We start from the raw sequence: 112362 nt of genomic DNA, 5'->3' as shown, positions 1-112362 counted from the left end.
CAGCAGCACCGGCTGATCTTCACCTGCACCCCGGTCGACGAGGGCCGCTCGGATCTGTTCTATTCGATCTGGTGGCCGCGAATTCCCGGCGATGATTCCGAGGCGCCCCCGGATGAGGTGCGGGCACGAGTTGAGAAGCAGTTCTTGACCACGGTGGAAGACGATCTCGGTATCTGGCGCCATCAGCGCTACATCGAGCATCCGGCGCTGGCCAAGGTCGACGCGAAACCGTTTATGACCCTGCGTAAATGGGCCACGCAGTTCTACGACGTGCCATCAGCGGAGGTCGCTTTGACATGACGGCTCCGCTGGCGGATCTGGTCGCACCCGAGCACACCGCGATCGTCACCCAGGAGCTTCAGGGCGCGGTCGTGGGAGTCGACGCCGGGCTACCGATACTCGCCGATGAGGCCCGCCGCGAGGCGCTGCCGAACATCGGCCGGCTGCTGCCCCCGGCGCGGGCCGCCGGCGTGCAGGTGGTGCACTGCCTGGTCCACCGTCGCCCCGACGGATTGGGCTCCAACCACAATGCGCGGCTGTTCGCCGCCGGCCGGCGCAGCGTCAGCATCGGTCCAGGCAGCTCCGGCGCCACTTTGCTGTCTGAATTCGGACCGGAGCCATCGGATCTGGTTCTCAGCCGCTGCCACGGGGTGGGGCCGATGGGCGGAACCGACCTGGACGCGGTGCTACGCAACCTGGGAGTGTCGACCGTCGTCGTCGTGGGGGTCTCGTTGAACGTGGCCGTCCCGAACCTGGTGATGGACGCGGTCAACGCCGCCTATCAGGTGGTGCTGCCCCGCGACGCGGTGGCCGGTGTGCCGGCCGCATACGGGGCTGCGATGATCGAGAACACGCTGTCGCTATTGGCGACCATCACCACCACCGAGGAGCTGATTCACACGTGGCGACCCTGACTCAATTCACCGTTCCGGTGGTCACCGAGGCGGTGGCCGCGGCGATTCCCGACCGGGACCTGGTGATCCAGGGCGATCGCCGCTTCAGCTACGCCCAGATCGTCGAGCGATCCAACCGGCTGGCGTCGTATCTGCATTCGCAAGGGCTGGGCGCTCACACGCCGCGGTCGGAGTTGCTCGGGCACGAGACCGGCCAGGACCTGCTCGGGATCTACGCCTACAACGGTCACGAGTTCGTCGAGACCCTGCTGGGCAGCTTCCGCGCCAGAGTGGCGCCGTTCAACGTCAACTACCGCTACGTCCGCAGCGAATTGGCTTACCTGCTGGCAGATTCCGGTGCCACCGCGCTGGTGTATCACGCCGCGTTCGCCCCCACCCTGGCCGAGGTGCTCCCCGATCTGCCGCAGCTGAAGGTGCTGATCCAGATCGCCGACGACTCCGGCAACGCCCTGCTCGACGGGGCGGTGGACTACGAGACGGCGCTGGCGGGCAGCTCACCGCAACCACCACCGGTGCAACCGGACCCCGACGACCTCTACGTGCTCTACACCGGCGGAACCACCGGAATGCCCAAAGGGGTGCTCTGGCGTCAGCACGACATCTTCATGGGCTCGTTCGGCGGCCGCAACCTGATGACCGGCGAATCGGTCAGCTCCATCGACGACATCGTGGGGCCTGCCAGCGAGAACCCCGGCATCAAGCTGATGATCCTGCCGCCGCTGATCCACGGCGCCGCGCAATGGGCGGTGATGACGGCGATCAACACCGGCCAAACCCTGGTTTTCCCTTCGGTTGTCGACCATTTCGACGCCGACGACGTGGTGCGCACCATCGAGCGGGAGAAGGTGCTGTCGGTGACCGTGGTCGGCGACGCGATGGCCCGTCCCCTGATTACCGCGATCCGCAACGGCACCGCCGATGTGTCGTCGCTGCTGGTGGTGGCCAACGGTGGCGCGCTGCTGACGCCGTACGTCAAGCAGCAGATCGTGGAGACACTGCCGGGCGCCATGGTCATCGACGGGGTCGGCTCCTCGGAGACCGGCGCCCAGATGCGTCACATGTCGACGTCGGGCACAGTCTCGACCGGAACCTTCGGCGCCGGACCGGACACCTGCGTGGTGTCCGAGGATCTCGGTTCGGTGCTGGAACCCGGCCACGACGGCCTGGGCTGGCTCGGGCAGCGCGGCTACGTCCCGTTGGGCTACAAGGGCGATGCCACCAAGACGGCGGCGACCTTCCCGGTGATCGGCGGGGTGCGCTACGCCGTTCCCGGCGACCGGGCCCGGCATCTGGAAGACGGATCGGTCGAGTTGCTCGGCCGGGATTCGGTGACGATCAACTCCGGTGGGGAGAAGATCTTCGCCGAGGAGGTCGAGACCGCCATCGCCTCGCACCCTTCCGTGATCGACGTGGTGGTCGCCGGCCGGCCCAGCGAGCGATGGGGCCAGGAGGTGGTGGCTGTGGTCGCCCTCGCCCAGGGGGCCGCCGCAACCGCCGCCGAACTGATCGAGCACGCGAGCGGATCACTGGCCCGCTACAAGCTGCCCAAGGCGATCGTCTTCCGGACCGCGATTGTGCGGAGCCCGGCCGGCAAGGCCGACTACCGATGGGCGCGCGAGCAGGCCGAGCAGGGCTAGCCGAATTTCTTGAGCCGCCTACGGGTACGGTTGCGCGTCCTGCGCAACATCGCATCGGCGTAGAACCGCATCCCGGCTTTGAACGGGGGCGCGGCGGATCCGGTCAGGCTGAAGGGCAGATCGGAGCCGACCACCGTCCGGTGGTGGCTGAAGGTGTCGAAACCCGCCTTGCCGTGGTAGGCGCCCATGCCACTGCGTCCCACGCCGCCGAACGGTGCGCCGGACGGAATCATCTGTGCGGCGAAGTCGTTGCGGGCCACTCCACCACTTCTGGTGCGACGCACGAAGTCGCGGAAGTTCTTGCCGCCGGGACCGAACCAGTAGGCGACCAGTGGCGCGGGGCGCGCATTGATCGTCTCGATCGCATCGTCGAGCGTGGCATAGCCCTGCACCGTCAGCACCGGGCCGAAGATCTCCTCCTCGGCGAGGCGCATCGTCGCGTCGACGTCGCGCACGATGGTCGGGGCGATCTTGCGGGAGGCGCGATCCGGCAGCACCTCGCCGGCCGGGGCGACGGTCTCGACGGTGGCGCCGCGTTCGCGCGCGTCGCCGATCAGGCCCAGCACCCGGTCGAAGTTGGCCTCGTTGACGCATGAGCAGTAGTCGCCGTTGGCCACGATCGTCGGGAACATATCCCGAAGCGTCTGGCGTGCGACGTCGACGAACGTGTCGAGCTTGCTGTCAGGAACCAGAACATAGTCGGGGCAGACGCAGACCTGCCCCCCGTTGACCATCCGGGCCGACGCGATCCGTTTTGCTGACCGCGCGATGTCGGCCCCGGGGGCGACCACGACGGGGTTCTTTCCGCCCAACTCCAAGGTCACCGGCACCAGGTTTTCGGCTGCGGCGCGCTGCACCAGCGAGCCCACCGACGGTGAGCCGGTGAAGAAGAGGTGGTCGAAGGACAGCCCCGCGAACGCGGCCGCCACGTCCGCACCCCCGGTGACGACGGCAAGTTCGTCATCCCGGAAATACTCCGGCGCCAGCTCGCTCATCAACTCGGCGGTGCGCGAGGTGATTTCGGACATCTTGATCATCACCCGGTTGCCGGCGGCAAACGCCGCCGCCGCCGGCAGCACCACCAGTTGAAGCGGGAAGTTCCACGGGCCGATGATCCCGACCACGCCGAGCGGGCTCGGCTGCACTTCGGCCCGCAGCCCGGCCAGGCGTGCCGCCGGCATCAGCTTTGCGGGCCGCATCCATTTCCCGATATGCGATCTGGTGTGCTCGATCACCGGGATCATGCCGACCAGCTCGGTGGCCAGCGATGCGTCCCGGGACCGTGTCCCGAAGTCGGCGGCCATCGCGTCGACGAAGGCGTCGGTGTTGTCCAGCACCAGGGCCAGCAGGCGATCGATGCGGTTGCGGCGGACAGCCACCCCGGGCGGCCCGTCGGCAACGAAGGACTGCCGCTGCTTCTCCAGCAGGTTCGCCGGACCCCCGAGATCGCCGGTCACGACAGATCCAGCAGCCCGGTCTCGACCACGGTGCGCAGCTGCCCCAGGTCGACGCCACGGTCAGCAGCCGCCTCGATGCAGGCCGCCACATCCTTACGCATGAACGGCGCAACGACTTTGGCGAAGTTCTCCACACCCCCGGACGACTGCACGTACCCGGCTGCTCGGCTGCCGCCGCTGCACTGCGCCAGCGCCTCGAACAGGCTGGAGTCGGGCACGTCGAGGCTCTTGGCCAGCTCGACCGCGGCCGCGACGAGTTGCGCGTTGGCGACGAACAGCACGTTGTTGATCAGTTTGAGGTTGAGCGCGGTGCCCAGGCCCCCGGTGGTGATCACCGGATCGGCGTACGCGGCCAGCACCGGCCGGGCGCGGGCCACCGCGTCGTCGGAGCCGCCGAGCAACACCGTCAGGCTGCCGGCGGCGATGTCGTGGGCGCCGCCGCTGACCGGCGCATCCACCAGCGCCGGGCCGGCCGGGTATTCGGCCATCAGCTTGGTCAGGGTGCTGACCGTTCCGGTGGTGTGGGAGACCACGACCGTGTCGGCTCCGGCGTTGGCCAGCAGCCCGTCGGCACCGGCAGCCACCTCCAGCAACTGGGCATCAGAGAACAAGCAGCTGATCACGACGCCGGCATCGCTTGCGACCGCGGCGACCGACTCCACCGGCACGGCGCCGGCGGCCGCCAGCCGCTCGCGCACCTCGGGCCGGCGTGCATAGACCTGCACGCGATAGCCGGCCTCGACCAGGCGCAGGACCATCGGCTCGCCCATCTTGCCGGCTCCGACGAACCCGATGGTGTCGGCCATTCTCGGCTCCTCCCGCATCTTTCGCCGCCTCTGGGGGACGCGTAGTGAGGCTATTTCGGTAGGGCCAACCGTAGCATTGTCCGCGGGCGCCGAATTCATTACAGTCGTCCTTACTGTCGATATTTCGGGTGGTGGGGACCGTGCGTGACACCCCACCGCCCAAGGGCCCCGCCCGAGAGGAAAAGCATGACCCTGAATACTTCCGCCAGCCCGCCGATGTCACCGCGCCCCCACCACCGGCTCGACATCTCCGAAACCGACTTCTGGGGCAAGGACTTCCGGAGCCGGGACGAGACGTTCGCGACGCTGCGCGGCGAGCAGGGACTGACCTGGCACCGGCCGATCCCGGCCGTCTTCCCACACGAGGAGACCGGATACTGGGCGGCGACCCGGCACGCCGACATCAAGTTCGTCAGCCAGCACGAAGAGTTGTTCTGTTCCAGCGAAGGCGTCAGCGTCGATCCGATGCCGGCCGAAATCCAGCGCAACATGACGTTCTTCCTGGCGATGGATCCGCCCGACCACACCCGGTACCGCAAGCTCATCAGCTCGGGATTCACGCCGCGGCAGGTCCGCCGCACCGAGGATCAGATCAAGGCCAATTCCCGCAGCATCGTCGACGATCTGCTGACGCAGCTGCGCACCGGCGACCAGATCGACTTCGTCGCAAGCTGTTCGGGCCAGCTGCCGATGCGGACGATCTCCGACATGATCGGTATCGACCCCGCCGATCAGGAGAAGGTCGCCTACGCCGCCGAATGTCTGTTCAGCAGCAGCGACGACGAGTACGCCTCGCTGGAGGAGCGGGCCGTGCACGTCATGACGCAGATGGGCGTGCTGGCCGGTTCCGGCGTCGAACTGGCGCAGCGGCGACGCGCCGAGCCGCACGATGACTTGATGACCGCGCTGGTCAATGCCGAGGTCGACGGGCATAGCCTCACCGACTCCGAGCTCGGCTCGTTCATGGTGCTGCTCGGCTCGGCGGGCAATGACACCACCAAGCAGACCACCACGCATGCGTTCAAGGCCCTTGTCGATCACCCCGAGCAGCGCGCCTGGCTACTGGCCGACTTCGACAACCGGATCGACGCCGCAGTCGAGGAGTTCGTGCGCTGGGCGACACCGGTACTCGCCTTTGCGCGCCACGCGGTGGCCGACACCGAGGTCGCCGGGACCGACATCAAGGCCGGCGAGAAGATCGGCTTGTTCTACTGCTCGGCCAACCGCGACGAGACGGTGTTCGACCGGCCGCACGAATTCGACATCACCCGTGCCACCAACCCGCACCTGGGTTTCGGCGGCGGTGGGGCGCACTACTGCCTGGGCACCCATGTCGCACGGATGCAGCTGCGGCACCTGTTCCACGAACTGCTCACCCGACTGCCGGAGGTCACGCTCGGCGAACCCGAATACCTGCAGAGCACCTTCGTGCACGGCATCAAGCGAATGCCGATCAGTCTTGCCTGACGCTGGTGCAGCAGCCCCCTGATCATCTACTGTAATCCTTACAGTAAATCACTTCACCCAGACGGGAGACCAGCCGTGGAGAGCCAGGTCGACGATGTCGCCGCCGCACTCGGCAAGCCGGCCGGCTACCTCACGAATCCCTATCCCTATTTCGAGAGCAAGCGCGCCGAAGCCGGGGTCTTTCCCGGAACGGTCATGGACTACTCCAAGACCCCGGCGTCGCTTCGGCCGGAAACACAGTTCGCCGCCGTCTCTTTCGAAGCGGTGAACCAGGTGTTCCGGAATGCGGATTCGTTCAACTCGCACATCTACGACGTCACGATCGGGCTGTTCCTCGGTCCGACGATCTTGGCGATGGAGGGCGAGCAGCACCGCAAACACCGCAACCTGGTCTCATCGGCGTTCAAGCGCAAGTCGCTGGTGCACTGGGAACCCGCGGTGGTGCGGCCCGTCTGCACCGCGCTGATCGACGAGTTCATCGAGGCCGGCACCGCCGATCTGGTGCACGACTTCGCTTTCGAGTTCCCCACCCGGGTCATCTCCAAGCTGCTCGGCCTGCCCGAAGAGGACCTGCCGTGGTTCCGGCAGCGCTCCCTGGAGTTGATCAGTTACACCGTCGACTACCAGAGTGCATTCAGTTCGTCGGCGGCGTTGAAGGACTATTTCCTGGCGCAGATGCAGATGCGCAAGTCGCATCCGACTCAGGACATCATCGGTGATCTGGTCACCGCGGAAGTCGACGGCGAGAAGCTCGGCGACGAGGCGATCTACTCGTTCCTGCGGCTGCTGCTGCCGGCTGGACTGGAGACCACCTACCGGGCCACCAGCAACCTGCTGTACCTGCTGCTCACCCACCCCGAGCAGTTCGCCGCGGTGCAGGCCGACCATGACCTGATCGGTGCGGCCATCGAGGAGGGCCTGCGCTACGAGACCCCGCTGACCACCGTGCAGCGCACCGCGATCCACGACACCGAGGTGGCCGGTGTCCCGATTCCCGCCGGCGCGGTCGTCGACGTCTGCATCGGGTCGGCTAACCGTGACGGGACCCGGTGGGAGCGTCCGGAAGAGTTCGACATCTTCCGCAAGTGGATTCCGCACATCACGTTCGCGGCCGGCGAGCACACCTGCATGGGACTGCATCTGGCACGCATGGAGATGCGGGTTGCGATGGAGTGCCTCTTCGAGCGGCTCACCGACATCACCCTGGTGACCGACGGCAACCCGCACATCTACGGGCAGCCGTTCCGATCGCCGCGTTGCCTGCCGGTGACTTTCACGAGCAAGTAGCGCCGAAGCCTCAGGCCCCGCGCGGCTTTCGATAGCCGATCGTCTTGGTCTCCAAGTACTGCTGGAATCCCTCGATGCCGCACTGCCGGCCCCACCCGCTGCTCTTGTAACCACCGAACGGCGCGTCCGCCCCGTAGTACATCCCGCCGTTGACGCCGATCGCGCCGGTGCGAACCCGGCGGGCCACCGCCATGGCCCGCTCCGACGACGCCGAGACCACCGCACCGGCCAGCCCGAAAGCGCTGTCGTTGGCGATCCGCACCGCCTCGTCGTCGTCGCCGAACGGCAGGATCACCAGCACCGGTCCGAACACTTCCTCCCTGGCGATGGCAGCGCTGTTGTCGACGCCGACGATCACCGTCGGTGCCACGTAGTGTCCGCCGCGGAGATCCTGCGGTAGGTCGTCGTATTCCCCTCCCCCGGTGGTGATCTCAGCGCCATCGAGCCGGGCCTGCCCGATCGCGTCGAGCACACGCCGCTTCTGCTGTGCGCTGATCAGCGGACCCACCAGCGTCTGCGGCAACGCCGGATCGCCCACCGTCACCGCCGCGAACGCCGCGGTCACCGAGGTGACCACCTCGTCGAACAGGGACGTGTGCACCAGCATCCGGGTGGTGGCCGCGCAGGCCTGTCCGGCGTGCACGCACACGCCGACCGCGCCGGGGATGACCTTGGCCGGGTCGGCATCGTCGAGCACGATCAACGCCGACTTTCCGCCCAGCTCAAGGAAAGTCCGTTTCATCGTGTCGGCGCTGCGGCGGGCCAGCAGCTTGCCGACGGCGGTGGATCCGGTGAAGGAGACCATGTCGACCCGGGGGTCGGTGCCGAGCAGGCCGGCGACTTCGTTCGATCCGGTGGGCACCACGTTCACCACCCCGGCGGGGATGTCGGTGTGCTCGGCGACCAGGCGCCCGAGCCGAGTGGCGTTCCACGGGGTGTGCGGGTCGGGCTTGAGCACGACGGTGTTGCCGGCCGCCAGCGCCGGCCCCAGTTTGTTCAGGATCACCTCGATCGGGAAGTTGGACGGGGTGATGGCCGCCACCACACCGACCGGCTCCTTGACGACGGTGCGAACGTTGCGTTCGCCGAACAGTCCGCCCCCCTCGATCAGCCGCTCCCACTCGAACTCGTCGATCAGCCGCGCCGGGTACCGCAGCGCGTCTGCCAGCGGCCAATCCAGTTGCGCCAGTTGGGTCGTCATCACCGGGCAGCCCACTTCGGCGATCAGCTCGGTGCGCAGTTCTTCCTGCTCGGCCTCCAGCGCCGACTGCAGTTGCGCCAGGCAGCGTTTGCGCAGTTCACGGTTGGTCGCCCAGTCGGTGTCGTCGAACGCCCGCCGGGCCGCGCCGATCGCCTGATCCATATCGACCTCGTCGGCGGCCGCGGTGGTCCCCAACAGCCGCCCGGTGGCCGGACTGACGTTGTCGAACTCCGCACCCGAGGCCGCCGCGACCAACTTGCCGTCGATCAGCATGCGGGACTCCGCCGCAGCCGCGGCCCGCTCGCCGATCTCCACGCTCAGAGCCTGCCGCCGGACGTCGCTCACCTGACTCCCAAACATTTCGGATGCCCAACCGTAACCATTACAGTAGAATACTTCAATTGGTCGGATGTCAGGAGCACACCGAGTTGATCAAGGTCATGGACGGCTTCCGGGTACTGGAGGTCGCACAGTTCACGTTTGTCCCGGCAGCCGGCGCGATCCTGGCCGATTGGGGCGCCGACGTCATCAAGGTCGAGCATCCGGTGCGCGGCGATACCCAACGCGGATTCATCCGGATGGGAGGCTTCGAGCTCGACCCCGACCGGCATCCCCTGATCGAGCATCCCAACCGCGGCAAGCGCAGCGTCGGCATCGACGTCTCGACCCCGGATGGTCAACAGGTGCTCTACGAGCTTGCCGCTACCGCCGACGTGTTTCTGACCAACTACCTTCCGCGAGCACGACAGAAGAACAAGTTCGACGTCGAGCACATTCGCGCCGCGAATCCGAACATCGTCTACGCCCGCGGTAGCGCATACGGCGACAAGGGCGCCGAACGCGACATCGGCGGCTTCGACGGCACCGCGTTCTGGACCCGCAGCGGAGTAGGTCACGCGCTGAGCCCGGAGGAACTCGGCGCGCCGCTGTCCCAGGGGATCCCGGCGTTCGGCGACTCGGTCGGCGGGATGAACATCGCCGGCGGCATCGCCGCCGCGCTGCTGCACCGGGAGCGCACCGGGGAGGCGCTCGAGGTCGACGTGTCGTTGCTGTCCACCGCCTGGTGGGCGGCCGGCGCCAGCGTGACCCAGGGGATGGAGACCGGCGAAGCCATGCGTTCGCTGATGCCGCAATCCGGCGGCTCCCCGGGGAACCCGTTCCTGGGCAACTACACCACCTCCGACGGCGGCACCATCAACCTGTGCATCGTCAGCCCGACGGGATACATCCGGGACACCTTCGAACACTTGGGTATTCCCGACGCCGCCGACGATCCCCGCTTCTCCGAGGTGCTGCCGCTGATGGAGAACGCCGACGCGGCCGTCGAGTTGATGGTGGCCGCGATAGCCGCAAAGCCCTTCGAATACTGGCGCCAGCACCTCAAGACCATGAAGGGCCAGTGGGCGCCGTTCCAGAGCCTGGTCGACCTGGGCTCCGACGAACAGGCCATCGCCAACGACATGATCGTCGAAGTCGAGGCCGGCGACGGCGGGCCGGCGTTCAAGGTGGTCCGCGGACCGGTCCAGTTCAACCACGAGCCGCTGGAGACGACCCGCGCCCCGCAGGCATCCGAGCACACCGAGGTGGTGCTGATGGAGCTCGGAATGGACTGGGACCGTATCGAAAAGCTGAAGGAGTCAGGCGCTATCGCCTAACCGGCCGCGGGGTTCTCCCGGCTGGGATCGAAGTTGAAGTTCGCGATGGCGGTCGACACGCCGCTGCCGATCGGGCCGCAGGTGTCGAGCAGCGCGGCGCTTCCGGTCGCCACGCCCGCGTCGCTGTAGTGGGTCAGCGCCGCCAAGCCGATGTAGGGTCCGACCGGCAGCCGGCTCAGGGTCAAGGTGTAGTCGGCGTTGATGAACGCCAACCCCTTGGTGCTGAAATTCGTGAGCGAGGCGGTGACGTCGACGGCCATCGCCGCCCGCACGAACGGGGTCGGTTCTTCGCCGTCGACCAGGTCACGGATCTCGCGTATCCAGGCGTATCGCGGACCGGCATGCTGCCAGGGGAAGCGGCCGCCGTCGTCACTGCCGTAGGTCTGGATGAACATCGGCACGGATTCGTCGAAGCGCGCCGGCTCGTCGGGGACCGGCGGCATCGTGATTGCGGTGGTGAAGAACTCACCACCGGGTTGGATGCCACGCCGCAGATACAGCGCCGATGCGCGGGCCACCAGCTCGCCGTCCTGCGTCATCGCGGCATCGATCGCGCGCATCCGCGACCCGGCGCGCACCACCGACGCGGTGACCCGCAGCGGTTCGGTCGCCACCCGGCGCAGGATCTCGACGGTGAGTCGCGCCGGCTGCAGGTCGTCCTCGGGCACCTGTTGCTCGACAGCGCGGGCCAGCAGACCGCCGACCACCTGCCCGCCCAGCGTCGGCCCCCACCCGCCGTGGGCGATCGCGTTGGGCATGAAGCCGTCGTCACGACGGACCACGAACGGGATCATGCGTTGCTGCTCTCGAGGTAGAAGCGTGCGGCACGGCGGATTGAGTGTTCGGTCGGTTCCGGGTGCCAACCCAGCTCCCGAGTGGCCTTGCCGTGGTCGGCGGGTGAGGTCAACGCCATGAGGCGTGCGCCGGTCGCGGTGAACGCGAAATCACGGCGCAGCAGCGCCCCCAGGGCGCCGACGACGTGCCCGGCCAGGTGCAACACCGCCATCGGTACGCCGATGCGTGGCGGCGTTGCCCCGACCGCTTCGGCTGCGATGGTGAGCATCTCGCGCTGACACATGTACCGCTCGGAGATGATGTAGCGCTCGCCGACCCGTCCCCGCTCCGCGGCCAGCAGCATCGCCCGGGCAGCGTCATCGATCCCCACCACCTCGGCGCCCACGCCCCGCGCGTAGGCCGGCATCCTGCCCTGTGCCGCGAGCTGAACGAGCATGCCTTGGCGCGGCTGCCAGTCGGGCGGCCCGTACGGGTTGGACACGTTGGTGACAACCGCCGGCAGACCACGGTCGGCGACGTAGGACAGCACCAGTCGCTCGGCCTCCCGACGGGAGGCGATGTAACCTCCGCCTTGGTCGGCCCAGTTGAACGGCGTTTCCTCGTCCACAGTTTCGCCGTTGTGCCCCACCGCGATGGTGCCGATGGTGCTCAGGAAGACGAACTTGGCGAGGCCGGCCTCCGCGGCCACCTCCAAGACGTTGCGCAGACCTTCTACGTTGGTCCGAAACAGCGGTGCCGGGTCACGGAGTTCAGCGCGGGTGTCGACGACGCAGTAGTACACGACGTCCCGGTCGGCCATGGCGGCGGTGACCGCCTCGGTGTCGAAGATGTCGCCGTAGCGCCGGTCCACGTCGAGTCCGTCGATTCCCTTGGTGGAACTGGACTTGCGCAGCAGCACGCGCACGTCGTCGCCGCGGGCGACCAGTTGGCGGGTGACGCAGGCACCCACGTTGCCGCTGGCGCCCATGACCAGGGCGCGCCGCCGATTCACGTCCGATTCATCGTTCACTGTCATAGCCGGATCCCTCACCGTAACCGCCAGACCGCTACCGGAAGCCCCGCTGGTCAACTCGCGCTATCGTACATTACTGTAAGTATTACAGTTAACAGACCCGTTGCGCGGAGGTCCCATGCAGAAAGCGCTCGCCCCGGACATCTCGACCTGGCCGGAGGAGAATCCGCAGTTGATCAGCAGCCGCTGCGGCGCCTGCGACGCCACCGTGTTCCCGGCCCAGCCCCGCTGCCCGCGCTGCAGCGGTGACCAGATGTCGCGGGAGTTGCTCCCCCGCAACGGAACCCTGGTGGCCTGGACCACCCAGGGGTTTCCGCCCGGCCCACCGTATCTGGGCCCCACCGGTAAAGACTTCGTACCGTTCGGCGTCGGCTTGGTGCAGCTCGGCGATGTCGTCCGAGTCGAAGGCCGGCTCACCGAGAACGACCCGGACAAGCTGCAGTTCGGCATGCCGGTTGAGCTGACCATGGTGCCGTTCGCCAGCGACGGCGATGGGAACGACATCATCACTTTCGCCTTCCGGCCGACGAAGCAGGGCTCATGAACGACGTCGCCATCATCGGTGTCGGCCTGCACCCGTTCGGCCGCTTCGAAGGCAAGTCGGCGATGGAGATGGGCGTGGACGCCATCTTCGCCGCGGTCGCCGACGCGCGGGTGGACTGGAAGGACATCGGCGCCGCCACCGGCGGCAGCTGGACGGTGGCCAACCCGGACGCGATCGTCGGCATGGTCGGGCTGTCGGGCATCCCGTTCACCAACGTGTTCAACGCATGTGCGACCGCGGCCAGTGCGGCCAAGGTCTGCGCGGACGGGATCCGGTTGGGCGACTATGACATCGGTGTCGCCGTCGGCCTGGACAAGCATCCACGCGGGGCGTTCACCGAGGACCCCGCGCTGGTCGGGATGCCACGCTGGTACGCCGAGAACGGCCAGTATCTGACCACCCAGTTCTTCGGCATGAAGGCCAACCGGTACCTGCACGATCACGGCATCTCCCAGCAGACGCTGGCCAAGGTCGCCGCCAAGAACTTCCGTAACGGCGCGCTGAACCCGAATGCGTTCCGGCGCAAGCCGATCTCCGAGGCGGAGATCCTGGGCTCGACGATGCTGAACTATCCGCTGACGCAGTACATGTTCTGCGCACCGGATGAGGGTGCAGCAGCGGTCGTGATGTGCCGTGCCGACATCGCCCACCGCTACACCGACAAACCGGTGTACCTGCGCGCCGTGGAGGTGCGCACCCGCCGCTACGGGGCCTATGAGGTCAACACCACCTTCGCGCCGATCACCGAGGATGTGGCACCGACGGTGTACGCCGCTCGCGCAGCGTTCGAAAAGGCCGGTGTGGCACCCGAAGACGTCGACGTCATCCAGTTGCAGGACACCGACGCCGGCGCCGAGGTCATCCACATGGCCGAATGCGGCTTCTGCGACCACGGCGACCAGGAGAAGCTGCTCGCCGACGGCGCGACCGAGATCTCCGGATCGCTGCCGATCAACACCGACGGCGGCCTGATCGCCAACGGCGAGCCGATCGGCGCCTCCGGACTGCGCCAGATCCACGAATTGGTGCGCCAACTGCGCGGTGAGGCCGATGACCGCCAGGTGCCCGGCGAGCCCAAGGTCGGGTTCGCCCAACTCTACGGTGCACCCGGCACCGCAGCGGCAACAATCCTGACCCGCTAGCAACCGGGAGGCACCCATGAGCCAGTTCCGCGACGCACCGATCTTCGATGCCGACCAGCACATGTATGAGACCCCCGAGTCGTTGACGAAGTACCTGCCGGAAAAGTACTCGCGGGCCGTCCAATTCGCCCAGATCGGCCGCCAGACCCGGATCATCATCAACAACCGCGTCAGCGACTTCATCCCGAACCCGACGTTCGAGCGAGTGGCCGCTCCCGGCGCGCATGAGAAGTTTTTTGCCGGCGAGAACACCGAGGGACTGACCCTGCGGGAGATGCAGGGGGCCGCCGTCGAAGCGCCGCCCGCCGCCCGCAATCCTGCCGACCGGGTCGCAGAACTGGACCGCCAGGGTGTGGTGGAGGCGCTGAACTACCCGACGCTGGCCAGCCTGGTGGAGCACTCCAGCGCCGAGGACCCGGAGCTCACCTGCGCGATCATTCACGCGCTGAACCAGTGGATGGCCGAGCACTGGACCTACAACTACGACGGCCGGGTGTTCTCCACGCCGATCATCAACCTCTCCGAGGTCGACGCCGCCCAGCGCGAGCTGGAGTACATCCTGTCAAAAGATGCCGCGGTGGCGTTGATCAAACCCGGCCCGGTCAACGGCATCCACGGTTGGCGCTCGCCGGCGCTGCCGGAGTTCGATCCGTTCTGGCGTGATGTGGAAGCCGCCGGCCTGCCGATCGTGCTGCATGCGAGTTTTCCTCCGCTCGACGAGTACGTCGGCAGGTGGGAGCCGCCGTACACCCAGAATTTCATGGCGCAGAGCGCGTTCCGCTGGATGGTGTTGGGGCATCGGGAGATCGCCGACATGATCACTGCGCTGATCTGTCACGGCACCTTGACCCGGTTCCCCGAACTGCGCATCGCCAGCGTCGAGAACGGCAGCTCGTGGATCGGACCGCTCTTCGATGACTTCGGTGAGCTGTACAAGAAGATGCCGCAGAACTTCCCGGAGCATCCCCACGACGTGTTCCGGCGCAACATCTGGGTCAGCCCGTTCTGGGAGGGCTGCATCTCCGACGTCGTCGAGACGGTCGGCTGGGACAAGGTGCTGTTCGGGTCGGACTATCCGCACCCCGAGGGCCTGCCGGAACCGCAGGGCTTCTGGAAGTACGCCGAGGGCATGGATGTTCGGCGCAGCTATGACTTCATGGGCGACAACGCCCGCCGGTTCATGGGGCTGCCGCTGGCCAACCCGGACCCGGAGGCCACCAAGCCGCCGCTGCCGGCACGCGTCTGAGCAATCACTTCATCACCCGCCGAGCCGCTCTCGCCAGCGCAGCGCGGATACGCGGTGACAGGTAGACCGCAAACAATCCGTTGAAGACGTCCTCACGCAGTCGGGTCAGCGTCGAGGTCTTGATCCGCCACTGCCCGTCGGCCCTTTCGTAGGTCTCGGTGTAGTGGCCGTACCCGCGCAGGTTGACCCCGGGGCCGAACCGGACCACATCCTCGAGTGCCCACACCCCGGTCGCCGTCGTCGGCGAGGTCAGCTCGATGTCGGGCGCGTGGACCTGATGGACGGTGGGTTGGTCGCGCAGGCTCTTGCGGGTGAAGGCGACGAAATCGTCCGCGCCGGCGATCACCTTCCCGCCGGCGCGCGAGGTGTCGCTGACGAAGTCGTCGGTGAACAGGGTGCGCCAGGCCGTCCAGTCCTTGGCGTCCAGGTAGCGGCAGTACCGGGATTTGAGCCGTTTGATCGCTTCGATCTCCAGCAGCACGCCGGCGTCGTCAGTCATGGCCGGCTCCGGCGGCCGGTTCGTACCGCAGCATCGTGACGTCGTGGGCGGGGTAGTCGCAGAACACCGGTTTGACCCGCATCCCGACCACCAGCTCGGCCGGGTCGACGTTGACGAGCTCGGTGGAGAATCGTGGCCCCTCGTCCCATTCGACGATCGCCAACAGTTGCGGCACGGCATCCGCGAAATGCGGGCCGACCGGCCGGCGGGCCACCGTGAACGAGTACAGCGTGCCCATTCCGGAGATCTCCCGCCATTCCAGGTCGTCGGCCAGGGTGCGCGGTGCCCGGACCCGCGGGTAGAAGACGTAGCTCTGCGAGGACGGCGAGTACTGGATGACGATGCGGTGCTGCGCCAGCGCATCCCAGAACGGTGCGGTGGTCGGTGTTTTGACCGGCATCGGGCGTTCGAAGGTGGTCATCGGCACTCAGTCCCCTTCCAGGATGAGGGTGGTCTGTTCGGAGAGGATCCCGCCGTTGCCGGAGACGAAGGCCCGATTGCAGTCGGCGACCTGGGCCGCGCCCGCCCGGCCCATGATCTGGCGGGTGGCGTCGCAGACGTGGTGCATGCCACCGGCCAGGCCGGCCTGCCCGAATCCGAGTTGGCCGCCGGCGGTGTTGAGCGGGAAGTCGCCGCGGAAGGTCAGATCGTGATCGGCGACGAACTGCATGCCCTTGCCCTTCTCGCAGAAGCCGGCGTCCTCCAGCGACAGCAACACGGTGATCGTGTAGCAGTCGTAGATGGAGACCATGTCCATGTCCGCGCGGGTCAGATCCGTCATCGCGAAGGCGGTGTCGGCGGCCTCGACGATCGGAGTCGCCAGCAGGTCCGCGGCATACGTCGGGGTCTTGAACGGCACATGCTCGCCGAACCCCTTGACCCACACCGGGCGATTCCGCGCTCGTTTGGCGACATCGGCGCTCGCGATCACGACGGCGGCGCCGCCGACGCAGGGCATCACGATCTCCAACATATGCAGTGGATCGGCGATCACCGGACTGGCCAGCACGTCGTCGACGGTCAACGGGGTGTCGCGCCAGATGGCGCCGTCGGTGTGGTTGGCGTTGACGCGTTGGTCGACCACGATCTTGGCCATGGCCCGCTCGTCGTAGCCGTAGACCGCTCCGTAGCGGGTGGCGACCTGCCCGTACGGGCCGTTCTGGCCGAGGTTTCCGTAGGGAATCTCGAACTCGGCCTGGGGAGAACCGTATTGGTTGCTCGAGGAGCCGAAGAACATCGCATCGACCAGCGGTCTGGGTTTGCGCTCCGACATCGGGGTGATGTAGCGGGCCGGCAGCGTGCACAGCACCACATCGCAGATCCCGAGCTCGATCGCCGCCGCTGCCCGCCACACCATGGCGGCGGCGCTGGCACCGCCCAGGTCGACGATCTCCGCGAACCGTGCCGGAACCCCCAGATATTCGGCGATGGTCGAGGGGACGAAGATCTCCGACTCGCCCAGGTGCGAGGTGACGATTCCGTTGACGAGTTCGCCCGGCAGTCCCGCGTCGGCGAGCGCGGCCGCGCTCAACTCGGCCCATTGTTCGAGCGTGAACGGTGCCGGAGTTGCCTTGTTCATGCGCTCCGGCGGTAGCTCGACGTAGCCGACGATCGCGGCCTCTCCACGTAATCCCATGCGCTGTCCTCTATCTCCGATCTGCGATCACTTGCGGGGAAGGCCGAGGATCATCTGCGCGATGACGTTCAGCTGGATTTCGTTGGTGCCGCCGCCGATCAGTTCGGCCGGCGACAGCAGGTACGGTTCGACCACTGCCGGGTCGGAGTCGGTGGCCATCGCCACACGCCCGGCGGTGGCCAGGGTGGCCCGGAAGGTCCGGCGCAGTAGGACGTTCATGGCCACTTTGGCGATGCTCGACGCCGCCCCGAGTCCTTGCCCATCCAGCAGCCTGATCGTCTCGCGCACGCCGAGCGCCTTGATGGCATTCGTGTAGGCGTCGAGTTCGCCCAGTGCCCGGACCGCGTCGTCGCGCTGCTCGCCCGGGGTGGCGGCGATCCGCCGCAGCGCGATGGCCCGGTCGATCTGCACGTATCCGCTGATGGCGGAGCGCTCTTCGGCCATGGTGGATATCGCCAGCTGCCAGCCTCCGGTGGGCTCGCCGAGCAGCATGTCATCGGGGACGAAGACGTTGGTGAGGAAGACTTCGTTGAACTCGGAAGCCCCGGTGACCTGCACGATCGGCTGTACTTCGATTCCCTCCGAGCGCATGTCCACCAGGAAGTAGCCGATGCCGCGGTGCTTGGCCACGTCGGGATCGGTGCGGGCCAGCAGCGCCCCGTAATCGGCACGTTGAGCACACGATGTCCAGATCTTGTGACCGTCGATGCGCCACCCCCCGTCGACCTTGACCGCACGTGTGGTCAAGGCGGCCAGGTCAGAACCCGCGCCGGGCTCGCTGAAGAGCTGGCACCAGGCGAGTTCCCCGCGTTGGGTCGGTGGGATGAGGCGCTGTTGCAGCTCATCGGGGGCTGCCCGCAGCAGCGAGGGCAGGATCCATTCGGCGATTCCCAGCGACGGCCGCACCAGAGCAGGTCTTTTGGCGAACTCCTCGGCGATGATCAGCTGCTGTAACGGGGTGGCGTTGATACCCGACGGGGGCGGCCACTGCGGGGCGATCAGCCCGGCTTCAGCGATTGAAGTCCGCTGCGGGCCGGTTTCGAAGTGCGGGTAGTCGCCTTGGCGTCCGGGTCCGTCGTTGCACAGCGCACTCGCGGCATCGAGCTTCCCCGCGATCTCGACGCGGAACTGTGCTTCGGCGCCACCGAGGTCGACGCTGAAATCCCGCTGCTGCGTGGTGGCCAGCTCGCCGAGGCCCCGGGCCCAGCCGGTGGCGGCACCGATCGATGCGGCGACACTGGTGGCGCGGCGCCAATACAGGTGCAGGTCGTGTTCCCAGGTGAACCCGATGGCGCCGAACATCGTCAGCGTGTCCAGGACGGCATCCGGGCACGGCGTAATCGCCGTCAATGCCGCAGCGGCGGCGGCCATCTGATGTTGCTCGGGGGTGTCGACAGCCGCGCGAACGGCATCCCAGGCGGCGGCGCTGGCCAGTTCGCTGTTCACCAACAGCATCGCCGCCTGGTGTTGCAGGGCCTGGAAGGTACCGATCGGCTTGCCGAACTGCTCGCGGGTGCGCAGATGTTCGGTGGCCGCCTCGACGCACCACCCGGCGATCCCGGCGGACACCGCTGCGGCTAGCCCGACGGTGAGCCACTCGGCACGCCCGGGGCTGATACCGGTCAAGACATCGGACGCCGGCACCGGGTAGCCGGTAATGGTGATGGAGCCCAGGTCGGTGAGCAGGTCGGTGCCCGCACCCGGCCGGACCGCCACCTCCGGCCGGCACAGGTCGACGGCCAGCCAGATCGCCGCACCGTCAGCGTGTTCAGCGCAGGCCAGCGCGAGCCGCGCTGAGCAGGCACCCGAGATCAGCTCGGCGACACCGTCAACCAGCCATCCGTCGGCAACCGGTCGTGCGGTGAGCTCGGCGTGCTGGGGAAGAACCACCGTCGCCGGCGCGCCGGAGGCGAGTGCGCCCAGGAAGGCCTCCCGGGCCGGCGTCATGTCGGCGAGCAGCCCGACCGCGCCCGCGGCGACCGTGGTCAGCAGCGGCCCGGGCAAGGACACCTTCCCGGCGGCCTCCAGAACACAGGCGGCGTCCAGCAGCCCGCCACCTTGCCCGCCGCATGACTCCGGCAGGTGAACGGCATGAAACCCGTTGGCCACCAGCTCTGGCCACCAAGCCGGCAACTCCCCGGCCGCCAGCGCGTCGAAGGCCTTGCGAGTGTCGGCGATCGGCGCGTGCCGGGCCGCGAAGCGCCGCAGCGACTCGCCGAGTTCACGCTGCTCAAGGGTCAGTGCCACGCTCACGAGCTCTCCCGATTCTTCGTGCGCCGCCTGGCGAGGAAGAAGCCGGCGGCTTCGGCCAGTGCCTCGGTGGTCGGCTTGGGCGCCCAGCCCAGTTCCCGGACGGCCTTGTCGTGACTCATCGGCGACATGATGTGCATCAACCGTATCGACAGCGGGGTGAGCACAGTGTCCCGTCGGCGCAGCTTGGCCGCGAACTGGGAAGCATGTCCCAGCACCGACATCACCCCGACCGGCACACCGAACCTCGGCGCCTCGACATCGACTGCGGCGCAAGCTGTCCGGTAGATGTCGCGGGCACTCATGAACCGTTCGGAGACGATGTAGCGTTCGCCGGGCCGGCCGCGTTCGCCGGCCAGGATCAGGGCCCGCGCCGCGTCGGCAACGCCCACGACCTCGGCTTGCACGCCGGAGATATAGAACGGCAGCTTCCCGCGGACGGCGGCGGCGACCAGCCCGCCGTGCGGTGTGGGCTGCCAGTCTCCGGAGCCGTAGGTGTTGGCGACACACATCGCCACGGCGGGCAGGCCCTTGTCTCGGTGGTAGGCCAGCACCAGGTTCTCGGCCTCAACTCGGCTGCGGATGTAATCGCCGCCGGAGTCGAGCCAGTTCTGCACGGTGCCCTCATCGGCCAGACCGTGATCGACCCGCCCGATGGTCCCGATCGAACTGGTGAACACGAACCGGTCCAGGCCGGCGTCGACCGCCGCGTCGAGGACCTGTCGAAGCCCCTCGACATTGGTGCGGTACAACGGCTCCGGATCACGCAGCCACGCCCGCGCGTCCACCACGCAGTAGTAGACGACATCGCATCCGGCCATCGCCGAACGCACGGCGTCCCCGTCGAAGATGTCGCCGCGCCGGATCTCGACGTCGAGGCCGTCGATGGCGCGTGTCGAGCTGGTGGCGCGGATCAGCACTCGGACGTCTTCGCCGGCGGCGACGAGTTGCCGGGTGACGTGGGAGCCGAGAAAGCCGCTGGCTCCGACGACCAATTTCTTGGGTGACATGATTTTCGCTTCTGCGGCCAGGGCCGGTCAGCACTCCTCGGGGAACGTCAGTGGGATCGGGCAGCAGGAAGGTCGAAGCTGCTCAACATTCGAGTCTGGGTGAAGCAGCGCCGCGCGATGCGCCAGCCGTCCGGTGTCGCCACCACCTCGTCGCGGTATTGGCCGACCGCGTCGATCCACTGCTTGGGATCGGCGGCCAGCGCCTGCACCGTATGGACATAGGTGACCGCGGTGGCATGGCCGGCGTCGATCACGTCGATGACCATGTTGTGCATCATGTGCTTGGTGTCGCTCATGGCCTCGTGCACCACAGTCATGAATTCGGTGATGGAGTCCGCATCGGACCACCGACCGATCTCGCCGTAGTCGGCGTCGACGTCGTCGGTGAAACAGGTACGGAACAGCTCCCAGTCCTTGGTGTCGATCGCGGTCGCGTACCGCAGTAGGACATCGGTGATGTCGGCTTTTGCCTCGACGTGGTCGGTCATGCCGGATCCTTCCTTGCCGTCCACAATGATTCGATGCGAGTCGCGGTATCCCGCACGGCCGCACCGAGATCGCCGACCTCGGCCGGAGTCATCGTTGCGAACGGGGACGCACCCACCGACATGGTGACCGTGCCGTCGCTATCACGGATCGGGGCGGCCACATTGGCTACCCGATGCTCGGTGCTGTCGAGCTCACCGGGCAGGTAGTCGACCACGGTCAGGTCGGCGAACGCGCTGGCGAGCCGCGCGGTGATCTCGTCGGGCTCCCCTTCGGCGGCCAGGGCTTGCAGCGCGGAGTACACCCGGACGTACTCGCGGCTCAGCCGCTCGATCGCGTAGCCGCGGTTGCGCACTTCGTCGAGCACCGCGCTCAGGCGCCGGCGCAGTTGCGGCGAGGGCGCACCGAGGCCGCCCAACCATTCCTTTTTGACCTGGTCGCCGGCCTCGGCGACGAACTCCCGGCAGAACGGGGCCACTATCGGCATCCGGAACCCGACGCTGACCTGCGGCGCGGCGAGTGATTCGCCGACCGCGTCGGTCACCACCACGGTCGGGCCCTGCCGGGTGCCCAGGATGACCTGCATACCGACGGCGTCGGAGAGCCGCTGCAGTTCCGGGCGGAACGCCTGCTTGTTCACCGGCCGGGTCAGCGCGGCGAGCGCAGGGCCCCACGAATAACCGCCCGAGCGCAGATCACGCACGATCCATTGCCGGGCAGCCAAAGTGGTGACGATCGCATGGCTGGTGCCGTGGCTGATGCCGAGGATACGGGCGATCTCCGAGAGTGAGAAGCCACGTTCGGGATCGGACGCCAGCAGTTCCAGGATCCTGATCACGCGCTCGGTCGGCGGCGACGAAACGGGGCGAGCGGGGTCGTCCTCGCCGCTATTCACGGCCATATCAGGTGTTTCCGGAGGCTATTCGGGCGCGCTCCCGCACCGAGGCGACGACTCCGCCGTCGTTGAGGATGTCGGTGCCGGTGAGGTAGCCCGCCTGCTCACCCACACAGAATGCGAGCAGGGCCGCCATCTCTTCGGGCTTCCCCCAGCGCGGAACCGCGGCGTCGACGACCAGCGCGCCGGCGCCGGCCTGTTCCTCCAGTCGGCCCATCTCGGTGTCGGTCGACCCCGGCGAGACAGAGACGATGCGCAGCCCGCGGCCGTTGAACCGCTCGGCCTGCGAACTGCTGTACCAGCGGACGAAGGCCTTGCTCACCGCGTAGGCGACACCCGAACGCACCTCTTGCGGAATGGGTTCGCAGCCCGTCGCCATGGCCGCCATGAAGGCGTCGGCGTCGCTCAGCGCCAGCGGGAATTGTGCGGTCGGGATCAATTCCTCGGGCAGCAGGTACGCGGCCATCGATGCCACATTGACGATGGCCGATCCCTCGCCGGCGGCACGAAAGAAGGCCTCGTTGACGTTGAGCGTGCCGATCGCGTTGGTCCGCATGACGTAGTCGGCATCACCCATGCTCGGGCTGACCCCCGCGGTGTGGATCACCGACGCGATCGGCCCGACGGCGGCCGCGGTGTCGAACAGTTCACTGACGGCCCGGCGGTCGGTGACATCGCAGTTGACCACCGATGCGGTGATACCGAGGCCGTCAAGGGTTTTCGCCGCGATGTCCAGCCGGTCTTGCCGGACATCACACAGCAGCACCGCGTGACTGCCACCGACGATCTTCGCCGTGGCCAGACCTATTCCGCCCGCGCCACCGGTGATCACCGACACCATCGGCATGACTCCCTCACTTCCCCATCGTGGCGTTGATCGCCTGCGCCATGACTGCGACCGACTCGTTTCGGCCCATCGAAGCGAACAGCTGTGCCGCACCGGCCACCTCGTCGCCGACGTACACCGTCGGCCCATTGGTCAGGTTGGTCAGTGCCGCGGTCACCACCTGTGCGACGGGCGCCGCGCCGGGCGGAACCTCCGCCATGGATGCGATCTGCCCGCGGTCGTTCTCGAGGCGACGCAGCGCGGGGGTGTCGGTCTTGCCGAGAATCAGGCCGATCACGTCGACGCCGGTCTCCTGCAGCTCACTCCAGAGCGCCTCGGCGAACACCATGTCGAAGGCTTTGGACGCGCCGTAGGCCACCATGTTGGGTCCGCCGACGAATCCGGCGCCTGAGCCCAGGATCACGATGGCACCCGCGCCGCGCTGGACCATCGGCGGCGCGAGCGCATGGCACAGCTGCATCGGCACGACGCAGTTTCGCTGCACCATCGCCTCCGCGGCCGAAATAGTATTGGCCAGAAAGGGTTTGAAATCGGGGTCGGCGCCGGCGCAGTACACCAGAAAACCGATCTCCAAGTCCTCCGTCGCCTCCGTCAGGGTGCTTGCCGCGCCGGGCTCGGCGAGATCGACTGCCACCGTTCGGGTTAGGACGCCGTGCCGCTTGGCGATTCCGGTTGCCACCTCGTCGAGTAGCGGCTGCCGACGCGCCACCAGCACGACGTTGAGGCCGCCCTGCGCCAATGCCTCAGCGAACGCGGCGCCCACGCCGTCGGATGCTCCGGCGATCAAGGCCCACGGCCCGTACTTGCCAACGTCTGTCGTCACATTGTCGAACGATACGTCGAATAGTCGACGTAGGCAAGATCAGCAGCCCGCGGCGAACCGGTAGGCCCGGCACACTTCGGCGAGTCGCCCGTCCGCGAGTCGGGTGATCCGGTTGGTGAACCTGGCTCGGCCCAACGTGAATACGTTGTCGAAATTGGCCGCACATGGTCGCGGCAACCCGTCTGTCCGGTCCAGCGCAACTTCCGTGGGGATATTCCGGATCGTTGTCGTCACCGGCGCCACCAACAGTGATGTCAGACGCGGGGTGAAGCGCTGCCGGGTCAAGACGAGGACGGGCCGAACCTTGTCTCCGGGGACATCGGCCCACCACACCTCACCCCGATTGATGACCGGTCCACTCACTCCTCCCACGGGACCGAACTCAGATCGACCCGAACCTCGCCGGGGAGGTCATCGTCGCGGCTCGCCTCAAGCCATCGCTTCTCAAGCTCGCGCTCAATGAGCGCACTGAGCGCGTCCTCAAGCAACTGCGAGACATTCGACGTACCGGTAATCGCCTGGGCCTCCCGCAAACGCTCGGGTCGCAGCGTCGCGGAGACCTTCGTCTTCGGAGTCATGAAAAATATCCTACCGATAATCCTACTAATGTGCGGACAACTCGGCAGACGTCTCCGTCACGCCTTCGCCAGTTGTTTCTCGGCGTACCTGCGCGCCCATTCGATACGGGGCCGGATCGACACGTCCACGTCGGTTGCGGTGGCCCGCAACGCCCCCACCGTCGCCTGGTCGCGCGGCGTCTTTGCGAACGGGTCCCAGCCGAAGAACCGGCAGGAGTTCTCCCAGGTGATCTTGTTGATGTCGGAATCGTCGGCGCCCGCGGCCTCCAGTTCGGCCAGCACCTGCTCGGGGGCGTCCGGCCAGAAGCAGTCCGAATGCGGGTAGTCGCACTCCCAGGCGATGATGTCGATTCCGATCTCGTGGCGCAGCTTCAGCGACGTCTTGTCGGTGACATAGCAGGCCAGCGAGTGCTCCCGGAACACATCACTGGGCAGCTTGTCGCCGAAGTCGCGGCGCAACCATTTCTGGTTGGTGTAGTGCCGGTCGCTGCGGTCCAGGTAGAACGGGATCCAGCCGATGCCGCCTTCGGAGAACGCGAACTTCAGATCCGGGTAGTTACGCATCGCCGGGCCCCACAGCAGGTCCTGCGCGCACATCGCCGAGATCTGGGTGGCCAGGATGATCAGGTTGTCGATGGGGGCGTCAGGCGCCATGCTGATCGCCCCGAAGCCGGTGCCGATGTGCAGGCACATCACCACGTTCTGCTCCGAGAGCGTGGTGAACACCGGCCCCCAGTACTCCTCGTCGTGGTAGCTGGGCAGCCCCTCCAGGTGCGGCAGTTCAGGCATGGTGACCGCACGGCAGCCCTTGGCCGCCACCCGGCGGATCTCGGCGCACATCGCCTCGGGGTTCCAGGTCGGCAGGATCGCGATCGGGATGAACCGGTCGGGGTAGGAGCCCGCCCACTCGTCGATGTGCCAGTCGTTGTAGGCCGACACCATCACCAAGGTGACGTCTTCCCGAGTCATGTTGAGATGCCGCGCGGAGAAACCGGTGAAGGTCGGGAAGCACATCGAGGCCAGGATGCCGTTGCGGCTCATGTCACGGACCCGCTCGTGCACGTCGTACACACCGGGGCGCATCTCGGCGAACCCGGCCGGGTCGCGGCCCCACTCTTCGGCCGGCCAGGAGACCACCGCGTTGAGCCCGCTCACACCCTGCGGCCGGCCCTGATACATCCATTGGTCGACACCTTTGTCGTCGGTGACGACGATGGGCGCCTCCTCCTTGTACTTGGCCGGCACGTGGCGCAGGAACATGTCGGGCGGCTCCACGACGTGGTCGTCGATGCTGACCAGGATCAAGTCGTCGATGTTCATGCCTCTACTAGTACCCTGGAAAATCATGACCGTCTCCGCGCGTTCGGCCATAGACTTTGCAGAACCGGCCAACATCGATCTGCGGCGGGGTGGCCGTGCCCGGGCCGGCAGCTATCTCTACGAGGGGCGGCATCTGGTCACCGGATGGCACTCCCACGACATGCACCAGATCGAGTACGCCGTCGGCGGGGTGGTCGAGGTCGAGACCGCCGCGGCGCACTACCTGTTGCCGCCGCAGCAGGCGGCCTGGATTCCGGCCGGCCTGGAGCATCAGGCCACCATGCGCCCGGAGGTGCGCACCGTGGCGGTGATGTTCGACCCCGCGCTGGTGAGGCAGGCCGGTGACCGGGCCCGGATCCTGACCGTCTCACCGCTGATCCGGGAGATGATGCTGCATTCGCTGCGCTGGCCGATCGAGCGCTCCGACAGCGACACCGTCTCCGACGATTTCTTCCGCACCCTGGGTCATCTGGTCTCCGATGCTCTCGACCACGAAGCGCCGCTGAACCTGCCGACCTCCGATCACCCGATCGTGGGCGCGGCGATGGTCTACACCAAGGCCCACCTGTCGTCGGTGACCGCAGCGCAGGTGAGCAACGCCGTCGCGGTCTCCGAGCGCACCCTGCGCCGCCAGTTCGAATCGGTGATCGGCATGTCGTGGCGGACGTATCTGCTCCATGCCCGGATGCTGCAGGCAATGGCGCTGTTGGCCGCACCCGATCAGGGGGTGCAGCAGACCGCGACGGCCGTCGGCTTTGAGAGCCTGTCCGCCTTCACCCGGGCCTTCACTAAATTCGCCGGCGAAGCCCCGTCGAGCTACCACCGGCGGATCACCACGGCTTGACCACGCGAAGAATAGACTGCTCGAGTGACGGGGGATACTGAATCACCGTATCCTGCAACCAAACTGATCCACACCTAGCCCAAAGGATGAGTGCATGACGGACTTGCGTGCCGAAGGTCTTCGAGTCTTTCGAGAAATGCTGCCGGGCCTACTGCCCGACAGCGACAGCGACGTCGACTTCCACCACGGATTCGCTCCGGAACTCATGGATATCGGCGTTGAAGGGATCTTCGGCCGACTCTGGTCACGCGAAGGCCTCGCCCGCCGAGACCGCAGCCTGCTCACGCTGGGCATCCTGATAGCCCTGGGCGCCGAAGAGGAACTCGAGTCCCACTTCAGGATCGCCGAGCGGAATGGACTGACTCGTGACGAACTGGCCGAAGTGGTCTATCACGCCAGCGGTTACGCCGGTTTTCCCGCTGCCAACGTCGCCAAGAAGGTTGCCGTGCAAGCCTTTGCCAAGCACGCCGCCGGCAAAGACACCGATGGCGAAGACACCGCCGTCACTTGACGAGCGGCTACTTCACTAGCGGCGCAGAATAGTTCGGCTTGCCCAGACCCAACACGTACTGGGCGATCATGTTGCGGAACACCTCCAGGGTGCCGCCGTAGATACCGACCAGCGGAGCGAACCGGAAGACGTAGTCCGAAGCACCGTTGTCGACGGCGCCGTCGGTGCCGATCGGCAGCGCCGACGCGCTTCCCAGCAGATCCATCAGGTCCGGCGAGACGTCACGCATCGCCTGGGCCAGTGCGACGCGTCCGAAGATGGAGGGCGCCGACAACGACGCCTCCACCCGGGCTGCTGCCTTGCCCAACCGGTAGGCCACCGCGCGGTCCGCGATGCTGCCGGTGTTCCCAACAACCGCGGCGGCCTTGTCGACGGCCTCGGCCATGAAATTGGCCTGGTGCATCATGATCGAGACGTCGGCCAGCCCGTCCGGGTCCGCGTCCACCGCGCCGTGTTCGACGTTCAGCGGCTCGCGCAGCACCGTCCAGCCACCGTTGACCTCCCCCATCCGGTATCTGTCGTCGACCCGCACATCGCTGTAGTAGACGATGTTGGTGCGGTCGCCGTCGACGGTGCGCAGTCCCTGGATCTCGATACCCGGGGAGTCCAGCGGCACCAGGAACATGGTCAGGCTCTTGTGCTTTCGCTCCTCCGGATCGGTGTTGGTGAGCAGGAAGACGAACTGGCAGTTGTGCGCGCCGGTGGTGAACATCTTCGAGCCGTTGATCACCCAGCCATCCCCGTCGCGGACCGCACGGGTCTTGCACGTCGCGACGTCGGACCCGCCTTCGGGTTCGGTGTAGCCCAGGCACAGCCGGACGTGGCCGCTGAAGACGCCCGGCAGGACCTCATCGCGCAGTTCGGGTGAACCGAACGACGCCACCGAGCGCGCCACCATCGCGGTGGTTCCCCAGGTCACCCACGGCACGTGCGCCCTGCGCTTCTCCAGCTCCCAGATGCGCCGGCGCACCCGGGAAAAGCCACCGTCGGACTCCGGCTTCCATTCCGCCTCCAGGTATCCCGCGGCGCCCAGCGCCAGGTGCACGCCTTCGTCGAAGTTGTCGCCGGTCTCGCGGTCACGGCGCTTGACGTCCTCGGTCACGTGGGTGGCCAGGAATGTGCGTACCTCCTCGCGGAAGGCCTGGTCCTCGTCGGTCAATTGCGGTCGTGAGAAGTCCATGATGCTCCGGTCCTATTCGGCTGCGCGGTAAGCGGTTTCGCGGGCGGCGACAATCTCGGCGACGCGGCATGCGCTGGCGCCCGGATCGCCACCGGCCAGCGGCCAGCCGCGGGCCCGCACCAGATACGCCGTTGCCGCCGCTTCCGTCGAGACACCCAGGCCCCCTTGAATGTGCACCGCCATGGTGGCGGCCTTGGCGGCCTCCTCCGCCATGAACACGAACGCGGACGCCGCCAGTTCCGGCCGCTCGTCGGGTTCGTTGTCCATGAACCATCCGGCCCGATAGGCCAGATTGCGTCCGCTCGCGGCGGTGATCGCCATGTTCGCCAGCGGGTGCGAGATGGCCTGCAAGGTACCGATCGGCACGCCGAGGGTGTAGCGGGTCTTGGCGAATTCGGCGGCGATGGTCATGGTCTGCTCCACCATGCCCACCAGGGCGGCAGCGGTCAGCAGTCGCCATTCGTCCAGTGCCCGCTGGTATTCGGCCAGCGCTTCGGCGCCGCCGGCCAGCACGGTCCGACTGTCGGCGGCCGCCGGGTCGATCCAGGCCATCGGCAGTCGGCCGATGTTGTCCACCGTCGCCGGGCGCGTGTCGAAGGAGAGTCGCACCACCGAATCACCGTCGCGGACGATGATCGCATCGGCGATCGAACCGGTGGGCAGCAGCCGCGGACCGGCAGGAGCGTCCTGGTGCGGATCGAACGCGATCAGCCGTGTCCCCGTGACGACGTCGCCGATGTCGGCCGTATCCCCGCCCGGCGCCAGCCCGCCCAGCCGCTCCAGCAGCCGCGCCGCGCACACCTGGTCGATCCAGGGCACCGGCGCCAGCGACCGGCCGATCTCCTCGGCGACCAGGGTGAGATCCACCAGCGTGGCCCCGTCCCCGCCCACCGACTCGGGCAGCGCCATCGTGGTCGCACCCATCGCGCACAGCCGCTCCCACAAGTTCTTGTCGAAGCCGGATTCTTCTGCGGCGCGTACGGTTTCAATTCCGCAGTGGGTTCCGAAGAACTGCTTGTAGGCGGCCTGCAGCGCCTGATGGTCCTCGCTCAGGCTGTAGTCCAGCCTGCGCAGTTCGAAACGATCCATCTCAGCTCTCCTGTTCGGGTTCGGTGCCGCGCTCGGCGAAGAAGAATTCCGCGGCATTGCGGTACAGGTAGTTGTCCAACACGTCGGGCGGCAGATCCAATGCGAGCGCTTCGGGCACCACGCGGTCCATCCGCAGCACCGGCCAGTCCGAGGCGAAGATGATCTTGTCGGCACCACGGGTGCGCATGTAGTGCAACAGGGCATCCGGCAGCCGCTTCGGCGACCACGCCGAAGTCATCAGCCGCAGATTGCGGTATTTGATCAACATGCGGATCGCGACGTCCCACCACGGGTCGGCGCCGTGAATCATGCACAGCCGCAGTTCCGGGAAGCGTACGCACACCCGATCCAGGTGGATCGGGTGTTGGACCTCGCCCGGGATGGGCGGCCCGGGGATGCCGGTGTTGACGCACAACGGCAGATCCAGCTCGGCGCATTTGGCGTACAGCGGGTAGTAGACGGCGTCACTGGGCGGGTACTGCCCGTCCCCCCAGAAGCTCGGTCCCACCACGGCATAAACCACCGGCAGGTCACTGGCGACGGCGCTGAGTTCGGCCAGTGCGGGCACCGGCCGCAGCAGGTTCACGCCGCCGATGGCCAGCACGAACCGATCCGGCCTGGCCTCCACGAACTTTCGCGCGGTCACCGACGGCTTGGTCAGGTTGTCCATCAGCACGGCTTTGGTCACACCGTTGGCGTCCATCTCGTCGAGCAGCGCCGACATCTCGACGGGCGCAAACATCGACTTGGGCCCCTTGAAGTAGTCGTCGCGGGTCGCGGTCATCCAGGCCGGCTGTTCACGCTCGCCGAAGTGCACGTTGACCAGGCAGTCGATTGCTCTCATGCTGACTCTCTCATGATGGGGTGGACGCCTCCTGATTCACCTGACGTTTCGCCCAGCGGTAGTCGGCTTTGCCGTTGCCCAGCCGGCGCACCTCGGCGACGACGATGAACTCCTTGGGGACTTTGAATCCCGCCAGCGCCGATCTGCACTGCGCGTCCAGCGACTCGTCGGTGACACCCGAATCCGGCCGGGGCGCGACCAGTGCGACGAGTTCTTCCCCCCACCGATCACTGGGTCGTCCCACCACCAGTGCATCGGCCACACCCGGGTGTGCGCGCAGCACTTCTTCGACCTCCTCGACGAAAACCTTCTCCCCGCCGGTGTTGACCACCAGTGCATCGCGCCCGAACAACCGCAGGCTGCCGTCTTCCTCGATCGACGCCCGGTCACCGGCGATCACCACCCGTACCCCGTCGATCTCTGCGAAGGTGCGCTCGGTGGCGTCGGCGTCGTCGAAGTAGCCGAGCGGGATCCTTCCGGTTCGAACCACCCAACCGACCTCGGGCTCACCGGGTTTCAGGAACCGGGTGCGGTCCGGCGAGATCACCGATCCCCCGGTCCGCAGGTCGAACGTCTCGCGTCGCGCCTCGCGCTGGCTGCGGCCGAATCCCAGGTTTCCGGTTTCGGAGGATCCGTACCCGTTGATCAGGGTGATCTGCGGCAGGTGCTCCAGCAACGCCGACTGATACTTCGGGTTCGTGGCCGCGCCGCCGGTGGCAATGGAGTGCAGCGACGACAGGTCGTAGCGTCCCCCGGAAGGCTCGCCGAGCTCGGCGACCAGTGGCGCGGCGTAGGCGTCGCCCACCATCGTCATCAACCCGACCTTTTCGCGCTCAACGGTTTCCAGGGCTGAACGCGGGTCGAATCCTCCGGTTCGGGTGTCGTAGAGGATCACCGTCTGGCCGCTGAGGATCGCCGAGAACGCGGTCCACAATCCGGCCGCGTGCATCAGTGGCGACAACGCGAACCATGGCGGGCCGGCGGACTGCACCTTCTGGTGGATCTCCGCCGCGGACGCGTGGTCGTCTCCGACCATCGAGGAGACGTAGATGTCGCTCTGGCGCCACAGCACACCCTTGGGGCGGCCGGTGGTGCCGCCGGTGCAGATCATCAGCAGATCGTCGGGTGAGGCCGCGATATCCCGGTCGGTGTCACCCTGCGCCAGGGCGTCATCCAGGGATATCGCGTCGAGGCCGACGGGTTCGGCAGCACCGTCGTCGACGCAGATCAGCAGTTCGGCACCGGCCCCTTGGATCGTGTCGGCGAACTTCGCTCCCAGCGACCGGTGGTAGATGATGGCGCGGGGGCCCAGATAGCTGAGCAACTCGGCGATCTCGGCCGGAGCGTAGTAGTGGTTGATGTTGACCGGGACCGTCCGCGCCTTGAGGCAGCCGATCATCATCTCGGGGTACAGATCGTTGTGCATCAGCAGCGCGACCCGGTCCTGTCCGCACTCCCAGTTCTGCAGGCTCGCACGCTCACGCCGGACGCCGAGCCCGCGCCCGGCCAGCAAGTTGGCCAGCCGGCGGGTGCGGTCGGCCGACTGCGCGAAGGTGCTGCGGCGATTCCCGCATACCGTCATCGCCCGGTCGGGAACGGCCACGGCGATCTGGTCGAGGACTGCACCGATGGTCCACTCGCTCATGACGTCGGGGCCCGCTCGCTCAATCCCACTCAAGCCCGCACGTTGACGCCGAGCAGATCCAACGCGTTGTCGCGCATGATCTTCCGGATGTCCGCGGCATCGAACCCGGTCAGCTCACCGGCGAACGACACCGGAGTTTCCAGCCCCTCGCCGTGTGGCCAGTCCGAGCCGAACAGGATCTTGTCGACGCCGATGGTCTGCGCGAGCAGGGGGAGGTCGTCTTCGTAGTAGGGGGCGATCCACACGTTGTTGCGCAGCTGCTCGACCGGGTCCTCGGGGAAGTACCGCGGCTGGCTGTTGGCGGCCTTCTTGAGCCGCTTGATCAACCGATGGACGAAATACGACCCGTTCTCGATGCTGGCCGCCTTCAGCGCCGGGTGCCGGGTGAAGACGCCGTGCACGATCATCGAGGCCATCGTGTCGTGGATCGCCCGGTCGTCGAGGAGGACGGTGTCCAGGGGATCCTTCGCGCCGAATCCCTCGAAGGTCGACTTGCCGCCCCACATCGCGGCGATGTGCAGGTAGCCGCTGTCGGACAGGTGGAATCCCACCGGAACCCCGGCTTCGGCCAGCCGCGCCCAGACCGGGTCGTGGCTGGGGTCGCCGAGCGAGCGCGGCTTGACCACACCGGGCACCGGCGCGGGCCGCACCAGCACCATCTTGGCTCCCTTGGCCAGCACGTCCTCGACTTCCTGCACCGCCGCGACGGGGTCGGCCAGCGAAATGATCGGCGCCGCAACGATCCGGTGATCGGGGCGGTCGAAGCCCCAGTCCTCGTCGAGCCACAGATTGAAGGCGTGCACCGAAGCCATCGTCGCTTCGATGTCGTCCTTGAGTCCTTCTTCGACGCCGCACGCGAAAGTCGGCAGCATGAACGCCGTCTCGATGCTCTGGGTGTCCATCACCGCGACCCGCGCGTCGCGGTTCTGGTACTCCGGGTGCTCGGAAAGGCGCTCGACCTTCATCAGCGATGCGGGGTCGACGCCCTCGGGGATCTCGCCGCGGAACAGCAGGTCCAGGCAGCCGGGCACGATGATCGGGTCGAAGGTCGGGTTCGGGATGAATTGATTGACCTGGTTGCCCATCACCGCCCAGGTGCGCTTGCCGTCGTTGAGCATCTGCACCCCGCGGCGCTTGAACTTCTTGTCCAGGTGCCGGGTGAACGAGTCCACCGGCTCGTAGTAGTGGTTGTCGACGTCAATTGCTTTGTAGTCCAGCGCCATATGCTTCATCCTTTCCAGATCCATGCCCATTCCGCCGCTCACTGCAGCGGCGGGAATCGCGGTGGCCGCTTCTGCAGGAAACTCGTGATTCCCTCGATGAGGTCGGGCCGGGCCAGCGATTCGTACATCAGCGTCTCGGCGCGGGCGCTCACCGCGGCGACGTCGTCGAGCGCGTCGCGGTAGGCCTGCGCCTTGATCACCGCCAGGGATGCCGGAGAACAGTTCGCGGCGATGTCCCCGGCGTACTCCATGGCTCGTTCCAACAGCAGCTCGGGCGGGACGACGTGGTTGACCAGGCCGAGTTCGCGGGCCTCGTCGGCCAGGAAGGTCCGCCCGCTCAGCAGCAGATCCATCGCCGCACCCCAGCCAGCGAGCCGCGGCAGGATCCAGGTGATCCCGTATTCGGCGATCAAGCCGCGGCGGGTGAAAGCAGTGGCGAACTTGGCTCCGGCCGCCGCGAACCGGACGTCGCACATCAGCGCGTGGGTGAGGCCGATACCGACACAGGCGCCGTTGATCGCCGCGATGACGGGTTTACGCAGTTCGGTGAGGAAGTACGGCTGGCGCTCCCCGACCACCTGGGCCACATCGGTTTCCGAGCCTTCGGATCCGACGCCGGACTCCTCGATGCTCGTGGTGGAGCCCAGGTTCGCCCCGGCACAGAAGCCGCGGCCATTGCCGGTCAGCACGATCACCCGCACCTCGGGATCCGCCTCGGCACGATCGGTCGCGGCGTATACGCCGGCCGCGATGTCCGCCCCCCAGGAGTTCAGCCGCTGCGGGCGGTTGAGGGTGATCACCGCGACGCCGCCGCGCACCTCGTAGAGCACCGCGCTGTCCGCCTCCACGTCCTCGGCAGCGGTCATCGGTACCGCACCTCCTCGGGAGCGCCACTGGAATGATTCTTACTGTATACCTTTCGGTACTGCATTCCGCAACCCGTCGCGACCGGACCGAATATGGCTATGTCAGCAGGTCAGAGGTGACTTCACACGAAATCCGAGCCACCGTCGACGTTGATATTGGCGCCGGTCATGTAGGAGTTGCGGCGGGAGGCCAGAAAGGCCGCCACCGCTCCGACCTCATCGGGCAGCCCGGCACGCGGCAGGTGTGCCGGATGCCCGAAATGCTCGGTGATGGCTTCCATCAACCGGTACGGGTCCGCACCGTCCACACCGACCGTGCGGGCCCAGCCGGTCAACGCCTCGGAGGCGACGCTGCCGGGCGAGACCACGTTGACCAGAATCTCATCGGGAGCCAGCAGCAATGAGAGGTTCTTCGAGATGCTGTTGACCATCGCCTTGGCCGCGGTATAGGCGGCCAGGACGGTGCTCTGGCGTTGGGTCGACTGTGCCGAGAAATTGACGATCCTGGCCCATTCGGCCTTGCGCAGCAACGGCAGTGCGGCTCGCACGGTGTGCACGATCCCCATCGCGCCCTGGTCGATGGCCCGGTGCCACTGCTCGTCGGTGAGGTCCTCGAAGCTGCCCTGCACATCGGGACCGGCCGCGTTGACCAGGATGTTGAGTTCGCCGCCCCAGCGCCTTCCCAGCTCGGCGAAGACCTCACCCACCCGCTGCTCGTCGCAGACATCGGCGACCAAGCCGATCGCGTCGGGGCTGCCGCGTCGGGCCAGGTCCTCGGTTGCGCGGTCGAGGTCGGCAGCCGAGCGCGCCACGACAGCGACCCGCGCGCCGTCGTCGGCCAGGCAGCGGGCGGTGGCCAACCCCATCCCGCGGCCGCCGCCGACGACGACGGCGCTCGCATCCTGCAGACCCAGATCCACGGCTACCCGACCGCTACGGCACCGGCCGGCTCAGCGCGGCTGGAAACGTTGGGCACCGTCGATGCGCACGACTTCGCCGTTGATGTAAGTGTTTTCCAGCAGGTGCTGAGCCAGGTTGGCGTACTCGTCGGGGGTGCCGAGCCGTTTGGGGAACGGCACCGTTTCGCTGAACTTCGCCAGCATCGCGTCGGTGGCCCGTTCCATCGCCGGCGTACGGATGGTGCCCGGCGCAATGCTGTTCAGCCTGATGCCGACCGAGCTGAGGTCCCGGGCGCCGCACAGGGTCAATCCGATCACCCCGCCCTTGGCCGCCGCGTACGAAGACTGGCCTATCTGCCCCTCGATACCGGCGATCGACGACGTCATCACGATCGCACCCCGCTCGCCGTTGGCACCCGGCTCGGTTGTGGCGATCTTGGCCGCCGCCAGCCGGAGCACGTTGTAGGTGCCGGTCAGATATAGCGCGATGGTCTTGGCGAAACCGTCCATCGGGGCGGGGCTGCCGTCGCGGGCGACGATCTTGTCCGCCACGCCGAAGCCACCGTGGGCGATCACCGCATAACGCAGAGTGCCGAGTTCGTCGGCCTTGGTCAGTGCCGCCTGCACATCATCGTCGTTGAGCACATCGGTGCGCACGTAGACGGCCTTGTTGCCCAGCTCATTCGCCAGCTTGGTGGCCTTCTCGTCGGCCAGGTCGGCGATAACGACCGCCGCGCCGGCTTCGTGCAGCCGGCGGACCGTGGCCTCACCCAGACCACCGGCGCCCCCGGTTACCAGCACCACTTCACCTGCAAAAGACATGACTTCTCCTCACGTTCGATCTAGGGGTCCGAGCTGTAAAGTTCAGGCGCCGGTCCAGTTGGGCGCGCGCTTCTCCGCGAAGGCGATGGCGCCTTCTTTGGCATCGTTGGACGCGAACACCGGCGCGATGAGTTCTCCCTGTTTCTGCCACATCTCGTCCTGCGTCCAGTCGACGGAGCGGACCATGATGTCCTTGGTCACCGCCACCGCGAGCGGGCCGTTCGCCGTGATCCGCTCGGCCAGCTCGATGGCCCCGGCCAGCGCCTCGCCCGGTTCGGTCAGCACGTTGACGAAGCCCCACAGCTCACCTTGCTCCGCGGTGAAACTCTCACCGGTGAGGGCCAATTCGAATGCCTTCTGGCGGGGGATCCGGTCCCGCAACCGCAACAGGCCCCCGCCGGCGGCGACCAATCCGCGTTTGACCTCGGGGATACCGAATTTCGCGCCTTTTGCCGCCACCACCAGGTCGGTGGCCAGCACCAGCTCGGTGCCGCCCGCCACCGCATGACCCTCGACGGCGGAGATGATCGGCTTGCGCGGCGGGCGCTCGGTGAAGCCGAGCCCGCGCCCCGGGACATACGGCAGGTCCCCGGCCGCGAACGCCTTGAGGTCCATCCCCGCACAGAAATTCCCGCCGGCTCCGGTCAGCACCGCCACCGACAGTTCCGGGGTGTCATCGAGTTCGTCGCAGGCCGCGGCCAAACCTTCAGCGACCGCTTTGTTCGCCGCATTTCGCGCTTCCGGCCGGTTGATCGTGATGACAAGGATCCGACCGCGACGCTCACGCAGTACCGCTTCTGACACAAGCTCACCCTTCAGGCGTTGTGACTACCTATACCAAAATGCTTACCATAGGGTTTACGGTAAGAGAAGCTCAATACCCGGGGACGACGACGGCCACAGGTAGGTTTGACGTCTAACGGCGAAGAATCCGGCCGTGTCGACCAGAATCGGAGGTGCCCGCAGTGGCAAAACAGCCAGTCGCCGAGAAGCGTCAGCGGCGCGAACGCGGATCCATCAATCCCGACGACATCATCGACGGCGCGTTCGAGCTCGCCGAACAGATCGGGGTCGACAACCTGAGCATGCCGCTGCTCGGCAAGCATCTCGGTGTCGGGGTGACGAGCATCTACTGGTATTTCCGCAAGAAGGACGACCTCCTCAACGCGATGACCACTCGGGCCTTGCGCCAGTACGTATTCGCCACCCCGTATGTGCAGGCAAAGGACTGGCGCCAAACCTTGCGCAACCACGCCCACAGCATGCGGTCGACGTTCTTGGGCAACCCGATCCTGTGCGACCTGATCCTGATTCGGGCCGCGTTGAGTCCGCGAGCCGCGCAACTCGGTGTCCAAGAGGTGGAGCGGGCGATCGCAAGCCTGGTGGAGGCAGGACTGTCGCCGCAGGATGCCTTCGACACCTACTCGACGATCTCGGTCCATATCCGTGGATCGGTGGTGCTGCGCCGCCTCTACGAGAAGAACCGGGCTTCGGACGCCGAGGGACCGTCCGACTTCGAGGAGGCGCTCGTCATCGACCCCGAGGTCACCCCGCTGCTGGCAGAGACCACCCGGCAGGGTCATCGGATCGGTGCGGCGGACGACGCCAACTTCGAGTACGGGCTCGACTGCATCCTCGACCACGCCGAGCGACTGATCGAGAAGAACGGCAAGCCGGGCCGGCGACGCACCAGCACCTCGGCCACCCCTGCCAGCCCTTCCAGCGCTTCTAAGGCCCGCTAGACCTCGATCACCACGGCGCCGCCCTGGCCGCCACCGGCACACATCGCCGCCACGCCGATGCCGCCGCCACGCCGCTGCAGCTCATAGGCCAGGGTGGTCACCATCCGTGCGCCGGAGGCGGCGATCGGGTGACCGAGGCTGCAACCGCTGCCGGAGAAGTTCACCAGCTCCTCGTCGAGGCCGTACTCGCGGCATGCCGCGATCGGCACCGAGGCGAATGCCTCGTTGATCTCCCACAGTGCGACGTCCTCAGGCCGCAGCCCGGCCCGCTCCAGCACCTTGCCGATCACCTTGACCGCGCCGAGTCCGGTGTCGCGCGGGGCGACCCCTGCGGATGCCCAGGCTTTCACCGTGCCCATGACGTTGAGCCCCTTGGCCTGCGCGTAGTCGGCGTCGACGAGTGCGACCGCGGCGGCAGCGTCGTTGGTGCCGCTGCTGTTCCCGGCGGTGATCGAGAATCCCTCGATCTCGGGGTGCAGCACCTTCAGGCCCGCCAGTTTCTCCGCCGTGGTATCGCGGCGTGGAAACTCGTCGACGCTGAATTCGGTCACGGTGCCGTCGGGCAGTTGGACCTTCAGCGGCACGATCTCGTCGATGAACTTGCCGGCGTCGATCGCGGCGATCGCACGCTGATGCGATCGGGCCGCCCAGGCGTCCATCTCCTCGCGGGTGATACCGACGGCCTGGGCGGTGTTCCAGCCCACGGTGATCGACATGTCGCGAGTCGGCGCGTCCACCGTCTCGGGGTGGGTCGGCGGCATCCACGGCTCCGCGAAGTTGAGCTCGGGCCCGGGGATGCGCATCTTCATCATCGGCAGCATCGACAGGGTCTGCACACCGCCGGCGATCAGCACCCGCTCCATCCCGGAGCCGATCTGCGCGGCGGCGTTGCCGATCGCGGTCAGGCTGCCGGCGCAGTGCCGGTTGACCGCCTGGCCGGGCACCGACTCCATGCCGCAGGCGGCGGCCGCGAAGCGCGCCATGTCGCCACCGCCGTAGTGGGATTCGGCGAAGATCATGTCGTCGATATCCGCGGGCGCGATGCCGGCCCGACGAATCACCTCGGGCACCACCGTGGTGATCAGTGTCTCCGCGGAGGTGTTGACCAGGGTTCCCTTGAATGAGCGTCCGATGGCCGTGCGGACGGCACCGACGATGACAGGTGTAGGCATTTTTCCGACCTTACATTACTCGTTGTTTTTGTAAAGATACTGGTTTGTCGCGGCCGTGCTCGGCGCTCACGGTTCCGGGACGTGAAAATGCTCGTCGCGCAGCCGGAACGCCTCCTTGGTTCCGTGCTGCGCGCGGGTCTTGACGAAGTTGAACTCCCCCGGCCCGAACTGCAGGTTGGTGCCGTAGGCGTGGAACAGATAGCTCGCGACCTCTTCGCCCTGATATGCCTGGCTCTGCTCGACGAGGCGGAATGCCTCCTTCGCGATCACCACCCCGTCGGCGGGCATCTTCGCCGCCTTCTGCGCCCAGTACCGCGCCCGTGCCGAAACCGCCTCCGGCTCGCAGGTTTCGGTGAAGACGCCCAAGTGCTCGACTGCCGCGGCCTCGATGATGTCGCCGGTCAGCAGCATCCGGCGCGCCAGCACCGGGCCGAGACGATGGAAGAACATGTGCAGGCTGCCCAGCGCCGGGCCCAAGAAGCGGGTCGCCGGCATCCCGATCTTGGTGTCGCGGGCGATCACCGAGATGTCGGTCATCAGCGCCATCTCGAAGCCTCCGCCGAGGGCGTAGCCGCTGATCTCCCCGACCGTGACCTTCGGGAAGCCCATCAGGTTGTGGTAAAAGCCGAATGAGCGGCGGTCGACGGTGAGCCGACGGCGTTGACTGGGGCGATTTTTCGCGGGACGTTCGGCGCCCTCACGCTCGCCGTACCAGCCGTAGGCATTGTTCATGTCGGCGCCGGTGCTGAACACACCCTCGGCGCCCCGGAGCAGCACCACCACGACGTCGTCGTCCTCGGCGACGCGGTCCAGGCAACGGGCCACCGCGTCTCGCATCGCCGCGTCGTAGGAATTGCGCCGTGCCGGGTCGTTCAGGGTGATGGTGGCGATCCGCCCGTCCGGATCGATATCGAAGAGCACCCGGTCGTCGGTGGTGTCACTCATAGCTGGGGCTCCTCACGCCGTCGGCCGAATCGGTTGGCGCTCACCTTCTCCGGTGGCATCGCCGCGGTGGTGACCTCGCCGGTGCACAGCACCTCGCCGCGATACGACAGCCGCGCGGTGGACGTCAGCCCCCGCTCGACCTCGGTTCGCACGATGTCGAAGTCCAGCTCGGTGAGAATGGGCGTCGGACGGCGGTAGCTGACCAGCAGCGAGCGGGTGCGGCCGGCCAAGCCCGCCGCGCAGCTCTGATGCTGGGTCACGCAGTCGAAGAACACGCCGAGAAAGCCACCGTGCACCAACCCCGGAGGGCCCTCGTACACCAGCGGGAATGTGACACGGCCGGAGGCCGTCTCGGCGTCGAGCTGGTCGAACCGGTACTCGGGGAAGCTGGGGTTGAACGAGCCGACATCGAACGCATGGTTGAGGTAGACCCGACCGCCGTCTTCCAACTCGAGGCGAGGCGTCTGCTGCACCGGGGCGACCGCGGCCAGTTGCCGCTCCCAGTCGGCAAAGCGTGCCAGCATGTCGTCCACCACCGGGTGGGGGTGCTCCAGCGCGAGCAGCAGCCCCGTCATCCGGCGCACGGCGCCGGCCGCCGCAACGGTCTGATCCAGCGGCGGCTCACCGAAGCGGCCGCCGTCGGCAGAAACCGCCGAGCTGCCCGAACCGTCCGCCATGAGGCCCTTCCTCGTCGAATCCCTGTCGAATCGCGCAATCGTATCGCCTACTGTAGCCATCACGATATAGCGTTGAAGGGTGGACACCACAGTGGCCGACTCTCCCGATTCCGGGTCCGACTCCGCCGACCCCCCTGGCGATGGCACGGTGACGGCGCGGCGCGACGGGGCGGTGCTCCGACTGACCCTGACTCGTCCGGAACGCCGGAACTCCCTCAGCGCACCGATGACCGAAACGCTGGTCAACGTTCTGACCGTGGCGGCGAGCGACGACGCCCTGCGTGCCATCCACATCCAAGGGTCCGGTGATGACTTCTGCGCGGGCGCGGATTGGGTCACCACCAACGCGACCGACCGCCGGCCCCGCACCGCCGATCTGGTTCGGCGCATCCCGCATGCCGCGCATCGGGTGATCGAACTGCTGCACACCATCCAACTGCCGGTGGTGTGCAGCGTCCGGGGCTGGGCGGTGGGGTTGGGCTGCAATCTGGCGCTGGCCGCCGACTTCACCGTCGCCGCGAACGACGCCGTGTTCTGGGAGCCGTTCCTGGCGCGGGGATTCAGCCCCGACTCGGGAGCCACCTGGTTGCTGCCGCGCCTGGTCGGATTGGCCCGGGCCAGACGCATGTTGTTGCTCGGCGAGAAGGTCAGCGGAGCATCCGCCGAACAATGGGGCCTGATACATCAGGCCGCGGCACCGGCCGACGTCGGCGCCGCCACCGAAGAACTGCTGGGACGCTTGGCCGACGGACCCACGGTCGCGATCGGCCTGACGAAGCAGGCGCTCGATTACAGCCAGCAGGCAACGCTGGCGCAAGCCATGACACAGGAGTTGTTCAATCTTGAACTCAGCTGCCGCACCGCGGATTTCAAAGAGGGCCTGGCCGCGTTCACGCAGCGGCGCCCACCGGGCTTCACCGGCCGCTGAGAGGAAGGGAACCGGCCATGCCGACGTTCGACACCATCGCCTATGAGCTCGACGAGCACACCGCTACGATCACGCTGAACCGTCCCGAGGCGCTCAACGCGCTGAGCCCGCACATGGTCACCGAGCTGCGGGCCGCCTACGCCGAGGCCGAGAACGATGACCGGGTGTGGCTGCTCGTCGTGACCGGGACGGGGCGGGCGTTCTGCACCGGCGCCGACGTGAAGGCGATCCCCGGTGACGGCAAGGTGATCAACGAGCGGCCATACCTGTCCAGCTACGAGCAGTGGGAAGCCCCGCAGGAGGGCACTCCTCCGTTCCGGACGATGGCCAAGCCGGTCTTGGCCGCGATCAACGGAATATGTTGTGGCGCAGGCCTGGACTGGGTGACCACCGGCGACATCGTCATCGCCTCGGACCGTGCGACCTTCTTCGACCCGCACGTCTCGATCGGCCTGGTCGCCGGCCGCGAGGTGGTGCGGTTGGCCAGGGTGCTGCCGCGCTCGGTCGCGCTGCGGATGGCGATGATGGGCCGCCACGAGCGGATGGACGCCCAGCGCGCCTACGAGCTCGGGATGATCAGCGAGGTGGTGGAGCATGACCGCCTGCTGGAACGCGCGCACGAGATCGCCGGCATTATCAACTCGAATGCGCCGCTGGCCGTGCGCGGAACCCGGCTGGCGATCCTCAAGGGCCTCGACCTGCCGCTGCACGAGGCCGAGATGCTCGCCGAAGCGTTCCGGGAACGCAACCTGCACACCACCGATTCGCTGGAGGGCCCCAAAGCTTTCGTCGAGAAGCGCGCACCGGAATGGCTGTGCCGATGAGTTTCGAGACCATCCTCCTCGACTTCGACCGCACCGATCGGGTCGCCACCATCACGCTGAACCGGCCGGATCGGCTCAACGCGTTCAACCGCACCATGTGCGAGGAGATGATCGCCGCGTGGCGCATCGTCAAACTCGACGCCGCCGTCAACGCCGTCGTGCTGCGAGCCGCCGGCGACCGGGCCTTCAGCGCCGGACTGGACATCAAGGCCTCCTACGGGCAGCCCGACAACGTCTGGAATCACGAAGATCCCGGTGAGGCGCTGAGCCCCAAATGGCAGAAGATGTTCAAGCCGGTGGTCTGCGCGGTGCAGGGCATGTGCACCGCAGGCGCGTTCTATTTCGTCAATGAGTCCGATGTGGTGATCTGCTCGCAGGACGCCACATTCTTCGACTCTCACGTCTCGGCCGGGCTGGTCTGCGCCCTGGAGCCGATCGGGCTGATGCGCCGGATCGGGCTGGGAGACGCCTTGCGGATCGCGTTGATGGGCAACGACGAGCGGGTCGGCGCGGAGACCGCACTGCGTATCGGCCTGGTGTCGGAAGTTGTGGCACCCGAACGGCTCTGGACCCGGGCGCATCAGATTGCGGCCGGCATCGCGGCCAAACCGCCGTCGGCCACCCAGGGCACGGTGAAGGCGATCTGGGAGTCACTGGACAAGCCGTACCGCGCCGCCCTGGAACAAGGCCTGATCTACACCCGACTGGGCAACCCGCTCGGTAAGGCCGAGCTCGACGCGCAGCCTCCCCCTCCCCCGACCGCGCCGCGCATCCGCTGATGGCTCATCCGCTCAGCGAACGTATCGCCGCGGTGCTCGCTCTGCAGCCGCAGGCGCGCGCGTTCGAGTACGCCGATCAGTGGTTCTCTTGGACTCAGCTCGATGATATGGCTTGGCGCATCGCGGGATTGACCGCTGCCGGCACCCGAGTGGGAATCCTGCTGCGCAACCGCCCTCCGCAGCTGGCCGCGCTGCTCGGGGTGCTGCTGGCCGAGGGCTGCGTGGTGGTCATCAACCCGTCGCGCGGCGACGACCGCACCCGCGCCGATATCGCCGCGCTCGAGCTGCCGCTGATCATCGGCGAGCCCGACGATCTGGCCGCACTGGTCACGCCGTCATCGAGCACCACCGTGGTGTCCATCTCCGATCTCACCGCCGAGCCTGAGATCAGACCGGCCACTACACCCGCCTCGGAAGCCGGCCGCCCCGGCGTGGCGGTGTGGATGCTGACCAGCGGAACGACCGGTCCCCCGAAGCGTGTCGACCTGCGCTACGACATGCTGGCGCACAGCGTGATCGGCCCCGGTCCCGAGCCGACGGAGATGCGGCGCGGTGTCGCGATAGTCAACTCACCGCTGGTGCACATCGGCGGGGTCTTCCGGGTGCTGCAGTGTGTTGCCGAGGCGAGATCCTTCGTACTGCTGGACCGCTTCGAACTGGACCGCTGGGCGCAGGCGGTACGCAAGTATCAGCCGCGTGCGGTATCGCTGGTGCCGGCGGCGCTGCGGATGGTGCTGCATTCGGCGCTGAGCCGCGAGGATCTGTCCAGCATCCGTGCGGTCACCTCCGGCACCGCGCCGCTGTCGGCCGACGATGCCGACGCATTCACCGAGAAGTTCGGCATCCCGGTGCTCACCTCTTATGCGGCAACGGAGTTCGGCGGCGGAGTAGCCGGCTGGACTCTCCCTGACTACCAGCAGTTCTGGCGCGACAAGCGCGGCAGCGTCGGCCGGGCCAGTCTGGGGGCGCAACTGCGGGTGGTCGGCGACGACGGTGTCCCACTCGGACCCGATGAGCCCGGGCTGCTCGAGGTCAAGCCCGGGCAGCTCGGGCCCGACACGGCCTGGATGCGCACCACCGACCTGGCGCGCATCGACGCCGACGGCTTCGTGTGGATCCTGGGCCGGGCGGATCAGGCCATCATCCGGGGCGGGTTCAAGGTGATGCCCGACGATGTCCGCGTCGCACTGGAGGCCCATCCGGCGGTCAAAGGCGCTGCCGTCGTGGGGCGTGCGGATGATCGCCTCGGCCAGATACCGGTCGCCGCGGTCGAACTGCGCGCCGGCGCCACCGCTGACGCCGAGGCACTGATCGACTTCCTGAGCACCCGGCTGGCGCGCTATGAAATTCCCACCGACATCGCCATCGTCGATGCTCTTCCGCGGACACCCTCGGGCAAAGCCGACCTGGGCGCTGTACGGGCGCTGATCGGCGCACAGGGCCAGCATGCCCAGTGAATGCTTTGACACGCTGCCGGAAATCCTGCGTGCCCAAGCCGGTTCGCGTGGTGCTCACCCACTGCTGATCTGCGACGCGGAGCGCATCAGCTATACCGACGCCGAGCAACGCTCCGCCGGCCTGGCTCAACGTCTCGTTGCACTCGGAGCCGGCAGGGGCAGTCACGTCGGGTTGCTGTACCCCAACGGTGCGGCCTTCGTGGTGGGCATGCTGGCTGCGGCCCGCATCGGCGCGGTGGTGGTTCCGTTCCCCACGTTCGCCACCGCGCCGGAGCTCCGTCGCCAACTGGCCCACAGCGATGTGCGGATCCTGCTGGCCGCCGAGTCATACCGGTCCCACGACTACCGGCAACGGCTCGCCGAAGCACTCGCCGACATCGACATCGCCGGCGGGGCAACACTGTTCAGCACCCACGCACCGCAGCTGCGCCACCTGGCGTTCGACGCCGACACACCGTTGGTCGATACCTTCGACGGGGCCGCACTGGCGGCCTTGGAAGCTGATGTCGATCCCGGTGATCCGTTGGCCGTCATCTACACCTCCGGGTCGTCCGGCGCTCCGAAAGGGGTGATCCACAGCCACGCCGGGTTGCTCGGCCACCAACGCAGCCTCAACGAGATCCGCCGGCTCACCGAAGCCGACATTCTGTTCTGCAACTCCCCGTTCTTCTGGGTCGGGGGGTTTGCGTTCGCACTGCTGGCCACCGTGCTGGCCGGGTCGACGCTGCTGTGCTCCAACGCCACCGACCCGGCAGCTGTGCTGGATCTGCTGGAGGCCGAGAGGCCCACCGTGACCAACGGTTTCGTCACCGGAATCACCGCCCTGAGTCAGCACCCCAGCCTCGGGCGACGAGATCTGTCCACGCTTCGTCGCGGCAACCTGTATCCGATCATGGCACCGGACGCCCGCCCGACCGACCCGGAGTTGCGCCACCACATGCTCGGGATGACCGAGACCGGCGGCCCGGTGCTGCTGAGCGCTGACGACACCGACCAACCCGAGCACCGGCGCGGCAGCTTCGGTAAGCCGGCACCCGGATTCGAATGCCGCATCGAGGACGGCGAATTGTTGGTGCGCGGAAGCTACCTGATGCAGCGCTACCACAAACGCAGCCGCGAGGAGTGCTTCGACGCCGACGGCTGGTTCGCCACCGGAGACCTGGTCCGCACCGATGCGGACGGGTTCTACTACTACCTGGGCCGGCGGGACTCGCTGATCAAGGCCGCCGGCGTCAATGTCTCACCGGCCGAGGTGGAACGCGCCATCGCGAAGGTGACCGGCGGCGCCGTCGCCCACGTGGTCGGCATCCCGGACCCGGAGCGCGGGCAGGTCGTCGCGGCCGTCATCGTGCAGGGCGACACCGAAGTCGACGAGGGATCACTGCGCGAACGGCTCAAAGCGGAGTTGTCGGCGTACAAGATCCCCCGCGTCTTCACCACGCTGCCGGCCGGCGAGATCCCGCTGCTCTCCAGCGGCAAGGTCGACCTGCGTGGACTGGCAAAGGTGTTCGATGAGTGAGACTCTGACCATCGACACGCTGGTCCGTGCCCAGGCCACCAATGGAGCCAAGCCGGCGGTCATCGATCCGGTCAACCGGATCAGCTACTCCGACCTCGACGCGTCGTCTCGGGAACTGGCCGCGGTCTTGGTGCAAGCCGGCGTCGGCAAGGGCACTCGGGTCGGGCTGATCATGCCCAACGGTGTCGACTGGGTGCGCACCGCGATCGCGTTGACCCGCGTCGGCGCGGTGCTGGTTCCACTGAGCACTCTGCTCACCGAACCGGAGCTGGCCGCCCAGTTGCGCGTCGCCGCCGTGCAGTTCCTGATCGGTGTCGAGGAGTTCCGCGGACGCCGTTACCTCGACGACCTGCCCGGGAACCTGCCCGCGCTGCAACATGTCTGGACCGCAGACCAGTTGGCGTCCAGCGCCGCGGACGCCGGCCCGGCTCGGATAATCGATCCGCTGGCCGCGAGCGTCACGCCCGCCGACCCGCTGGTGATCATGTTCACCTCGGGCAGCAGCGGCCCGCCGAAGGGGGTGCTGCACTCGCACGGCAGCGCATTGGGCGCCGTGCGCGCCGGTCTGGCTGCCCGCTGCATCGATGCCGACACCCGGCTGTATCTGCCGATGCCGTTCTTCTGGGTGGGCGGCTTCGGCGGCGGCGTGCTGTCGGCGCTGCTGGCCGGGGCGACCCTGGTCACCGAAGGGATCCCGAAACCGGAGACCACGTGCAGGCTGCTGGAATCCGCACGGGTCACACTGTTTCGCGGCTGGCCGGATCAGGCCGAGAATCTGGCCCGGCATCGCGGCGACACCGACCTGTCGGCCTTGCGTCCCGGCAGCCTGGAAGCGCTGCTTCTTCCGGAGCTGCGCGCCGAGCCCGGGGCGCGGGCCAACCTGTTCGGGATGACCGAGTCGTTCGGACCCTACTGCGGCTATGCCGCCGACACCGACATGCCGCGATCGGCCTGGGGGAGCTGCGGAAAACCGTTCGCCGGCATGGAGGTTCGGATCGTCGACCTCGACACCGGTGTCGAGGTACCGGTCGGGACGATCGGGATGATCCAGCTACGCGGACCGCACATCCTGCGCGGCATCTGCCGGCGCAGTCGCGAAGACACGTTCACCGTCGACGGCTTCTACCCCACCGGCGATCTGGGCCGCCTCGACGACGACGGGTTCCTGTTCTACCACGGCAGATCCGACGACATGTTCAAGGTCAGTGGCGCCACGGTGTACCCGAGCGAGGTCGAGAAGGCGCTGCGGGCCATCGGCGGCGTCGCAGCCGCGTTCGTCACCAACGTGCCCGACGCGGGACGCGACCGGGTGGGGGCGATGGTCGCCGGCGACGCGCTCACCGTCGAAGAGCTGCGGGAGAAATCCCGCGCCCTGCTGAGCTCGTTCAAGGTGCCGACGGTGTGGCTGCTGGTTGAGAATGCCGACGCCGTTCCGCGCGGGTCGACCGGCAAAGTCGACAAGCGGCGACTGCGAGAGATGTTGACGGATGCGAGCAACCAAAAGCACCATTAAGCGGAACGCTTATGCAAGTATCGGTTTCGCTGTTACGTGTTGCCTATCTTGGGGGGCGTCGTGGCCCGTAATCGGAGTGTCGGCCGGCTAGCGCTGTTCGCCACCGCGTTGCTGGTGCCGACGTGGTCGGCGTTGGCAGCGGCGACCATCGTCCCCCCGGCCTCTCGGGCGGACGGCTCTGACGCCACGCTCAATGCGTTGATCATGGGCGGCACCGGCATGCCGACGCCGAGTCAGGCGTGGCGCGACTCGATCATCACCGACTACATCAACCCCGCCACCGGCGGCGATTACATCCCCGTCCTGGTTCCCACACCCGAATCCTTCGCCAGCACCTCGGTTCCCACCGGGCTGGCTGATCTGCAGGCCGCGATCGCCGCCCAGCAGGCAGCGCAGCCGGGCATTCCGTTCGTCGTCGCGGGTTATTCGCAGAGCGCGATGATCGGGGTTCAGGAGAAGATCCACCTCGGCGAAGTCGCGGCATCTGGGCAGCCGATCCCCGACGTCACGTTCGTACTGCTCGGCTCAGCCGGCCGACCCAATGGCGGCGAGGTGGCGCGGTTCGAGGGCCTGAACATCCCGGGGATGGGCGGCACCTTTCCCGGTGGCGAACCGACCGATCTGGGAATTCCCACCATCGACATCTCCAACCAGTACGACTTTTTCTCCGACTTCCCGCAGTACCCGATCAATCTGGTGGCCGACCTCAATTCCCTCCTCGGCATCGCCTACTCGCACGCGTCCTACGGAATCGGCCCAGTGCCCGGCCTCTCCGCCATCTGGCCTCCGTCGGACCCGATGTCGGGGCCGTACGCCGATGAATACGTCCTCGGCTCATCGGAGATCGTCAAGCAGGTGGAGGGCGACACCACGTTCTACCTGATCCCGTCAACCACCCTCCCGCTGCTGGGCCCGCTGATGAGTTTGGGTGTGCCCCAACCCGTACTCGACATCGTGCAGCCGGCACTGCAGGTGATCGTCGAAGCCGGTTACGACAGATCGGTCCCGTTCGGCGAGCCGACGCCAGCGCAGCTGATCCCGTCGCTGGATCCGCTCACCTTCAGCATCGAGTTCGCCAAAGCCGTCGTCCAAGGCGCCGACAACGCCGCAGCTTTGTTCGGCGTCCAACTGCCGGGATACAGCGAGCTGGAAAGCCTTCTGATGCAAGCGCAGTCATGGTCGGAGGAGAATATCGGCGCGGCCTACCATGACGCCGTGGCGCAGCTCAACGCCGACTTCAACCCATTCACGGCGTTCCTCGCCATCGAAGGTCCCATGGGCGAGGCGATTCAGGACCTGCTGAATGAGACCGGCATTCAACAGGCCGTGATCGACCCGATCCTCGGCTTCATCGGACCGTTCGGCGGCTTGTTCACCAGCTGAGCCGGAAGGTTATGGGCGGAGTTCCAGTGGGACCAGCGTCACTGTGCACATCCAGTTGGCCCGCCTATCAGCGACAAACCAGTAGTCGAATCACGCTGCCGCTAGGCATGTATCGCGGTTGTCCACAGTTGTCGCCCCATCCACAGATGACCCAATCTCACGAGCATTTCGAACAATTGTTCGATATCGTGGTGTCATGTCGATCGCAGACCAGGACCTGCTCCCCGCTGATGCGGCGCGCGCGCAGTTCCTGGCCGACCTCGACCTCATCGACGACGCCCAGCAACGCATGCGCGACACATCCACCGACCTGGTCGGCACCGCATTTCGCGTCGAGGTCGCCGACCGACTGGAAACCCAGGACCGCGTCAACCGCGGCTTGTCGTATCGCATCTTCGGCGAGATCGCCGACCCCGTCGATGACTTCGGCAACCCCGACCTGCCCGCCGGTGTACGCGCCCGCGACCTGCTGTGGCAGCGGCTACGGCTGACCCGAGGCGAGATCACCCGCCGTTTCCGCCTGGCCGCCCGAATCCGGCCCCGCCGCAGCCTCACCGGACCAACCCTGCCCCCCTTACTACCCGAGCTCGCCGCCGCCATCGAATCCGGAGACCTCGGCGAGGACCACATCGCCACCGTCACCCGCGCCCTCGACCACCTACCCTCCAAAGCCACCCCCGCCGACCAGGAACACGCCGAACACCTGTTGGTCGCCAACGCCCGCGAGCATGATGCCCCGTTCGTGGCGGTCGTCGGGCGCGCCATCGCCGACACCATTGCCGAACGCAGCGGCCACTACTGCGACACCGACCGCGCCCGACGTCGCTCCCTGATTCTGGGCCCCCAACAATTCGACGGCATGAGCCGCCTCACCGGCTACCTCGATCCCGCCACCCGCGCCTATCTCGAACCGATCATCGCCGCCGTGCGTCCCGGACACCACCAACCCGATGACCCTGACGCCGGCACACCCCAGCCGGATCTACGCGACGAGGGCCAACGCGCCCACGACGCACTCAAACTCGCTTTGCGCCAGGCGATCGAATCCGGGAAACGCGGCACCCACCGCGGTGTACCGGTCACCGTCATCGTCAATACGACCCTGGCCGAGATCAACCAAGCTGCCCACGCCGTCACCGATCCCACCATCGCGATGCCGGCCCCGGCACGCACCGGCGGCGGCAGCCGACTGCCGATGCGGGATCTGATCCGCATGGCAGCCAACTCGATTCACTACCTGGCGGTCTTCGACGATCACACCAAACGCCCGCTGTACCTGGGCCGTAGCAAACGCATCGCCACCACCGATCACCGCATCATCTGTCACGCGAGAGACCGCGGCTGCACCCGACCCAACTGCACCCAACCCGGCTACCGCTGCGAGGTTCATCATTGCCCGGGCTGGGCGCATGGCGGGCGCACCAACCCCGACGAACTCTGGTTCGCCTGCCCGTGCGACCACAGTGCCGAAACCCGCGGCCACTACACCACCTCTGCCGTCAATGGCCGCCTCGCCTGGACGGACGGCACCACCCCACCGCAGGTCAACCGCGTCCACCATCCGGATGAGTTGCTGGCCGACCCCGATCCGCCCCGGGATTGACACCGCGGGTACGGCCCGCCCAGGCGTATCGAATCGGCCGGATGACCCAGGGACAGCATCGCCGAAGCCGTCGGCGTCTCGACGAAATGTGGCTGGAGATCGACATCGTGGAAGCGGACAACGAGGTCGTCACCCAAGCCGCAAACCTCGCGTACCGACTGTCCCTGCGAGGCTACGACGCGGTGCACTGCGCGTCGGCCGCGCAGCTCGCCGACGATACCCTCGTCGCCGCATCCGGTGATCAGGTCCTGCTGGCGGCATGGTTGCAGCTGGGCCTGGCGACCTACGACACCAATCAGCTGTAGGTCACGAACGCCTCCGCCGCCGGGCACCGACTGCGCCGGCCCCATCGAGGACACCGCGCTCGATGAGGTGCTCGATCATCGGCGCCGCGCCGGCGGCCAGGTGTTCGGCCATCGCGGTGCGAGCCGCTTCCTCATCTCGCTTTCCCAGCGCCGATAGCAGCCGCCGGTGATACCTACTGGATTTGGCCGGCCAGCCGGACAGCGTGGGAAACACCGATTCCGCTGCGTACCGGGTGATCTGGTACATCAGCTGAGCCAGCTTGGGTGAATCGGCGGCGACGTTGACGGCCCGATGGAACTCGTGGTTGAGCCGCACCGCGCGTTCCTCGTCGTCGGCAACATAGGCGTCTTCGAGTTGGGCCTGAATCTCCTCGAGTTCGCGCAGCTGGTCATCGGTGATGTTGGCCGCCGCCCGCGCGGCGAGTTCACCGCCGATGTGCGCCTGGACATCGGAGACGTCGGTGATGTCGCGTTGCGTCACCGGAAGCACCACGAAGCCGCGGTGCGGCTGCTGGTCGAGCAGCCCTTCGGCGCGCAGCCCGAACAGTGCCTCGCGCACCGGGGTCACACTGACGCCCAACTCGGCCGCCAGCTGGTCCAGCCGCACGTATTCGCCGGCGGCATAGTCCCCATTGAAGATTCGCTTGCGCACGAAGCGGGCCACATCCTCGGAGAGCTGCGACCGCACCGGGAAGTCGGGAGCACTCACCGGTCAGATCCGGTAGTCGGCGAGCAGTCGCTTGCTGATGATCTGCTTCTGGATCTCGCTGGTGCCCTCGCCGATCAGCAGGAACGGGGCGTCGCGCATCAGCCGTTCGATCTCGTACTCCTTGGAGTAGCCGTAGCCGCCGTGAATCCGGAAGCTCTGCTGGGTCACCTCCGAGCAGAATTCACTGGCCAGGTATTTGGCCATCCCGGCGGCGACGTCGTTGCGTTCCCCGGAGTCCTTGAGCCGGGCGGCGTTGACCATCATCAGGTGCGCCGCTTCGACTTTGGTGGCCATCTCGGCGAGTTCGAATGCGATCGCCTGATGCTCAGCGATCGGTTTGCCGAAGGTTTCGCGCTGCTGGGCGTAACGCACCGCCAGTTCGAAGGCCCGGATTCCCACCCCGCAAGCCCGGGCCGACACATTGACCCGGCCCACCTCGATGCCGTCCATCATCTGGAAGAAGCCCTGACCGGGTGCCCCGCCCAGGACGTCGTCGGCCGCGGCGGTGTACTCGTCGAATATCAGCTCGGTGGTGTCGATGCCTTTGTAGCCGAGCTTGTCGATCTTGCCCGGAATGGTCAGTCCGGGTAGGACTTCGCCGAATCCGACCGGCTTCTCCACCAGGAAGGCGGTCAGGTTACGGTGCGCTCGGTCGGCGCCCTCATCGGTGCGTACCAGCACGGCGACCAGGGTGGAGCTGCCGCCGTTGGTCAGCCACATCTTCTGTCCGCTGATGGTGTATCCACCGTCCGCTCCCCGGGTGGCGCGGGTGCGGATCGCTGCGACGTCGGATCCCAGTTCGGGCTCGGACATGGAGAACGCACCGCGGGTCTCACCGGTCGCCATCCGCGGCAGGAAACGCTGCTTCTGTTCGTCGGTGCCGTGCTGGCGCAGCATGTAGGCGACGATGAAATGGGTGTTCAGCACACCGGAGACACTCATCCAGCCGCGAGCCAGCTCCTCGACGCACAGCGCGTAGGTGAGCAGTGATTCGCCGAGCCCGCCATATTCTTCGGGGATCATCAGGCCGAACAGGCCCATCTCGCGCATCGAATCGACGATGGCCTGCGGGTAGGTGTCGCTGGGCTCCAGCTCGGCCGCCGCCGGAATGACTTCCTTGTCCACGAACCTGCGGACGGTGGCCAGGATTTCGGTCTGAAACTCGGTGAGCCCCAGGGTTTGAGCGAGTTTGGTCACGGCCCGACCCTTTCGAAGATCGCGGCGAGTCCCTGGCCGCCACCGATGCACATGGTCTCCAGCCCGTAACGGGCACCGCGCCGATTCAACTCGCGGGCCAGCGTGGCCAGCATCCGCCCGCCGGTGGCGCCCACCGGATGCCCCAGCGAGATTCCCGACCCGTGTACGTTGGTCCGCTCTCGCTCCGCGGCAGCGAACTTCCACTCGGCCATCACCGCGAGGGCCTGGGCGGCAAAGGCCTCGTTGAGCTCGATGAGGTCGATGTCGGCAAGGCGAAGCCCAGCTTTGTGCAGCGCGACGTCGGTGGCCGGCACCGGGCCGATTCCCATGACGTTGGGCGGCACACCCGCCACGCCCCACGACACCAGCCGCACCAATGGGGTCAGGCCCAGCTGCTCGGCCTTCTCAGGGGTGGTCACCACGCACATCGAAGCCGCGTCGTTCTGGCCGCTGGAGTTGCCCGCGGTCACGGTGGCTTCCGGATCACTTTTGCCCAGAACAGGTTTCAGCTTGGCCAGCGATTCCACCGTAGTGTCCGCCCGGGGATGCTCGTCGGTGTCGATGCGCTCCTCACCGCTGCGGGACCGCACGGTGACACCGATGATCTCTTCGGCGAACACGCCGGACTGCTGAGCCGCCACCGCACGCCGGTGCGAGGTCACCGCCAGCTCGTCCTGTTCATCGCGGGAGATGCCGTACTCCCGGCGCAGGTTCTCGGCGGTCTCCAGCATGCCGCCCGGCACCGGATGGTGCCGGCCACCCGCGGTCGTCCGTCCGCGCGCCAAGCCGTCGTGCACCTGAATCCCGCCGCGAGCCCCGCCCCAGCGCATGTCGGTGGAGTAGAACGCCACGTTGCTCATACTCTCGGCGCCGCCGGCGATCACCACGTCGCAATCGCCGCTGCCGACCTGCAGGCAGGCCTGCAGCACCGCTTGCAGACCCGAACCGCAGCGGCGGTCGACCTGCATACCCGGGACCGTCACCGGCAGACCGGAATCCAACGCGATCACCCGTCCGATGGCCGGCGCCTCACTGTTGGGATAGCAGTGCCCCAGCACCACGTCGTCGATGGCATCGGCGGGCAGAGCGGTGCGGTCCAGGAGGCCTTTGAGCGCGGCGACGCCGAGGTCGACGGCGGTCAGAGAGGCGAACATCCCGCCATACCGGCCGATCGGGGTCCGGACCGGTTCGCAGATCACCGCCTCCCGGAGGCTCATAGGTGCCTGCCGCCGGTCACCTCGAGCACCGTGCCGGTCATGTAGGAGGACAGACCGGAGGCCAGGAACAGCGCTACGTTGGCCACCTCCTCGGGCTCACCGGCCCGACCCAAGGGCACCTCGGCCACCTTGGAATCCCAGATGCGCTGCGGCATCGCCTCGGTCATCGCCGAACGGATCAGACCCGGCTGGATCGCATTCACCCGCACGCCCAGGTACGCCAGTTCCTTGCTGGCGGCCTTGGTCATGCCGACGATGCCGGCCTTGGCCGCCGAGTAGTTCGTCTGGCCGATCATGCCGACCTTGCCCGAGATCGAGGACATGTTGACGATCGCGCCGCGCTTCTGTTCTCGCATGATCGCGGCGGCCGCGCGCAGTCCGTTCCAGGTGCCCTTGAGGTGCACGGAGATGACCTGGTCGAAGTCCTCCTCGGTCATCTTGCGCATGGTGGCGTCCCGGGTGATTCCGGCGTTGTTCACCATGATGTCCAGCCCGCCGAACTTCTCCACCGCGACGGCGAGCATCGCGTCGACATCGGCGGCCCGGGTGACATCGCAGCGCACCGCCAACGCCACGTCGGGGCCGCCCAGTTGTGCCGCCGCATCTTCGGTGGCCGCGAGGTTCAGATCACCGAGCACCACCCGGGCCCCTTCGGCGATGAATCGCTCCGCGATGGCGAAACCCAGACCCTGAGCACCGCCGGTGACTACCGCCGTCTGACCGGTCAGCAAAGACACTCGATCACCCACCTTCCCTCAAATGTTTGCGCCATCATATTTCATATATGATCGTCGTCGGTAACCGGTCGTGCATCTGTCGGGGATAAGGAGAAGCGCCGTCGATGAGTGAAGTCAGCGACGAGGATTTCGCTGAGATCCTGGCCCAGACCCGCCATTTCGTCCGCAGCTCCGTCGTACCTCGCGAATCCGAGATCCTCGCCGACGACCGGGTTCCCGACGACCTGCGCCGGCAGGCCAAGGCGATGGGCCTGTTCGGCTACGCCATACCGCAGCAGTGGGGCGGCCTGGGCCTGGACCTTCGCCAGGACGTCGAACTGGCCATGGAGTTGGGCTATACGTCGCTGGCGGTGCGCTCGATGTTCGGCACCAACAACGGGATCGCCGGTCAGGTACTGGTCGGGTTCGGAACCGACGAACAGAAGTCACGGTGGCTGGCAGGCATCGCCACCGGTGACGTCGTCGCCTCCTTCGCGCTCACCGAACCCGGCGCGGGCTCCAACCCGGCCGGGCTGCTGACCAAAGCGGTCCGCGACGGTTCGGACTGGTTGATCACCGGCCAGAAGCGATTCATCACTAATGCGCCGACAGCCGATCTGTTCATCGTCTTCGCGCGCACCCGCCCGGCCGACGAACAGGGCGCCGGTATCGCGGTCTTCCTGCTTCCCGCTGACGCCGCCGGTGTCGAGGTGGGCGCCAAGGACGCCAAGATGGGCCAGGAGGGCGCCTGGACCGCCGACGTCAGCTTCACCGGCGTGCGCGTCCCCGACTCGGCACTCGTCGGCGGCAGCGAAGATCTCGGCTACCGGGCGGCACTGACCTCGCTGGCGCGCGGCCGGGTGCACATCGCCGCCCTGGCGGTCGGCGCCGCCCACCGTGCCCTCGACGAGTCGGTGGCCTATGCCGCCAGCGCCACCCAGGGCGGCACTCCGATCGGCAATTTCCAACTGGTGCAGGCGATGCTCGCCGACCAGCAGACCGGCGTGCTGGCCGGCCGGGCCATGGTTCGCGACGCGGCACGGATGTGGGTCACCGGCGAAGACCGGCGGATCGCCCCGTCCGCGGCCAAACTCTTCTGCACCGAGATGGCCGGCAAGGTGGCCGATCTCGCGGTGCAGGTCCACGGCGGCACCGGTTACATGCGCGGGGTACCGGTCGAACGTATCTACCGCGATGTCCGGCTGCTGCGGCTGTACGAAGGCACCAGCGAGATCCAACGGCTGATCATCGGCTCGGGTCTGGTCAAAGCGGCGCAACGCCAAGCGTGAAACACCAACAGCATCAATCAACGACAGGGGCATCGAGAATGACGGGACGACTCACGGGCAAGGTGGCCTTCATCACCGGCGCGGCGCGCGGGCAGGGCCGCGCGCATGCGGTGCGGATGGCGGCCGAGGGTGCCGACATCATCGCGATCGATGTGGCCGGCAAACTCCCGGACTGCGTGCCGTATGACTCGGCGAGCCCGGAGGAGCTGGCCGAAACGGTGCGACTGGTGGAAGCCACCGGCCGGCGCATCGTGTCCTCGGTTGTCGACACCCGCGACTACGACGGATTGCGCGAAGCCGTCGATGCCGGCGTGGCCGCATTGGGACGCCTGGACATCATCGTCGCCAACGCCGGCATCACCGCGCCGCAGGTCTGGGACACCATCACCCCGGAGTCATTTCGCGATGTGATGGACGTCAACGTAACCGGCACCTGGAATACGGTGATGGCCGGCGCGCAGCACATCATCGACGGCGGCCGGGGCGGGTCGATCATCTTGATCAGCTCGGCGGCCGGCATCAAGATGCAGCCGTTCATGGTGCACTACACGGCCAGCAAGCACGCCGTCACCGGGATGGCCCGCGGGTTCGCCGCCGAACTGGGTAAGCATTCGATTCGGGTGAACAGCCTGCACCCGGGTGCGGTCAACACCCCGATGGGCACCGGCGACATGATGGCGGCGTTGAACACAGCCAACGAGACCAACCCCGGCCTGATGAACATGGTGACGCCGTTCCTGCCCGACTACATTGCCGAGCCGGAAGATATCGCCGACGCTGCCTGCTGGCTGGCCAGCGATGAATCACGCATGGTCACCGCATCACGAATCCCGGTCGATCTGGGGTCCACCCAGTACTGAGGCGGCCATGGACCGGTTCTGCGCGGCGCTGTCCGCGGGCCTGAACAGCTACGGCGCAGCGCCATGCCTCGAGTTCGAGCGAACGTGGTACTCCGGCAACGACATCACCGGCTACATCGCGTCGGTGGAAGACCAACTGGTCCGGGCGGGGATCGCGCCCGGCGAACCGGTCGGTGTAGTGGTGCGCAACCGGGTGCCGCACGCTGCCGCCATCCTGGGGTTCATCGCCGCCGGTCGTCCGGTCGCGATGATCTACTCCTACCAAGCGGCCGAATCCATTGCGCGCGACATCACCGAGCTGCGACTGCCGGCGATCCTGGCCGACCGGCAGGACTGGAGCGCCCCGGTGCGCCGGGCCGCCACGCAGATCGGCGCCGCCGGACTCGCCCTGATCCCCGAGCCGCTCGCTGTGGAAACCGTCTCCCGGCGAAGACAAGTCAGCCAAGTCCGGCCCGACCCCGCACTCAAGGCCGGCCTGCACATCCTGACCAGCGGCACCACCGGCGCGCCCAAACGGGTGCCGATACCGACATCGGCGCTGCAGCACACGGTGCTGACCATGACCGTGGGTCAGAGCCCCTCCCCCGAGGATCCACCCGAACTGGTGTATTGGCCGTTCGGCAGCATCGGCGTCTGTCAACTGCTGGCCGGTCCCTACATCGGTAAGCGGATGGTGTTGCTGGAGAAGTTCACCGTCGAGGAGTGGGTGCGGGCGGTCAAGACCTACCGGATCAGACGGACGGGCGTCCAGCCCGCAATGCTGCGGATGCTGCTCGATGCCGACGTCGCCAAAGCGGATCTGGCCTCGCTGGAGTATCTACCCGGGGGTTCCGGCCCGCTGGTCCCGGAGCTACGCGATGAATTCGAGAGCCGCTACGGGATACCGCTGCTCTGGGCATACGGCGCAACGGAATTCGCCGGCTCGGTCTGCGCCTGGACTCCGGAGCTGTATCAGCAGTACCGCGATAGGAAGCCCGCCAGTTCCGGCAAGCCCCTGCCGGGCGTGCAGGTTCGTATCGTCGATGCGGACACCGGCATCGCACTGCCCGTCGGCGAGCACGGGGTTCTGGAGGCCCGGGTGCGGGTGATCGGGCAGCAGTGGATCCGCACCACCGATCTCGCGTCGGTGGATGCCGACGGGTTCGTCACGCTTCACGGCAGGGCGGACGGCGCGATCAACCGCGGTGGTTTCAAGATCCTGCCGGAGACGGTGCGTGCCGTGTTGGTCTCACATCCGGGCGTTCGCGACGCCTGCGTGGTCGGCATTCCCGACCGCCGCCTGGGTCAGGTACCGGCCGCCGCAGTCGAGCTGCGGCACGGCTTGCCGCGGCCGTCGGAGGACGAACTGAAAGCCCTGGTGCGGGAGACGCTTCCGAGCCATCATGTGCCGGTCAGCATTGTCGTGGTCGACGCGCTGCCGCGCAATGAGGCGATGAAGGTACGGCCCGGCGAGGTCGCCCGGCTGTTCACCACACGATGACCGGTGCGCTACGGATGGCTCAAGTCAGTGATTGGGGTTCGCCGCGAGTCGTCGCTATCAGCGCGCGGATATTGTTTCGGCAGCGTCCGCACACCGTGCCCGCGCCGGTGCGCTCACCCACCTGCTTGGTGGTCGATGCGCCGGCCTCGACGGCATCGATCACCTGCTGACTGGTGACCCCGGCACACAGGCAGACGTACATGGCGCCTCACGCCCCGGGCTCGGTCTCCAGTTGTCCCTTGTCCACCTTGCCGGTGGCGTTCAGCGGCAAGCGGTCCACAAACGATACGTAGCGCGGAGCCTTGAAGCCGGCCATCCGGTCTCGGCTCCACGCGATCAGATCCGATTCGGAGGTCTGTGCGGCCGAGGCATCTTTCACCACGAACGCCTTGCCCACCTGGCCGAGGCGCTGGTCGGGCACGCCGATGACCGCAACCTGCGCGACGGCGGGATGCTCCAGCAGGAAGCCCTCGATCTCGGCGGGGTAGGCGTTGAATCCGCCGACGATGAACATGTCCTTCTGGCGTCCGACGATCCGCAACCGACCAGCCGCGTCGATGGTCCCGACATCCCCGGTGTGCAACCAGCCTTCGGAGTCGATTGCCTCGGCGGTCGCCTGCGGGTCGTCGAGATAGCCGGCCATCACGCTGTAGCCGCGCACCAGCACCTCGCCCGATTCGGCATCGCCGGCGATCCGTACCTCAATGTCCTCGCAGGCCCGCCCGGCCGTGGTCGCGATGTCCTCGAAGGAGTCGCCGCGGCGCGAGGCCGTCACCGTGCCGGCTTCGGTGAGCCCGTATCCGGTCATGATGGACTGAAAAGGCAGTTCGCTGCGGATCCGGCGGATGAGATCCACCGGGATGTCCGCGGCACCGGTGACCGCGGCTCGCAGCGATGACAGGTCGCGTCCGGGGGCTGCGTCCAGCAGTGACTGATACAACGTCGGCGGCCCGGGCAGCATGGTGATGCGTTCGGTTTCAACGAGTTTCAGCACGGCATCGACGTCGAAGACCCGTACCGGGAGCATGGTGGCTCCCCGGATGCATGCGGCGATGCAGCCCGCCTTGTAGCCGAAGGTGTGGAAGAACGGGTTGACCATCAGGTAGCGGTCACCCTCGCGCAGATCGGCCAGGTCGCACCATTCGGCGTAGAGCCGCAGATTCTGCTGATGGCTCATCATCACGCCCTTGGGCCGACCGGTCGTGCCCGAGGTGAAGATGATGTCGGCGATGTCGGCACCCTCGACCGTGCGCTGGAGCGGGGCGCCCGAACTCAGGAAATCCGATTTGAGGTCGATCACCGGAATGCCGGGCGAAGCGGTGAAATCCAGGCCGAGGAAGCCCTTTTCGATCAACACCAGCTTGGCCCCACTGCGGCGGATGACGTCGTCGGCCTCCGCGGCCTTGAACCGGGTGTTGACCGGGACCAGTACGCCGCCGGCGGTCAGCAGGCCGAATGCGGCGATGATCCACTCCGCGGAGTTGGGCGCCCAGATCGCCACCCGATCACCTTTGGCAATGCCCGCCTCGGCGAACGCCCCTGCGGCGCACCGGACCCGGTCGGCGAGCTGAGTGAAGCTCAGCCGTACCGGGCCGTCGGCGATCGCCTCGGCGTCCCCGAAGCGATCGCCGGCGCTCAAGACCATCTCGGGGATGGTCTGCCAGCGAGACACCCCTAAACGGTGACGAGGCGAGCGAGGTTACCGCCCATGATCTTGGCCTGATCCTCGACCGAAAGGTGCGACAGCGCCGTCACATAGTGCGTCGGCTCGCCCAGCCCCTCCGGGTGCGGCCAGTCGGAGCCGTAGAGCACCTGGTCCACACCGATCAGCTTGACCAGGTCGTCGATGCCGTCCTCGTAGAACGGGCTGACGTAGATCCGGTTCTTGATCTCCTCGATCGGGTTGCCCGGGAAGGCTTCGGGAGCCTTCTTGTACACCTCGGCCATCGATTCCAGCAGCGGGGCCATCCACTTCGAGCCGGCCTCGATAATCCCCACCTTGAGCTTGGGGTGCCGGAACAGCGCGCCGTGAATCACCCAGGAGGCCACCGCATCCTGGATCGGGCGCCACTCGTTGAGGATCGACATGGCGTTGGTCTGGAACGGCAGCATCTCCTGGGCTCCGCCGTCCCACTCGGAGGTGTAGCGCGAGTAGCCGCTGTCCGACGAGTGCATCGCGACGAACACGTCGTGCTCGACGCACCGCGCCCAGAACGGGTCGAACTCGGGCAACGCGAAGGAGCGCGGGCCGCGGAAGCCGGGCACCGGCGCCGGGCGGATCAGGATGGCGCGGGCGCCGCGCTCGACGGCCCAGTCCAGCTCCTCGATGGCCTTGTCGAGAATGGGCAGGGTGATCACCGGCGTGGTGAAGATGCGGTTCTTGTAGTTGAAGCCCCAGACCTCGTCGAGCCACTGGTTGAGCGCGTGGACGATGACGTGGATCGCGACCGGGTCGTCGCGCAACCGCTCCTCGACCAGGCTCGCCAGCGTCGGGATCATCAGCGCCCGGTCGATGCCCAGCTCGTCCATCAGGGCCAGCCGCGGCGCCGGTTCGAAGAACGCCGGAATCGCCTTCATCGGCTCGCCGAACAGCTCGCGCCGGCTCTTGCCGTCGGGGTTGCCGAACTTGAAGTACTCCTCCCACGCACCCGGCTTGGCCACCACCGAGAACGTCGGATTCGGGATGTACTCGCTGATCTGACCGCGGATGGCGATCTTGGTGCGTCCCTTGATCTCGACGTACTGGACGATGTCCTTGTACTCCTTGGGCAGGTACTTGGTCAGCGCCTCCGGCGGCTCATAGAGGTGGTTGTCCGCGTCGAACAACGGGAAGGGGATTTCGACGCGGTGTGACAGTTGACCCATGAAATGCTCCTTTTCGGCTCGTGAGAATCATATTCTCATGCTCTGTTCGGTGCAACCTCACCGGCCAGGTGCTGACGCACCACGTACTTCTGCACCTTGCCGCTGGCGGTGCGCGGGTAGTCGGCGACCTCGTGGAGTTCCTCCGGCCACTTCTGCCGCGCCACGCCGTGGCGCTCGAAGTGCGCACGTAGCTCCGGCATCGTCGGCACCACACAGCCGGGCTTGAGGCGGACGACCGCAGCCGCCCGCTCCCCCAGTCGGGCATCCGGCACCGCGACCACCACCGCCTCGGCAACGGCCGGCATCACCAGCAGCACCTCTTCGACCTCCACCGCGCTGATGTTCTCGCCGCCGCGGATGATCACGTCGGCCTTGCGATCGGTGATGGTCAGATATCCATCGGCGTCGAGCACGCCGACATCCCCGGTGTGGTACCAGCCGTCGGCGTCGAACGCCGCCTCGGTCAGGGCGTCGTCGGTGTAGCCCAGGCACAGGTCGGGGCCGCGGCTCAGAATTTCTCCGTCGGCGGCCAGCCGGATCTCCACGCCCGGCCGCGCATCGCCGTCGGTGAACAATCGCTTGTCCTCCGGGGCACTGAGGCGCGAACCGGAGATCGACGGATGTTCGGTGCTGCCGTAGGAGCGGTAGACGAAGATGCCCAGATCGGCCAGCCGGCGGGTGACCGCGGCGGGGACCGTCGCTCCGCCGAGGCCGACGTGGCGGATATGGCGCAGGTGCTCGGCGGTGAAGTCCGGATGGTCCAGCAGGCTGGTGACGAAATACGGTGGGCCGCCGCCGATCGACACGCCCTGGTCGGCCATCAAGGTCAGCACCCGCGCGGGATCCCAGATGTCGGCGAGGTCGATCGGCGACCCCTCCAGCACCGGAATCAGGAAGACGCTGAGCATCCCGATGAAGTGCCCGACCGGAGTTGCGGTGAGTTGCCGACCGCGGTCCTTGGGATAGTTGTCGAGCAGCTGGCGTGTCTCGCAGCAGAGCGTCTGGTGACTGTGTATGACGCCCTTGGGGTTTCGGGTTGTACCGGAGGTGAACGCGATCAGCGCCGGCGCAGCGGGGTCGGCGGCGAGCGTGCCCGCCATCGGCTCGTCGGCGAGCAGGTCGTCGAAGTCTCGGCCCACCGCCCCGTCGCCGCTCCCGCCCACCACCCCGACGATCGGGACGTCGGCGCAGAGTTCGGGCGCAAAAGTCATCCGCCCGAACTCTGCTGCGGTGATGAACACCCGCGGCTTGCTGGCAGAAAGGATGTACCCCAGTTCCTTGGGCCCGTAGAAATGCACGATCGGCACCACCACCGCACCCAGGAACGCCGCCCCCCAGAAGGTTGCAGCGGCCTCCATCCAGTTGGGCAGCTGGAACGCCACCACGTCACCGGGGCCGACGCCACGGGCCCGAAGCCCGGCCGCCAGCCGGCGCGCGGTCCGCTCCACGTCGCCGAACGTGCCGAGCCACGGGCGGACCGCGGAGTGCACCTCGAATCGGCCGCCGGCCGTATCGGAGAGGCGTTGACTGAGCAGGTCACCGAGGGTCTCGCGGGTCCACCAGCCGGAGGCTTGGTAGTGCCGCACCAGGTCGTCGGGAATCTTTCTCATGACGCCGTGATGTTATTCTCCTAATTCGAGAATGCCAATATCTTCATTGGAGAGTCATGGTTGATGTCGAGCTGGATGAAGGATTGGCGGTCATCACGATCGATCGTCCCCAAGCGCGTAACGCGATCGCCCCGGAGACGATGGACCAACTCGATCGTGCGCTTGACGCGGTAGCCGCCGCGCAGGCCCTGGTCATCACCGGCGGCGGCGACCGTGCCTTCGTCTCGGGCGGCGATCTCAAGCAACTTGCCGCCATCCGCACCGAACCCGACGCGCAGGCCATGGCGTGGCGGATGCGGTTGCTGTGCGACCGGATCGCGGCTTTCCCCGTCCCGGTGATCGCAGCGCTGAACGGCCACGCCCTCGGGGGCGGCGCCGAGGTCGCGGTCGCGGCCGATATCCGCATCGCCGCCGCCGACGTCAAGATCGCGTTCAATCAGGTGTCGCTGGCGATCATGCCGGCCTGGGGTGGCGCCGAGCGACTGGCGGCACTGGTCGGGCGCAGTCAGGCGTTGTTGCTGGCCGGCACCGGAACCATGCTGGACGCCCCGGCGGCCGAACGGATCGGGCTGGTGAACCGGGTGGTGCCCCGGGAGTCGTTTGAGGCCGAATGGCGTGGATTGGCGCGGTCGCTGGCCAACCCGTCGGCGGCTGAGGTCAAGCGGGTGCTCGCCGGCGCATCGGCGGACGAGGCGGTGGCGGCGTTCGCCCGGCTCTGGGTCTCCGACGAGCATTGGGCGGCCGCGGATCGACTGCAGCAGGGCAGAGCGAAAAGCTAGTGCTAGACCGTCGCCGACGACAGTGCAGTGCCGTCGGCCGAGGCAAGCGGTGGGGCCGCGCCCTCGAGCCGGCGCAGCCAGCGCTCGACGAACTCGACGGTCTCGGCATGGCCGAGGGTCATGCCCAGCGCCTCCTGTTCGATGATCAGCATCCGCGAGGCGCTGGTCATCAGCACCGTCAACACCGTTGCCGGAAACTCCTCCGCGTCGATGCCATAGCGCTCCAGCAGTCCGGCGACCGCCTCGATCTGTTCGGCGCGAAGCCGTTCCGCGTAGCTGGCGATCTCGGCTCGCAGCGCCTCACGCTCGTTGGCCAACGCGATGAACTGCATGGTCAGCGCGGTCCCGGCCGTGTCGTTGTTGAATCGCCACAGCGCCCACAGCGGCTGCGGCGATTCCAGCACCGCGGCCTGCTCTTGCAAACCCTGATCACCACGCCGGCGGAATGCCGCCAGGAACAGGTCGTCCATGGTCCGGAAGTAGTAGTGCACGAGTTGATGCTTGAGGCCGGCCTGCTCAGCGACCCGGCGCGAACTGACACCACCTGCGCCGGCGGTCACCAGAAGCCGCTCCGCGGCGTCGAGCAGCAGCGTCCGGTTCTTGGCATCCGGGGCCCCAATCCTGCGCTGCCCCTTATCCGAATCGGACATCTCGTCTACTCCGCATCATCGGCGTCCACCTTTACACGTCCGGCGGCCAGCGTAATGCCGCCTATCTCTTGACCCTTCAACCCCGTCATGCTAAGCAGGTGCACAGCACTTGTCAGGCCATTCAGCAGAGAGGTCTCCCTTGACCGACTTCGACACGATCGATTTCTTCACCGATCAGACCCTGATTCCCGACCCGCACCCCTACTTCGACTACCTGCGGGCCAAGCACCCGGTCACCCGGCTCAACGCCTACGACGTGGTCGCGGTGACGGGTCACGAAGAGGCAAACGAGGTCTACCGGGACTCCGACACCTACTCGAACCTGGTGGCGGTGGGCGGTCCCTTCCCACCGCTGCCATTCACCCCCGAGGGTGACGACATCAGCGAGCTGATCGAGGCGCACCGCCACGAGATGCCGATGAGCGAGCACATGGTGACCATGGACCCGCCGATGCACACCAAGGCCCGGTCGCTGCTGAACCGGTTGCTGACCCCGAAGCGCCTCAAAGAGAACCAGGACTTCATGTGGCGCCTGGCCGACCGGCAGCTGGAGTATTTCATCGACCGTGGCACGTGCGAATTCCTCTCCGAGTACGCCAGGCCGTTCGCGCTGCTGGTGATCGCCGACCTGCTCGGCGTGCCCGAAGAGGACCGGCCGGCGTTCCAGGAGGTGCTGGGTGCACCACAACCGGGCGCGCGCATCGGTTCGCTCGATCACGAAGAGTTGGCCCACGACCCGCTGGCCTGGCTGGATGACAAGTTCAGCCGGTACCTCAATGACCGGCGGGAGACTCCGCGCGGCGATGTGCTGACCGACCTGGCCACCGCCACCTACGAGGACGGTTCGATCCCCGAGATCGCCGACGTGGTCAAAAGTGCCACCTTCCTGTTCGCGGCCGGGCAGGAGACCACCACCAAACTGCTCAGCGCGGCGTTGCGGTTCCTGGCCGAGGACCCGAGCCTCGTCGCACAACTGCTCGAGGACCGCAGCAAGATCCCGAACTTCCTCGAGGAAACGCTGCGGATGGAGAGCCCGGTCAAAAGCGACCCCCGGCTGGTGCGCAAGACCACCACGCTGGGTGGGGTCGAGCTGAAGGCCGGCACCGTCGTGGTGATGTTCCCCGGGGCGATCAACCGCGACCCGCGCAAGTTCGAGAACCCGCACGAATTCCGGATCGACCGACCCAATGTTCGCGAGCACCTGGCGTTCGCCCGCGGTACCCACACCTGCCCGGGTTCGCCACTGGCCCGGTCCGAGAGCCGAATCTCGCTGGAACGCCTCCTGGACCGGATGACCGACATCCGGCTCGACGAGTCGCAGCACGGTCCGGCCGGCGACCGTCGGTTCAGTTTCGAGCCGACCTTCATCCTGCGGGGCTTGACCGAGCTGCACCTGCAGTTCACACCGGTGGCGGCGCCCGTCCCCGCCGGGCTCTGACGCAGCTCTGCTGACCCAAGGGACCGACAGCCATGACGGTGACCACCGCCAACACCAGTGAAGTGGACTACGACCCGTACGACATCGAACTCAACCACGATCCGTACCCGACGTTCCGTCGGCTCCGCGAAGAGAAGCCGCTGTATTACAACGAAGAACAGGACTTCTATGCGCTGAGCCGGTTCGACGATGTGCACGCCGCGTTCTCCGACCACCAGACGTTCAGTTCGGGCAAGGGCGCCGTTCTGGAGATCGTCAAGTCCGGCATGGAGATTCCGCGGGGAATCCTGGTGTTCGAGGATCCGCCGGTCCACGACATCCACCGCAATCTGCTGACCGGGATGTTCACCCCACGCCGGATGAGCGCCCTGGAATCACAGATCCGGGAGTACTGTGCGCGCTGTTTGGACCCACTGGTGGGCACCGGTCGGTTCGACTTCGTCAACGACCTCGGTGCGGAGATGCCGATGCGCGTGATCGGGATGCTGCTGGGCATTCCCGAAGAGCAGCAGCAAACCGTCACCGATCACGGCGACGCCCCCATCCGCACCGCGCCGGGCGAGAAGATGACCGACAATCCCGACGGTCCGTTCGCCACCGGCGACGTGTTCGTCGACATGATCGACTGGCGCGCCAAGAACCCCTCGGACGACTTGATCACCGAGCTGATGAACGCCGAGTTCGAGGACGAAACCGGCACCCGGCGCCGATTGACCGGCGAGGAACTGCACCTGATCCTGATGGTGCTGGCCACCGCCGGCAGTGAAACCACCACCCGGCTGATCAGCTGGACGGGCAAGGTGCTGGCCGAGCACCCCGACCAGCGGGCCGACCTGGCGGCGAAGCCGGCACTGATTCCGCGGGCGGTCGAGGAGCTGCTCAGGTTCGAACCGCCGGCACTGCATGCGGCCCGCTACGTCACCCGTGATGTGGAGTACTACGGCCAGACCGTGCCCGAAGGATCCGCGATGCTGCTGATGATCGGTGCGGCCAACCGGGATCACCGCCGGTTCCCGCCCGACGGAGACACTTTCGACATCCACCGGGACCGCCGCCCGCACCTGAGCTTCGGTTACGGCACCCACTTCTGCGTCGGCAACGCGCTGGCCCGCTTGGAGACGCGGATCGCCATCGAGGAGATCCTCAAGCGTTTCCCCGAGTGGGAGGTCGACCTGACCCACGCCCAGCTCTCGCCGACGTCGACGGTGCGGGGCTGGGCCTCCATGCCGACGATCATTCCCTGAACCCCGTAGTTTTCGAGAATTTGTCCGCGACAAAAGGATTGAGGTTTCCAATGACTGGACGTGTTGAAGGCAAGGTCGCATTCATCACCGGTGCGGCACACGGGCAGGGCCGCAGCCACGCGGTGCGGTTGGCCCAGGAGGGCGCTGACATCATCGCGATCGACGCCTGTAAGCCGGTCGTCAAGGATTCGCCCATCCCGCCGGCCACCCCGGAGGAGCTGGCCGAGACCGCCGACCTGGTCAAGTCGCTGAACCGCCGGATCTTCACCGCCGAGGTCGATGTGCGCGACTATGACGCCCTCAAGGCCGCGGTGGACGCCGGCGTGGAGGAGTTGGGCGGCCTGGACATCATCGTTGCCAACGCCGGCATCGGCAACGGCGGCGACACCCTGGACCAGTGCAGCGAACACGACTGGCAGGAAATGATCGACGTGAACCTGTCGGGCGTGTGGAAGACTGTCAAAGCCGGTGTCCCACACCTCATTGCCGGCGGCAAGGGCGGCTCGATCGTCCTGACGAGCTCCGTCGGCGGGCTGAAGGCCTATCCGCACTGCGGCAACTACGTCGCCGCCAAACACGGAGTGGTGGGCATCATGCGCTCCTTCGCCGTCGAGTTGGGGCAACACAACATTCGCGTCAACAGCGTGCATCCCACCCATGTCAGCACCGGCATGATCATGAACGAGGGCACCTGGAAGATGTTCCGCCCGGACCTGGAGAACCCGGGCCCCGACGACATGGCGCCGATCTGCCAGATGTTCCACACCCTGCCGATTCCCTGGGTGGACGCGGTGGACATCAGCAACGCGGTGCTGTTTCTCACCTCCGAGGAGGCCCGCTACATCACCGGCGTCACCTTGCCGATCGACGCGGGAAGCTGCCTGAAATAGCCGCGCCCGCAACTCCCGACAGCTGGGAGGCGATCTCACCGGAGTGGATGACCGCTGCCATCAGCGGTCATCACCCCGGTGCGGTGGTGGATGCGGTCTCGGTCGCGAATCGCGACGACGGCACCAACCGCCGGGCACGCCTGGCGCTGCGTTACGCGACGGGCGATGGACCTGCCACGGTCTTCGTCAAGGCGATCGATCCCGAACACGCCGACCTGGTCGAGCTGACCAGCGGCCTGTACCACGAGCCGCGGCTGTTTCTCTCGCAAGTTGCGTTGCCCCTTGACCATCCGAGGGTCTATCGCGCTGTGATCGATGAGGAGCGGCGGGACTTTCTGCTGCTGATGGAGGACGTGGTGGCCCGCGGGGCCGACCCGCGCGACGCGACCCGGCCGCTCAGCATCGACGAGGCGGCGCGCGGGGTGCGCGGGCTGGCCCGGTTGCACGGCGCCTTCTGGGGAGAGCGCATCACCGGCAACCCGGCGCTCGATTGGGTGGAGCCGTTCGTGCCGTTCGCCGGCCTGGAGCTGGCGCCACTGGACATCGCCTACCAGCGACTGGGCAACTCCGTTTCCGCCGAGATCACCGCGATGAGCGGTGCGGAACTCTTCGGTGACATCTGGGCCCGCTACATCCGCGGCCTGACCCGCGGTCCACAGACCCTGCTGCACGGCGATCCGCACATCGGCAACACCTACCTGCTTCCCGATGGCGACGTCGGCTTCCTGGACTGGCAGATGGTGCGGCGCGGCAATTTCTCGCTGGACGTGGGCTATTTCCTGCAGGGCGCGCTGAGCATCGACGACCGGCGCGCCGGCGAGCGGGCATTGCTGAAGGAATACCGTGGCGCCCTTGGCCTTCCGGACTCGGAGCTACCCTCAGCCGAGGAGATCTGGTTGCACTATCGCGCCTCGGCAGCGCACGGCCTGGCGATCTGGATCGCCACGCTGTCCGGTGGCGACAACTGGCAGCGCCCGGATATCAGCCTGGCCTTCGCGCAGCGCTACGGCGCGGCGTTCACCGATCTGGATACCCGTGGCGCGCTGGACGCCCTGGATGCGGCAGCCCACTAGAGCTGCTCCCCGCGCCGCTATGTGAGTGATCATAAAATTGGGACCGGATCGGGCGGATCCGCGCAGTTCGGCCGCTGTCCCGCGGCATCGCTTGACTCGCGAATATGTCAGTTAGCATATTCGCCTGATGGCGCGGGACACCCGGCAGGCGATGGTGCTGACCGCCGTCGAACTGCTGCGTGAACGCGGCGCCGACGGCATCACCCTGGACATCCTGGTGAACCGCAGTGGGGCTCCCCGCGGCTCGATTTATCACCACTTCCCGGGCGGCCGCGCACAGATCCTCGACGAAGCCGTTCAACTCGGCGGCGACGCGATCGGCTCACTCATCACCGGTTCCGTGGCCGGAGGTCCGATCGCCGTGCTCGACCGACTGACCGCCTTCTGGCGCACAATGCTGACCGAGACCGGTTTCGCCGCCGGGTGTCCGGTGGTGTCAGCTGCCGTCAGCTCCGCTCCGGACTCGCCACTGGTCAAACATGCCGAACGGATCTTCGAGGCCTGGAGAGCGCGGCTGATCGACTGCTTCGTGGCCGACGGGCTGGGCGCCGATGCGGCGGGCCGCCTGGCGACCATGTGCATCGCCTCGATGCAGGGAGCGATCATCATGTGCCGCACCGGGGCGAGCCTGCAGCCGCTCGAGGACGTCGCCGGCGAACTCCGCGTACTGCTGTCCGCCCGCACGCTGTTCTGCGGATCACCCGCCCCGGCCGCTGGCCCGGGCAGCAACTGAGAGGAAGCCGGAATGGAGTGGACCGGAGCGGTGTACGCCGACGCACCGACGGTGGAGGTGTCCACTTGGATCGCCGCCCCGCCGGAGCGGGTCTGGGAACTGGCCAGCGACATCCACGCGATCGCCGAGAGCAGCCAGGAATTGCAACGCGTCGAATGGGCGAACGAAGACGGGCCCCGGCTGGGAGCCCGCTTCACCGGGCACAACCGGCATCCAGCCCTCGGCGAATGGTCTTCGATGTCCGAAGTGGTCGAGTTCGAGCCGCTGACGGTGTTCGGCTGGGCGGTCGGCGATGCCGACAACCCGTCGGCCAGCTGGCGGTTGAGCCTGACCCCGGAGGGGACCGGCACCCGGTTGACCGAATGGATGCAGCTGGGCCCCGGGCCGTCCGGGCTCTCGCTGGCCATAACCGCGATGCCCGACAGGGAAGAGAAGATTGTGTTCGTCCGGTTGCGTGAATTCGAGGCGGGCATGACGGCCACCCTGGACCACCTCAAGCAACGTGCCGAGCGCTGATGCGCGCCGCTATAACCCTGGAGGCCGCCGGCGTCGGGAACTGGGAGCATCAGAGGCTGCTGGTCCGCGAGGCCGAGAAGATGGGCCTGGACATCTGCTGGGTCGCCGAGGCCTGGGGCTCCGACGCCGTCTCGGCACTGGGCTACTACATCGCCTGTACCGAGCGAATGCAGCTGGGATCCGGCATCATTCAGCTGTCCACCCGCACTCCGGTCGCCATCGCCCAGGCCGCCATCACGCTGTCCAACCTCTCCGGCGGACGGTTCCTGCTCGGGCTGGGCGCCTCGGGCCCCCAAGTCATCGAGGGGCTCCACGGGCAGCCCTTCGAGCGGCCGCTCGCCCGGATGCGCGAAACCATCGACATCATCCGGCAGGCCATCGCCGGCGAACGAATCACCTATAGCGGCAAAGTTTTCCAGATCCCACGCACCGATTCCGAAGCCAGGCCGATGCGGCTGTCGATGGGCGCCGAACACCGGATCCCGCTGTATCTGGCCAGCCTGACCCCGGCCATGCTCCGCCTGACCGGCGAGGTCGCCGACGGCTGGCTGGGCACCAGCTTCGTCCCCGAGGGCGCCGACACCGCGTACTTCGCCCACCTCGACGACGGTCTGGCTCGCTCAGGACGGACCCGCGCAGACCTGGACATCTGTCAGGGCGCCGAGGTGTCGTTCGCCGCCGACGAGAAGCAGCTGAAGCAGCTGGTCGACGGCCGCAAGAGCGAACTGGCGTTCAGCCTCGGCGGAATGGGTTCGGCCAGCACGAATTTCTACAACCAGGCCTACAGTCGCCAGGGCTGGTCCGAGGTCGCGACCGCTGTGAAGGACCGTTGGCAGGCCGGCGACCGGCAGGGTGCCGCCGCGCTGATCACCGACGAGATGGTCCTGGCCACAACCCTCATCGGAACCGCCTCGATGATCCGGGACCGCCTGCAGGTCTGGTGTGACACCGGGGTGGACACCGTGCGGGTATACCCGGCCGGCGAGCACCTCGAAGAGCGGATCGCCACCCTCGGCGCGGCGATCGAGATGGTGCATTCCATCGAGCGCGCAGTGCGCTGAGTGGCTGAACCGGGCCGTTGGCGGGGTGGGCTACCCGCTCGAAGAATCCCCGGGCGGGTTACCAGGTGACGGGGAGTTCGTAGACACCGTAGGCGAGCCGGTCGTTCTTGAACGGGATCTCGTCGATGCCCACCGCCAGTTTCAGGGTGGGGATCCGCCGGAACAGCGTGCGGAAGGCGATCACCATCTCGGCGCGGGCCAGCTGCTGGCCGACGCATTGGTGCGGACCGAATCCGAACGCCATGTGCTGGCGTGCCGGGCGGGCCAGGTCCAGCACCTCGGGCTCGGGGAACACGGTCGGGTCCCAGTTGGCCGGCGCCAGGTCGATGATGATGCCGTCACCGGCCCGGATCGTCTCACCGGCGATCTCGATGTCCTCGGTGGCCACCCGACGCTGGCCGGTGTGGATGATCGACAGGTAGCGCAGCAGTTCCTCGACCGCGTTGGCGATCGCGGCGTCGTCGTCGCCGCGGAACACTGCGGTCTTCTCGGCGATCTTGTCGGGCTCACACAGCAGGGCCACGATGCCCAGTCCGATCATATTGGCGGTGGTCTCATGCCCGGCGATGAGCATCCCGGTGCCCAGCTGGGTGGCCTCGCGCACCGACAGCTCACCGTTTTTCACCCGCTTGCCCAGATCGGAGACCATATCGTCGGCCGGTTCGGCCATCCGGGTCTCCAGCAACCGGACCAGGTACTTGGAGAGTTCGGTGGCACCCGCGGCGAGGTCGTCGGAGGTGGCGTTGCGGTCCACGCCCATGGTGGCGTGCTGCTGGAAGAACTCGTGGTCGGAGTAGGGCACGCCGAGCAGTTCGCTGATGACCAGCGAGGGAATCGGCAGCGCGAATCCCTCGATCAGGTCGGCCGGTTGCGGTCCGGCCAGGATCGCGTCGAGGTGTTCATCGGTGATCCGTTGCGCCACCGGAGTCATCGCGTCGACCCGCTTCATCGTCAACGACGGGGACAGGATTCGCCGGTACCGGATGTGCTCAGCGCCATCGGTGGTGAACACCGACTTGGGCCGGTGGTCGACACTGGCGCGCATCATCTCGTTCCAGTGCGGGAAGCCGGGCTGGTGGTCGTCGACGCTGACCCTAGGATCGGAGAACAGTGCGCGCACCGCTTCGTATCCGGTGATCAGCCACGGCGTGCTGCCGTCCCAGATCCGCACCCGGCTCAGCGACCGCTGGTCGGCCAGCGCCATGGTTTCCGGCGGCGGCGCGAACGGGCACCGGCCGTCCCGGCTCATCGGGTACTCCGGCGTCGTGGTGGCCGCAATGGTGGTTGCGTCGGTCACGCTCACTCCTCGACGATCTGGATGGCTCCGGACGGACAGACTCGGGCGGCTTGCCGAACGGCGTCGGCCAGCTCTTGCGGGGGGTTGTCGTCGAGCACGACGACGACGCCGTCCTCGTCGCGCTGGTCGAACACCCGCGGTACCAATCCGACGCACTGGCCCGACGAGGCGCAGATGTTCTGGTCGGCGGTCACCTTCATGCCGGACCTCGGCGAACCGGGGTGACCGGCGCCCGCCATAACCCCACGATCGCGTCGATGAGGTCGGGCCCGGCCTCGGCCCAACTGATCGAAGTGGATGCGCCGGAGGCCAACGCACGTTCGTGGTCGGCGCAGGTGTGCATCAGCAGATTGCGCGCCATCACGTTGCGGGCCCGACGGACTCGGACCGGAAGGTCCGGCAGGCAACGGTTGATGCCGTCGATGACCTGTACCAGGGACGGTGAACTCAGCGCGTCCTTCACGACGATGTCGTGGTAGGCCGGGTCGGCCATCACCTGCGCGGCAAAGCGCGCATACCAGGTCGGATTCCCCAGCGCGGCAAGGTGTTCGGTGAGCGGCCGGGCCAGACACGACACCCAGTCACGCAAGTCGGCGGAGTCCGCGGCATCAGCGACCATCTCTTCGCGCAACCGTTCGACCGGAATCCGGTGCCGGCGTTCGATCTCGCGCACCAGATCGGTCTTGGTGCCGAAGTGGTAGCCGACGGCGGCGTTGTTGCCCTGGCCGGCGGCCTCACTGACCTGGCGGTTGGAGACCGCGAACACCCCGTGCTCGGCGAACAGCCGTTCCGCAGCGGTCAGGATCGACTCCCGCGTGCCGTTGGCCCGCTCTGCCCGCACAGTCCTGTCAGCGGTGGTCACGGCGCCAGTCAACCGGGTCTCAACAATTAAGTCAAGCGATTGATTTAACGACTTCGGTCGCTGCGGCTGAGGATCGCCTTGCCGGCCACCGTGCCGCCGTCGACCGGCAACACGACGCCGGTCACGTAGCGGGATCGTTCACCCGCGAGGTACAGCGCGGCCTCGGCGACATCGGCCGCGGTGCCTTCCCGCTTCAACGGCCGATTGGCGCGCATGGTCTCGCGGATCGCCGTTTCGTAGCGCACGAGGGCATCCGGGTCCAGGCTCGCCGCGGCCGAGGACGCCACGAACGGCGTCGGGACATTGCCGGGCGCGATGGCGTTGACCCTGATGTCGTAGTGGGCCAATTCAATTGCGGCGGACTTGGTGAACTGGATGACCGCAGCCTTCGACGCGCGGTATGTCATCACACCGCCACCGGCCTGGATGCCGCCGATCGAGGTCAGGTTGAGAATCGCCCCACCGCCGGTCTTGGACATCGCACGGGCGGCGTCGCGGGTGCCGGCCATCACGCCGAGCACGTTGACCGCCATGATGCGGTGAAAATCGGCCAGGTCGTCGTCGAGGAATCGGGTGTGCATGGTGCCCGACACACCGGCGTTGTTGACCATGATGTCCAGTCCGCCGAACTTCTCGACGGCCAATTCCACCAGCGCGCCCACCTCGGCCGGGTCGGCGACGTCGGCGACCTGGAAGATCGCCTCGGCGCCGAGTTCACCGGCGAGCGCCTCGCCGCGCTCGGGATCCAGATCGGCGATGAGGACGCGGGCACCTTCGGCGAGAAAGCGTTCGGCGATCCCCCGGCCGATTCCCGAGGCTCCGCCGGTGACGATCGCCGCCTTGCCCGCCAGCTCGTTGACCATCGACCACCCTTCGCCAGGAACACTCGCAGCGGTTCGACTCAACCCGCTACGCCCCCGATCAGTCAAGCGACTGATTTAATCCACTGGGCATCTAGGTGTCACTCCGAGATCTCCACTGCCTGGTAGCTGTCCAACATGTCCATGTTGGGTAGCGCCATCTGCAGATAGAGATCGATGTGCCGAATCTTTCCGTCTTCGCTGAACTCGTATACCGACATCGAATTCACCACCGAGGTGAAATCACCTACCTGGCTGCGTTCTTCGAGTTCGAGGAAGACCACGCCGTTGATCTCACTGATTCGCTTGAAGGACGCCTCCCATTCGGAAGACGGCGCCCAGTTCGACAGAAATCCAAGGTACTCCGGCCAGTTCATCACCTCTTTGAAGTTGCCGACACGCTCGAATTCGTCCGTATCGACCAGCGCCGCCAGCGGCGCCCAGTCGTCAGCGGTGAACCCGGGCCGCTTGGCGGCATCGGCCAGCCGCTTGACCGTCTGGGTGTAGCGCAGGACGGTGTGCGGCCTTCCGGAATGGTCGTCGATGACCGCGTCAACGTCTTTCATCGGTGAAATACTCTTCTCTCGTAACGGTTTCGGATCGCCGGCGATCAGACGGAGACTCCCGCCTTCTCCAGGCAGCGGTGCAGGGCGTCGACGTATTCAGTGGTCCCCTGAAATGGCCCGCTGACTCCGATCGCGACCTCGAGGAACGGGCTGTACTCGTCGTTGACGTGCGTCTCCCACCGCGCCACCTCGCCCTTGTCGTTGGTCTCGACGAAGCTGTAGGAGTAGAAGCCCATGGTCGTTCCGTCTTTGGTGGTGCCCTGCCACCGGGTCTTCATCACGAATCCGTTGTCGGCCGGCCAGTAGTTGAAGCCGGCCGGCTTCCAGTCCGGAAACGTCAGCGAGTACGCCTTGGCTTCCATCGTCGCGGCCTGCGCGGTGTCGGCGGGAAAGTCCTTGAGCAAGAAGACCTGATCTCCGGTGAAATACGGCGAGACGTACACACCGTCATCGGCGAAGGCCCACGCCTCATAGGTCTCACCGTCTTGAACACCCTGGCGCAGATAGGCGTTGCGGTAGGCCTCCGCCATGCGGCGATGGTGCTCGATGCGTTCTTGGATATCCATACTGTTCGCCCTTCTCGTCGGTGGTTTCAGGATTCGGACATGGCCGCGACGCACTTGTCGACTACCGAGTGGAAGTGCGCGATCACCACTTCCTCTTTGACCAGAGCCATGTAGCTGAGCATGCTGTTGCGCAGCCCAATCTGCTGACGCGGCATCTGGTCGTAGTCCTGCTGCAGAGCTTCGAAGTACTTGTAGCTACCCGGCTCGTCGACCACGACAGGTTCGGCGACAAAGGACGCCTTGTATTCCTCGGGGAGATACATGTAGCTGGCGACGTGCCAGATGCATCGATGGGGATCCCCGTCCGGGTCGGGCAATGCCATGATGACGTGGCATTCACCGGCACGGATCGTCATGAAGAAATTGGGGAACAGCACCCATCCGTGGCTGTCACTCATCTGCGCATCAGTCAGCCCGCTGACGTCAAGGCCCATGCCGGTCAACGTGTCCCGCGTCGCACGCTGTAGCAGCGTGCGTGCGGTAACCCCGCCGGGAAAGCTCACCGCGCCATCCGGTTCCGAATATTCGGCCGCCAGCTCCTTGAAGCGCGGCAGCACGGCGGCCGTCGACGGGAAGGTATCGGGCAGCACCATGATGCCCTCGACCTGTTCGGCCGGGCCGGCCCCGACGACGTCGAAGGGGGCAACGGCAACGCTGTGCCGGTCGAAGAACCGATACCGCGTGGTCGCGGGGTCGATATTGATGACCCGAAGCAGTTGCGGGTGAATGCCGTTGATGTGATAGCCCTCCTGGAAGGCGTCCATGACGACCTTCCAGTTGCAGTCGATGCGCTCGGTCACGTCCATCACGGTCACCATCTCGTCGAGATGGTAGGGAGCGAGCATCGCCGCGATCTCGTCGCCGATGAACTCCGCCAGCGGAGCGGCCTGCGGGTCCGGATTGAGGAAGATGAATCCGGCGAAGGTGTCCACCGGAACTTCGATCAATCCGTGTTCGTCTTTGTCGATCGGCCCCGCCAGATCCTCGCGCAGCATTCCGGTGAGCTTTCCCTGCAGGTCGTAGGACCACAGGTGGTAGTTGCACAGGAAGTTTCGCTTGGTGTTTCCGCGCGCCTCCGGGCACAGCAGGTTGCCGCGATGACGGCAGGCGTTAACGAATCCGCGGATCTTGTCGTCCTTGCCGCGCACCACGATGAAGGACTGATCGAGGATTTTGTACTGCTTCCAGTCGCCGGGATCGGCGAGTTCATCGACCCGCCCTGCCACCTGCCAGGTCTTCATCCAGATCGATTCACGCTCCACGGCAGCGAATTCCGCGGAGGTATAGCGCTCGGTTGGGATCTGCATCCGGTACTGCTCGGGACCGATGTCGTCGAGGGCCGTGGCGGTGTCGACCCAGGCCCCGGGGAGAGCTGTCTGCACGGCGGCCTCCTTCCTGTGACTGGCATCACGACTATACATCTATGTATATTCGATACAAGGGTGGCTATTAGTGGCTTGGCTCAGACGGCTGTTCCGGCCTGCAATGCCCGTATCGCTCTCCGTTGTCCGTGGCAGGATCGACCCGTGGCCGAACGCTGGACGATGCAACGACGCCTCGAACACACCCGAAGCCTGCTGTTGGACGCCGCCGAGGAGGTTTTCGCTCGCCGCGGGTTCGACGGCGCCGCGCTGGAGGACATCGCGGACGTGGCCGGCTACACCCGGGGCGCCATCTACTCGCACTTCGGCAGCAAGGCCGAACTGTTCCTCGCGGTCGTCGAACGCCAGCGCCAGCAGTTTCTCGACGGGTTCGCCGACGTCATCGCCGCCTTTCACCGGCTCGACGACCTCGATACCGATGAACTCGCCGACCGGTGGAGCCAACTCATCACCCAGGAAGGCCCCGACCGTGCCGTCCTCGGCTACGAGTTCACCTTGTTCCTGCTACGCAATCCCGAGGCCCGCGAGCGCGTCGCGGTCCAGCGCGAAGAGACCGCGCATGCGCTGGCCGACTACATCACCAAGGGTGCCGCGCGACTCGGCGGCGAGCTCAGCATGCCGGCGCTGGAACTGGCCAGCGTCATCCTGGCGGCCAATGACGGCGTCACGTTGAACAGCCTGCTCGACGGCCAGGCGGTGTTCCGGCCATTCCTGCGCATGGTGGTCGCCAATATCGTTGCGCCACGCAGTGCCTGAGCACCGCCGGGATCAGCGGACTTTCGGCTTGATCTCCTCGATCACCCACTGCGCATAGTCGAGATACTCATCGACGCCACGCACTGACGGCAACGGCACGGCACTGACCGTCACACCCTGCTCGCCGAGCCAGCTCAGCCGGTCGATGATCTCTTGGCCGCTCATCCCCGATCGGGCATTCGGGTCGTCGCGACCGACGTGGCCTTCCCCGACCCGCGTGGTCGCCATCCCGTGCACCACCTCGAAGGGCCGCCCATCGTATTCCGGCTGGGATTTGATGAAGTCCAGGCGCTCGGCGATCTTCTCCGGCGGTGTCAGGAAACTCCACCACCCCGAGGCGAACCTCGCGGCCCGGCGCAAGGCCGCATCCGCATCGCCACCGATCCAGACCGGAAGATGAGGCTTGCGAACCGGCTTCGGCTCGAACGCCACCTCATCGAAGGAGACGTACCGGCCGTCGAAGCGCGGCGACTCGCTGGTCCACAGTTCGATGATCGCCGCCAGGTACTCGTCGGCGATCCGGCCACGCTCGGTGAAAGGCACTCCGAGGGCGTCGAACTCACTCCGGAGCCATCCCACTCCGAAGGTGACCATCATGCGGCCGCCACTGAGCCAGTCCGCCGTGGCGAGCGCCTTGGCGAGCACGATCGGCTGGTGCAGCGGCAGCACGGTGACGCACGAATTGAGCATGATGCGCTCGGTCGCACCGGCGAGGTAGGCCTGCGCGGCCGTCGACTGTAAATAGTGCGGGCCGGAGAGTTCCACATGTTCGGTGGGGATGACGAAGTGCTCCGGGACGGCGATCATGTCGTAGCCCCAGGCATCGGCGCACTTGGCCATCCGGGTCTGGTCGGCTCCGGTGACCCCGGCCTCCCAGGGCTGCATCATGGCTTTCAGCCGCAGCATGTGGGGCAGATTGAATACCAGCTTCATGTTGTCGGCGACTCTACAACAGTAGAGAGGTTGGGGGCTACACTGAGCGGAACCATGCGACGAAAGCCCAATCCAGATCAGCGCCGGCGCGAGCTCTGCGACACCGCCATCCGGCTACTCGCCGACGACGGCGTCAAAGGGGTCAGCCATCTCAAGGTGGACCGGAGGGCCGGAGTGCCCGATGGGACCACCTCGTTCTATTTCCGCACCCGGTCGGCGCTGCTGCACGCCGTGGCGATTCGGGTCTCCGAACTGGACCTCAAAGACCTGACGGCGGCGACCCGCGCGCAGCCGGTGTCGAGCACCGGCATGCCCGTCGAACCGTCCGGGTTGGCCACCCTGGTGATGCGCACGGCCACCGGGGCGAGGCTGGTCCGCACCAAGGCCCGCTACGAACTCGCGCTGCAGGCCGTCCGAGATCCGCTGCTCGACGAGGCATTCCGCAGCTACGGCGACCGGTTCCGCGCACTGATCACCGACGTGGTGCTGCGGTTGCAGGACCAGCCGGACCGGGCACTGGCAAATCGTCAGGCCTACGTCGTGATGATGTTCATCAGCGGCCTGATGCAGGCGTTCGCCGGCGGGGACCGCAGTATCCGGAGCGCCGAGGAGCTGGACGCGCTCATTTCGGGCATCGTCGCCGGAGTCGGCTCTTCCGCCGCTCTACGGAAATAGAGTAGCGTTACCGCGCAACGAAAGGATCTGCGATGACTGCGGTACAAGGTGATTCGGGCGTGCTGGCCGGCGAGACCCGGATGCTGGTGGACGGCGAGTTGGTGCAGACCAGCAGCGGGGCGACGTTCGACGTCGTGCACCCCGCCAGTGAACAGGTGGTCGGAACCGCCGCCGACGGGACTGTCGGCGACATGGAACGCGCGGTCGGAGCGGCCCGGCGCGCGTTCGACGAAGGCGAGTGGGCCCACGATCTGGATTTCCGCCTGCACTGCCTGATGCAGCTGCACGCCGCGCTGGAGGCCGACAAGGAACAGCTGCGACGCGTCCTGATCACCGAGGTGGGATGCCCGGTCACGGTCACCGGCAGCCAGATCGAGTCTCCGATCGCCGAGGTGAAGCATTGGGCCGATCACGCCCGCGCTTTTGAATACCTGGTGGACACCGGCTTGCACGACACGCCGCTGGGTCCGGCGCGCCGCAAGCTGCACTACGAGCCGATTGGTGTGGTCGGTGCGATCACCCCGTGGAATGTGCCGCTGTATCTCAACATCGCCGAGACCGTCCCGGCGCTGCTGGCCGGTAACACCGTCGTGCTCAAGCCCGCGCAGCTCACCCCGTGGTCCGGTAGCGAACTGGGCCGGATCGTGGCCGAGCAGACCGATATTCCGGCCGGCGTGTTCAATGTCGTCACCTCCAACGCCAACGAGGTCGGCGCGGCGTTGTCGGCGGACCCGCGGGTCGACATGATCACGTTCACCGGATCGACGGCTACCGGTCGGGCCATCCTGGCGGCCGGTGCCGCCACGGTGAAGAAGACACTGCTGGAGCTCGGCGGCAAGTCGGCACACATCGTGCTCGACGACGCGGACTTCAATTCGGCACTGCCGATGGCCGCGATGATGGCCTGTGTGATGTCGGGCCAGAGCTGCGTTTTGCCGTCACGGATCCTGCTGCCCCGCAACCGCTACGACGAAGGCCTTGCGGTGCTGAAGGCTTCGATGGAGAACTTCCCGATGGGAGATCCGTGGACCCCGGGCAATATGCAGGGTCCGCAGATCAGTGACACACAGCGGCGCAAGGTGTTGGGGCTGATCACCTCCGGCCTGGACTCGGGCGCACGGCTGGTCACCGGCGGCGGCATCCCGGAGCACCTGCCCGTCGGCTACTACGTGCAACCGACCCTGCTGGCCGATGTCGACCCCGACAGCCAGATCGCGCAGGAAGAGATCTTCGGTCCGGTACTGACCGTCACCCCCTACGACAGCGACGACGAGGCGGTCGCTATCGCCAACAACTCGATCTATGGACTCTCCGGTGAGGTCAGCAGCGCCGACGTGGACCGGGCCATGGCGGTGGCGACCCGGATGCGCACCGGCAACGTCAGCATCAACGGCAAGAGCCACTTCGGCATCAACAGCCCGTTCGGCGGCACCAAGCAGAGCGGCCTGGGATATCGCAACGGCACAATGGGTTTCACCGAGTACCTGCACGCCAAGACCATCGGGATGCCGGAATGACGGTTCCGGTCGGCGACCACCTGGAGATCTCCGCGCTGCTCTACCGCTACGCCCGCGCCGTCGATACCAAGGATTGGGCGCTGTACCGGTCGGTCTTCACCGAGGATGCCCTCATCGACTATTCGTCGGCGGGTGCCATCTGCGGTACCCGCGACGAGGTGGCCGATTGGCTGGCGGCCGGGTTCGCCGCGATACCGATGTCGATGCACTACATCACCAACATCGAGATCCTCGAACACACCGGTGAAACCGCCGCCGTGCGAGCCATGTTCTACAACCCGATGCGGTTACCGGCAATGGCCGACTTGAGCTACTGCGGTGGCTACTACCACCACGACCTGGTCCGCACCGCCGACGGCTGGCGCAGCCGCAACCTGCGCGAGGAGAACCTCTGGTTCACCAATCCTCCGGGTTAAATCGGCGGTCCAGCAGTAATCCGTTGACCTGCTCGGCCTGCTCGATCTGCGGGCAGTGGCCGATGACTCTTCTATGCCCACACACCCGGCGGAAATGATATTCTTCGCTGCAAAGAACTTGAGTCTTTGGCAGGGCGTCCACCGCCGGTGTGCGCACGGCAGTGGAGGAGCCCGTGAGAGCCCCTAGGCAGTCCGCCATATCGTTGATGGTCGGCGGTTTGGTGCTCGGAGGCGCGCTGGTGGCCGCGGCCCCGGCCGGCGCCGATGACGCGCACCGGGTCCGCTACTCGGTCAGCGCGACCGAGACGGCGCAGGCGCTGATCTACTACCGAGAGGTCCAGCCACCCAACTTCGCCGACTACAGCCACAACCCCTACCAGTACAGTCCGCGTGCCGATGTCACTATCGGGCCGAACCAGCCCTGGATATTCGAGACGACGCTGGCCGACCCACAGGACTGGGCGATGGTGGTGGTCACGCTGCCCGGGATGCATCCCGAATTGGCCTCGCCCGGGTTCGTCTGCGAACTGCGCATCGACGACGTCGTGGTCGCCACCGACGCAGGTACCAAGGGGGCGCTCTGCTCGCTCCGCTCCTGGTGAGAGCCCTGATGCTACCGTTTCGGTGCGGACTTGCGAGGGTGCTTGCCCGTGTGGGGGACCTTGCTCGAGCTGGGTGGGCAACGGACAGGAGAATGTATGCCGTCGTCACGTGATCCGGCGAAACCGGGCGGCCACGGAAAGCACGCCGCCAAGCGCGCCTCCAAGGATGCGCTGACGCTGGCGGAAGCCGAGGCGAAGGCCGCCGAGGCGACAGCGGAGTTGGCGCGCGCCCGCGCGGAGTTACTCAAGGCGCAGCAGGGGCCCGAAACGGAATCCACCCAAACGGTCGAGCTGGAAACCACACCGGACGTCGAACCTGCGGGCACCGAAGCCGACGAACCGGCGCCAGGCGCCGACGCCGTTGCCGTCGAGGAATCGGCTGAGCAACCACGCCGGTCCGTCGGTATCTGGAGACAACTGCGGTGGGTGGCGGCGACGCTGGCCGTACTCGCGATCGGCGGGTTCCTCGCCGTTGATGTGCTGATGCTGTCCCACCATCGCGATGTTGCACAGCGCCAACACCAATTAGGCGAGTACGCCGCGGCCGCCCGGCAAGGCGTGGTGACGCTGATGTCGCTGAACTACGAGACCGTCGACGACGACGTCAAGGCGATCCTGGACAACTCGACCGGTGAATTCAAGAAGGATTTCGAAGCGCACGCCGGCGACTTCACCAAGGTGGCCCGCGACTCCAAAACCGTCACCACAGTTGACACGGCGGTCTCCGGCGTGGAGTCGATGTCGGACAACGAGGCGGTGGTGCTGGTCTCGGCCACCACCAAGGTCACCAACAAGGCCGGGGCGAAAGAGGAGCCTCGCAGCTGGCGCCTAACAGTGCACCTGGCCCGCGAAGGCGACCAGGTCAAGATGTCGAAGGTGGACTTCGCGGCATGAGCGAATCCGACGAGGATGACGTGACACTCGAGGCGGTCGAGGACGAGTCGGTGATTGCTGAGGCCGACGAGGCCGACGAAGCCGACGAAGCCCGCGAACCTGCCGAGCTCCCGGCGGAGGAAGAGTCACCTGCCGAGCAATCCCAAGCCGGCCCGACGGTCTCGACTTCGCGCTGGATCGCCGCCACGCTGGGCGGGTTGCTGTTGGTGTCGGCGGGGCTGGCCGGCTGGCTGTACTTCGGTGTGCTCCGGGCGGATCAGCAACTCGGGCCCGCGGCCGAGCAGGCTGTGATGTCCGCTGCCGCCGACGGCGCGATCGCCGTATTGACCTACGCACCAAAGACGATGGAGCAGGATTTCGCCGCGGCCGAGAGCCACCTCACCGGTGACTTCCTGTCGCATTACACCGATTTCACCCAGAAAGTCGTCACCCCGGCGGTCAAAGAGAAGGAAGTGCAGACGATCGCCGCAGTCGTTCGCAAGGGCATCGTCTCGTTGCGTCCCGGCTTCGCCGAAGTGCTGATCTATCTCAACCAGACGACGATCAGCAAGACGAACCCCGACGGCTCCTACTCGATGAGCAGCGTCAAGGTCGGCTTGGAGAAGCACGACGGTAGGTGGCTGATCTCGTCCTTCGACCCGGTGTAGCCCGCCCGGCGGGCTACATCCGCACCAGAGCGAACGTCCAGGTGTTCACTCCGGCCGGGCCGTTGAAACAGCCCACGTCGAACCGTGATTCGACGACACCGGCCAGCGTGTTGGCATCCCAGGTGTAGGTGTCGCGGGTCGGCATCGACGGGCCGGCCGGGCAGTTCAGACCGTTGGGGTAGTCCGAGGTGAACGAATAATGGCCGTCCACCAGTTTGGCGGTGCCGCCGTAGTATCCCCGGCCGAAGAAATGCGGCCGGTCGAGCGCGTTCACCTGAACACAGCCGGCAGGCAGGTCATCGAACTTGCCCATCGTCTCGCACGGGTAGGCCGCCCATACCCAGGTGGCGTCGGTCCACCGGTTGGTCAGCACCTCATAGTTGCCGTAGCGCATGTCGGCCGCGGCGGGCGGCGCCCCGGCCGTGGCAACGGATGCAGCGGCCAGCACGCCGAGCGCTGCGCCGACAGTGGTTCGTATCATGGGCCGAACTCCCTCTACTTGCCAGACTGTTGTGCCGCTAGAGGTCTCCGCGACGCCACAACGCCTCGCCGTCGGCTACGCAGGTCAGGAACAGTCCGTCGGGTGCCTGCGCCACCTCTCCGGAGTATTCGTTGCACTTGCTGTTCTCCTCTTTGATGCCGTGCATCTCCGGAGAGCGGAACCAGCGTGGCTCGTAGCGGCGCGGCGAGGCGCAGTACACCAGCCTGTTCGGCACGGTCGAGGGTCCCCCGACAGCGGACCCGAAGACGAAGTAGGTGGTGTTGGAGCATGGCGCACCCAGCACGACATTCGGCATGATTCCGGGTGTGCATGCCGGGACATCGCACATCGGCACGTACGGGTCGGCAACCGAGGGCGCCGCGGGCGTCACGCCGGCGACCGTCCCGGCGGCAAGTGCCGCCGCGACAAGCGCTTTCATCACGCGTGTGTTTCGCATCATCTCCCCTACCAGCTAAAGCCGCTGCACGGTCAGCGGCAGGTGGATCACCGTGGGCTGGTTGCGCCCACAGGCTCCCGACACGCCGATCGTTCTGTCGTAGCCGACGAGCAGGTCGAGGTTGCGTTTGCTGTACTGGCCGTTGAGGTCGCTGCCCTGGAACTGGTAGCGCTGCCGGCCCGGCGAGGTGGAACCGTCCGGGCAGGTTTGCCAGTTCTCATGGAAGCGGTCGACGATCCACCGCGAGGTGCGGAATTCCAAAGGCGCGGTCCAGCCCTGGTCGCTGCTCACCTGGCCGGTACAGGCGTGCGCGTTCTGGCAACTGGAACTGAACGTCCACACCGATGAGACGGTGACTTCGTCCATGAGAACCTCGTTGGTCTTGGCCCACTCCCCGTTCGACGTGACCCGGTAGGGGCCGTTGAGCTCGAAGCCCAGGTCGGCGTGCGCCGGCGGTGCCGTCGCCAGGACAAGGCCGAGAGCCGCTGCGGCGACGGTCCATTCAAGTGTGCGCATGTCATGTCCTCCTTCGGCTAGGACGGCATCAGGTCGGTCCACGTCTTGGGGCCCGCACCGGGCACCAGATTCGTCTGCTGCTCGTAGCGCCCGTCGGGTGTCATGTACTTGCCGGTGTTGGGGTCATAGGGCACCACCGCGACCGACGGTCCCGGGTCGGTGTTCGCCGAGGGAGCCGCATCCGGTGCTCCCGGGGGCGGCGCCGGCACCACCGGCCGCGGTGAATCAGGTGAGGTCCCCGCCGGGGTGGCCCACGGCGGCAACGGGGTGCCTCCGGGTGGGGCGAAGATCCGGTCGTTGAAATCGACCCGGTCATCGATCGGGATGCCCTGCTTGAGCAGGTTCGGGTCGAACGGTCCGGGGCCGGTGAGGTGCTGACGCATCGCGATGGGCACGAACCCCTTCGGGTCGTCGCAGAGCTCGACCGTGGGCGCGCGCTTGCCCGGATGCTCGATACACGGGAAGTTACGGGCGCCACGCACCGACACCGGTGAGTCCTGCGGCAGCTTGCAGTACAGGCCGTCCGGGGTGTCGATCGTGGTGGTGTCGGCCGGGGAGCGCCAGGATGACGGGGGCAGGAAACCGACGGTGCACGGGTTCGGGTCACCGAAGGTGAGGGTGAAATCGCCCTGCGGCAGACCAGTCGGGTTGTTCTTGGGAAGACCGAACGACTGCTGTGCCGCAATGTATCCGGGCAGCAGCACCATCAACTGTTCCAGCGACGGGTTGTAGACCATCAACACCTGCCCGAGGGTGTTCAGGTTCGCCAGCAGGATCGGCAGGGTGGGCTTGATGTCCTGCATCAAACCGGACACTTCGTCGGCGAACCCGGGGCCGCGCTGCAGGATTGCACGCAACTGCGGGTCGTTGACGGCGACCTGTTCGGAGATCCCGGCCACGCTGCGCGCCCAAGTCCGGATCGCATCGGTGCTTTTTTCCTGGGAATCCAGTAGCGGCGCACCGTTGTCGATCAGCATGCGCACCTTGTCCGAGACCCGGTTGGCGTCACCGCTGATCGTGGCCGCCGAATCCAGCAGTGATTGGAAGTCGTAGCCGGCGCCGTCGAAGGCTTGGAACGTCTCGTCGAGCAGGCCGCTGAGCCTATCCTTGGGGATACTGTCGACCAGGGCACTGACCTGATCGAGCATCGGCCCGACCTGTTGGGGCACTTGCGCGTTGGACGCCGCGATCACCGAGCCGTTCTGCAGGTAGGGGGCGCCGTCGCTGCGCGGCAGCAGGTCGACATACTGCTCGCCGATCGCCGACACGCTGCGTACCGCGGCCACCAGGTCGGCCGGGATCTTCGTCGATCGATCCAGCGACAGGGTGGCACGCACACCGCTGCCGGTCAGCGCGACGTCGGTGACGGTGCCGACCTGCACGCCGTTGTAGGTGACGTTGGAGAATCGGTAGATCCCGCCGGTCTCCGGCAGGTCCAGCTTGACCGTAACCCGGCCGATCCCGAGCAGGGTCGGCAGCTGCATGTAGCCGAAGAGCATGGCTGAAACGCCGATCACCGATGCCACCAGGAACAGGATCAGCTGAATCCGCACAAAGCGTGTCAGCATCTATCCACCGCCTTCCGAGCTGAGCGCACCCGGTGGTGAGCCTTGGCTCGACGACTGCAGAAGCGGCTCTTGCAGCGGGTCGTAGGAATAATTCAGATACCACGGGTCACCGGGCGCCGGAACGAGTCTCGCGTCTTCGTCACCCCACTGCGTGCCGACGAACAGCGCCCGCTTGAGTCGCGGTTTGGTGAGGTCGAAGACGGCGAACAAGTTCAGGAAGTCGCCCCGCACGGCGCGCTCGATCGCATTGGGCCCGTAAGGGAAGGCCGAGGCATAGGCCACTGCCGAGTTGAGCTCGGGACCGATGTCGGCCAGCGAACGCAACGCCGGTTCGATGTGGATGAGGTCGGAGACCAGTTGGTGCCCCGAGTCGTTGACCAGCCCGGCCGACATGTCGCCGAACTGGCCGAGTTTGGTCATCGCGGTGACGAACTTGGGTCGCTCCTTGATCAAGACGTCGAGGGCCGGAGGAATCTTGTCCAGCGCACGCTGGATGGTGTCGCGCTGCCCGGCGAAAGTCGTGGCCGTCCGGTTCATCTCTCCGATGGCCTCGACGATGTTGTTCCGTTGTCGGTCCAGCGCGCCGGTGAAGTTGTCCAGCCGGACGATCAGATCGCGGATGTCGGCCTCGCGTCCCCCCATGGACGCGCTGAAGTTGTGGATGATGTCACCGATCTGACCGAGTCCGCCCCCGTTGACCAATACCGCCAGCGACGACAGGGTCTGCTCGGTAGACGGATAAGTCGACGAGTCGCTCAGTCCGATGGCGGCCCCGGACATCAGCCGCCCCGTCGGCTGCTGTCCGATCGGAGGATTGAGCGCCAGGTGCATCGAGCCGAGCAGGCTGGTCTGCCCAACTGTTGCGACCGCATTAGCCGGCACCTCGACGCCGGGGTTGACCGCGATGTCGACGTTGGCATGCCAGTTGCTGACGGTCATCTTGCCGACGCTGCCGATCACCACGTCGGAGAGCATCACCGGCGAATTGGATTCCAGTGTCCCGACATTGGCCAGCTCGACTGTGAAATGCTGCGCTCCGGAGCCACGGCCCTGAACGCCCGGCAGCGCCACCGAGTTCAGACCGCCGAAGGCGCAGCTCGTCGTGGTGCCGGCCACCAAGACGGCGACCGCAGCGCTGCGCCGCAGAGAACGTAGACCGATCATGGCGAGGGTGTCCCTTCCGCGGGCAACGGACCGGGCAACCCGGGCGGCGGCCCTGGCGGTGGCCCTGGCAGCAGCATCCCGTCGAAGGTGGTCGGGCTGGGCAGCGGCGCGCCTGGGATCAGCGGCGGTGTCGCCGCGGCCGGCAGTCCGTCGGGCACGTAGGAACCGCGCGGTTGCAGCGGATCGGTCCACCCCGGTGGTGGCGGGACGTCGCCATGCAATCCGGTGTAGGCCGATATCGACGGCTCCTGTTCCGGCAGGTTTCCCGGGGGCTCGGCGTGCGGCATCAATGCCGGGTCGGTGTAGATCAGCTTGTCGGGGCTGGCCGCCTTGGTCAGATACGGGGACGCAGCGAACGGGAGCCCGTTGAAATTCAGCAGCCGCATGGCCGGCCCGAAGTAGCCCTCGCACAGCTTGCCGGTCTCCATCGACGTCGCGTTGCCGATCGCGCCGGTCATCGTGCAGATCGCCTGCACCGGGTTGCTGAAGTTGGCGAACGCGAACGAACCCACCGGGGTCCCGCTGGTCACGTTGTACATGTTGAGTGTGTTGGCGATCGCGTTCGGGGTGATATGCAAGATATTGCGGATCGCAGTCTTCGAATCGACCAGCGTCTGACTGACTTTGGCCACGCCCTGCAGCGCCTCGGCGGTTTCGGCGCGGCTCCCCGCCACGAAATCCCGCACCGTGTCGATCGCACCGGCGAAGTCGGTGAGAGCTGCATCCAAGTTGGATCGACTGTCGTTGACCACACTCGTCAACGTGGCGAGCCGCGACTCGAACACCACGATCTGCTGATCGCTGTCACGTAGCGCCGTCACGAATGTCTGCAGGCCCGAGATGATGTCGACGATGTTGCCGCTGCCCTCGGCGAAGATCCGGGCCACGCCGGAGAGTTGCTTCAGCGTTTCGCGCAGTTTGGCGCCGTTGCCGTCCATCGCATTGGCCGCGCTGTCGATGAAGCGTGACGCCGAAGTTCCCGAAACACCGCTGCGCGGACCCAGTTCCGCGGCGAGCCGGTTCAACTGGGTCTTGACCTCATCCCACTCGACCGGGACCGCGGTGTGCTCGCGCGGAATCACCGCGCCGTCAGCCATCCTCGGCCCGTCACCGCGATGGTAGGCAGGGGTCAGTTGGACGAACCGGGCTGCCACCAGGTTGGGCGCGACGATGACGGCTCTGGCCTCGGCCGGGATCGGCACCTTGCGGTCGACCCGCAGGGTGAGCTTGGCCTGGCTGCCCTGCGGTTCGATCCGGTCGATGGTGCCGACCTTCACCCCGGCGACCCGGACCTCGTCACCGGGATAGATCGCGGTTGCGGTGGAGAAGTACGCGGTGAGCCGGGTCGGTTTCAGTACGGTCTGGCGGACCAGGATGCCCGCGCCCGCCAGTAGCAGCAGCGCCGCCAGGGCGGCCGCCGCGAGCTGCAGTGGTTTACGAGTCTTCATCGGGGCGGCAGGTCTCCTGGTTGCGGAATCCCATTGATCGGGAACGGCAGTTCGGCACGCGGCCCGGCATTGTCCGGAGGCTGCCCGGCGTCGACGCCGCGGCGGAAGCCGAAGATGTAATCCATGAACGGCTGGAGCAGCTGCGGCAGGAACAGGTTCGGAACATAGGCGCTGTAATAAGCCCCGTTGGACACCGTCTCACCTTGGGTGAGTTCGTATTTCGCCAAACCGGGCAGCGCCTTGGCGAGGTTGTCCCGGTTCTTCACCAAGATCTTGTTCAGCTCGATGATCTTCGCCAGCGTCGGTTTGAGCTGGTCGTTGTTCTGGGCGACGAGTTCAGACAGCTGACGCGACACCGCCGACGTGCTGACCAGCAGATTGACGATCGCCTGCCGCCGGGTGTTGAGCACATCGACGAGACTGTCGGCGTCCAGGATCAGCGAATTGATCTGCTGGCTGCGTTCGGAGAGCACACCGGTGAGCTCGGCGGCCGATTTCAGCAGGTCGGCAAGGCCCTCGTCGCGGCTGTTCACCGCTCGGGACACCCTGCTCAGACCGTCGAACGTCGGCCCCAACTGGGGAGCGATCTGGTCGATGGTGTCCGAAAGGGTGTCCAATGACCGGTTCAGCGACTCGGTGTCGGTACCGGCGGTATTGGAGGTCAGTTCGCCGACCACGTCGACCAGCGAGTACGGCGACGACGTGCGAGTGAGCGGGATGATTTCGAGCGGGTGCATCTTGCCGCTGCCCGCCGGCTCCACCGTCAGCACCCGTTCGCCGAGCAACGACCCGGTGCGGATGTGCGCGGTGGTCTGCGAGCCCAGCGGGTATTTGCCGGCCAGCGTGAACGTCACCAAAGCGTCGCCGTTGTCGAGTGCGACGTCGGTGATCGAGCCGACCTTGATCCCCGACAGGGTGACGTCGGCACCGGTGCTCAGGCCACCGGCTTCGGCGAACCGGGCCTGGTAACGCACGCAGGTGGCCCACTGGATCAACTGCTCGGGCTGCAGCCCGATCGCGACGACGAAGGCCACGACCACGATGCCGATCAGGCCCATCCTGCTCAGATGGCTGCCATGGTATTTCAGCATCGACGGGTCTCCCGCCGTACCGGCGCAGCACCGGCCACCACGCCGCTCACTCGGTGTCGCTGCATCGGCCCTCCTCCGCTTTGATCCAGGGGAACACCGCGGTGCGGCCCTGGGTATCGCTGACCCGGATCTGGACAGCACAGAGGTAGTACTGGATGAACCCGCCGTACGCCCCGAGCCGGATGGCCTTGCGGTAGTTCTCCGGCGCCTTCTGCAACGACATGTCCAGGCCGGCGAGGTCGGCGTTGATCGCGGTGGTCAATCGATCGACCTGAGTGATGGTGTTGGTCAGCGGATCGCGGGCGTTACCGAGCAGATCGGCCAGCGACGCGGTGCCGCGGTCCAGGGCCGTCACCGCGGTCCCGATCGGGTCGCGGTCGGCCGCCAATCCGGCGACCAGCTTGTTGAGTCGATCGATCGCCCCGGAAAACCGCTTGTCGCCGTTGGACAGGGTGGCCAACGTCGTGCGCAGTTGGTCGATCAGGGACTCGATCACTTGGTTGTTGTCGGCCAGGGTGTTCGAGAACGACGACGTCCGAGACATCAATGAGTCGATGGTGCCGCCCTGACCCTGCATGATCTGGATCAGCGATGCGGTGAGCGAGTTGACGTCGGTTGGATTCAGTCCGCGGATCACCGGCTTGAGGCCGTTGAGCAGCAGGTCCAAATCCAGTGCGGGCGCGGTCCGCTCCAGTGGGATCTGCGAGCCCACCGGCAACAGCCGGGTCGAGCCCGGCCCGTCTGTCAGTTCCAGGTAGCGGTCGCCGACCAGATTCAAGTAGCGCACCGAGGCCTGGGTGCCGGTGGTGAGCGAAATGTTCCGGTCGGCCTGGAATTTCACCAGCACCGTGCCGTCCGGTCGCAGCGAGACGCCGCCGACCGTGCCGACCCGGACTCCGGCGACCCGCACGCTGTCCCCGGATTTCAGCCGGGAGGCGTCGGAGAAGACCGCCTGGTAGCCCACCGTCGGTCCGGTCCGGACCTCGGCGAAGATCGCGAACAGGAAGATCGTGGCCAGCACCATCACCACGGCGTAGATGCCGAACTTGAGCAGGGGGCCGAAGGAGCGTGTCATCCCGGCATCCCCACCTGGGCGCTGTTGCGCGGCGGCCCGCCGATCGGCCCGAACAGCGCCTGCTTGAGGCCATCTGAGTTGAGCAGGATGCCCTGGTTGCCGTATTCATACGGGTTGGCTCCGACGTCGGCGATCAACGCGGGCACCCGATAGTCCGGCGGTACGTCGGGCAGGCCGAGTTCTGTGCAGTAGGAGCGATCGGAGCGGGCCGCCACCTTCGGTAGGTGGTCGGGGTAGCGGTAGCGTTCCTTGGCCAAGGTGAAGCTGGCGGTGATGATGATGCCGGGGACGTGGAACGGTGGCGAATTGGCGAAGGGCACCAAGCCGCCGATCGAACAGCCGAGTTCCTCGTGATACTTGTCCAGCAGTTGAGCAGTCGGCTCCAGCACCTGCGTCAGGTCGGTCAGGACCTGCCGGTTGTCCCCCAGCACTTCGTTGCCGGTATCGGCCAGGCCGATGGCGCTCAGCAGGAAGGTGTCCAGGCTGTTGCGCTCTTGCACGATGCTCTCGCTCATGGTGGTGACGTGCCCGAGGGAGGCGGTGAGATCCGGTGCCGCGTCGGCATAGGACCGGAACACCGGGGCCATCGTGGCGGCCTCGTGCTCGAGCGTGTTCAGGCTGGGCTCGATCTCGGCCAGCAGCTTGTCGAAGTCGGTGAGCGCCTGCCCCAGTTTCTGCCCGCGTCCGTTGAACGCCGTCGAGACGGCGCTCAGCGTTTCGTTCAGCTTCTTCGGGTCGATCTTGTCCAAGACCCGGACGAGTTGCTGGAATACCGTATTGATCTCGACGGTGACGTGTTCGCCGGCCAGGATCTGCCCGGCGTGCAGCCTGGTCGCCTCCGGATCCGGCGGCGCCACCAACTCGACGGACTTGGCCCCGAACACCGTCGTGGAGGCGATCCGGGCGGTGACGTTCGCCGGAATCAACCGCAGTTGGTCAGGTTGCATCTCCAGGCGCAGGACCGCGGTGCCGTCCGGCCGGGGATCGATGGACCCGACCTTGCCCACCTGAACCCCGCGCAGCTTGACCTTGGCGTCGGGATACATCACCAGACCAGCCCGCTGCGACAGCACCGTGACCGACACCGTGGGAGTGAAGCTGCCCCGGAACATGCCGATCGCCAGACCGACGACAGCCGCGATCGTCACGATGGTCACCAGCCCGACCACGGGCCGCAGGTAGGCCGGGGGCTCCCGCCGCGCACCGGTGGGCCGATGCCGTCCCGCGGCAGAGCCCCGCTGGGCCTGGTCGTCGATTTCCCGGTCCATCGGTGGATCTGCAGTCGCTCCGAGAACCATTACCCCGCCGTCACCGAGTTATTGACGCAACCGTCAAGATCCGTGGGCATCGGCCCGGCACCGTTAGGCTCCACCGCCGCCCCCTTCCACGATGGTGACCGCCGACACCGCAGTCGGGCCCCCGATGTTGTGCGCCAAGCCAATCCGGGCTCCATCGACCTGATTGACCGCCGCACCGCGCAACTGCTCGAAGAGTTCTACGCACTGTGCCACACCGGTGGCACCGGGCGGGTGGCCTTTGGACTTCAAACCACCGCTGGGGTTCACCGGCAGCGCGCCGCCGACGCTGGTCACCTCGGCCTCCAACAGCTTGTAGGCCTCGAACCGATCGGCGAATCCGAGGTCTTCGTAGCTGATCAGTTCGACCCCGGTGAAATAGTCGTGCACCTCGGCCACATCGATGTCGGCCGGTGTCAACCCGGCCATGGCGAACGCCTGCTTGGCGGCGCGCACCGTCGCCGGAAACGTCGTCATATCGCGCTTGTGCTGATGCATCACCGAGTCCAGTCCCAGCCCGACCCCGCGGACCCATACCGGTCGATCGGTGAAACGGTCGACCACGTCCTCGGCGGCCAGCACCAGGGCGGCCGCGCCGTCACTCTGCGGCGCGCAGTCGTAGACGCCGAACGGCGACACCACGGTGGGCGCATCGAGGGCTTGCTCCATCGTGATCTCGAAGCGCAGCCGCGCCTTGGGATTGGTGACCCCGTGCCGGTGGTTCTTGACCGCCACCATCGCCAGGTGCTCCCGGGTGGCCGGCGATTCGTGCAGGTAACGCTGCAGATGCAGGGCGAAACCGGCCGGGGCGACCAAGCCGAGCGGGTAGTCCCACGCCATGTCGCGGACCGCACCCTCCCAGGCCCACAGCATGTCTTTGGTGGCGATCTCGCGCAGCTTGTCCGCGCCGATGACCAGTGCGACGTCAACCGCCCCGGAGGCGACTCCGAACAGTGCGTTGCGGACCGCGTCGTTGCCCGTGGCGCAGGAGTTCTCCACCCGGGTGACCGGCAGGTCCGGCAGCCCCAGGGTGTCGGCCAGGATCCCGGAGGGAAAGCCGTCGGTGGTGCCCAGCGCCCCGAACCAGGCCGCCTGCACATCGGTCTTCGCCAGCCCCTTGTCGACACTCGCAGCGCACTCGGCGAACGCCATCGGCAGCAGATCCTTGATGCCCAGCGCGAAATGCTCCCGGAACGGTGTCATCCCGGCGCCGACGATGGCCACGCGTTTCATGCGACCGCCTCGGGTTGCTCCGACGGGTCGAACGGTTCGAAGGCATATCCGTAGTCGGGCACCCCGGAGCGCATCGCGATCCGGCGCAGCACCAGCCGGCCCCGGTCGCCGATCCAAGCGCTGCCGGCGGGGGCTCCCGTCACCTTCACCAGCGCACGGATCGCGACGTCATCGAGTTCGACGATCACCAGCGAGTACGGCGTCCGTAGGCCCGGCACCGGCAGGTGCACGCTGACCTCGGTGTAGACGGTCCCGGTACGGGGTAGTTCGACCAACTCGTAGCTGGTGCTCAAGGTGGAGTCGTCGTCGACCCGGTAACGCGGCGGGAAGTCGAGTTCGTCGCTGTCGGGATGCTTGCCCGCCTCCCACCGCACCTTGGCCTCGAAGGCACGCTCGTAGGCCGCCAGCGAGATCGGCAGGTCCGGTCCCGGCGTCATCACGCTCGGCGGTACCGGTCGAGCCACCAGTTCACGTCGGTGCACCGCGACTTCACCGGCGGCGACGTTGATGCCGGACAGGTTGGCCTGCTCCACCGCGACCAATGGTCCCTCGGTCTGTGTCTCCGCCAGCACCGCCAGCGCGAACAGCCCCGAGCTGGCGCCGTTCGTCGGCAGCGGCACCGGCTCGCCGCTGCACAGGGCAACAGCGCGCTCGTGCTCGACACCGGCCAGCATCACCGGGGTGTCGGCCCATGCCTGGGCGAGCGATGTCACCACTCCCCGCTCGTGCAGCAGCCGTGGGTCACCGTAGTCGTGCACCACCCCGACCGCATTGCGGGTACGCACCGGCAGGCTGCGGGCGATCCGGGCCGCGGTGCGGATTCGCAGGCCGCACATCCCGTCGCTGGCGGTCAGCACCGCGACCGCACCGGCCCCACACGGCGGTCCCAGCTTCGCCTCTCCTCCGTCGAGCCTCGCTGAACCGCCGGCCGGATCCAGATCAACACCGATGACCAGGGTCCGCGGCCGCGCCGAACTCAGCGCGTCCAGCGCGGCGGGCGCACCACCGAGTCGTTCGACCACTTCCAGTTCGGGATCCAACCCCAAGCCCGCCAGCAGCACCGCTGCGTTGCTGCTCTCCGTCAAAGGCAGGTCGCGACTGACGACCACAAGCCGCTCCACCGCACCGCCCGCGGACAGCGCCGCACGGCCGGCCTCGACCGCCAGGGTGATCGCGTCCTCGTCGTCACCGGCCAACCGCCGCAGGGGAGTTCCCCAGCACGGCAGATAGGTGCCAATCGAAGTTACGTGCGGCATCTCGATTCCCCTGCAGCTACCCGATGGCCTAGGTGACCGCGCCGACGGTCTTGAGTTCGATGATCCGGTCCCAGTCCAGGCCGAGGTCGGTCAGGATCTCGTCGGTCTGCTCGGCGAATCCGGGGGCCGGGCCGGTGTCCGGGGCGGTGACGTCGAACTGGACCGGGCTGGCCACCAATTCGAGTTCCCCCGCCCGGACCAGGTACTCGTTGGCGCGGATCTGAGCGTCATCGGCCGCCTGCAGCGTGTCCTGGACCGGCGCCCACGGCCCGGCCAGCGTCGCGAAGCGTTCGCTCCACTCGGCCAGGGGGCGCTTGGCCATCGCCGCGGTAAGCAGTTCCACCGCCGCCGGGGTGTTCTTGGCGATGTCCTCCGCGGTGGCGAACCGCGGGTCGTCGATGTGGTCCTCGAGTTCCATGTGCCGGCACACGTCGGCCCAGAACTTGGTCGGCTGCATCATCACGAACGAGATGTAGCGGCCGTCCGAAGTGGCATAGAGGCCGGTCAGCGGGTTGACCGGTGAACCGTGGACGCCCGGCACCGGGGCTTCCATCCGCTGGTGAAGGTGCGTGGTCAGCGCCACGGTGTGTCCCATCGCCCACAGTCCGCTGCCCAGCAGCGAGACGTCGACCACCGAAGGCTCACCGGTGCGCTCCCGTTTCAGCAGCGCCGCCGCGATCCCACCGGCCAGGTTGGTACCGGAGATCGTGTCGCCGTAGGCGGGCCCCGGCGGTGCGATCATGCCCTCGGTTCCGGGCGGGGTGATGGTGGCCGCGGTGCCGGCCCGGCACCAGAAGGCGGTCATGTCGTAGCCGCCCTTCTCCGATTCGGCGCCGCGCGGACCCAGTGCGCTGCCGCGGGCGTAGATGACGTTCGGGTTGATCGCCCGGATGTCGTCGACGTCGATGCCGAACTTGCGCCGGTGCGCCGGAAGGAAACTGGTCAGGAACACATCGGCGCGACGGGCCAACTCGTAGAGCACTTCCCGGCCTTCCGGTACCGACATGTCCAGTCCGATACTGCGTTTGCCGCGGTTGGCGTGTTCGATATTGGGGTTCGGGTCGCCCTCGACCTTCAACTGGCCGGTCTGGCGCAACCCGCGCTGTGGGTCTCCGGTCACCGCATGCTCGACCTTGATGACCTCGGCGCCCCACTCCGCCAGCACCGCGCCGGCCGACGGGACGAAGCCGTACATCGCGACTTCCAGGACGCGAATGCCCTCCAGCGGTCTCATTCGGCCGCTCCGGCGGGTGCGGCGAACGTCTTGCGCTCCAAGAACTCGTCCAGCCCGGCGACGCCCATCTCGCGGCCGATACCGGACTGCTTATATCCCCCGAACGGGGCGTCGGGGCTGAAGTAGTTGCCGCCGTTGATCGAGAACGTCCCGGTCCGGATCCGGCGGGCCATCGCCACAGCACGATCCTGGCCGCCGAAGATCCCGCCGGACAGCCCGTAGATCGAATTGTTGGCGATCCGCACCGCCTCGTCGTCATCGTCGTAGCCGATCACCGTCAGCACCGGCCCGAAGACCTCTTCCTGGGCGATCTCGGCATCCGGGTCGACGTGGGTCAACAGCGTCGGCGTGTAGAAGAAGCCGGGGTCGACCTTCTCCCCGCCGGTCACCAGGGTGGCGCCCGCGGCCACCGCCCGCTGCACCATGCCGTCGACCTTGTCGCGCTGCTTCGCGCTGATCAGCGGGCCCATGTAGGTCTTGGGGTCGGTCGGGTCCCCGTAACGCACGTGGGAGAAGTTGGTCTTGATCAGCTCCACGATCTCGTCGTGGTGTTTGTTGGGCACCAGCAGCCGCGAGGTCAGAGCACAACCCTGCCCGGCGTGGGTGACCATCGAGAACGCGGCGAAGACCGCGGCGGTGTTGAAGTCGGCATCGTCGAGCACGATGGCCGCCGACTTGCCGCCCAGCTCCAGAAAGACCCGCTTGAGCGTGCCGCTGGCGGCAGCCATGATCGCCCGCCCGGTCGGGGTGGACCCGGTGAAGGTCACCATGTCGACGTCGGGATCCGTGGTCAGCACGGCGCCGACCGCCGGGTCCGACGAGCTGAGCACATTGACCACTCCGGCCGGAATGTCGGTGTGGTTGGCGATCAACTCACCGAGTGCCAGCGTGATCAGCGGGGTGTCCGGAGCGGCCTTGAGCACCAGCGTGCATCCGGCGGCCAGCGCGGGCGCCAGCTTGGCCAGTGCCAGCTGGTTGGGGTAGTTGTAGGCGATGATCGCTCCGACGACGCCGGCGGCTTCCTTCTCCACCCAGCGGTGGTGCAGCATCCCGCGACTCTCGATGTTGCCGAGGTCTTCGGTCATCGGATAGTTCTTCAGCAGATCGGCGTAGTAACGCACGATCGCGATCGGTCCATCCAGCTGTGCACCCTGGATCAGCGCCGCCGTGGCCCCGACCTCGGCGATGGTGAGCGCGGCCAGCTCGTCGCGGTGTTCGACGAGCGCCTGGTGCAACTGGTCCAGGCAGCGGACTCGCAGTGCGGTGTCGGTGGCCCAGTCGCCTGCGTCGAACGCCCGCCGCGCCGCCGCGACGGCCGCGGTGGCCTGCTCCACACCGGCCTCCGGGGCGTAGCCCAAGACTTCGCCGGTAGTGGGATTGAGCGAGGCGTACGTCCGATCCGCGCCCATCAGCTTGCCGTCGATCAGCAGTCGGCGGGCGGCAGGCTGCTGCTCGGTGGCCTGCCTGGCCGAGAGACCACCATCGGTGATGGTCTCGGCCGTTTCCTGCGAACGCATGCAAGCCTCCCGCCGGGTAACTACATTCTCATGTGCGGCGAATCATACATCTCGACGAGGAGAACTCAAGCGGAGTACGAAACCAATCCGGACGGCGGCTCGGCGTCACCCCGGGAGGCTGATTCAGCATCATCGCTGCTGGGAGCCGTTCGAGCGAGCCTTGCCAGAAACAGTTGTACGAGAGTACGATTCTCACACCTTGGAAAGGGGATTCTTTGTGAGCGAGACGGGCCTCGTTAGGACGGCTGTCGTGACCGGGGGCGCCTCGGGTATCGGCGCGGCGGTGGTGGACCGCTTGCGTGCCGCCGGCCATCGGGTGGCGGCCATCGACCTCAAGCCGGGCGACAAGAAGCTCGCCTTCGCCGCCGACGTCACCGATCGCGGGCAGATCGACGCCGCGCTGACGCAGATCCGCGAACAACTGGGCCCGGTCGAGATCCTCGTCAACGCCGCCGGGCTGGACGGTTTCAAGAAGTTCAGCCACATCAGTTTCTCCGACTGGCAGCGCGTCATCGACGTCAACCTCAACGGCGTCTTTCACACCGTCCAGGCAGTGCTGCCCGACATGGTGGAGGCCGGTTGGGGGCGCATCGTCAACATCTCCTCGTCGAGTACGCATTCCGGCACTCCTTATATGGCGCACTACGTCGCCGCCAAGTCCGCCGTCAACGGGCTCACCAAGACCCTCGCCCTGGAGTACGGGCCGAACGGGATCACCGTCAACGCCGTGCCACCGGGCTTCATCGACACCCCCATGCTGCGCAACGCCGCAAGCCAGGGATTCCTCGGCGACATCGACGACAACATCGCCCGAACCCCGGTGCGCCGGATGGGCAAGCCCGAAGACATCGCGGCGGCGTGCGCGTTCCTGGCGTCCGAGGAGGCCGGTTACATCACCGGGCAGATCCTGGGCGTCAACGGCGGCCGTAACACCTGACATTCGCCACTCCAACCGTGCAATAACGAAAGGAACAGCTGTGGGACGCGTTGCCGGAAAGGTCGCATTCATCACCGGAGCAGCCCGCGGGCAGGGCCGCAGCCACGCGCTGCGACTGGCCGAGGAGGGCGCCGACATCATCGCGGTCGACCTGTGCCAGGACATCGAGACGATCGGCTACCCGATGGCTCGGCCCGAAGATCTCGAGGAGACCGCCAAACTCGTCGAGAAGACCGGGCGCGGCATCGTCACCGCGCAGGCCGATGTGCGCGATGCGGCGGCGCTGAAGACAGCACTGGACGCCGGTATCGCCGAATTCGGCAAGCTCGACATCGTCGTCGCCCAAGCCGGTGTGGCCGGCATGAAGGGCAACCCGCCGCTGCAGGCCTGGATCGATGTCATCAACACCAACCTGGTCGGCACCATCAACGGCATCCAGGTCGCGCTGCCCCATCTCGGCGAGGGCGCGTCGATCATCGCCACCTCGTCGGCGGCGGCGTTGATGGACGCCCACCAGAAGGCGAATCCCGGTAACGACCCGGGCGGGATGGCCTACATGACATCCAAACGCCTGATGGCACAGTACGTTCACGACCTGGCGACCGAGCTGGCGGTGCGAGGCATCCGCGCCAACGTCATCCACCCGACCAACTGCAACACCGACATGCTGCAGAGCGCGCCGATGTACCGGTCCTTCCGGCCGGACCTGGACAACCCGACCCGCGCCGACGCCGAACCGGTGTTCTACGTGCAGCAGGCGATGAAGGTGCCGTTCATCGAACCCGAGGACATCTCCAACGCGGTGCTGTGGCTGGCCTCCGAGGAGTCCCGCTACGTGACCGGTATGCAGTTGCGGGTTGACGCCGGCGGATACCTCAAGTGGTACGACTACCACGTCTGATCGTGAATCACCGAGATCGGGACGTTCGATAGGAGCAGCATGAAAGTTTGGGTTGACCCGCAGCGCTGTCAGGGCCACGGCCTGTGCAAGATGATCGCACCAGACTCCTTCGATCTCGACGACATCGATGGTCATTCCACGGCGGTGAGCGAGAACGTCGTGGCCGGCCAAGAGGAGTTGGTGGTCGAGGCCATGCGCTCGTGCCCCGAGCGCGCCATTCTCGTCGACGGAAAGGACTCCACCGGCCAGGCCGCATCCGGTGCGGGGCAGCCAGATTGGACCGCGAAGTGAACGAGCAGAAGAAGCAGCGCCACTACCATTTCGACCGCCACGCGCCGGAATACCGTGATCGATTCCTCGATATCACCGACGAAATGCAGTCCAAGTGTCCGATGGCGTGGAGCGACACCTACGACGGCCACTGGGTGGCAGCCGGCGCCGCGGAGGTTTTCGAACTGGCCCGCTGCCCGCACGTCTCCAACGACCACGACATCAACAATGAGCGTCGCGGGTACAAGGGCATCTCCATTCCGCCCGCGAAGCGCGCCCAGAACCGGGGTGGCGTGCTCGAGATGGACGGCGAAGAACAGCAGTTCTACCGCGAACTGCTCAACCCCTACATGTCGCCGGCCGCCATCAAACGGTGGATTCCGCTCATCGACGAGATCACCCGTGCCGCGATCAACGAGAAGATCGAGGACGGCCACATCGACTTCGTCGACGACCTGGCCAACGTCGTGCCGGCCGTCTTCACCCTGGCGATCCTCGGTATACCGCTGAAGAATTGGACGATCTACTGCGAACCGGTGCACGCGGCGGTGTACACCCCCGAGAACGACCCGGACTCGGTGCGCGTCGCCGATATGCACCGGCAGATGGGCATGGATCTGGCCACCAACTACTTCGAGGTCAAACAGAATCCGCGGCCGGGCATCGTCAACGCTCTGGCCCAGGCCGAGCGGAACGGCGAACCGATTCCCGACCTCGACGGACTCTCGATGGTGGGTGTGGTGATCGGAGGCGGATTCGACACCACCACCGCGTTGACCGCTCACTCCCTGGAGTGGCTGGCCGAGCACCCGGATGAGCGCGAGCGTCTCAGTCGCGAACGCGAGAAGCTGTTCAGCCACGCCACCGAGGAGTTCCTGCGTTACTTCACACCGGCCCCCGGTGACGGCCGCACCTTCTCCGACGACGTCGAGGTGGCGGGGGTGCAGGTCAAGGAGGGCGAGCGACTGTGGCTGTCCTGGGCGATGGCCAACCGCGACCCGTCGGTGTTCGATGAACCCGACCGCCTCATCATGGACCGGAAGGGCAACCGGCACTTCAGCTTCGGCCTCGGCGTTCACCGCTGCATCGGCTCGCACGTTGCGCGTGCCGTGTACAAGTCGATGATGCTAGCGGTGCTCGACCGGATGCCGGACTACCGCTGCGATCCCGACGGCGCAGTGCACTACGACACCATCGGTGTCATCCAGGGCATGCGGCACCTGCCGGCCACCTTCACCCCCGGCAAGCGGATCGGCCCGGGACTGGACGAAACCCTGGAGAAGCTCCAGCGGATCTGTGACGAGCAGGAATGCGCCCGCCCGATCACCGAACGCAAGGAATCCGTCGTCATCGACTGAGTTTTTCGCCGCCCACTGTGCGGTTTCGTACGCGACACACCGCGGGGTGCGTACGAAACCGCACAGTGGGCGGAGTACTTGGTGGGTTCTTCGCCGCGGCGAGTTTCAGCCGCGGGGCAAGCCCAGAACCTGCTGGGCGATGATGTTGCGGTGGATCTCCGAGGTCCCCCCGGCGATGGTTCCCGAGAAGCTACGGGCATGGCGCTCAAACCAACTGGCGAAGTAGCTGTCGAGGTTCATCGGCGCATACCGCCCCGAATCCGCCGGATGCACCAGCCCCGACACCCCCGCCGCATCCAGCGCGTGGCCGGAGGCGAACATCTCGGCTTCGGAGCCGAGCAGCTTGAGCACCGACAAGGCGGGCACGTCCTCCTCGCCGCGGGCGGCCCGGGCCAGCGCCCTGGAGCCGAGTAGACGCAACGCCTGATAATCCATGACGGCCGTGGCGAATTGGTCGCGCTGCAACGCTCCGTCGGGGTGGAAGTCGGCGATGATGTTGTCCAACCGGTCGGCGAAACCCAGCCACATCATGGTGCGTTCGTGGCCGAGGGATCCGTTGGCCACCCGCCAGCCGCCATGCAGTGGGCCGACCAGGTTCTCCCCCGGCACCCGCACATCGGTGAAGAACACCTCGTTGAAGTCTTTGTCGTCGATCCCGCAGATGGTGGGGAACGGGCGACACACCACCCCGGGGGTGTCGGTGGGGATCACCAAGACGCTGATGCCCTTGTGCTTGGGCGCATCGGGATCGGTGCGCACGAACGTCAGCAGCACATCGGCGTCGTGCGCCCCCGAGGTCCACACCTTCTGGCCGTTGACGATGAAGTCGTCCCCCGCGGTGCCGTCACGGTCCGCCCTGGTCCGCAATGACGCCAGATCCGAGCCGGCGCTCGGCTCGCTCATCCCCAGCGATGCGGTGATCTCAGCACGCAGAATCGGTACCGCCCAGCGTTGCTTCTGCTCATCACTGCCGAATGAGAGCAGCGACGCCGCAATGATGTTGACACCCTGCGGATTGAAGCTGTGAAAGATCCGGCGGCGGCACAGTTCGTCGGCGTGAACGAACTGCTGCAGCAGGGTGGCGTTGCGGCCACCGAACTCCGGCGGATTCCCGGGCAGTAGCCAGCCGTTGTCGAACAGCAACCGCTGCCAGCGGCGCGCCCACTCCGGCATGTGCGACACCGACCGCGGACGCTCCAACGTGTCAGCCTCGGCGGGCAGATTCGCTTCGAGGAAGGCCACGAACTCGGCGCGGAACTCCTCGACCTCGGGATCAAAGGTGAGCTGCAAGGTACTCCTCAGCGATGGCCGCGCGGTGTTGCGCGGCGCCACCCAGCATCAACTCGCCGGCTTTGGCCCGCTTGAGCGCGAACTGCAGATCGTTCTCCCAGGTGAAGCCCATCGCACCGAAGAGTTGTAGCCCGTGCCGGAAGACAACCGATTGACATTCTCCGGCCGCCGCCTTGGCCATCGCGGACGCCATCCGCCGCCGCGGGTCGTCGGCAGCGATCGTCAGCGCCGCGAAATACGCCAGCGCACGGGCACGTTCGATCGCGACGTGCATGTCGGCCGCCTTGTGCTGCACGGCCTGGAATGAGCCGATCGGCACTCCGAACTGCTGACGACTGCGTACGTGTTCGAGAGCGAGATCGAGGATGCGCTGGCAGGAGCCGACCATCGTCATCGCCATGCCGGTGAGCGCGACATGGCGTGCCCGGTCGACATCAACGCGCATCCGGGCGCTGTCGGGCACTTCGACTCCGGCGAACGACACATCGGCCACGTGCAGCGTCGGGTCGAACACCGAGGCTTTCCGCGTCGTCACCGCGGCGGCGTCGACCACGAACACCCCGGCGTCGGTGACCACCGCCAGCCGATCGGCGCGATCGCCGTCCAGCACGTTCAATGCGGTCCCGTCCAGCACCCAGCCGGCGGCATTGCGGTGGGCGGCCACTCCGCCGAGAACGGCCGCCCCGGTGGAACCGTCCGGGCGATGGTGCTCACCGACTAAGGGCGCGAACTGCGTCATGGTGGCCAAAAACGGCGTGGGATCGGTGGCGCGGCCCAGTTCTTCGAGAACGATCGCCAGCTCTACCGCGGTTTCGGGCTCGTGCAACTCGGTCCAGCCCAGATCGACATAGACCTTCCACAGGGGTGTGATCAGAGACTCGACCGAATCGTCGGCTCCGCCCACCGCGCCTTCTATGACGCTGCGCACCAGCGAGGGCGTGCACTGCTTGCCCACCACGTCGCGCACTGTGCCCTGCCACAGTCGCTGATCCTCGTCGAACTCCAACAGCATTGCAGTCACCTCCTCCACCGACCGATCGAGAATAACATTCTCGTTAGCGAATGTAACGATCTCAATCTGAGATACCGTGCTGCCACACCGTATCGCGGGTTTGCACCGGGCGCGCCGACGCCTGCCTGCGCCGCCTGCACCGACCACAGACGAGAATCTAGTTCTTGCAAGCAAAGAATACAGCTATACAATAGTTCTCACCGGGAGTCGGCTTCCCGGTGAATCCTCACAGCGCGCCCCGGGCGGGCGCAGGATCCGGCGACACGGCGAAGGGCGGCGTTGATGGTCGAACACCCGGACGGCAGCCGCACGCCGGTCATCGACGCCAGCGTGCACATCTTCGCGGCGTCCAACTCCGACCTGCGCTCCCAGCTGCGGGAGCCCTACCGCAGCCGCGGCTTCCCGGACTACGAGATGGACTGGTACGGGGCGCCGGGCGGCGAATACGCCCCCGGCACCGAGGGCGCGAAAGGCCAGTACCCGGGATCGGACCCCGACGTGGTTGCCCAGCATCTGTTCGTCGACCGCGGTGTCGACGTGGCGGTGCTGCACCCGATGACGCGCGGCGTCATGCCCGATCGGCATCTGGGGTCGGCGATCGCCGCGGCGCACAACGAGATCCTGGTGTCGCGTTGGCTGGACCACAGCGAGCACGGCGAGCGTTTCCGCGGCACCATCCGGGTCAACCCCGACGACATCGCCGGGGCTCTGCGTGAGATCGACCGGTGGAAGGATCACCCCCGGGTGGTCCAGATCGGTGTGCCGTTGCAGTCACGCGAACTGTTCGGCAAACCGCAGTTCTGGCCGCTGTGGGAGGCGGCTATCGACGCCGGGCTGCCGGTGGCCGCCCACATCGAGGTGGGTGCGGGGATCTCCGCCTCGCCGACCCCGTCGGGCGGCACCCGGACCTACGAGCAGTACGTCAGCTTCATGGCGTGCAACTACCTCTACCACCTGATGAACATGATCGCCGAGGGCGTGTTCGAGCGGATGCCGTCGCTGAAGTTCGTCTGGGCCGACGGCGCCGCGGATCTGCTGACCCCGTTCATCTGGCGGATGGACAGCTTCGGCAGGCCGCACCTGGAGCAGACGCCGTGGGCACCCGAGATGCCCAGCGACTACCTGCCCGAGCACGTGTACTTCGTGCAGGGCGCCATGGACGGACCCGGCGACACCGAGTTTGCCGGAGAGTGGTTCGGCTACACCGGCAAGGAGGACATGGTGATGTACGGGTCCAGCTATCCGCACTGGCAGTGCAACGAACTGTCCGTACCGAGCACTTTCAGCGCCGAACAACGCGACAAGCTGTGCTGGCGCAACGCCAGCCGGCTCTACGGCCTGGAGATTCCGGCCGTTCCGGCCGCCGCGGGCGCACACTGAAAACAGCCGGGATCAAGGGAGACCACCATGACCGTGACAGCCACAGAGCGCAAGCCGGCGGTCGAGCGCGTCGCCGTACGCTGTGTCGACTCCGACGTCCATCCGGTACCGCGACGCGGGGAACTGACCCCGTACATCCCCGAACCGTGGCGCAGCAAGTACTTTCTGGCCCGCCAGGTCGGCGAACAGATCTACTACGACGCCCCGGACTACGCGCACGCCTTCGCCATGCGGGTCGACGCGTTCCCGGCCGACGGTGAATTCCCCGGCAGCAGCCCGGAGTTGGCGTTCAAACAACTGATCATGCAGGCAGGCGCCGACTACGCGATCCTCGAGCCCGCCGCCTACCCGGCACGGATCCCCGAAGCGCAGCATGCGCTGTCGTGTGCGCTCAACGACTGGCAGGCCAACCACTGGCTGGACAGTCACAACAACTGGCATCAGCGGTGGCGCGGGTCGATCTGCGTGGCGATCGAGGACCCGTTCGCCGCGGCTGCCGAGATCGAGAAGTGGGCGGGCCACCCCTACATGGCACAGGCCCTGATCAAGGCCGAGCCGCGGCCGTCGTGGGGTGATCCCAAGTACGACCCGATCTGGACGGCGGCCACCAAGCACGACATCACCGTCAGCTGCCATCTGTCCCGCAGCCACCACGAAGAGCTGCCGATGCCGCCGGTCGGGATGCCCAGCTACAACCACGACTTCATGGTCACCTACTCACTCCTGGCGGCGAACCAGGTGATGAGTCTGGTGTTCGACGGGGTCTTCGACCGCTTCCCGACGTTGCGCATCGTGTTCGTCGAGCACGCCTTCACCTGGATCCTGCCGCTGATGTGGCGCATGGACGCCATCTACTCCGCGCGCAAGTCGTGGATGGACATCAAACGCAAACCCAGCGAATACATCAAGGACCACATCAAGTTCACCACTCAGCCGCTGGACTACCCGGAGGACAAGACCGAGCTGACCCGGGCGCTGGAATGGATGGAGTGCGAGAAGATCCTGCTCTTCTCCTCCGACTACCCGCACTGGACGTTCGATGATCCGCGCTGGCTCGTCAAACACCTGCCCAAGGCAGCCCGGGAAGCGGTGATGTTCAAGAACGGCCTGAAGACCTACCACCTTCCCGACACGGTCCCGGCCCTCGAAGGTCAGGTCCGGGTGTTCTGAATGAGCCGAGACGACCAGCGGCCCCGGCTGGCCCAGGGCCGCGAGCACATCGTTGCCACTGTCGACGAAATCCCGCCCGGCACCCATAAACTGGTGCCGATCGGGCATCACGGCGTCGGGGTTTACAACATCAACGGGACGTTCTACGCGATCGCGAATTACTGTCCGCATCAGGGCGGGCCGCTGTGCACCGGACGGCTGCGCGGCCGCACCGTCGTGGATGAGACCGCACCGGGAGACGCCGCCATGGTCAGGGACCTGGAATACATCCACTGCCCTTGGCATCAATGGGGTTTCGAACTCGCCACCGGAACCACTGCGGTCAAACCCGAGTGGAGCATCCGCACCTACCCGGTGCGGGTCGTCGGCGACGACGTCCTGGTCCAGGCCTAGCACACAGGAGTTTTCGGTGCCCTCAGTGGAAATCAACGGCGGAAACGTCGTCTACGAGATCCTCGGCGACACAGGCGACCTGATCGTCCTGACGCCGGGCGGCCGGTTCTCCAAGGAGATTCCCGGACTGCGCCCGCTGGCCGAGAAACTCGTCGACGGCGGCTACCGCGTGCTGCTGTGGGACCGCCCCAACTGCGGGGCCTCAGACGTGCAGTTCTACGGCCAGTCCGAATCGCACATGCGCGCCGAAACCCTGCACGCGCTGCTCACCGCGCTCGACACCGGGCCGTGCATCATCGCCGGCGGCTCGGGCGGAGCGCGGGACTCCATCCTGACCACCATGCTCTACCCCGAGTTGGCCACCAAGCTGGTGCTGTGGAACATCGTCGGCGGCGTGTACGGCTCCTTCGTGCTGGGGTCCTACTACGTGGTGCCCAACATTCTGGCGGTACGTGGCGGCGGCACCCAGGCGCTGCTGGGCCTAAGCGAATGGCAGGAACGGATCGAGGAGAACCCGGCGAACAAGCAGCGGCTGCTCGACCTCGACCGCGACGACTTCCTCAAAGTGATGCTGCGCTGGCTCAACGCGTTCGTATCCAAGCCGGGACAGACGATTCCCGGCGTCGACGACGAAATGTTCGGCGCGATAGCGGTTCCCACCCTCATCATCCGCGGCGGCGAGAACGATTGGGACCACCCCAAGCGCACCTCGCTGGAGGTGAACTGTCTGATCAAAGGATCCGAACTGATCGACCCGCCGTGGCCGGAAGACGCCTGGGAGCGCGCAGGCGAGGAGCGTGCCGCAGGAAAAGTGAGTCACTTCAACATGTTCGACACCTGGGTGCAGGCCGCTCCGGCGATTCTGGAATTCCTGGGACGCTGATGAAGTCAGCAGGTGTGGATATGCACTTCGCAGTTCAGCGAGGCCTCCAGCGCCGTGTGGATGCGGCTCTCGCCGACCCGCGCCAGGTCCGGTTCGGCCAGGGTCACGTGGACGACGTCCAGACCATCCGATCCCTGTTTCCGGGCGATCTGGCCGGTCAGCCCCAGCCCGGCCAGCACCCCGTGCACGTCGTCGTCGGTGCCCCTGCTCACGTAGGTCACCACCCCGGCGGTGGGCGTCGTGCCGAACGCACTGGCGCACAAGCGCATCCCGATGTCGATGATGTCCGCGTCGGCGCCGGTGATCAGCAGCCGTACCTGGCGCCTGCCCACCGGCATGGACGCAACATCGGTCTCGACCAGTCCGACGCCGGATTGCGCTACCAGCTCACGCAGCGCCGCCATGCCGGTCGTCAGCTGTGCGGGGGTCAGCTGCCCGGCCGGGTCGACGTCGACGCGCACCACCGCTGTTCTCACGTTCGCGAGCCTAACCACACGAGGTGGCAATGACGACCAGCAGCACACCGACGGCCGGCATCGCAGCCATCACCGTCGCCGGCTGGCCGGGCTGCGCGCCGCGCCTGCTGCGCGAGGGCGTCGAGGACGGTGCGGGCTACGTCGCCGGCGGCGGCTATCGGGCACTGCCCGACCCCGACGTGTTCCTCGACGAGGTGGAACGCAGCGGGCTGTGCGGGCGCGGTGGTGCCGCGTTCCCGCTGGCGGTCAAACTGCGGTCGGTGCGCGCCGCCACCGCTCGCCACGGCCGGGAAGCCGTCGTCGTCGCCAACGGCGAGGAGGGTGAGCCGGCGTCGATCAAGGACCGCTGGCTGCTGCGCAATCGCCCGCACCTGGTGCTCGACGGACTGCGACTGGCCGCGGCGACCGTCGCGGCCACCCGTGCCTACGTCTATGTCTCCGATCCGGCGGCCGCCAGCAGCGTGGAGAACGCGCTGGCCGAGATCGGCGCCGAAACCCTTGGCGGGCCATCGATCAGCGTGTTCACCGTCGATGCGGGCTACGTGGCCGGCGAGGAGACCGCAGCGGTGCGGGCGATCAACGGCGGTCCGGCCAAACCGACCGACAAGCCACCGCGCCCCTACCAACAGGGGGTTGCACAGCGCCCGACGCTGGTCTCCAATGTCGAGACGCTGGCGAATCTTCCGTATCTGCAACAGCACGGCGCGGCGGCCTTCCGCTCGGCGGGGACCGCGTCATCACCGGGAACCTTCCTGGCGACGGTCAGTGGCGGCAGCCGGCCGCCGGTGCTCTACGAGCTGCCACACGGCGTCGCGGTCGGCGAAGTACTGGAGTTGCACGGGATCCCGTTCGATCAGGTGCGCGGGATGTTGATGGGCGGCTATTTCGCCGGCCTGCTGAACCGCGAGGTGCTGGACGCCACCCTGGATCACGAGACGCTGCGCGCCGGCGGCAGCGGTCTGGGCTGCGGGGCGATGACCGTGCTCACCGATGACTGCCCGGTAGCGGTGGCGGCCTCGGTGTTGTCCTATTTCGGCCGGGAGAACGCCGGCCAGTGCGGGTCGTGTTTCAACGGCACGGTGGCGATGGCGGCGGTGGCCGAGGCGCTGCGGGACGGGGTCGCGACCGCGGACGACGTTGAGCGGCTGCAACGGTGGGCCGGCGTGCTGCCCGGCCGAGGAGCCTGCGGCACGCTGGACGGTGCCACCAATGTGGCGGCGAGCCTGCTGATTCGGTTTCCGGAATTGGTGGCCGACCACCTGGCCGGCGCCTGTGTTGCCTGCCGCGACGGCGCCTACCGAGCCGAACGTCCCTACGCGGTCGAGGAGGTGACGGCATGAGAATCCGCCTGGATCACACGAAGTGCGACGGGTTCGGCTTCTGCGCCAAACACGCACCGAAATACTTCTCCCTTGACGACTGGGGGTACGCGTCCCTGACCGGTGACGGCACGGTGGACGAGGCAGACGAGCATGACGTCATGCGTGCCCTGCTGGACTGCCCCGTGCACGCCATCATCGAGCTCACCGAGGAGGACGACGACCTATGAGCGCACCCGGCCGGCCGCTGCCTGCGGTCACGCCCGAGAACGAATTCTTCTGGACCGCCGGCGCCGACGGCGTGCTACGGCTGCAGGAATGCCGGGACTGCGCGGCGCTGATCCATCCGCCCCAGCCGGTGTGCCGGTACTGCCGGGGCACGAACATGGGTGTGCGTGACGTCTCCGGGCGGGCCACCCTGGCCGGATTCACCGTCAACCACCGGTTCAGCCTGCCCGGCATGCCGGCCCCCTACGTCGTTGCGCAGGTGGCGATCAACGAGGATCCGCGAGTTCGGCTGACCACCAACATCATTGATTGCGAATCGGACCAGCTCGAGCTCGGTCGGCAGGTGGAGGTCGTCTTCGAGAACGTCGAGGACGTGTGGCTGCCGCTGTTCCGCCCGGTCCCGGTCGGCCCAGAAGACTCGGAAGGCTCCGCGACCAAACCGCTCCCCGACGACGAGATCGCACCCGAGGACTACGCCCAGCACGTGCGCCCCATGGTGAGCGCCGAGAAATTCGAAGACAAGGTGGCGCTCACCGGAATCGGCATGTCGACGCTCGGACGCCGGCAGATGGTGGACCCGCTGTCGCTGACGGTGGCGGCCTGCGAGGCGGCGGTCGCCGACGCCGGGCTGACCCTCGACGACATCGACGGCCTGTCAACCTATCCGGGTGGCGGGCTGCCGGGCCCGTTCGGCGAGGGCGGGGTCACCGCGCTCGAAGCGGCACTGGGTATCCGGCCCACCTGGCACAACGGCGGCATGGAGACATTCGGGCCGGGCGGGTCGGTGATTGCCGCCATGCTGGCGGTGGCCACCGGATTGGCCCGCCACGTGCTGTGCTTCCGGACCCTGTGGGAGGCCACCTACAACGAACTGATGAAGCACGGCAAGGCCACCCCGCTGGGCGGCAGGCGCACAGCCAGCTGGCAGATACCGTTCGGAGCGACCTCGGCGGCGCACACACTGGCGCAGAACGCCCAGCGCCACTTCCACCGCTACGGCACCAGCCGCGAGACGTTGGGCTGGATCGCGTTGAATCAGCGGGCCAATGCCGCCCTCAACCCGACGGCGATCTACCGCGACCCGATGACGATGGACGACTACCTTTCGGCGCGGATGATCACCACACCGTTCGGGCTCTATGACTGCGATGTCCCGTGCGACGGCGCGGTCGCGGTGATCGTGTCCGCGGTTGACGCCGCCCGTGACCTGGCCAAGCCGCCGGTGCTCGTCGAGGCCGTCGGCACCCAGATCCTCGAGCGGATCGACTGGGACCAGAGCACCCTGACCCACGAGCCACAGGTCCTGGGCCAGGCCGCCCACCTGTGGTCGCGGACCTCGCTGCGCCCGGCCGATGTCGACGTGGCGGAGCTCTACGACGGGTTCAGCTTCAACTGCCTGTCCTGGATCGAGGCGCTGGGTTTCTGCGGTATCGGCGAGTCCAAGAGCTTCCTGGACGGTGGCACCAACATCGCCCGCGACGGGGTGCTTCCGCTGAACACCCACGGCGGTCAGCTCTCCCACGGCCGCACCCACGGAATGGGGCTGATCCACGAAGCCGTCACCCAGTTGCGCGGCGAGGCGGGTGAACGGCAGGTCGCCGGTGCCCGGGTTGCCGTGGCCAGCAGTGGCGGGCTGACGCCCAGCGGGGTCATCTTGCTGCGGGCGGACACATGACCGCCCCCGTTCGCGAGCGGATGGTCAATGCCGACGGGGTACTGATGTCGGCCCTGCTGGCCGAGGCCCCCGATCCGCGCGCCGTCGTCGTCGCCCTGCACGGCGGCGGGACCACGTCGGTGTATTTCGACTGCCCGGGCCAGCCCGACCTGTCCCTACTGAGAACCGGTGCCGCGCTGGGCTACACCGTGATCGGCCTGGACCGGCCAGGCTACGGCAGTTCGGCACTGTATCCGGAGGCGATGACCGATCCCGAGCAGCGTGTCAGGCTGGCCTACCTGGCCGTCGAGGCGATCCTCGGCGACCGGCCACGAGGCGCCGGCCTGTTCATACTGGGCCACTCCAACGGTTGTGAACTGGCGCTGCGGATGGCAGCCGATGAGCGGGGCGCCGAGTTGCTCGGGCTCGAACTGTCCGGCACGGGGCTGCGCTACCAGGCCGCCGCACAGCACGCCCTGAGCACGGCGGGGCCGGGTCGGAGGCCGGTCGGTCTGCGCGAACTGCTCTGGGAGCCTGCGTCGTTGTACCCGGACGCGATCCTGCGCGGGATCCTCAACGCATCACCGGGGTCGCCCTACGAGGCGGCCATGGTGGCCGGTTGGCCGCGCAGCGACTTCCCGTCCCTGGCCGGCCGGGTCCGGGTTCCGGTGCGCTTCACCTTCGCCGAACACGAGAAGATCTGGGAGTCCGGCCCGGCCGCGCAGCGCGACATCCGCGCCCTCTTCACCGCCACGCCGAGCTTCACCAGCAACGAGGTATCCGAGGCCGGACACAATCTCAGCGTCGGCTTCAGCGCGGCGGGCTACCACAAGTCGGTGTTGTCATTCGTCGGACATTGCGCGGCCGTTGCTGCCGCCGAACGGGATTCGGAGGTCAGCTGATGCGGGTGGGTTTCATCGGATTGGGCAGCCAGGGCGCGCCGATGGCGCGACGCATCGTCGAGGGGGGCCATCCCACGACGCTGTGGGCCCGACGGCCCGACAGTCTCGAACCCTTCGCCGACACCGCGGCCAAGCTGGCCGACTCCCCCGCCGACCTGGGCCGGGCGAGCGACCTGGTCTGCCTGTGCGTGGTCGGCGATGCCGACGTCGACGAAGTGGTCCGTGGCGAGAACGGCGTGCTGGCCGGATTGCAGTCCGGCGGCATCATCGCCATTCACAGCACGGTGCACCCCGACACCTGCCGCGCCCTGGCCGAACACTGCGCCGATCAGGGTGTTTCGGTGATCGACGCTCCGGTCAGCGGCGGTGGGCCGGCGGCCGAGGCCGGAACGCTGCTGGTGATGGTCGGCGGTGACGAGGAGGTGGTCGAGCGGTGCCGCCCGGTGTTCGACACCTACGCCGACCCGGTGGTGCATCTCGGCGGGGTCGGATCGGGACAGGTGACCAAGTTGCTCAACAACCTGTTGTTCACCGCCAATCTGGGTACCGCCGCGGCCGCCCTGGCGCTGGGCGAGCAACTCGGGGTGTCGACGGCGCGACTCGCCGAGGTGGTGTGCCGTGGCAGTTCGAACAGCTTTGCACTCAACAGTATCCGGGGATCCGGTGGCACCCTGGATCGTCTGGCCGGAATGGCCGGGGCACTGTTGCAGAAGGATGTGCGACTGGTGGCCGACTTGGCGCAGCAGGCAGCGGCGACCCCGGGTGCGGTTCTCGACGCCGCCGACGCAGCGCTGTCGCTGATGGATCATCCACGATGATCCGGGGACTTTTCCAATATCCTTCCGGTATCAACCCGTATGTCTTACAGTTGGATATACGGTCCAATGCCCGGTCACTACGTTTTCCAGCCGCGTTCTGCCGCTGAGGAGGATTCAATGACCAAACCGAAACTCGTCTTCGACCCGTTCTCGGAAGAGTATTACAACGATCCGTTCGATATCTATCGACGTATGCGCGAAGAAGCTCCGCTCTATCACGACGAGCAGGAGGACTTCTACGCGCTTTCCCGCCACCAGGATGTGGCGGCGGCGCTCAAAGATTTCGAGACCTACTCGTCGGCTCGCGGATGCGACCTGGCGATGGTGCGGTCGGATGAACCCCCGCAGAAGTCGATCATCTTCATGGATCCGCCGGATCACCGCCACATGCGCAGCCTGCTCAACAAGGCGTTCACTCCGCGCGCGATGCAGGCCCAGCGAGCCACCGTCATCGAGCAG

The 112362-nt window shown here is 66.8% G+C and carries 112 protein-coding genes and 4 pseudogenes (2 of these 116 only partly in view); 54 read left to right on the top strand and 62 right to left on the bottom strand.

Annotation, left to right across the window (positions count from 1 at the left end; translation table 11 throughout):
* The 3 genes in view from ACZYY4_RS01905 to ACZYY4_RS01895 are tightly spaced (each overlapping or abutting the next) and all read left to right on the top strand, a layout consistent with a single transcriptional unit that may run on beyond the window.
* Window positions 1-300: the final stretch of an aromatic ring-hydroxylating oxygenase subunit alpha gene (locus ACZYY4_RS01905; RefSeq protein WP_463807721.1), read on the top strand. 711 nt of this gene lie to the left of the window's left edge; 300 of the gene's 1011 nt are visible here — the last part of the coding sequence; its start codon lies beyond the left edge, outside the window; its stop codon occupies window positions 298-300.
* The gene (locus ACZYY4_RS01900; protein WP_463807720.1) at window positions 297-914 is read left to right on the top strand and encodes an isochorismatase family protein; all 618 of its coding nucleotides are present in this window, start codon (window positions 297-299) and stop codon (window positions 912-914) included. The genes ACZYY4_RS01905 and ACZYY4_RS01900 overlap by 4 nt, the downstream gene beginning before the upstream one ends.
* Window positions 902-2551 (top strand): acyl-CoA synthetase, encoded by a 1650-nt coding sequence (locus ACZYY4_RS01895; RefSeq protein WP_463807719.1) that lies wholly within the window; start codon window positions 902-904, stop codon window positions 2549-2551. Before ACZYY4_RS01900 ends, ACZYY4_RS01895 begins: the two co-directional genes overlap by 13 nt.
* On the opposite strand, the gene ACZYY4_RS01890 is transcribed toward ACZYY4_RS01895, so the two are convergent.
* A complete protein-coding gene (locus tag ACZYY4_RS01890; protein ID WP_463807957.1) occupies window positions 2548-3978 on the bottom strand; it encodes an aldehyde dehydrogenase family protein in 1431 nt (476 codons plus the stop codon). The two genes, ACZYY4_RS01895 and ACZYY4_RS01890, sit on opposite strands and share 4 nt — an antisense overlap.
* Window positions 3979-4004: 26 nt before the next feature.
* Window positions 4005-4814: an NAD(P)-dependent oxidoreductase gene (locus ACZYY4_RS01885; protein WP_463807718.1), complete on the bottom strand. Its 810-nt coding sequence runs from the start codon at window positions 4812-4814 to the stop codon at window positions 4005-4007.
* A 186-nt stretch (window positions 4815-5000) separates the two neighbouring features.
* Between ACZYY4_RS01885 and ACZYY4_RS01880 the strand changes: the two genes are divergently transcribed.
* Together ACZYY4_RS01880 and ACZYY4_RS01875 are read left to right on the top strand one after the other, a co-directional pair.
* The gene (locus ACZYY4_RS01880; RefSeq protein ID WP_463807717.1) at window positions 5001-6281 is read left to right on the top strand and encodes a cytochrome P450; all 1281 of its coding nucleotides are present in this window, start codon (window positions 5001-5003) and stop codon (window positions 6279-6281) included.
* Window positions 6282-6356: 75 nt separating this feature from the next.
* Complete coding sequence (locus ACZYY4_RS01875; protein WP_463807716.1) at window positions 6357-7568, top strand: cytochrome P450; 1212 nt, start codon at window positions 6357-6359, stop codon at window positions 7566-7568.
* Window positions 7569-7578: 10 nt separating this feature from the next.
* Here the strand turns inward: ACZYY4_RS01875 and ACZYY4_RS01870 are convergent, their stop codons facing one another.
* Complete coding sequence (locus ACZYY4_RS01870; protein WP_463807715.1) at window positions 7579-9114, bottom strand: aldehyde dehydrogenase family protein; 1536 nt, start codon at window positions 9112-9114, stop codon at window positions 7579-7581.
* Between the two features lie 95 nt (window positions 9115-9209).
* On the opposite strand from ACZYY4_RS01870, the gene ACZYY4_RS01865 reads away from it, so the two are divergent.
* The gene (locus ACZYY4_RS01865) at window positions 9210-10424 is read left to right on the top strand and encodes a CaiB/BaiF CoA transferase family protein (protein ID WP_463807956.1); all 1215 of its coding nucleotides are present in this window, start codon (window positions 9210-9212) and stop codon (window positions 10422-10424) included.
* Here ACZYY4_RS01865 and ACZYY4_RS01860 read toward each other — a convergent pair.
* Both ACZYY4_RS01860 and ACZYY4_RS01855 read right to left on the bottom strand, forming a co-directional pair.
* Window positions 10421-11218 (bottom strand): thioesterase family protein, encoded by a 798-nt coding sequence (locus tag ACZYY4_RS01860; RefSeq protein ID WP_463807714.1) that lies wholly within the window; start codon window positions 11216-11218, stop codon window positions 10421-10423. The two genes, ACZYY4_RS01865 and ACZYY4_RS01860, sit on opposite strands and share 4 nt — an antisense overlap.
* Window positions 11215-12234, bottom strand: coding sequence for an NAD-dependent epimerase/dehydratase family protein (locus ACZYY4_RS01855; protein WP_463807713.1), 1020 nt, complete (start codon window positions 12232-12234; stop codon window positions 11215-11217). Before ACZYY4_RS01855 ends, ACZYY4_RS01860 begins: the two co-directional genes overlap by 4 nt.
* 115 nt (window positions 12235-12349) lie before the next feature.
* Here ACZYY4_RS01855 and ACZYY4_RS01850 point away from each other — a divergent pair, with 115 nt between their 5' ends.
* The 3 genes from ACZYY4_RS01850 to ACZYY4_RS01840 are packed head-to-tail and all read left to right on the top strand — an operon-like array spanning window position 12350 to window position 15163.
* Window positions 12350-12775, top strand: a complete 426-nt coding sequence (locus ACZYY4_RS01850; RefSeq protein WP_463807712.1) for a Zn-ribbon domain-containing OB-fold protein — start codon at window positions 12350-12352, stop codon at window positions 12773-12775.
* A complete protein-coding gene (locus tag ACZYY4_RS01845) occupies window positions 12772-13917 on the top strand; it encodes a thiolase family protein (protein ID WP_463807711.1) in 1146 nt (381 codons plus the stop codon). Before ACZYY4_RS01850 ends, ACZYY4_RS01845 begins: the two co-directional genes overlap by 4 nt.
* 16 nt (window positions 13918-13933) lie before the next feature.
* Window positions 13934-15163: an amidohydrolase family protein gene (locus tag ACZYY4_RS01840; RefSeq protein WP_463807710.1), complete on the top strand. Its 1230-nt coding sequence runs from the start codon at window positions 13934-13936 to the stop codon at window positions 15161-15163.
* A gap of 4 nt (window positions 15164-15167) precedes the next feature.
* On the opposite strand, the gene ACZYY4_RS01835 is transcribed toward ACZYY4_RS01840, so the two are convergent.
* From ACZYY4_RS01835 to ACZYY4_RS01780, 12 genes are read right to left on the bottom strand one after another with little or no spacing between them, the layout of a single operon-like run.
* Entirely contained in the window at window positions 15168-15662 is a 495-nt protein-coding gene (locus ACZYY4_RS01835; RefSeq protein ID WP_463807709.1) for a nuclear transport factor 2 family protein, read from the bottom strand.
* Complete coding sequence (locus tag ACZYY4_RS01830) at window positions 15655-16083, bottom strand: Zn-ribbon domain-containing OB-fold protein (RefSeq protein ID WP_463807708.1); 429 nt, start codon at window positions 16081-16083, stop codon at window positions 15655-15657. Before ACZYY4_RS01830 ends, ACZYY4_RS01835 begins: the two co-directional genes overlap by 8 nt.
* Before the next feature lie 6 nt (window positions 16084-16089).
* Entirely contained in the window at window positions 16090-17298 is a 1209-nt protein-coding gene (locus tag ACZYY4_RS01825; RefSeq protein ID WP_463807707.1) for a thiolase family protein, read from the bottom strand.
* A 27-nt stretch (window positions 17299-17325) separates the two neighbouring features.
* Window positions 17326-19551 carry an acyl-CoA dehydrogenase gene (locus ACZYY4_RS01820; protein ID WP_463807706.1) on the bottom strand — a complete coding sequence of 742 codons (2226 nt, stop codon included), beginning with the start codon at window positions 19549-19551 and terminating at the stop codon, window positions 17326-17328.
* Window positions 19548-20558, bottom strand: a complete 1011-nt coding sequence (locus tag ACZYY4_RS01815) for an NAD-dependent epimerase/dehydratase family protein (protein WP_463807705.1) — start codon at window positions 20556-20558, stop codon at window positions 19548-19550. The genes ACZYY4_RS01820 and ACZYY4_RS01815 overlap by 4 nt, the downstream gene beginning before the upstream one ends.
* Window positions 20559-20605: 47 nt before the next feature.
* Window positions 20606-21046: a nuclear transport factor 2 family protein gene (locus tag ACZYY4_RS01810; RefSeq protein ID WP_463807704.1), complete on the bottom strand. Its 441-nt coding sequence runs from the start codon at window positions 21044-21046 to the stop codon at window positions 20606-20608.
* On the bottom strand, window positions 21043-21945 hold the full coding sequence (locus ACZYY4_RS01805; protein WP_463807703.1) for an IclR family transcriptional regulator: 903 nt from the start codon (window positions 21943-21945) through the stop codon (window positions 21043-21045). Before ACZYY4_RS01805 ends, ACZYY4_RS01810 begins: the two co-directional genes overlap by 4 nt.
* Window position 21946: 1 nt before the next feature.
* Window positions 21947-22786 (bottom strand): SDR family oxidoreductase, encoded by an 840-nt coding sequence (locus ACZYY4_RS01800; RefSeq protein ID WP_463807702.1) that lies wholly within the window; start codon window positions 22784-22786, stop codon window positions 21947-21949.
* Window positions 22787-22793: 7 nt separating this feature from the next.
* Complete coding sequence (locus ACZYY4_RS01795) at window positions 22794-23609, bottom strand: SDR family NAD(P)-dependent oxidoreductase (RefSeq protein WP_463807701.1); 816 nt, start codon at window positions 23607-23609, stop codon at window positions 22794-22796.
* Window positions 23610-23648: 39 nt separating this feature from the next.
* Window positions 23649-23942: a type II toxin-antitoxin system PemK/MazF family toxin gene (locus ACZYY4_RS01790; protein WP_463807955.1), complete on the bottom strand. Its 294-nt coding sequence runs from the start codon at window positions 23940-23942 to the stop codon at window positions 23649-23651.
* Between the two features lie 26 nt (window positions 23943-23968).
* Window positions 23969-24187 carry a type II toxin-antitoxin system CcdA family antitoxin gene (locus tag ACZYY4_RS01785; protein ID WP_463807700.1) on the bottom strand — a complete coding sequence of 73 codons (219 nt, stop codon included), beginning with the start codon at window positions 24185-24187 and terminating at the stop codon, window positions 23969-23971.
* Between the two features lie 57 nt (window positions 24188-24244).
* Entirely contained in the window at window positions 24245-25507 is a 1263-nt protein-coding gene (locus ACZYY4_RS01780; protein WP_463807699.1) for an amidohydrolase family protein, read from the bottom strand.
* 25 nt (window positions 25508-25532) lie between these two features.
* Here ACZYY4_RS01780 and ACZYY4_RS01775 point away from each other — a divergent pair, with 25 nt between their 5' ends.
* Together ACZYY4_RS01775 and ACZYY4_RS01770 are read left to right on the top strand one after the other, a co-directional pair.
* Window positions 25533-26351, top strand: coding sequence for an AraC family transcriptional regulator (locus tag ACZYY4_RS01775; protein WP_463807698.1), 819 nt, complete (start codon window positions 25533-25535; stop codon window positions 26349-26351).
* A gap of 94 nt (window positions 26352-26445) precedes the next feature.
* Complete coding sequence (locus tag ACZYY4_RS01770) at window positions 26446-26862, top strand: carboxymuconolactone decarboxylase family protein (protein WP_463807697.1); 417 nt, start codon at window positions 26446-26448, stop codon at window positions 26860-26862.
* 7 nt (window positions 26863-26869) lie between these two features.
* Here the strand turns inward: ACZYY4_RS01770 and ACZYY4_RS01765 are convergent, their stop codons facing one another.
* The 9 genes from ACZYY4_RS01765 to ACZYY4_RS01725 all read right to left on the bottom strand — a co-directional run bounded on the left by ACZYY4_RS01765 (window position 26870) and on the right by ACZYY4_RS01725 (window position 36234).
* Window positions 26870-28042 carry an acyl-CoA dehydrogenase family protein gene (locus tag ACZYY4_RS01765; protein ID WP_463807696.1) on the bottom strand — a complete coding sequence of 391 codons (1173 nt, stop codon included), beginning with the start codon at window positions 28040-28042 and terminating at the stop codon, window positions 26870-26872.
* A gap of 12 nt (window positions 28043-28054) precedes the next feature.
* Window positions 28055-29131 (bottom strand): acyl-CoA dehydrogenase family protein, encoded by a 1077-nt coding sequence (locus ACZYY4_RS01760; protein ID WP_463807695.1) that lies wholly within the window; start codon window positions 29129-29131, stop codon window positions 28055-28057.
* Window position 29132: 1 nt separating this feature from the next.
* Window positions 29133-29975 carry an amidohydrolase family protein gene (locus ACZYY4_RS01755; protein WP_463807694.1) on the bottom strand — a complete coding sequence of 281 codons (843 nt, stop codon included), beginning with the start codon at window positions 29973-29975 and terminating at the stop codon, window positions 29133-29135.
* Window positions 29976-29985: 10 nt separating this feature from the next.
* The gene (locus ACZYY4_RS01750; RefSeq protein WP_463807954.1) at window positions 29986-31620 is read right to left on the bottom strand and encodes an acyl-CoA synthetase; all 1635 of its coding nucleotides are present in this window, start codon (window positions 31618-31620) and stop codon (window positions 29986-29988) included.
* 29 nt (window positions 31621-31649) lie between these two features.
* Window positions 31650-32843 carry an amidohydrolase family protein gene (locus ACZYY4_RS01745; RefSeq protein WP_463807693.1) on the bottom strand — a complete coding sequence of 398 codons (1194 nt, stop codon included), beginning with the start codon at window positions 32841-32843 and terminating at the stop codon, window positions 31650-31652.
* Window positions 32844-32881: 38 nt separating this feature from the next.
* Window positions 32882-33709 (bottom strand): enoyl-CoA hydratase, encoded by an 828-nt coding sequence (locus ACZYY4_RS01740; RefSeq protein WP_463807692.1) that lies wholly within the window; start codon window positions 33707-33709, stop codon window positions 32882-32884.
* Between the two features lie 122 nt (window positions 33710-33831).
* Complete coding sequence (locus ACZYY4_RS01735; RefSeq protein WP_463807691.1) at window positions 33832-34629, bottom strand: SDR family NAD(P)-dependent oxidoreductase; 798 nt, start codon at window positions 34627-34629, stop codon at window positions 33832-33834.
* Window positions 34630-34659: 30 nt separating this feature from the next.
* On the bottom strand, window positions 34660-35430 hold the full coding sequence (locus tag ACZYY4_RS01730; protein WP_463807690.1) for an SDR family oxidoreductase: 771 nt from the start codon (window positions 35428-35430) through the stop codon (window positions 34660-34662).
* A gap of 42 nt (window positions 35431-35472) precedes the next feature.
* Complete coding sequence (locus ACZYY4_RS01725; RefSeq protein ID WP_463807689.1) at window positions 35473-36234, bottom strand: crotonase/enoyl-CoA hydratase family protein; 762 nt, start codon at window positions 36232-36234, stop codon at window positions 35473-35475.
* A gap of 161 nt (window positions 36235-36395) precedes the next feature.
* Here ACZYY4_RS01725 and ACZYY4_RS01720 point away from each other — a divergent pair, with 161 nt between their 5' ends.
* Window positions 36396-37172 carry a TetR/AcrR family transcriptional regulator gene (locus ACZYY4_RS01720; RefSeq protein WP_463807688.1) on the top strand — a complete coding sequence of 259 codons (777 nt, stop codon included), beginning with the start codon at window positions 36396-36398 and terminating at the stop codon, window positions 37170-37172.
* Here ACZYY4_RS01720 and ACZYY4_RS01715 read toward each other — a convergent pair.
* The 3 genes from ACZYY4_RS01715 to ACZYY4_RS01705 all read right to left on the bottom strand — a co-directional run bounded on the left by ACZYY4_RS01715 (window position 37169) and on the right by ACZYY4_RS01705 (window position 39966).
* Window positions 37169-38344, bottom strand: coding sequence for a thiolase family protein (locus tag ACZYY4_RS01715; protein WP_463807687.1), 1176 nt, complete (start codon window positions 38342-38344; stop codon window positions 37169-37171). The two genes, ACZYY4_RS01720 and ACZYY4_RS01715, sit on opposite strands and share 4 nt — an antisense overlap.
* A gap of 66 nt (window positions 38345-38410) precedes the next feature.
* Window positions 38411-39289, bottom strand: coding sequence for an enoyl-CoA hydratase/isomerase family protein (locus ACZYY4_RS01710; protein ID WP_463807686.1), 879 nt, complete (start codon window positions 39287-39289; stop codon window positions 38411-38413).
* A complete protein-coding gene (locus ACZYY4_RS01705; RefSeq protein WP_463807685.1) occupies window positions 39286-39966 on the bottom strand; it encodes a hotdog family protein in 681 nt (226 codons plus the stop codon). The genes ACZYY4_RS01710 and ACZYY4_RS01705 overlap by 4 nt, the downstream gene beginning before the upstream one ends.
* Window positions 39967-40114: 148 nt before the next feature.
* Here ACZYY4_RS01705 and ACZYY4_RS01700 point away from each other — a divergent pair, with 148 nt between their 5' ends.
* The 9 genes from ACZYY4_RS01700 to ACZYY4_RS01660 all read left to right on the top strand — a co-directional run bounded on the left by ACZYY4_RS01700 (window position 40115) and on the right by ACZYY4_RS01660 (window position 50277).
* Window positions 40115-40894 (top strand): enoyl-CoA hydratase/isomerase family protein, encoded by a 780-nt coding sequence (locus ACZYY4_RS01700; protein WP_463807953.1) that lies wholly within the window; start codon window positions 40115-40117, stop codon window positions 40892-40894.
* 17 nt (window positions 40895-40911) lie between these two features.
* On the top strand, window positions 40912-41718 hold the full coding sequence (locus tag ACZYY4_RS01695) for an enoyl-CoA hydratase/isomerase family protein (protein ID WP_463807684.1): 807 nt from the start codon (window positions 40912-40914) through the stop codon (window positions 41716-41718).
* On the top strand, window positions 41715-42497 hold the full coding sequence (locus ACZYY4_RS01690; protein ID WP_463807683.1) for an enoyl-CoA hydratase/isomerase family protein: 783 nt from the start codon (window positions 41715-41717) through the stop codon (window positions 42495-42497). The genes ACZYY4_RS01695 and ACZYY4_RS01690 overlap by 4 nt, the downstream gene beginning before the upstream one ends.
* Window positions 42497-43954, top strand: a complete 1458-nt coding sequence (locus ACZYY4_RS01685; protein ID WP_463807682.1) for a class I adenylate-forming enzyme family protein — start codon at window positions 42497-42499, stop codon at window positions 43952-43954. Before ACZYY4_RS01690 ends, ACZYY4_RS01685 begins: the two co-directional genes overlap by 1 nt.
* The gene (locus ACZYY4_RS01680; RefSeq protein WP_463807681.1) at window positions 43944-45473 is read left to right on the top strand and encodes a class I adenylate-forming enzyme family protein; all 1530 of its coding nucleotides are present in this window, start codon (window positions 43944-43946) and stop codon (window positions 45471-45473) included. Before ACZYY4_RS01685 ends, ACZYY4_RS01680 begins: the two co-directional genes overlap by 11 nt.
* On the top strand, window positions 45466-46986 hold the full coding sequence (locus ACZYY4_RS01675; RefSeq protein ID WP_463807680.1) for a class I adenylate-forming enzyme family protein: 1521 nt from the start codon (window positions 45466-45468) through the stop codon (window positions 46984-46986). Before ACZYY4_RS01680 ends, ACZYY4_RS01675 begins: the two co-directional genes overlap by 8 nt.
* Window positions 46987-47046: 60 nt before the next feature.
* Window positions 47047-48369: a PE-PPE domain-containing protein gene (locus ACZYY4_RS01670; RefSeq protein ID WP_463807679.1), complete on the top strand. Its 1323-nt coding sequence runs from the start codon at window positions 47047-47049 to the stop codon at window positions 48367-48369.
* A gap of 196 nt (window positions 48370-48565) precedes the next feature.
* Window positions 48566-49972, top strand: a complete 1407-nt coding sequence (locus tag ACZYY4_RS01665) for an HNH endonuclease signature motif containing protein (RefSeq protein WP_463807678.1) — start codon at window positions 48566-48568, stop codon at window positions 49970-49972.
* A 41-nt stretch (window positions 49973-50013) separates the two neighbouring features.
* Window positions 50014-50277: a type II toxin-antitoxin system VapC family toxin gene (locus tag ACZYY4_RS01660; RefSeq protein ID WP_463807677.1), complete on the top strand. Its 264-nt coding sequence runs from the start codon at window positions 50014-50016 to the stop codon at window positions 50275-50277.
* Window position 50278: 1 nt separating this feature from the next.
* On the opposite strand, the gene ACZYY4_RS01655 is transcribed toward ACZYY4_RS01660, so the two are convergent.
* From ACZYY4_RS01655 to fabG, 4 genes are read right to left on the bottom strand one after another with little or no spacing between them, the layout of a single operon-like run.
* A complete protein-coding gene (locus tag ACZYY4_RS01655; protein ID WP_463807676.1) occupies window positions 50279-50986 on the bottom strand; it encodes a GntR family transcriptional regulator in 708 nt (235 codons plus the stop codon).
* Between the two features lie 3 nt (window positions 50987-50989).
* The gene (locus tag ACZYY4_RS01650) at window positions 50990-52183 is read right to left on the bottom strand and encodes an acyl-CoA dehydrogenase family protein (protein ID WP_463807675.1); all 1194 of its coding nucleotides are present in this window, start codon (window positions 52181-52183) and stop codon (window positions 50990-50992) included.
* Complete coding sequence (locus tag ACZYY4_RS01645; RefSeq protein ID WP_463807674.1) at window positions 52180-53400, bottom strand: acetyl-CoA C-acetyltransferase; 1221 nt, start codon at window positions 53398-53400, stop codon at window positions 52180-52182. The genes ACZYY4_RS01650 and ACZYY4_RS01645 overlap by 4 nt, the downstream gene beginning before the upstream one ends.
* Entirely contained in the window at window positions 53397-54137 is a 741-nt protein-coding gene (gene fabG, locus ACZYY4_RS01640; protein ID WP_463807673.1) for a 3-oxoacyl-ACP reductase FabG, read from the bottom strand. Before fabG ends, ACZYY4_RS01645 begins: the two co-directional genes overlap by 4 nt.
* Window positions 54138-54241: 104 nt before the next feature.
* On the opposite strand from fabG, the gene ACZYY4_RS01635 reads away from it, so the two are divergent.
* Genes ACZYY4_RS01635 through ACZYY4_RS01625 form a run of 3 tightly spaced genes read left to right on the top strand, consistent with a single transcriptional unit; the run spans window position 54242 to window position 57745 of the window.
* Window positions 54242-55405: an acyl-CoA dehydrogenase family protein gene (locus ACZYY4_RS01635; RefSeq protein WP_463807672.1), complete on the top strand. Its 1164-nt coding sequence runs from the start codon at window positions 54242-54244 to the stop codon at window positions 55403-55405.
* 38 nt (window positions 55406-55443) lie between these two features.
* Entirely contained in the window at window positions 55444-56265 is an 822-nt protein-coding gene (locus tag ACZYY4_RS01630) for a mycofactocin-coupled SDR family oxidoreductase (RefSeq protein WP_463807671.1), read from the top strand.
* Between the two features lie 7 nt (window positions 56266-56272).
* Window positions 56273-57745, top strand: a complete 1473-nt coding sequence (locus ACZYY4_RS01625) for a class I adenylate-forming enzyme family protein (protein WP_463807670.1) — start codon at window positions 56273-56275, stop codon at window positions 57743-57745.
* 19 nt (window positions 57746-57764) lie between these two features.
* On the opposite strand, the gene ACZYY4_RS01620 is transcribed toward ACZYY4_RS01625, so the two are convergent.
* Genes ACZYY4_RS01620 through ACZYY4_RS01605 form a run of 4 tightly spaced genes read right to left on the bottom strand, consistent with a single transcriptional unit; the run spans window position 57765 to window position 62220 of the window.
* Window positions 57765-57947, bottom strand: a complete 183-nt coding sequence (locus tag ACZYY4_RS01620) for a (2Fe-2S)-binding protein (RefSeq protein ID WP_463807669.1) — start codon at window positions 57945-57947, stop codon at window positions 57765-57767.
* Window positions 57948-57953: 6 nt separating this feature from the next.
* Window positions 57954-59417, bottom strand: coding sequence for a FadD3 family acyl-CoA ligase (locus tag ACZYY4_RS01615; protein ID WP_463807668.1), 1464 nt, complete (start codon window positions 59415-59417; stop codon window positions 57954-57956).
* A gap of 2 nt (window positions 59418-59419) precedes the next feature.
* On the bottom strand, window positions 59420-60610 hold the full coding sequence (locus ACZYY4_RS01610; RefSeq protein WP_463807667.1) for an amidohydrolase family protein: 1191 nt from the start codon (window positions 60608-60610) through the stop codon (window positions 59420-59422).
* Between the two features lie 35 nt (window positions 60611-60645).
* A complete protein-coding gene (locus tag ACZYY4_RS01605) occupies window positions 60646-62220 on the bottom strand; it encodes an AMP-binding protein (RefSeq protein WP_463807666.1) in 1575 nt (524 codons plus the stop codon).
* A 56-nt stretch (window positions 62221-62276) separates the two neighbouring features.
* Between ACZYY4_RS01605 and ACZYY4_RS01600 the strand changes: the two are divergent.
* Together ACZYY4_RS01600 and ACZYY4_RS01595 are read left to right on the top strand one after the other, a co-directional pair.
* Window positions 62277-62876, top strand: a pseudogene (locus tag ACZYY4_RS01600) (enoyl-CoA hydratase/isomerase family protein); the annotation flags it as partial.
* Window positions 62877-62905: 29 nt separating this feature from the next.
* Window positions 62906-62980 (top strand): annotated as a pseudogene (locus ACZYY4_RS01595) (hypothetical protein); the annotation flags it as partial.
* 21 nt (window positions 62981-63001) lie between these two features.
* On the opposite strand, the gene ACZYY4_RS01590 reads toward ACZYY4_RS01595, so the two are convergent.
* A complete protein-coding gene (locus ACZYY4_RS01590; protein WP_463807665.1) occupies window positions 63002-63649 on the bottom strand; it encodes a TetR/AcrR family transcriptional regulator in 648 nt (215 codons plus the stop codon).
* 139 nt (window positions 63650-63788) lie between these two features.
* On the opposite strand from ACZYY4_RS01590, the gene ACZYY4_RS01585 reads away from it, so the two are divergent.
* The 7 genes from ACZYY4_RS01585 to ACZYY4_RS01555 all read left to right on the top strand — a co-directional run bounded on the left by ACZYY4_RS01585 (window position 63789) and on the right by ACZYY4_RS01555 (window position 70604).
* Complete coding sequence (locus tag ACZYY4_RS01585; RefSeq protein ID WP_463807664.1) at window positions 63789-65087, top strand: cytochrome P450; 1299 nt, start codon at window positions 63789-63791, stop codon at window positions 65085-65087.
* 32 nt (window positions 65088-65119) lie between these two features.
* Window positions 65120-66331: a cytochrome P450 gene (locus tag ACZYY4_RS01580; protein WP_463807663.1), complete on the top strand. Its 1212-nt coding sequence runs from the start codon at window positions 65120-65122 to the stop codon at window positions 66329-66331.
* A 50-nt stretch (window positions 66332-66381) separates the two neighbouring features.
* Window positions 66382-67221 carry a mycofactocin-coupled SDR family oxidoreductase gene (locus tag ACZYY4_RS01575; RefSeq protein ID WP_463807662.1) on the top strand — a complete coding sequence of 280 codons (840 nt, stop codon included), beginning with the start codon at window positions 66382-66384 and terminating at the stop codon, window positions 67219-67221.
* A gap of 47 nt (window positions 67222-67268) precedes the next feature.
* Window positions 67269-68294, top strand: coding sequence for a phosphotransferase (locus ACZYY4_RS01570; RefSeq protein WP_463807661.1), 1026 nt, complete (start codon window positions 67269-67271; stop codon window positions 68292-68294).
* A gap of 127 nt (window positions 68295-68421) precedes the next feature.
* Window positions 68422-69027 carry a TetR/AcrR family transcriptional regulator gene (locus ACZYY4_RS01565; protein ID WP_463807660.1) on the top strand — a complete coding sequence of 202 codons (606 nt, stop codon included), beginning with the start codon at window positions 68422-68424 and terminating at the stop codon, window positions 69025-69027.
* A 12-nt stretch (window positions 69028-69039) separates the two neighbouring features.
* Window positions 69040-69543 carry an SRPBCC family protein gene (locus tag ACZYY4_RS01560; protein WP_463807658.1) on the top strand — a complete coding sequence of 168 codons (504 nt, stop codon included), beginning with the start codon at window positions 69040-69042 and terminating at the stop codon, window positions 69541-69543.
* Window positions 69543-70604, top strand: coding sequence for an LLM class flavin-dependent oxidoreductase (locus ACZYY4_RS01555; protein WP_463807657.1), 1062 nt, complete (start codon window positions 69543-69545; stop codon window positions 70602-70604). The genes ACZYY4_RS01560 and ACZYY4_RS01555 overlap by 1 nt, the downstream gene beginning before the upstream one ends.
* A gap of 58 nt (window positions 70605-70662) precedes the next feature.
* On the opposite strand, the gene ACZYY4_RS01550 is transcribed toward ACZYY4_RS01555, so the two are convergent.
* The 7 genes from ACZYY4_RS01550 to ACZYY4_RS01520 form a co-directional block, all read right to left on the bottom strand.
* Window positions 70663-71853 (bottom strand): cytochrome P450, encoded by a 1191-nt coding sequence (locus ACZYY4_RS01550; protein WP_463807952.1) that lies wholly within the window; start codon window positions 71851-71853, stop codon window positions 70663-70665.
* Between the two features lie 50 nt (window positions 71854-71903).
* Complete coding sequence (locus tag ACZYY4_RS01545; RefSeq protein WP_463807656.1) at window positions 71904-72101, bottom strand: ferredoxin; 198 nt, start codon at window positions 72099-72101, stop codon at window positions 71904-71906.
* A complete protein-coding gene (locus ACZYY4_RS01540; RefSeq protein ID WP_463807655.1) occupies window positions 72098-72763 on the bottom strand; it encodes a TetR/AcrR family transcriptional regulator in 666 nt (221 codons plus the stop codon). Before ACZYY4_RS01540 ends, ACZYY4_RS01545 begins: the two co-directional genes overlap by 4 nt.
* A gap of 44 nt (window positions 72764-72807) precedes the next feature.
* Window positions 72808-73626 (bottom strand): SDR family NAD(P)-dependent oxidoreductase, encoded by an 819-nt coding sequence (locus ACZYY4_RS01535; RefSeq protein WP_463807654.1) that lies wholly within the window; start codon window positions 73624-73626, stop codon window positions 72808-72810.
* Window positions 73627-73724: 98 nt separating this feature from the next.
* Window positions 73725-74189 carry a hypothetical protein gene (locus tag ACZYY4_RS01530; RefSeq protein ID WP_463807653.1) on the bottom strand — a complete coding sequence of 155 codons (465 nt, stop codon included), beginning with the start codon at window positions 74187-74189 and terminating at the stop codon, window positions 73725-73727.
* Window positions 74190-74233: 44 nt separating this feature from the next.
* A complete protein-coding gene (locus tag ACZYY4_RS01525; RefSeq protein ID WP_463807652.1) occupies window positions 74234-74755 on the bottom strand; it encodes a hypothetical protein in 522 nt (173 codons plus the stop codon).
* A 26-nt stretch (window positions 74756-74781) separates the two neighbouring features.
* Entirely contained in the window at window positions 74782-76137 is a 1356-nt protein-coding gene (locus ACZYY4_RS01520; RefSeq protein WP_463807651.1) for an aromatic ring-hydroxylating oxygenase subunit alpha, read from the bottom strand.
* Between the two features lie 144 nt (window positions 76138-76281).
* On the opposite strand from ACZYY4_RS01520, the gene ACZYY4_RS01515 reads away from it, so the two are divergent.
* Window positions 76282-76893: a TetR/AcrR family transcriptional regulator gene (locus tag ACZYY4_RS01515; RefSeq protein ID WP_463807650.1), complete on the top strand. Its 612-nt coding sequence runs from the start codon at window positions 76282-76284 to the stop codon at window positions 76891-76893.
* A 12-nt stretch (window positions 76894-76905) separates the two neighbouring features.
* On the opposite strand, the gene ACZYY4_RS01510 is transcribed toward ACZYY4_RS01515, so the two are convergent.
* Window positions 76906-77826, bottom strand: a complete 921-nt coding sequence (locus ACZYY4_RS01510; protein WP_463807649.1) for a TIGR03619 family F420-dependent LLM class oxidoreductase — start codon at window positions 77824-77826, stop codon at window positions 76906-76908.
* A 54-nt stretch (window positions 77827-77880) separates the two neighbouring features.
* Between ACZYY4_RS01510 and ACZYY4_RS01505 the strand changes: the two genes are divergently transcribed.
* From ACZYY4_RS01505 to ACZYY4_RS01480, 6 genes are all read left to right on the top strand, one after another.
* A complete protein-coding gene (locus tag ACZYY4_RS01505; RefSeq protein WP_463807648.1) occupies window positions 77881-78501 on the top strand; it encodes a TetR/AcrR family transcriptional regulator in 621 nt (206 codons plus the stop codon).
* Between the two features lie 32 nt (window positions 78502-78533).
* Window positions 78534-80018, top strand: a complete 1485-nt coding sequence (locus tag ACZYY4_RS01500; protein WP_463807647.1) for an aldehyde dehydrogenase family protein — start codon at window positions 78534-78536, stop codon at window positions 80016-80018.
* Window positions 80015-80434, top strand: coding sequence for a nuclear transport factor 2 family protein (locus tag ACZYY4_RS01495; protein WP_463807646.1), 420 nt, complete (start codon window positions 80015-80017; stop codon window positions 80432-80434). The genes ACZYY4_RS01500 and ACZYY4_RS01495 overlap by 4 nt, the downstream gene beginning before the upstream one ends.
* Window positions 80435-80640: 206 nt before the next feature.
* Window positions 80641-81036, top strand: coding sequence for a hypothetical protein (locus tag ACZYY4_RS01490; RefSeq protein WP_463807951.1), 396 nt, complete (start codon window positions 80641-80643; stop codon window positions 81034-81036).
* A 96-nt stretch (window positions 81037-81132) separates the two neighbouring features.
* Entirely contained in the window at window positions 81133-81930 is a 798-nt protein-coding gene (locus ACZYY4_RS01485) for a VirB8/TrbF family protein (RefSeq protein ID WP_463807645.1), read from the top strand.
* Window positions 81927-82577 (top strand): twin-arginine translocation pathway signal, encoded by a 651-nt coding sequence (locus tag ACZYY4_RS01480; RefSeq protein WP_463807644.1) that lies wholly within the window; start codon window positions 81927-81929, stop codon window positions 82575-82577. Before ACZYY4_RS01485 ends, ACZYY4_RS01480 begins: the two co-directional genes overlap by 4 nt.
* Window positions 82578-82590: 13 nt before the next feature.
* Here ACZYY4_RS01480 and ACZYY4_RS01475 read toward each other — a convergent pair whose 3' ends face one another.
* The 13 genes from ACZYY4_RS01475 to ACZYY4_RS01415 all read right to left on the bottom strand — a co-directional run bounded on the left by ACZYY4_RS01475 (window position 82591) and on the right by ACZYY4_RS01415 (window position 96912).
* Window positions 82591-83058: a hypothetical protein gene (locus ACZYY4_RS01475; protein ID WP_463807643.1), complete on the bottom strand. Its 468-nt coding sequence runs from the start codon at window positions 83056-83058 to the stop codon at window positions 82591-82593.
* A 37-nt stretch (window positions 83059-83095) separates the two neighbouring features.
* Complete coding sequence (locus ACZYY4_RS01470) at window positions 83096-83497, bottom strand: hypothetical protein (RefSeq protein ID WP_463807642.1); 402 nt, start codon at window positions 83495-83497, stop codon at window positions 83096-83098.
* Between the two features lie 33 nt (window positions 83498-83530).
* On the bottom strand, window positions 83531-84031 hold the full coding sequence (locus tag ACZYY4_RS01465) for an Rv2253/PknI dimerization domain-containing protein (RefSeq protein ID WP_463807641.1): 501 nt from the start codon (window positions 84029-84031) through the stop codon (window positions 83531-83533).
* A gap of 17 nt (window positions 84032-84048) precedes the next feature.
* The gene (locus ACZYY4_RS01460) at window positions 84049-85599 is read right to left on the bottom strand and encodes an MCE family protein (protein WP_463807640.1); all 1551 of its coding nucleotides are present in this window, start codon (window positions 85597-85599) and stop codon (window positions 84049-84051) included.
* Complete coding sequence (locus ACZYY4_RS01455) at window positions 85600-86763, bottom strand: MCE family protein (RefSeq protein WP_463807638.1); 1164 nt, start codon at window positions 86761-86763, stop codon at window positions 85600-85602.
* Complete coding sequence (locus ACZYY4_RS01450) at window positions 86760-88211, bottom strand: MCE family protein (RefSeq protein WP_463807636.1); 1452 nt, start codon at window positions 88209-88211, stop codon at window positions 86760-86762. The genes ACZYY4_RS01455 and ACZYY4_RS01450 overlap by 4 nt, the downstream gene beginning before the upstream one ends.
* Entirely contained in the window at window positions 88208-89302 is a 1095-nt protein-coding gene (locus tag ACZYY4_RS01445) for an MCE family protein (RefSeq protein ID WP_463807635.1), read from the bottom strand. Before ACZYY4_RS01445 ends, ACZYY4_RS01450 begins: the two co-directional genes overlap by 4 nt.
* Before the next feature lie 46 nt (window positions 89303-89348).
* The gene (locus ACZYY4_RS01440; protein WP_463807634.1) at window positions 89349-90377 is read right to left on the bottom strand and encodes an MCE family protein; all 1029 of its coding nucleotides are present in this window, start codon (window positions 90375-90377) and stop codon (window positions 89349-89351) included.
* On the bottom strand, window positions 90374-91645 hold the full coding sequence (locus ACZYY4_RS01435) for an MCE family protein (protein WP_463807633.1): 1272 nt from the start codon (window positions 91643-91645) through the stop codon (window positions 90374-90376). Before ACZYY4_RS01435 ends, ACZYY4_RS01440 begins: the two co-directional genes overlap by 4 nt.
* 93 nt (window positions 91646-91738) lie before the next feature.
* Window positions 91739-92905: a thiolase C-terminal domain-containing protein gene (locus tag ACZYY4_RS01430; protein ID WP_463807632.1), complete on the bottom strand. Its 1167-nt coding sequence runs from the start codon at window positions 92903-92905 to the stop codon at window positions 91739-91741.
* Entirely contained in the window at window positions 92902-94161 is a 1260-nt protein-coding gene (locus ACZYY4_RS01425) for a Zn-ribbon domain-containing OB-fold protein (RefSeq protein ID WP_463807631.1), read from the bottom strand. The genes ACZYY4_RS01430 and ACZYY4_RS01425 overlap by 4 nt, the downstream gene beginning before the upstream one ends.
* Before the next feature lie 28 nt (window positions 94162-94189).
* The gene (locus tag ACZYY4_RS01420; RefSeq protein WP_463807630.1) at window positions 94190-95395 is read right to left on the bottom strand and encodes a CaiB/BaiF CoA transferase family protein; all 1206 of its coding nucleotides are present in this window, start codon (window positions 95393-95395) and stop codon (window positions 94190-94192) included.
* Complete coding sequence (locus ACZYY4_RS01415; RefSeq protein WP_463807629.1) at window positions 95392-96912, bottom strand: aldehyde dehydrogenase family protein; 1521 nt, start codon at window positions 96910-96912, stop codon at window positions 95392-95394. The genes ACZYY4_RS01420 and ACZYY4_RS01415 overlap by 4 nt, the downstream gene beginning before the upstream one ends.
* A 217-nt stretch (window positions 96913-97129) precedes the next feature.
* On the opposite strand from ACZYY4_RS01415, the gene ACZYY4_RS01410 reads away from it, so the two are divergent.
* From ACZYY4_RS01410 to ACZYY4_RS01395, 4 genes and pseudogenes are all read left to right on the top strand, one after another.
* Window positions 97130-97849: an SDR family NAD(P)-dependent oxidoreductase gene (locus tag ACZYY4_RS01410; RefSeq protein WP_463807628.1), complete on the top strand. Its 720-nt coding sequence runs from the start codon at window positions 97130-97132 to the stop codon at window positions 97847-97849.
* A gap of 40 nt (window positions 97850-97889) precedes the next feature.
* Window positions 97890-98750 (top strand): mycofactocin-coupled SDR family oxidoreductase, encoded by an 861-nt coding sequence (locus ACZYY4_RS01405; RefSeq protein ID WP_463807627.1) that lies wholly within the window; start codon window positions 97890-97892, stop codon window positions 98748-98750.
* 39 nt (window positions 98751-98789) lie between these two features.
* Window positions 98790-98975: pseudogene (locus tag ACZYY4_RS01400) on the top strand (ferredoxin); the annotation flags it as partial.
* A 62-nt stretch (window positions 98976-99037) separates the two neighbouring features.
* Window positions 99038-100378, top strand: coding sequence for a cytochrome P450 (locus ACZYY4_RS01395; protein ID WP_463807626.1), 1341 nt, complete (start codon window positions 99038-99040; stop codon window positions 100376-100378).
* A 105-nt stretch (window positions 100379-100483) separates the two neighbouring features.
* Here the strand turns inward: ACZYY4_RS01395 and ACZYY4_RS01390 are convergent, their stop codons facing one another.
* Together ACZYY4_RS01390 and ACZYY4_RS01385 are read right to left on the bottom strand one after the other, a co-directional pair.
* Window positions 100484-101668 (bottom strand): acyl-CoA dehydrogenase family protein, encoded by a 1185-nt coding sequence (locus tag ACZYY4_RS01390; protein WP_463807625.1) that lies wholly within the window; start codon window positions 101666-101668, stop codon window positions 100484-100486.
* Window positions 101652-102680, bottom strand: a complete 1029-nt coding sequence (locus ACZYY4_RS01385) for an acyl-CoA dehydrogenase family protein (RefSeq protein ID WP_463807950.1) — start codon at window positions 102678-102680, stop codon at window positions 101652-101654. Before ACZYY4_RS01385 ends, ACZYY4_RS01390 begins: the two co-directional genes overlap by 17 nt.
* A 282-nt stretch (window positions 102681-102962) precedes the next feature.
* On the opposite strand from ACZYY4_RS01385, the gene ACZYY4_RS01380 reads away from it, so the two are divergent.
* The 4 genes from ACZYY4_RS01380 to ACZYY4_RS01365 are packed head-to-tail and all read left to right on the top strand — an operon-like array spanning window position 102963 to window position 106506.
* The gene (locus tag ACZYY4_RS01380) at window positions 102963-104060 is read left to right on the top strand and encodes an amidohydrolase family protein (RefSeq protein WP_463807624.1); all 1098 of its coding nucleotides are present in this window, start codon (window positions 102963-102965) and stop codon (window positions 104058-104060) included.
* A gap of 27 nt (window positions 104061-104087) precedes the next feature.
* A complete protein-coding gene (locus ACZYY4_RS01375; RefSeq protein WP_463807623.1) occupies window positions 104088-105230 on the top strand; it encodes an amidohydrolase family protein in 1143 nt (380 codons plus the stop codon).
* Window positions 105231-105623, top strand: a complete 393-nt coding sequence (locus ACZYY4_RS01370; protein ID WP_463807622.1) for a Rieske (2Fe-2S) protein — start codon at window positions 105231-105233, stop codon at window positions 105621-105623.
* A 16-nt stretch (window positions 105624-105639) separates the two neighbouring features.
* Window positions 105640-106506 carry an alpha/beta fold hydrolase gene (locus ACZYY4_RS01365; protein WP_463807621.1) on the top strand — a complete coding sequence of 289 codons (867 nt, stop codon included), beginning with the start codon at window positions 105640-105642 and terminating at the stop codon, window positions 106504-106506.
* A 5-nt stretch (window positions 106507-106511) separates the two neighbouring features.
* Here ACZYY4_RS01365 and ACZYY4_RS01360 read toward each other — a convergent pair whose 3' ends face one another.
* The gene (locus ACZYY4_RS01360) at window positions 106512-106982 is read right to left on the bottom strand and encodes a hypothetical protein (protein WP_463807620.1); all 471 of its coding nucleotides are present in this window, start codon (window positions 106980-106982) and stop codon (window positions 106512-106514) included.
* Between the two features lie 29 nt (window positions 106983-107011).
* Here ACZYY4_RS01360 and ACZYY4_RS01355 point away from each other — a divergent pair, with 29 nt between their 5' ends.
* The 6 genes and pseudogenes from ACZYY4_RS01355 to ACZYY4_RS01330 form a co-directional block, all read left to right on the top strand.
* A complete protein-coding gene (locus tag ACZYY4_RS01355; RefSeq protein ID WP_463807619.1) occupies window positions 107012-108322 on the top strand; it encodes an NADH-ubiquinone oxidoreductase-F iron-sulfur binding region domain-containing protein in 1311 nt (436 codons plus the stop codon).
* A pseudogene (locus ACZYY4_RS01350) lies at window positions 108319-108513 on the top strand (ferredoxin); the annotation flags it as partial. The gene ACZYY4_RS01355 and the pseudogene ACZYY4_RS01350, both read left to right, overlap by 4 nt.
* Before the next feature lie 14 nt (window positions 108514-108527).
* Window positions 108528-110204 (top strand): thiolase C-terminal domain-containing protein, encoded by a 1677-nt coding sequence (locus ACZYY4_RS01345; RefSeq protein ID WP_463807618.1) that lies wholly within the window; start codon window positions 108528-108530, stop codon window positions 110202-110204.
* Entirely contained in the window at window positions 110201-111085 is an 885-nt protein-coding gene (locus ACZYY4_RS01340) for an alpha/beta hydrolase (protein ID WP_463807617.1), read from the top strand. The genes ACZYY4_RS01345 and ACZYY4_RS01340 overlap by 4 nt, the downstream gene beginning before the upstream one ends.
* Window positions 111085-111903, top strand: coding sequence for an NAD(P)-dependent oxidoreductase (locus tag ACZYY4_RS01335; RefSeq protein ID WP_463807616.1), 819 nt, complete (start codon window positions 111085-111087; stop codon window positions 111901-111903). Before ACZYY4_RS01340 ends, ACZYY4_RS01335 begins: the two co-directional genes overlap by 1 nt.
* 117 nt (window positions 111904-112020) lie before the next feature.
* Window positions 112021-112362 carry the beginning of a cytochrome P450 gene (locus ACZYY4_RS01330; protein WP_463807614.1) on the top strand. Its footprint extends 861 nt past the window's final position, so only the first 342 of its 1203 coding nucleotides appear in the window; its start codon is at window positions 112021-112023; the stop codon falls past the right edge of the window.

The organism is Mycobacterium sp. IDUB_21 (assembly GCF_055419425.1).
This window is presented reverse-complemented; position numbering and strand designations above follow the sequence as displayed.

Bases quoted from the DNA above. Each gene is read 5' to 3' on its own strand.
- ACZYY4_RS01680 (WP_463807681.1), top strand. From the start codon at position 43,944: ATGCCCAGTGAATGCTTTGACACGCTGCCGGAAATCCTGCGTGCCCAA.
- ACZYY4_RS01525 (WP_463807652.1), bottom strand. From the start codon at position 74,755: ATGGATATCCAAGAACGCATCGAGCACCATCGCCGCATGGCGGAGGCC.
- ACZYY4_RS01840 (WP_463807710.1), top strand. From the start codon at position 13,934: ATGAGCCAGTTCCGCGACGCACCGATCTTCGATGCCGACCAGCACATG.
- ACZYY4_RS01685 (WP_463807682.1), top strand. From the start codon at position 42,497: ATGGCTCATCCGCTCAGCGAACGTATCGCCGCGGTGCTCGCTCTGCAG.
- ACZYY4_RS01560 (WP_463807658.1), top strand. From the start codon at position 69,040: ATGGAGTGGACCGGAGCGGTGTACGCCGACGCACCGACGGTGGAGGTG.
- ACZYY4_RS01765 (WP_463807696.1), bottom strand. From the start codon at position 28,042: ATGGACTTCTCACGACCGCAATTGACCGACGAGGACCAGGCCTTCCGC.
- ACZYY4_RS01450 (WP_463807636.1), bottom strand. From the start codon at position 88,211: ATGAAGACTCGTAAACCACTGCAGCTCGCGGCGGCCGCCCTGGCGGCG.
- ACZYY4_RS01885 (WP_463807718.1), bottom strand. From the start codon at position 4,814: ATGGCCGACACCATCGGGTTCGTCGGAGCCGGCAAGATGGGCGAGCCG.
- ACZYY4_RS01570 (WP_463807661.1), top strand. From the start codon at position 67,269: ATGACCGCTGCCATCAGCGGTCATCACCCCGGTGCGGTGGTGGATGCG.
- ACZYY4_RS01435 (WP_463807633.1), bottom strand. From the start codon at position 91,645: ATGGACCGGGAAATCGACGACCAGGCCCAGCGGGGCTCTGCCGCGGGA.
- ACZYY4_RS01690 (WP_463807683.1), top strand. From the start codon at position 41,715: ATGAGTTTCGAGACCATCCTCCTCGACTTCGACCGCACCGATCGGGTC.
- ACZYY4_RS01580 (WP_463807663.1), top strand. From the start codon at position 65,120: ATGACGGTGACCACCGCCAACACCAGTGAAGTGGACTACGACCCGTAC.
- ACZYY4_RS01485 (WP_463807645.1), top strand. From the start codon at position 81,133: ATGCCGTCGTCACGTGATCCGGCGAAACCGGGCGGCCACGGAAAGCAC.
- ACZYY4_RS01825 (WP_463807707.1), bottom strand. From the start codon at position 17,298: ATGGGATTACGTGGAGAGGCCGCGATCGTCGGCTACGTCGAGCTACCG.
- ACZYY4_RS01590 (WP_463807665.1), bottom strand. From the start codon at position 63,649: ATGTCCGATTCGGATAAGGGGCAGCGCAGGATTGGGGCCCCGGATGCC.
- ACZYY4_RS01880 (WP_463807717.1), top strand. From the start codon at position 5,001: ATGACCCTGAATACTTCCGCCAGCCCGCCGATGTCACCGCGCCCCCAC.
- ACZYY4_RS01455 (WP_463807638.1), bottom strand. From the start codon at position 86,763: ATGATCGGTCTACGTTCTCTGCGGCGCAGCGCTGCGGTCGCCGTCTTG.
- ACZYY4_RS01500 (WP_463807647.1), top strand. From the start codon at position 78,534: ATGACTGCGGTACAAGGTGATTCGGGCGTGCTGGCCGGCGAGACCCGG.
- ACZYY4_RS01425 (WP_463807631.1), bottom strand. From the start codon at position 94,161: ATGCCGCACGTAACTTCGATTGGCACCTATCTGCCGTGCTGGGGAACT.
- ACZYY4_RS01665 (WP_463807678.1), top strand. From the start codon at position 48,566: ATGTCGATCGCAGACCAGGACCTGCTCCCCGCTGATGCGGCGCGCGCG.
- ACZYY4_RS01630 (WP_463807671.1), top strand. From the start codon at position 55,444: ATGACGGGACGACTCACGGGCAAGGTGGCCTTCATCACCGGCGCGGCG.
- ACZYY4_RS01780 (WP_463807699.1), bottom strand. From the start codon at position 25,507: ATGAACATCGACGACTTGATCCTGGTCAGCATCGACGACCACGTCGTG.
- ACZYY4_RS01385 (WP_463807950.1), bottom strand. From the start codon at position 102,680: ATGCTGTTGGAGTTCGACGAGGATCAGCGACTGTGGCAGGGCACAGTG.
- ACZYY4_RS01555 (WP_463807657.1), top strand. From the start codon at position 69,543: ATGCGCGCCGCTATAACCCTGGAGGCCGCCGGCGTCGGGAACTGGGAG.
- ACZYY4_RS01635 (WP_463807672.1), top strand. From the start codon at position 54,242: ATGAGTGAAGTCAGCGACGAGGATTTCGCTGAGATCCTGGCCCAGACC.
- ACZYY4_RS01420 (WP_463807630.1), bottom strand. From the start codon at position 95,395: ATGAGACCGCTGGAGGGCATTCGCGTCCTGGAAGTCGCGATGTACGGC.
- ACZYY4_RS01660 (WP_463807677.1), top strand. From the start codon at position 50,014: ATGACCCAGGGACAGCATCGCCGAAGCCGTCGGCGTCTCGACGAAATG.
- ACZYY4_RS01610 (WP_463807667.1), bottom strand. From the start codon at position 60,610: ATGGGTCAACTGTCACACCGCGTCGAAATCCCCTTCCCGTTGTTCGAC.
- ACZYY4_RS01460 (WP_463807640.1), bottom strand. From the start codon at position 85,599: ATGCTGACACGCTTTGTGCGGATTCAGCTGATCCTGTTCCTGGTGGCA.
- ACZYY4_RS01620 (WP_463807669.1), bottom strand. From the start codon at position 57,947: ATGTACGTCTGCCTGTGTGCCGGGGTCACCAGTCAGCAGGTGATCGAT.
- ACZYY4_RS01340 (WP_463807617.1), top strand. From the start codon at position 110,201: ATGACCGCCCCCGTTCGCGAGCGGATGGTCAATGCCGACGGGGTACTG.
- ACZYY4_RS01470 (WP_463807642.1), bottom strand. From the start codon at position 83,497: ATGAAAGCGCTTGTCGCGGCGGCACTTGCCGCCGGGACGGTCGCCGGC.
- ACZYY4_RS01645 (WP_463807674.1), bottom strand. From the start codon at position 53,400: ATGAGCCTCCGGGAGGCGGTGATCTGCGAACCGGTCCGGACCCCGATC.
- ACZYY4_RS01445 (WP_463807635.1), bottom strand. From the start codon at position 89,302: ATGCTGAAATACCATGGCAGCCATCTGAGCAGGATGGGCCTGATCGGC.
- ACZYY4_RS01430 (WP_463807632.1), bottom strand. From the start codon at position 92,905: ATGAAACGCGTGGCCATCGTCGGCGCCGGGATGACACCGTTCCGGGAG.
- ACZYY4_RS01530 (WP_463807653.1), bottom strand. From the start codon at position 74,189: ATGAAAGACGTTGACGCGGTCATCGACGACCATTCCGGAAGGCCGCAC.
- ACZYY4_RS01675 (WP_463807680.1), top strand. From the start codon at position 45,466: ATGAGTGAGACTCTGACCATCGACACGCTGGTCCGTGCCCAGGCCACC.
- ACZYY4_RS01850 (WP_463807712.1), top strand. From the start codon at position 12,350: ATGCAGAAAGCGCTCGCCCCGGACATCTCGACCTGGCCGGAGGAGAAT.
- ACZYY4_RS01760 (WP_463807695.1), bottom strand. From the start codon at position 29,131: ATGGATCGTTTCGAACTGCGCAGGCTGGACTACAGCCTGAGCGAGGAC.
- ACZYY4_RS01345 (WP_463807618.1), top strand. From the start codon at position 108,528: ATGAGCGCACCCGGCCGGCCGCTGCCTGCGGTCACGCCCGAGAACGAA.
- ACZYY4_RS01865 (WP_463807956.1), top strand. From the start codon at position 9,210: ATGGACGGCTTCCGGGTACTGGAGGTCGCACAGTTCACGTTTGTCCCG.
- ACZYY4_RS01775 (WP_463807698.1), top strand. From the start codon at position 25,533: ATGACCGTCTCCGCGCGTTCGGCCATAGACTTTGCAGAACCGGCCAAC.
- ACZYY4_RS01745 (WP_463807693.1), bottom strand. From the start codon at position 32,843: ATGGCGCTGGACTACAAAGCAATTGACGTCGACAACCACTACTACGAG.
- ACZYY4_RS01475 (WP_463807643.1), bottom strand. From the start codon at position 83,058: ATGATACGAACCACTGTCGGCGCAGCGCTCGGCGTGCTGGCCGCTGCA.
- ACZYY4_RS01625 (WP_463807670.1), top strand. From the start codon at position 56,273: ATGGACCGGTTCTGCGCGGCGCTGTCCGCGGGCCTGAACAGCTACGGC.
- ACZYY4_RS01860 (WP_463807714.1), bottom strand. From the start codon at position 11,218: ATGATCCCGTTCGTGGTCCGTCGTGACGACGGCTTCATGCCCAACGCG.
- ACZYY4_RS01440 (WP_463807634.1), bottom strand. From the start codon at position 90,377: ATGACACGCTCCTTCGGCCCCCTGCTCAAGTTCGGCATCTACGCCGTG.
- ACZYY4_RS01480 (WP_463807644.1), top strand. From the start codon at position 81,927: ATGAGCGAATCCGACGAGGATGACGTGACACTCGAGGCGGTCGAGGAC.
- ACZYY4_RS01605 (WP_463807666.1), bottom strand. From the start codon at position 62,220: ATGAGAAAGATTCCCGACGACCTGGTGCGGCACTACCAAGCCTCCGGC.
- ACZYY4_RS01710 (WP_463807686.1), bottom strand. From the start codon at position 39,289: ATGAGTGACACCACCGACGACCGGGTGCTCTTCGATATCGATCCGGAC.
- ACZYY4_RS01830 (WP_463807708.1), bottom strand. From the start codon at position 16,083: ATGACCACCTTCGAACGCCCGATGCCGGTCAAAACACCGACCACCGCA.
- ACZYY4_RS01750 (WP_463807954.1), bottom strand. From the start codon at position 31,620: ATGAGCGAGTGGACCATCGGTGCAGTCCTCGACCAGATCGCCGTGGCC.
- ACZYY4_RS01705 (WP_463807685.1), bottom strand. From the start codon at position 39,966: ATGGCGGACGGTTCGGGCAGCTCGGCGGTTTCTGCCGACGGCGGCCGC.
- ACZYY4_RS01380 (WP_463807624.1), top strand. From the start codon at position 102,963: ATGGTCGAACACCCGGACGGCAGCCGCACGCCGGTCATCGACGCCAGC.
- ACZYY4_RS01770 (WP_463807697.1), top strand. From the start codon at position 26,446: ATGACGGACTTGCGTGCCGAAGGTCTTCGAGTCTTTCGAGAAATGCTG.
- ACZYY4_RS01815 (WP_463807705.1), bottom strand. From the start codon at position 20,558: ATGTCACCCAAGAAATTGGTCGTCGGAGCCAGCGGCTTTCTCGGCTCC.
- ACZYY4_RS01545 (WP_463807656.1), bottom strand. From the start codon at position 72,101: ATGAAGGTGACCGCCGACCAGAACATCTGCGCCTCGTCGGGCCAGTGC.
- ACZYY4_RS01510 (WP_463807649.1), bottom strand. From the start codon at position 77,826: ATGAAGCTGGTATTCAATCTGCCCCACATGCTGCGGCTGAAAGCCATG.
- ACZYY4_RS01740 (WP_463807692.1), bottom strand. From the start codon at position 33,709: ATGACCGCTGCCGAGGACGTGGAGGCGGACAGCGCGGTGCTCTACGAG.
- ACZYY4_RS01550 (WP_463807952.1), bottom strand. From the start codon at position 71,853: ATGAGCCGGGACGGCCGGTGCCCGTTCGCGCCGCCGCCGGAAACCATG.
- ACZYY4_RS01755 (WP_463807694.1), bottom strand. From the start codon at position 29,975: ATGAGAGCAATCGACTGCCTGGTCAACGTGCACTTCGGCGAGCGTGAA.
- ACZYY4_RS01695 (WP_463807684.1), top strand. From the start codon at position 40,912: ATGCCGACGTTCGACACCATCGCCTATGAGCTCGACGAGCACACCGCT.
- ACZYY4_RS01785 (WP_463807700.1), bottom strand. From the start codon at position 24,187: ATGACTCCGAAGACGAAGGTCTCCGCGACGCTGCGACCCGAGCGTTTG.
- ACZYY4_RS01335 (WP_463807616.1), top strand. From the start codon at position 111,085: ATGCGGGTGGGTTTCATCGGATTGGGCAGCCAGGGCGCGCCGATGGCG.
- ACZYY4_RS01900 (WP_463807720.1), top strand. From the start codon at position 297: ATGACGGCTCCGCTGGCGGATCTGGTCGCACCCGAGCACACCGCGATC.
- ACZYY4_RS01375 (WP_463807623.1), top strand. From the start codon at position 104,088: ATGACCGTGACAGCCACAGAGCGCAAGCCGGCGGTCGAGCGCGTCGCC.
- ACZYY4_RS01810 (WP_463807704.1), bottom strand. From the start codon at position 21,046: ATGACCGACCACGTCGAGGCAAAAGCCGACATCACCGATGTCCTACTG.
- ACZYY4_RS01805 (WP_463807703.1), bottom strand. From the start codon at position 21,945: ATGGCCGTGAATAGCGGCGAGGACGACCCCGCTCGCCCCGTTTCGTCG.
- ACZYY4_RS01505 (WP_463807648.1), top strand. From the start codon at position 77,881: ATGCGACGAAAGCCCAATCCAGATCAGCGCCGGCGCGAGCTCTGCGAC.
- ACZYY4_RS01465 (WP_463807641.1), bottom strand. From the start codon at position 84,031: ATGCGCACACTTGAATGGACCGTCGCCGCAGCGGCTCTCGGCCTTGTC.
- ACZYY4_RS01490 (WP_463807951.1), top strand. From the start codon at position 80,641: ATGGTCGGCGGTTTGGTGCTCGGAGGCGCGCTGGTGGCCGCGGCCCCG.
- ACZYY4_RS01730 (WP_463807690.1), bottom strand. From the start codon at position 35,430: ATGTCTTTTGCAGGTGAAGTGGTGCTGGTAACCGGGGGCGCCGGTGGT.
- ACZYY4_RS01415 (WP_463807629.1), bottom strand. From the start codon at position 96,912: ATGCGTTCGCAGGAAACGGCCGAGACCATCACCGATGGTGGTCTCTCG.
- ACZYY4_RS01715 (WP_463807687.1), bottom strand. From the start codon at position 38,344: ATGCCTACACCTGTCATCGTCGGTGCCGTCCGCACGGCCATCGGACGC.
- ACZYY4_RS01575 (WP_463807662.1), top strand. From the start codon at position 66,382: ATGACTGGACGTGTTGAAGGCAAGGTCGCATTCATCACCGGTGCGGCA.
- ACZYY4_RS01370 (WP_463807622.1), top strand. From the start codon at position 105,231: ATGAGCCGAGACGACCAGCGGCCCCGGCTGGCCCAGGGCCGCGAGCAC.
- ACZYY4_RS01495 (WP_463807646.1), top strand. From the start codon at position 80,015: ATGACGGTTCCGGTCGGCGACCACCTGGAGATCTCCGCGCTGCTCTAC.
- ACZYY4_RS01355 (WP_463807619.1), top strand. From the start codon at position 107,012: ATGACGACCAGCAGCACACCGACGGCCGGCATCGCAGCCATCACCGTC.
- ACZYY4_RS01835 (WP_463807709.1), bottom strand. From the start codon at position 15,662: ATGACTGACGACGCCGGCGTGCTGCTGGAGATCGAAGCGATCAAACGG.
- ACZYY4_RS01535 (WP_463807654.1), bottom strand. From the start codon at position 73,626: ATGGTCAACGAGCTGGCGGGCAAGGCGGCGATCGTCACCGGCGGAGCC.
- ACZYY4_RS01845 (WP_463807711.1), top strand. From the start codon at position 12,772: ATGAACGACGTCGCCATCATCGGTGTCGGCCTGCACCCGTTCGGCCGC.
- ACZYY4_RS01855 (WP_463807713.1), bottom strand. From the start codon at position 12,234: ATGACAGTGAACGATGAATCGGACGTGAATCGGCGGCGCGCCCTGGTC.
- ACZYY4_RS01565 (WP_463807660.1), top strand. From the start codon at position 68,422: ATGGCGCGGGACACCCGGCAGGCGATGGTGCTGACCGCCGTCGAACTG.
- ACZYY4_RS01800 (WP_463807702.1), bottom strand. From the start codon at position 22,786: ATGCCGATGGTGTCGGTGATCACCGGTGGCGCGGGCGGAATAGGTCTG.